This is a genomic window from Ewingella sp. C233 (genome assembly GCF_055407225.1).
Genome location: NZ_JBUZRI010000001.1, coordinates 1,380,926 through 1,496,268, shown reverse-complemented (window position 1 = coordinate 1,496,268; position 115,343 = coordinate 1,380,926). Strand labels below are relative to the sequence as shown.

The following is a 115,343-nucleotide window of genomic DNA, read 5'->3' as shown; positions in this document are numbered from 1 at the left end:
TTTTCCTCGGCGCACAACTTGACGCCGTGGTGCCGCTCTTTCCGCTGCCGGCAGAACTGGCACGCGACGCACGCGGCCCGGCCAGCGATCCGCTTAACCCTTTATTTCGCGATGTGGGCTTTAACTATCTTAAAGGCCGCTTGCGTTCGCACCCTGACGTGGCACAGCGCTTCTACGCTGACATTCTGACCGCCACGGCCTGATGCTCTTTTCGTCACACGATCGTTTCGTCACACCATAAAACAACAATACTAAGGGTTCTCTATGCTGAAAAATGTGGTTGCAGGTTGGTCTCTTTCCCCGTCGGTCATCGGGCGTTTCTGCGCAGCAGCAGTACTGGTTGCGTCAGTGTCGGCTTTTGCCGCCGAACCTTTACGGGTTGCCGCTGACCCGGTGCCGCACGCTGAAATTCTGGCGTATGTGCAGAAAATTGATCCGAGTTTGGATCTGAAAATCATCGAAATCCCGAACGGCGTGAACTCTAACGAACTGCTGGCACACGGCGACGTGGATGCCAACTATTTCCAGCATCTGCCGTACCTGCGTTCACAGGAACAGGCGCTGGGCGTGAAGTTTGCCGTGGCTGCCAACGTGCACATTGAGCCGCTGGGCGTCTACTCCAGCAAATACAAAAGCTACAAAGAGGTGCCGGACAACGGCAAAGTGGCGGTGCCGAATAACGTCACCAACCTGAGCCGCGCACTTTATCTGCTGCGCGATCAGGGGCTGATCACCCTCAAACCGGGCTTTGATGATCCGGCCAAAGATCAGGCCACCCCAAAAGATATCGCGGATAACCCGAAACACCTGAAAATCATTGAGATTGAATCACCGCAAATTCCACGCTCGCTGGATGATGTCGATCTGGCTGTGATCAACGGTAACTATGCGCTGGAAGCCGGGCTGAGTCCGGCCAAAGATGCGCTGGGTTTGGAAAAAGCCAAGGGCAATCCGTACGCCAACATTCTGGTCACCAGCGAAAAACTGGCGTCTGACCCGCGAATCAAGCAACTGGCCAAAGATCTGGAGTCACCGGAAGTGGCAAAATTCATTACTGACAAATATCAGGGCTCGGTCATCCCGGTCTCCGCGGCAGGCGATAAATCATGATAGTTGCCGAACATCTGACCAGACAGTATGCAGGACAGGGCGCTCCGGCGTTACAGGATGTCTCTCTGACCATTAACGACGGTGCGGTGTTCGGCATTATTGGCCGCAGCGGTGCAGGGAAAAGTACCCTGATCCGCTGTCTGAATTTACTGGAGCGGCCCGATTCGGGCCGTATTCTGGTTGACGGACACGACCTGACGCAACTCAGCGACAAAGACCTGCGGTTGCAGCGTCAGCGTATCGGCATGATCTTTCAGAATTTCAATCTGCTCCATGCGCGCAACGTCAGCGATAACGTCGCGGTGCCGCTGCAAATTGCCGGAATTGGCCGCAACGAGCGTAAAAAGCGCGTGGCGGAACTGCTGGACTTAGTGGGCCTTAGCGATAAAGCCCACGCCTTTCCCTCGCAGCTTTCCGGGGGACAGAAGCAGCGCGTCGGCATCGCCCGTGCGCTGGCGGCGCGGCCCAGCTATCTGTTATCAGACGAAGCGACCAGCGCGCTGGACCCGGAAACCACTGAGTCAATACTGGCCTTATTGCGTAGCATTAATCAGCAACTTGGGCTGACCATTGTACTCATCACCCATGAACTCAACGTGGTGAAATCCATCTGCGACCATGCGGCGCTGCTGTCGGGTGGAAAATTGCAAGAGAGCGGGCCGATAGCCCGGTTGCTGGCAGACCCCAATTCGCTGCTCGGCAAAGCGCTGATGCCCGACTGCGGTTTGCCGGAACTGCCGGTCAATCCGCTGCTGCCGGTGGCGGAGCTGACGTTTTACGACATTTTGCGGGCCTCGCCGGTGCTTAGCTCGCTGGCACAGATTCACGGCGTTGGCGTGACCTTATTTGGCGGCGGCGTGGAGTCGATAGCCGGTCAGCGCGTGGGCCGTTTACGGGTGGCTTTCCAGCCGCCGATGGGCGGTGTGGACTTGTCTGAAGTGATGTTGTTTCTGAATCAGCGTGGAGTGAAAGCCGAATGGGTATAAGAAACAGTTTGTCGTGGGATGAACTCTACGCGCTGGTGCTCAATGCCACCGGCGAAACGCTCTATATGGTGACGCTGGCGACATTTTTTACACTGCTGGTCGGTTTACCGCTCGGCGTGCTGCTGTTTATCAGCCGCCGTCACGGGCTAACGCCGTTACCAAAAGTGAGCGCTACGCTCGGCACGGTGGTCAATATTGGCCGTTCGCTGCCGTTTGTGGTGCTGCTGATTGCACTCATCCCGCTGACCCGTCTGATTGTAGGCACCACGCTCGGCAGTACCGCCGCCGTCGTGCCTATCACGCTGGGGGCGATCCCGTTTTTTGCGCGCATTGTCGAGAACGCGCTGGATGAAGTGGACAAAGGCCGCATCGAAGCCATTCAGGCGATGGGCGGCGGGCTGCGTTATGTGATTTTCACCGTGCTGTTGCCCGAGGCGTTGCCCGCACTGCTGGCGGGGCTGACGCTGACCATCGTGATGCTGATTGGTTTCTCGTCGATGGCGGGCGTGATTGGCGGCGGCGGGCTGGGGGATCTGGCGATCCGCTACGGTTATCAGCGTTTCAACAATCAGGTGATGGTTGCCACCATCGTGGTATTGGTGGTGATGGTGCAAATTATTCAGATGCTGGGTGACCGCGTGGTCAGGGCGCTGGCCCATCGTCGCTGACTTCATTCCCTCACGGCAGTATCAACATCGACCACCGCCGACATCCCTGGCCGCAGTTGTTTGCTTTGCGGCTGGTGGGGGGCTATCTCAATTCGGACCGCTATACGTTGTGAAATCTTAGTGAAATTCCCGGTGGCGTTATCGGCTTTCAGCACGCTGAACTCAGAGCCCGTCGCCGGGGAAATTCGCGAGATATGCCCGTTGAATTTATGATCGTCTAGCGCATCCACCGTAAACGTAACCGGCATTCCGGTGGCCATCTCAGCCAGCTGTCGTTCTTTGAAATTCGCATTGACCCACACCGTTTCCGGCGTGACCGAGGTCAGCAGGGTACCCGCCGACACATACTGCCCCGCACGGCCGCTGACTTCGCCGAGCTGGCCGTCGGCCGGGGCGATAATCCGCGTATGTTGCAGGTTAATGCGTGCCACGGCGACTTTGGCCTGTGCGGATTTTAAGGCGGCCTGCAACGATGCTTTACCGGCGTCAATTAAAGCCAGGTCCTGGCGGGCGATATTAACGGAGGCTTTGGCTTTTGCCACTTCTGCCTGCGCTTTGAGCTGGGCGGCGCGCACTTCATCTCCGGTGGTTTTCGCCACCACGCCGCTGGCCAGCAGCGGGCCGTTACGACTCGAATCCAGCGAGGCTTTATTGGCGGTGGCCTGTGCACTTTGCAACTCGGCCTCCGCCAGTTGCAGGCTGGCCGCGCCCGACGCCCGGTTCTGGCCGAAATTATCCAGCGTCACCTGTTGCTGCGCTTCGGCAGCTTCGGCCTGCAACAACTCCTGACGGTAGGTGCTGTCGTCAATGTCAAACAACACGTCGCCCCGTTTTACCGGCATAAAATCCTGCACCTGCACCGCGGTGATATAGCCCGACACCTGCGGGCTGACCAGCGTGACGTTGCCGCGTACATAGGCGTTGTCCGTGGTCTCAACCTTTGAGCTGAACGGGAACAGTTGCCAGGTGTAGAGCACGATAAACACCCCGATAATCCCCAAACACAGCACCACAATAATGGACGGATAACGGAAAATATTTTTCATAAAATAGATCACATCTCTGGATGAAGGGTTGAAAAAATTGAAATAAATTAGGCGGTCGAAGCATCGCCCGCGCATCTGGATGCACTTATTTTTGCGGCTATTTTCGGTACCACGATATGCAGTACCAGCACGGCGAAACAGCCCCATGCCATGTAAAAAACCACCATGAACACGTCGTTATAGGCCAGTAGCCCGGCCTGCTGCGTAGCGCTGAAGCTCAGCCGCGCCAGCCCCTGCGCATTCAGCTGCGTGCTGTCGCCAATCACCGGTTTCAGCGCCTGGCTGTAGTGCGCCACGCGTTCAACCACGTACGGGTTTTGCAGCGAAATCCCCTCGACCAGCACACTGGAGTGAAATTTTTCCCGCAGGATTTGAATCGTGCCGAGGAAGGCGCTGCCAACCTGAGCGCCGATGTTCTGCGTGGTCAGAAACACCAGAATAAAGCTGATAATCTGGCTCTGGCCGAACTGCAACGCTCTCACAAACCCCAGCCACAGCGAGGTCGGCAGAAAAATGGCACCGGCAAAAGCAATCATTCCCTGACTGATGTAAAACTGCTCAGGCCGTGTATCGACGGTGGAGTGGGCGTCCATCCACGCGCCGGTGGCGATAAGCACCATGGCGAACAAATGGATATACACGATCCGGTCTGCGCGATGAATAATGCTCACAAACACCAGTCCGGCGAACGTCATCGCCAGCACGATCCAGAACAGCGTCACCAACTGGTCATTTTGCAAACCGACCAGCGTCAGAAACCCCACCATGCCGGTGGTCTGCTCGCTCAGCAACATGCGCACGAACAGCATCGAGCCGGTAAACATCAGCATTTCAGGCGTCATCAGCCAGCGCAAATCGATGATCGGATTCTTGCGTTTCAGCTCAACCATAAACGCCAGCGTCAGCGTAATAATGCCGAGCACCAGCACTTCGCCCAGCCACGGTTTCTCAAACCACCAGTAATAACGCCCAAGTGTCAGCACCACAGAGATACAGGCCACGGCGGTGCCAATTAGCGGATAACTCAGCCAGTCAATGCGCTCGAACACTTTCACGCGTGGCGGATGGGTCAGCGGCAGGATCCAGATAATGACCAGACAGATCAGCGCGAGGCCAGACTCCAGAAACGCCAGTTGATGCCAGTGGCCCAGATCCAGCAGATGTGGCGAAATAATGCGTGAGATCGGCTGGGCAATCTGGCTGCCCGCCAGTCCCAGACAGAGTCCGGCGGTCAGTTTTTTGGCCGGAGGGAAAATTTCGAACATATAAAAAATCGCCAGCGGCCCGAGCGAGGCCATCGCAAAACCCATCACCGCACGCACCGCGACAGCTGTCTGGAAATCATGGGTAAAGACCTGCGCCAGCGACACAGCGGCAAAAAACAGCAGGCCATATTCGCCGAAGCGGCGCATACCAAACTGGGTACGGATTTTATAAAGCAGGATCGTGCCGCTGACGCTGGTCGCGGTGTAGGCCGCCACCAGCCAGTAACTTTCGGTAGCGGTAATACCGAGCGACCCCTGAATACCGGGCAGGTTGGATGCCACCAGATTTATGCCCAGCCCCTGTGTCATGCCGATGATTAATGACGCCAGCGCATACACCACAATGCGCCATTTTGGGAAACGGCACAGCCAGGTGCTGACCTGAGCGGCAAAAGGATGATGCGGCGAGGCGGGTACCGACTGCGGCGTATGTCCGGTCTCTGCGGTGGGATCGATCTGAGGTGCTGGCGTTGATCCCGTAGTCATGAGTAAACCTTATCCGTGAAAATGCGCCAGGTAATTACCCGGCTACATTGTAGCTAGCTACATATATAGCAACAATGTAAACAGAAGTGTCAAAGGTGTCCAGATCAATTATTCATTGAAGTGATTTTTACAGTCGTGAATACGTATGAAATGAATGATTCCGAGAGGGGTGTGGCGGCTACATGGCCGCCAGCGTGGAGGCAATATTCGCCATGACCTGACGGGCAACGGCGACGTCTTTTTCAGGGATCCCCTGCATCACGCGGATGAGGATCTCGTCGGTCATCGAACGGACTTCCGTCGCCAGCGCCATACCGGCTTCGGTCAGCACGATATCTTTCGAGCGGCGATCCTGCTCGCCCGGACAGCGCTCCAGAAACCCCAGCGCCTGCAAACTGTCAAACAGGCGAATCGCGGTAGGGTGCTCCACTTCCAGCAGCGCCGTCAGTTCGCCCTGCGGCAGACGGCCTTTGGCCGCTTCCAGATGCAGTAGCACCTGGCCACGCGCCAGCGTCAGCCCGATGGTTTTAAATCGCGCATCGCAATAGGTACGCAACTGGCGTCCGATGTGAATGGTTTCGGGCAAAAAACGCAGGATCGGGGAGTGAGCTTCGGGGCGGCTGGAGGTCGTCACAGGTTTCTCTCGTGAATAGTTTCTATCAGAAATAATTATGCCGCTCAGGGTAGCACGTCTTGCCAAGTGGCGGTCAACCACAATCGGCCACGGCCAGACCCGAACCAAAACCCTGTGCTACAGTTAACAGTCGGTGTGCAAACAGACGTAAACCATGGGAGATGTTATGACCAGGGTCGCAATAGTGGGAGCTCACGGTCAGATTGGCCAGCTGATCATCAAACATTTGGTCGCGCAGGGCATGGACGCGATTGGGATTGTCCGTAAAGAGGAGCAGGTGCCCGCCATGCGGAAACTCGGCGCTGAGCCGGTTCTGCTCGATATCGAAAATGCCACGGCTGGCCAGCTGGCAAGCTGCCTGCAGGACGTGGACGCGGTGGTCTTTGCCGCCGGTGCCGGAGGCGGCTCCAGCGCCGAACGCAAAAGAACCGTTGATTTTGCCGGTTCCGTGCTGCTGGCTGAAGCGGCGCATAAAGCCGGTGTACGGCGCTTTATCCAGATCTCCGCCATCGGAGTCGATAACCCGATAAAACCGGATACCGATCCGGTTTGGAAAGCCTATTTGGAAGCCAAACGGGATGCGGATATCGAACTGCGTAAAAGCGCGCTGGACTGGACGATAATCCGTCCCGGCCCGCTGACGGACTCGCCGGCTACCGGTCTGGTGACGCTGTCGCCCGATGCCGGACGCGGTGAGGTGACGCGCGAAGACGTTGCGCTGGTGGTAGTGGCGGTATTACAGGCGCCGAACGCCATCGGCCAGCAGTGGGAACTGCGCGGCGGCGAGACGCCAATCCGTGATGCGGTAAGCCAGTAATCGCTGAAGCGGCCTTTCTGAATGTGAACGTATATCGACTCAGAAAGGCCGTAATTTGCGGAGAAGGAAGGGAGGGATTACAAGGTTTTCAGCGTCTCTTTACGGCGGATAAAGGCCACCGCAGACCCCAGGCACAGTACGTAACCCATAAATTCTGTGCCTTCCTCCACGATGTTTTTCACCGCACGCACGTACTCACCCTCCATCACCACTTTCCAGATGGCGTTCATGCCAAACACCCGTGAAAACACCAGAACCAGCACCAGCCCGCATACCATGTAGTGACAGGCCGGGTGGGCGAGAAATGCCGATAACCCGCGTAGAGTGGTTTTGGGGGTGAACGCCGCCCGGACGATGCAGAAAAGGGCCAGCAGGCTGGCGAAGTAGACCCAGGATCCGTGATAGATCAGGTCAAAAGCGGCGTCGAGTTCGCGGATAAACATGCAGCCGAAGAACCCGCCAATCAGCATCATCCCGCCGCGCAGGGCGGGATGGCGCGCCACCTGCCAGAAGAACAGGGCGCTGACGGCAAACAGCACCATCTCCTGCACTATTTCGGTCGCGGAGATCTCCCCGACGTTATTTTTGAAAATGGCGATATCGAGATAAATCACCCCGACCACCAGAAAGGCGCCTGCACACAGCAGTAAAATATTCACAATATGATTCAATAATGCCTGTTTCATCGTTTTCCCCGTGTCCTGTTCGTTGCGCTATATCGTCACTACGGGTGTGACGAAAAGTCCGAAAAGGATACGGATGTGAATTATTCAGCGTTGGGCAAAGCGTGCGGGGATGCTAAAGTTGAGTGATAATACGTGCCTTTTCCCTACATCATGTCCATTCCTTATCTCAGGAATCAGTCATCAGCAACGAGGCATCCGGCTTTAATGAGTACACAACCCACCACCGCCAAGCAGCTGGAAGTTCAGCGTATTGTCGACGTTCTGTCAAAAGCCATTGCTCAACATCGTTTGCGGCCGGGCTCCCGGCTGATTGAATCCCAAATTGTGGAAGCGCTGAGCGCCAACCGCAACCACGTTCAGGTCGCACTACAACGTTTGGCGATGCAGCGTATTGTCACCATCGAACCCAACCGGGGTGCGATGGTTGCACAGCCGACCGCCAAAGAGGCGCGCGAAGTGTTTACCGCCCGCCGCGCCATCGAACGGGCGATTGTCGAAACCATCACGCCTGATCTGATGCGTCGCCACCGGCACCGCATTGCCGCGCATTTACGCGGTGAACGTGAAGCCACCAACGCCACCGACAGGCAGGCGATTGTCCGCGAACTGAGTGAATTCCATCTGATGCTGGGTGAAATTTGTGGCAACGACGTACTGAGTGAAATTCTTGCCAATCTGATGGTGCGCAGTTCGCTGATCGTGGCCTTATATCAGCGTAACGACGTGCCATCCTGCCAGTCGGACGAGCATCAGGCCATTATCACCGCGCTGGAAGCCGGTGACAACGAACAGGCCGCCGCCGTGATGACCGAACACCTTGATGAACTCGAACAGCAACTGACGCTGGAAGACACGCCGGGAGGCGACGTCAACCTGCGTCAGGCGCTGGCCGATCTCTGAGTTAGCAGTGCACGACGTTTAACGACACACCACGCTGGCGTCGCAGGAGGCCAGCGTGACCACCATCTTATCTTCCAGCGCTTTAATCTGTGCGCCGGGAACCAGATAATTATTACTGATCATCGAAAACACCAGCGGCCTTCCGGTCGCCGAATCCACATAGCCACTGATCGAAGACACACCCGTCAGTGAACCGGTTTTAGCGTAGGTGCGCCCGGCGGCTGGCGTATTGATCATGCGGTTACGCAGCGTGCCGCCTACCATCAGTCCGGGTTCACCGGCGACCGGCAGCGCATTATGCCAGGCGTTAAACCACGGCTGTTGGCGGGCGACGAACAACACCGACGCAAGCTGTTCTGGCGTCACCTGATTCATGCGCGACAGCCCGGAGCCGTCAACCTGCCGCAGGGTGTCAGTATTAATGCCTTGTTGGCGCAAATACTGATGCAGAGTTTGCAGTCCTGATCCCCAGTCCCCTTTTCCCAGCGCCTGACGACCCATGGCTTTTGTCAGGATTTCGCCATAGCTGTTGTTTGACAGCTTGAGGAACGTGACGGCCAGTTGGGAAAGCGGGGGGGAGGTTTTGCTGGCAAGTACGGTGGCGCTGACTGGTGCCGTGGCTTTGGCAATCCCCCCGCGCAGCGTGATCCCATGCTGTTTCAGGGCGGCGGACAGCAGCAAACCGACCGTCTGCGTGGGGTCATCCACAGTGACCTGACGTGACCAGGTTTCGCTTTGTGCGGCAATCGTTCCACTCACCACAATCTGATTACTGCCCGCGCGCCGGTTGACGCTTAATGCCGTCGCGTCGCCCGTAGTCGTGTTATTGACGAGCGTGACGCCGGTCGTTGCGGGATAAACAGCGATCACTGCGGGTGAGGCATTGCTGGCACCGGGGTGCACATCCACGCGCACGACGTTGATATCTCCCTCAGGGCCAAAGGTGTAATTCAGCGCAGAAATGGGTGCGGCGAACGCGAAAAGTTCATCGTCCCAGCTCCAGCCCTGACCAAAAGGCACGCTGTCGAAGGCGCTGTCATCTAACAGCAGCCGCCCGTGAATGTGCCGGATACCCTGTTGTGCCAGCTGCGCGGCAAAGGCGTCCAGATCGGCGGATTGCAGGGTCGGGTCGCCGCTGCCCTGCAAATAAATATCACCCTGTAGTCTGTCGCCGTGCTGGCGGCCAGAGGTGAGCAGACGGGTTTCAAAGCGATAATCCGGCCCCAAAACGCCGAAAGCGGCGACCGATGTCAGCAGTTTCATGTTCGAGGCGGGCACCATGCGCAGGTCGCTGTGCATCTGATACAGCACCTTACCGCTGTTGGCGTCACGCACGATAAGCCCGGTTGACGCCCCCGCTAACGCCGGAGCAGAACCGAGGGGAGCCAGTGCCTGACTCAGCGTCTGGCCGTGATGCTGGCCGGTGCTGGAGGTCGCACATCCCGCCAGCGTCAGGATTGCGGGCAGCAGCCATCCTGCTGTTTTCATGATCTGAAATCCTTATTGTTGGTTAAAACACATGCACTGTTAAGCAGCGCCAGGAAATTTGACAGCAGCGGTGACGCAGTTCCGGCTCGCTGTAACATCAAAAGCTCAACACAGGGTGAGCTGCTGTCTGTCCGTAAAGGCAAAAATCGCACGCTGTCGCTGAAGGTCTGTCCCGCCAGTGATTCCGGCACCAGTGCCACGCCAAAACCGCAGGACACTAACGCAATCAGCGTACTGAGCTGCGCCGCTTCCTGCACAATTTTGGGGTAAAACCCTGCCTGAATGCAAAGCCCGATCAACTGATGGTAATACCCGTCGCCGAGGCGTTCCGGCGTGAAAACAAAATCCTCCTGCGCTAACTGCACCAACTCGAGGGTTTTCTCTGCCGCCAGCCGGTGCTGCGCAGGCAGGGCCACCCGAATTTCTTCGGTTAAAAACAGCGCTGAGGTGATCTCCTGCGGCATCAGCGCTGGTTTTCTCACAAACGCCAGATCGGTCTCACCCCGTTGTAACGCCTGAATTTGCAGGGCAGACGGCATCTCTTTAATCACCAGTTCCACCTGCGGGTAACCTTGTCTGAACCGCCGCAGCGGCTCCAGCAAGGTCGGGTAGGCCGCCAGCGAAACCGAACTGATGGTCAGTTTTCCTGCCTTTCCCCCGGCAATATTTCGTGCCTGACTGATCCCCTCGTTCAGCGCCTGCAGCATCGCACCGGCAGTTTGCACGAAAGAATCCCCGGCAGGGGTCAGCAGCACGCCGCCCCGGTCGCGGATAAACAGCGTCAGACCGAGCTTCTCCTCCAGCTGGCGGATAGCCACGCTCAGCGGCGGCTGAGACATATGCAGCCGCCGCGCCGCCCGATGGAAATTCAGCTCTTCGGCCACCACCAGAAACTGCTTTAGTACGCGGGTTTCAATCATTCCCATTTTTCTCTCTGAGTTGGCATTAATACATTATGCGCGGGGTAAGCGAGGTTACTGATATTAATTTTATATCAGTCAGGCGGTTGAACGGTATTCAACATCGCGGCGGCAGAGGGGTAACCTTGGGTTTTTACAGCGAGGTGATGGATGAATTTCACAAACAAAATTGCGGTGATCACCGGTGCGGGCCGGGGGCTGGGTCTGGCTTACGCGACCGAACTGGCAAGGCGCGGCGCAAAAGTGATACTGGCGGATGCCGGAACCGATAACCGCGGCACAGGCAGTGATGCCACCGTAGTACAGAATGCCGTGGCAGCACTGGTGCGGCAGGGTTTTGAGGCGGTTGCCCATCATGGTGACTCTTCGAATGAAGCCGACTGCCGGGAACTGATTGAGCAGACGGTCGGCCGATTTGGCGGCCTCGATATTCTGATCCATAACGCCGGTTGGGTCGGTTACCAGCCGGTTGAGGAGACAGACCTGACCTTTGTCGATCGCGCACTGGGCATCAATTTATACGCGCCATTATGGCTGTGCAAACACGCCTGGCCGCATCTTAAAAAATCCGGCAACCCGCGTATTGTCCTGACTACCTCCGACCGCGCCATGTTTACTGAGTACGCGCAGTCGGGTTTATGCGCCTACGCAGCCGGAAAGATGGCGCAGCTTGGCATCATGAATGCGCTGGCGATGGAAGGGAGACCGGAGGGCATTCTGGTTAACGCCATTTCGCCGGTGGCGAAAACCCGCATGTGGGGCGTCAGCGGCAAACCGGAAAACCTGACGACCGAATCGGTGGTGCCGGGCGTGATCTTTCTGGCATCAGAAGCCTGTCAGGAGAGTGGCGTGATCCTGCGCGCCAGCAACGGGCAGTTTACCGCCTGCCGCTTTAGCGAAAACCCCGGCGTCAATTACCCGCACGATCTGGCCCGCATCAGCGCCACAACGCCCGAAAGTGTCCGCGACCAGTGGCTGACCATCAGGGAGTATTAAGATGAAACCCATCCACCGTCCTTGTCATTTTTCACCGGCTCAGGCTTGTCTGGGCGAAAGCCCGGTATGGGACGCGCTGACCAGCACGCTGTTTTACATCGATATTACGGCAGGGGAGATCCTTGCTCTTCAGGGCAGCCAGCCGCCCAGGCGGGTCTACCGCTGCGGACAGCGGGTCGGCGCGCTGGCGATGACGTCAGACGGTAACCTGATCTTTACCGAAGACCGGCAGGTGGTGCTGTTTGACCTGCGTCTTGAAAAAGTCACGGCGCGCAGCGCGCAGGCCGGCATGCCCTCCTCGTTCAGGTATAACGACGGGGGCTGTGATCCGCAGGGGCGCTTTATCACCGGCCTGATGGATGAAGCGCATTCGCCTGGCTCCGGCAGTCTGCACGGGTACGGCGCGGATCTGCAAAAAACCGGTCTGCTGAGCGGCATGGGGTTGCCCAACGGCATTGCCTGGTCGGCCAGCGGCGACACCGTTTATTACGTCGATTCGGTGGCACGGGCAATTTATCAGGCGGACTGGCGTGCCCTCGACGCCACGCTGCACAATGCCCGGCTGCTGGTGCAAACCCCCGCCGAACTTGGCAGACCCGACGGTATTGCTGCCGATATTGCGGGCAATATCTGGGTGTGTCAGTTCAACGGCGGCTGCCTGCTGCATTATTCTGCCGAAGGTCACCTGCTGCAAAAAGTCGATATGCCGGTGCCACGGCCCACCAGTTGCTGTTTTGGCGCAGAAGGGCTGGCGACGCTGTTTATCACCAGCGCCAGATTCGGCATGACACCGGACGAGCTGCGTCGCTTTCCGCTGGCCGGGGACATTTTCAGCCTGCCGGTGGCGGAGCCGGGGCTTGTGCCGCACCGATTTCATCAGTCGCGGACGGTTCTCAATGTTGTCCGTTGAGCAGCCGCGCCGCCGGGCGCTCAAACGTCTGTATCCCCGCTTTAAAACCCATCACCGGTGGACTTATCTGTGCAATGACCGCCGACGCCGACGGGGCATCGAAGACCACAAAATCGGCATGACAGCCGGGCGTTAAGCCGTAGTCTTTCAGGCGCAGCATTTTGGCAGACTCCGTTGAAATCCACGCCAGACAGCGTAATAACTCCGCGCCGGTCGCCAGCTGTGACACGTTGGCGAACAGATTGGCCTGCCGCACCAGCGAAGCATCGCCATAGGGGGTAAATGGGTTGCCAATATTATTGCTGGAGATCGAGCAGGTGACGCCGCAGGCATCGAGCGCGGCCAGCGGGGCCAGCCCGCGCGGTTTTAGGTGAAAGTGTTCGCGGCCCGTAAGAAAGAGATCGGTAGAAGGCAGCGACGTCACCTGAACACCCGCCTGCGCCAGCGCATGCCCAAGCGTGTGAATATGTGCGGCTGGCAGGGCTGACAGCTTGGTCACATGCCCGACGGTAACGCGACCCGCGCGCTGAAATCGCCTCGTACAATCGATGACCGTTTCTAACTGCATACCCTGCGGGTTGAGGTCAAAATCCAGATGAAAATCCAGACAGCAATCATAACGGCACGCCAGTTCGAACAGCCGTTCTATCTGCCCTGCGGGGTCGCTGTCCGTGTAAGGACAGCCGCCCAGCAGATCCGCCCCTTGTTCCAGGGCCTGACATAACAACGCTTCAGTCCCCGGATTATTCAGCATTCCCTCCTGCGGAAAAACACAAATCTCCAGCGTTACGGCGGCGGCGAAATCAGCCTGTAAACGGCGGATGGCGCGAAAGCCAGTCAGGCCGATCTGCGGGTCAATCTCGACGTGGGTACGCATATGTGTGGTGCCCTGAATAATGGCGTGACGCAGCACCTGCGCGCCGCGCTGGTATACATCCTCTTCAGTGAACTCCTGCTTGGCTAAACGGGTCTGTTCAACGGCTTCGCTCAACGTGCCAGCCTTCAGCGTGCAGCGGGACATAATGCAGGCTTTATCCAGATGGATGTGGGTTTCAATCAGGCCGGGGAGCACCAGTTTACCCTGCAAGTCGAGGGTTTGATGATCCTGATGTCCGGGCTGCTCTACAAACCGGCCATCTTCAATCCACAACGTCACATTTTCCCGATCGGGCAGGCGGGCATTCAGGATACGCCAACCGGTGCTTAACGATTTGTTCATTTATTCCTCTCCACTTGCTAGCATTAGCATGATTATTGCTAGCAATATGAGTGCCACTGTTAACGTGGCGACATTGCGCAGGTAAACTATGATCCGTAACGACAGACGCACTGGCAGCGGGCATTGATTGCACCAATAGCACACGAGCTGCCATTTCAGCGCACCCATAAAGGAGAGGAAATAAGATGAAAAAACAGAATGATGCCGTGGAGATTGTTAGCAATTTCCTTGCCGCCTCTATGGCGCCGGACCCAGTAAAAGCCGCCACCTATATGGCACCCGATGTGGTGATCACCTTCACGGGAAAGCGGGCCATGCCGGATGCACACCACATCACCGCGTTTAACGGCGCGCGTTATGCTTGGGTGAAAAAGTCTATCGGCCAGTATGACTGGATGGAAAAAGGGGACCACACGGTAGTGTATTCAAATGGCACGCTGTATGGCGAATGGCCAGACGGCCGGGCGTTTGCCGGTAACCGTTATGTTGACCGCTATGAGATCCGCGACGGTAAAATCACCCGCATGGATGTCTGGAACGACAGCGCCGAATGGATATTAGTACCGGAAATTTCCCAACAGGGCTAAAAACGGCGGGCAACGGGTTCAGCCTGCTGAACCCGTCTTTTCACTCAGCGATATCGTTTCATCACTTCAAATGACGGCCTGAAAATTTCTTCCACCTTCGGATGGCGGAAGCTGCGTTCAGGGTAGGTTTGCATCAGTTCACCAAATTGCTGCCGGGCCTGCCGGTGAAGCTGGTCGAGATCAATCTGGCGCTTCACCAGTTGCCTGTCCCACAACACCTTTTCTCCGGCCACAATCACATGACTGATATCGCGGCCATTGCCGTTGATGACCATCGCGGTGATCGGGTCAAACCCCTGACCGGTGGCCGGCTGGCTGAAGTCATAGAAAATAATATCGGCCTGCGCGCCTGCACATAACCGCCCCAGATCGGGTCGTCCGAGGGCATCTGCGCCGCCAATCGTCGCCATGCGGTAATAATCAGCGGCACTGGCTGCCGCGACATTGCCGCAAACAACGCGGCTGAGCACGGTCCCCAGATGCATATTCGTGACCATATCAGGCGGGAAAGTGTCGGTGCCGAGCGCAATATTCACCCTGGCCTGACGCAGCGCGCCATATTGCTCCATATATTTGGCATGGCGGCCTGAGACCAGCGGGCAGGCAACCAGCGACGCACCGGAAGAGGCCAGCCGTGCAATATCCTGCCCGATGCTCTGTGCCGTGGGATGTTTACCGCCCAGAAACTGGCCGTGTGGCAGCAGCATGTGATGATGCAGCAGGCCGACATCCTCAAGCACCTGTAATGAGCTGCGTCCGCTAAAACGGGCCGCCACTTCATTCACTTCCAGTTCACTTTGGCAGCAGTGCAGGCGAGTCGGGCATTGCAGGTGATCCACGGCCTGACTCAGTGCGCGAAGTAAACCCTCCGTGCAGCCTTCAATGCGGTCCGGCGTCAGCGCGGCGTTCAGTAACGGATTGCCGCGCGCGCGGAGTTCCTGCGCAAAGATCACCGCGTCATCCAGCCCCTGTAAGCCGCGTTTTTCATCGAAACGCGCCCCGATAGTGCCGTTAGCTTCCACCACATTGTGGCCCGACATAAAAGCCGGGCCGAGCCACATCCGTACGCCGAGAGACTCCGCCACATCTGCCGCGTGACGGTATTCGTCGAGATCTTCAGCCCATTCGCGGTAGAGGATCGAGGTGATCGGCAGGGCGCTGGTAATGCCGTTAAGCAGCAGATGGGTATAGGCGTAGAGCTTGTTAAAATCGAGCTGTTCGCGGCTGAGCAAATCCCGGCGCGGCCAGTCAGCGGCGACCACGCGGCCTTTCTGCCAGCCGGGCTGATTGTCAAAACCCAGCACGGTGGTGTCGAGATCACCGAGCGCATCGAGATCCACAAAACCGGGGCCGACCAGCGCGTCCGGCGCCGTGATCTCTTCATCGACCGGGCCGTGATAATCATGGCCGACATACACCACGCGGTCGCCCTGATACACCAGTTCACCGCGTTCAAATAAGCGGTGATCGCCTTCGGCGTAACCCACCACCCAGCCCGCGCGAATGCGGGTTATCTTAGGGGCGGCCATCAGAACAGTGACTCCCCGGCATCCACAATCACTTGACCGTGTTTGATCACCGTATGTTTTGCGTTGAGCGTGACGATGGCCTCTGCAATCACGCGAGCGTCCGTCAGTACCAGATCGGCGTTGCAGCCTACATCAATGCCGTAGTCAGCCAGCTTCATTACCCGCGCACCGCCGAAGGTCACGGCGTCCAGCGCATGAAGCATTTCGCTGTCTTTGCGCCAGCGGTAACGCAGGCCGACAGCCATTGCGCGATATAACATGTCGCCGTTGCCGTACGGGCTCCAGGTGTCGCGGATCCCGTCGTTGCCTGCGCAAATATCCACGCCTGCGGCGCGCAGCAGCAGATAGGGCGGTACGGCGACATCCACCGGAGCGGTGGTGGCGATGGAAATATTCAGTTCGCCTAGCTGTTCGGCGAAAATCTGCTGTTGCTCCGGCTCAACCATGCCGAGACAAAAGGCGTGGCTGATGGTCACTTTTCCGGCCAGCCCGAATTCGCGGGTTTTGGCAATAATGCGCTCAACACTGAAAGCCCCCATTTCGCCGCGTTCGTGCAGATGAATATCCACCCCTTTGCCGTACTCGGCCGCCAGCCGGAAGATGATATTCAGGTGAGCAATCGGGTCTTTCTCATACGAACAAGGATCCAGACCACCAATCAGATCCGCGCCCATTTTCAGCGCCTGCTCAAGGTGTGTTTCGGTGCCGGGACTTTGCAAAATCCCGCTCTGCGGAAATGCCACGGTTTCAATGCCGACCAGATGTTTGAGTTTCTCTTTGGTGGCGAGCACCCCTTCGACGTGGCGCACGCCGATTTCGTTATCCACATCAATATGCGTGCGGATAAACGACGTACCTCGGTTAACGCAGTGGCGCACCACACGCTCTGACTGCAACTGTGCGTCGAATGCATTTTCGCGGCGAAACGCGCGTTCATTGGCGACGATCGCTGCCAGATTGCGGGGAACATCGTTCTCGTACCACGCGTCGCGGCCCCATAAACTTTTATCGATGTGCGCGTGACCGTCGATCAACCCCGGTAGCAGCAGCTGATTTTTTCCGTCGAGGATCTGTTCGGCCTGAACCGCCAGATCAGGACCGATGCGGCTGATTTTGCCGTTTTCGATCAACACATCGACGACACATTGCGGGGCGGTATACAGGCGCACTTTCTTGATTAACAAACTCATTGATCTTCTCCCTGATGGATTGCGGTCGGAACCTGCAAATGCGGGTGCGCAACGGCGGCCGGATGATGGCATTCAATATGGTGTTGGGCGGATAACCGGCTGACCGGTGGCGCTTCAAGACGGCAGATTTCACTCGCCAGCGGGCAGCGGGGGTGAAATACGCATCCGGCAGGGGGCGAAAGCGGGCTCGGGACATCACCGCTGATTGGCTGGCGTTCACCTTGCTGTGCGCCAATTTTGGGAATGGCGTCAATCAGCATGCGGGTATAAGGGTGACCGGGATGGCGGAAAATCTCCTCCACGGGGCCAAGCTCGACAATTCGCCCGAGGTACATCACGCCGACGCGGTCGGAGAAATGCGCCACCACCGACATATTGTGGCTGATGAAAAAATAGGTCAGGCCGAGGGTATCCTGCAAATCGCTCATCAGGTTCAGCACCTGCGCCTGCACGGAAACGTCGAGCGCCGAGGTAGGCTCATCGCAAATCAGGAAATCGGGTTGGGTGACCAGGGCGCGGGCAATAGAAATCCGCTGACGCTGACCGCCGGAGAATTCGTGCGGGAAGCGGAACATATCGGCCTCGCCTAGCCCCACCTGACGCAGTGCGGCGGCCACCTGCGGGCGGGCCTGACGTATATTGCCGACACGGTTTTGCAGCAGCAGCGGTTCGGCGATGATGCGCTCAATGCGCCAGCGCGGGTTCAAACTGGCGTACGGGTCCTGAAAAATCATCTGAATGCCGCGCCCGGAGGCGGTGCTGTCGCCGGTCAGCGGCCGCCCGGCATGGTGAATGGTGCCTTGGCTGGGCGCATACAGCCCGGCGAGCGCGCGGGCCACGGTGGATTTTCCGCAGCCGGACTCGCCGACCAGACTGAACGTTTCGCCCTGATAAACCGTAAAGCTGATACCGCGCACCGCCTGTAACACCGCTTTTTTCTGCCTTTTAAACAGACCTGACAACCCCGACGACGCGACGTCGAAACGGATATGCAGACCCTGAACGTCCATCAGCGCGTGGCGGCTGGCGGGCGCAACCGGCGCTGGCAACGCGTCGGTCTCAACGTCAGGCTCACGCTGTTTCACAGTATTCATTATCCGTTCCTCACAAATTCAAACAGGCAACGCGGGATAACCCGCTCACATCCAGCGCGGGTTGCTGCGTGCTGCATCGGGCGGTGCGCTGAACGCAGCGCGGATGAAAAGCACAACCATCAGGCAACTGATTGAGACGCGGCATCGCGCCATCAATTTGCGCCAGCCGCGGGCGGCGTTCGGTCAGGCTGGGAATGGAAGCCATCAGCCCGCGGGTGTAAGGGTGCTGCGGCTGCCTGACGACCTCCTGCACCGGGCCGATTTCAATCAAACGACCGGCATACATCACGGCCACGCGGTCGCAGACCTCGGCGATCACGCCCATATCATGGGTAATTAACATGACGGCGGCGTGGTGCTGTTTGCACAGCCGTTTGAGCAGGCTCAGCACCTGCGCCTGTACCGAGACGTCCAGCGCGGTGGTCGGTTCGTCAGCAATGATCAGCTCCGGTTCAACACATAGCGCCAGCGCGATGATAATGCGCTGACGCATGCCGCCGGAAAACTGATGCGGATATTGATCCAGACGCTGTTCGGCACTGCTGATCCCGACTTCCGTCATCAGTGCCAGCGCCCGCTGTCGCCCCTGTTGGGCATTGAGCGGCAGGTGCGTGCGGAGGGTTTCAATCAGTTGCTCGCCGATGGTCAATACCGGATTCAGGCTGGTCAGCGGGTCCTGGAAAATACAGCTGATTTTGCGCCCGCGCAGCAGACGCCGGTCGGCCTCATCAAGATTATCGATGCGGCTGCCGTTGAAGAAAATCTGCCCGGCGCTGATGCGTCCCGGTGCTTCCAGCAGGCCGGAAATCGCCGAGCCGGTCAGCGATTTTCCCGCGCCGGATTCACCGACCACGCCAAGAATTTCGCCGGGCGCCAGTGAAAACGACACGTCATGAATGGCTTTGAGCGCGCCTTTGCGGTGCATAAACTCCACGCTCAGCCCTTCAACGCTGAGCAGCGGCGGGGCGGACGGTTCGGGGGAAGTGTCCTGATGCATATCGGCCTCCTAGCGTAACTTAGGGTTGAGCACATCGCGCAGCCAGTCGCCGAGGATGTTGAATGAAAGTGACAGCGTCACCAAAACCAGAGCCGGAAACAACACCACCCACCACTGGCCGGAGAACAGATACTGATTGCCCTCGTTGATCAGCGTGCCGAGCGAAGGCTGGTCCGGTGGCATCCCGACGCCAAGAAACGACAGCGTGGCCTCGGTCAGGATCGCCAGCCCCAGATGCAGGGTTGCCAGCACAGAAATCGGGCTGAGCACGTTGGGCAGAATATGCCGGAACATAATGTGCAGATTCCGCCCGCCGCTGATTCTCGACGCCAGAACATACTCTTTATTTTTCTCCAGAATGGTCAGGCTGCGGATGGTGCGGGCGTACTGCATCCAGCCGGTCAGGGTGATCGACAGCACAATGATCGGCATCGCCATCATCGCCTGGCTGTCTTTGGGCAAGAGTCCGCGCGCCACGCCGCTTAACAGCAGGGAGAACATAATGGTCGGGATGCTCAGCATGGCATCGGCAAAGCGCATGATCAGCGTATCCACCAGTCCGCCAAGATAGCCGCTGAGCACGCCCAGCAGGGTACCCAGCACCAGTGACAACGTCACGCTAATCAGCCCGACAATCAGCGAGATGTTCAGGCCATAGAGCATCAGCGACAGCAGATCCCGTCCCTGAACGTCACTGCCGAGCAAAAAGCGCGCTTCGCCACCGGTCATCCATGACGGCGGCAGTTCGGAGTCCATCAGGTCAAAGCTTGAGGCATCGAAAATGGCGTAGGGCGCCGTCCAGTGGCTGAACAGCCCGGCGACCAGCAGTACCACGGTCCAGACGAACGCCAGTACGGTGATTTTTGACTGCCAGAAGCGGTAGATAAAATCACTGTCCAGAAATGTCGTCAGCCGTTGTCTGGTCCGTTGCCAGAGGGACGGCGCCTGAATCTGCGGATTAGAAAATTCACTCATCGTTAAGCCTCTCAGGATGTCTTCATGCGCGGGTCGATCAGGTAATAGAGCAGGTCTACGCTGGTATTGATGACGATGAATATCAGAGAGATAAACACCAGATAGGCGGAGATCACCGGGATATCGACGTAGTTAATTGCCTGAATGAACAGCAGGCCCATGCCCGGCCACTGAAAGACCGTTTCCGTCACAATGGCAAAGGCAATCAGCCCGCCGATTTGCAGGCCGACAATGGTCACGACCGGCAGCAACGCATTGCGCAGCGCGTGGCGAAAATAGAGGCTGCGGGTACGCAGGCCGCGGGCTTTGGCGAATTTGATGTAATCGGTACGCATCACTTCAAGCATCTCGGATCGCACCAGCCGCATGATCAGCGTGATCATAAACAACGACAGGGATAACGCGGGCAATACGATGGAACGCCAGCCGCTGAGGCTGAGCAGGCCGGTGCTCCAGTAGCCGAGATGCGTGGTTACACCGCGACCGCTGGAGGGAAACCACCCCAGCCACACCGAAAATACGATAATCAGCAGGATCCCCATCAGGAAACTGGGCAGTGAAACGCCAAGCAGCGAGAGAAACTGCACCAGACTAAGTAGGAAACGGTTCTTGCTGATGGCCGACCACACGCCGAGCGGAAAGCCAACCAGCAGTGAAATCACCACCGCTACGGCGACCAACTCCAGCGTGGCGGGCAGACGTTCAAGGATCAGGTGGAACACGTCCACCTGGTTGTAATACGAGATGCCAAAATCGCCGTGGCACATTCGCACCACAAAACGCCAGAACTGCATCAGCATCGGATCGGTCAGCCCGAGTTTACCGCGCAGCGCCTCGCGTTCCGCCTGAGTGGCGCTTTCGGGCAGCATGTTATTCACCGGATCCCCGAGGTACTGGAACATAGTGAAAGAGATAAACGCCACCGCCAGCATCAGAAATACCCCCTGCACCAGCCGTTTAATCAGGTAACTCAACATAGTTTTTCCCCGCTAAAAGGTGGCGATTAAGGACTGACTTTGGCGTACCACAGGCGCACTACGTTATCCGGGCTCTGTTTCACCGACAGTTTTTTACCCGCAACCCAGACCACAGGTTCAAAGTGCATTGGCATATAGGGCAAGTCGGCCTGCGCCAAATTGATCTCATCACGCAGCAGGCTGACGCGTTTGGTGTCGTCCAGTTCGGGGATCGACTGCTCAATCAGGCTGTCGACTTTCGGGTTGGAGTAACGGGGAACGTTAAACATGCCGAACCCGCTGTTGTCATTGGTATGCAGGAGCTGCACCGAAATGCTGTACGCATCCATGATCGGCAGATTGGCCCAGCCGAGCACGGCGATATCGGTTTTGCCATTGTCCGTTATCTGGTTATACACACTGTTGGTGTGCATGGTCAGCGTGGCTTTCACGCCAATTTTTGCCCAGTAACTTTGCACCGCCTGACACCACTGGGGTGCGTTCATGTAAGAGCCTTCCACGCAGTCGAATGCCAGTTTGAAACCGTCGCCGTAACCGGCTTCGGTCAGCAGGGCTTTGGCCTTAGCGGGGTCGAATTTCAGATCAATGGCGTGGCTGGCGTCATAACCGGGAATGGCCGGCGCCAGATAGGTATTGGCGACCGTCGTCATACCGCGCATGATTTTCTGCACAATGGCTTCACGGTTGACCGCCATCATCAGCGCCTGACGCACACGCTGATCTTTCAGCGGATTTTTGCCGTTGACGTTACCGGCATTGAGGGTGTCGCGCAGGTTGAAAGTCAGGAAATCCACGCGCAGCGACGGGCTGACCAGCGTCTGAATGTTGTCGTCTTTGCGCAGGCGGTCGATGTCCTGCAACGGCACGCTGGTCACCAGATCATATTCGTTAGCCAGAATGCCGGAGAGGCGGGTGGCGTCGGAGGTGATCGGCTTGAAGATGATTTCGTCGATATTGGTTTGCGAATGGGCGGCATTCCACCATGTCGGGTTTTTCTTCAACACCATCTGGGCTTCACGCTGACGGCTGACCAGCATAAACGGGCCGGTACCGTTGGTGTTATTCGTGGCGTAGCCTTCAGTGCCCTGACTCATGCTGGTCGGTTTGAGCGCGTTATGCTGTTCCATCCACTTTTTGTCCATCATCATCACGCCGCTCAGTTCATTGAGGGCGATGCCGCTTTTCTGCTTGAGATGGATATCCACGGTGTATTTATCGATGGCAACGGCATCTTTAATGGTGGATGCGTTGGCACGAATACCGGAATCCGGATCCGTCACGCGCGCAATCGACGCGACGACGTCGGCGGAATCAAAATCATCCCCGTTCTGGAACTTCACCCCCTGGCGAAGATAAAAGCGCAGCGTGGTGTCGTTGGTGTATTCCCAGCGCAGGGCCAGCGTCGGCTGTAATTTGAGGTTGTTATCACGCTGCAACAGCCCCTCGTAAATATGGTTCTGGAAGGTCAGGGCGGTGGTGGAGGCAAAAGCATAAGGATCCAGCGTGGGGATGTCGGCAGCGACCGCCCAGCGAACAATATTTTCAGCATGAACAGACATGCAGGTCAGTAAAAGCGGTAACACAAACTTTTTCATCGAAGCATCCTTTAACGGCACAGGTTATTTAAAAGTAGTCACTAGCCTCATTGCTAGCAATTTAATTAAGCAACCATCGTGCCAGAAACGTGAGCTACGTTTATGTCGCGAATTTACAGGGGAATAAAAAGGTAACGCCAGCCGGAGCTGACGTTGTTGTGCACCCTTTCTGACCAGGTGCTATACGGTGGTGCACATTGCTAGCAATAATTAGTCGCTGTTCAGCCTTACGCCGGTTTTGGCATCAAAAAGATGGATATTGGCGCTGTTGGCCTCCAGCCATACCGGCTGGTCAGTGCTGACGCTGGCGCGACCGGCACACTGGACGTGCATCGGGAAACCGTTCCAGGTGACGTGCAGCAGGCTGCTTTCGCCGGTGACTTCCAGCAGACGCAGTTCTGCGGCAGGCTGAAGACTGTGTTCCACAATTTTGACGTCATGCGGCCGCAAACCCACCGTCACCGGCTGGCCCTCTGAATGGCGCGCCTGAGCCCACCATTTTTCCGGCAGCGCGAACCACAACTGGCCGCAGCCCACGCCCGGTGTACCGTTAAAGGTGAGGAAAACCCCGGCCAGTAAATTCATCGGCGGCGAACCGATAAACCGCGCCACAAAGGTGTTAACCGGCTTGTCGTAAATCGACAGCGGTGAACCCTGCTGCACGATATAACCGTCTTTCATCACCACAATATTGTCGGCCAGCGTCATGGCTTCGACCTGATCGTGCGTCACATACACCGTGGTGGTGCGAAACTGCTGGTGCACCGATTTAATCTCAGCGCGCAGTTCCATACGCAACTGCGCATCAAGGTTCGACAGCGGTTCGTCGAACAGAAACACCTTCGGGTTACGCACCAGCGCACGGCCCATCGCCACGCGCTGACGCTGCCCGCCGGAGAGATCTTTCGGCAGGCGCTGGAGCAGATGGTCAATGCCCAGCACTTTTGCCGCCTGTAAGACTTTGGTCTGCTGCTCGGCTTTCGGCACTTTTTTGACCTGCATATGGAAGGCCATATTCTCGGCCACCGTCAGGTGCGGGTAGAGCGCGTAGGACTGAAACACCATCGCAATATCACGATCGGCCGGATCAAAATTATTGATCTGCACTTTATCGAGCAAGATATCGCCGTCAGACAGTGACTCCAGGCCAGCCAGCAACCGCAGCAGGGTGGATTTACCGCAGCCAGACGGCCCGACCAGCACCGTAAAACTGCCGTCTTTAATGGTCAGATCCAGCGGTTTCAGCACCTGCTGTTTGCCATAATTTTTGGCGACTTTGACTAATTCAACCAATGCCATTTACTGTTTCTCCACCGAAAGCGTTTGTGTCGTAAGGGAAAGCAAATCCTGCCAGTCCGGATAACGGCGCGGATGGCTGCTGATGGCGCTGCCCGCCACGTGCACACCCCACTGCAATGCCTGCTGATGGTCTAACCCGTACACCAGCGCCGACAGAAAACCGGCGTTGAAACTGTCACCGGCACCGATGGTATCCACCACGGTCACGGCGTCAGCGGTTTGATGCGATACTCCCTGAGCGGACCAAAGCCGCGCGCCATCCGGCCCGCACTTCGCCACCACAAACGCGCCCGGCGCCATATGGGCCAGCAAATGCGTGGCACTGTCATCCAGCGTTTTGCCGTTAGCCATGCCAAGGGTTTCAACCTCATTTAACAGCAGTGCATCGCAGTAGCCGAGCCACGGCTCAATTTGATGACGCAGTGCATCGCTCCAGTCCTGCGGCGGCCAGCCGCTGTCCACCGCGACCTGATAGCCGCGCTGTTTCAGCGCCGCCAGCAGTTGGGCATATTGCTGGAACAGACGGGTACACAGGAAGGTGCCGCACAGCAGCACCCAGTCCCCGGTTGCCGCCTGTAAAGGCAGTTGCAGCATCACGTCGTCCAGATTGAGCCGGACGATGTTGCCCTGATTGCTGAAAAAAGTGCGTTCGTGGTCCGGATGCGTCACGCCAAAGGTCAGCGAGGTTTCGCAGTTGGCGGTCGGCCAGTGCGACGCGCTTTCCGGGAACAGGCTGGCCAGCCAGCCGGTGAACTGATCGTTACCCTGATTCGCCACCAGACGATGAGGCGTACCCAGCGCTGCCAGCGCTAGCGCGCAGTTACCGGCGGAACCACCGGGGCGCAGCGAACTGCTTTCGAGCATCGCTTCGGTGCCTTTTTTGGGCCACTGATGCAGCGTGCTCATGATCAGGTCGACGTTCAGATTGCCTACCACGTACAGCGTGGACTCTGTTTCTGGTTTATTCATTTCGAAGGATTCCCATAATGCTGGCGCTTAGCCTTTGCTGCCGCCGCTGGTTAAACCGCTGACCAGCGTCTTTTGCAACCATAAGGCAATAAACAGGGGCGGAATGGCCGCCAGAATACCGACGGCGGCAATAAGGCCGTCATCGGTCGCGCGCCCGGCGGTGAATCCGGCAATGGTCACCGGTAACGTCTGGGCATCAATATTGTTGGTAAACAGCAACGCATAAAAGAATTCATCCCACGCCAGCAGCCAGCCAAACATCGCCGACGCACCGAGCGCCGGTTTTGCCAGCGGCAACGTGATGCGCAGCAACACCTGCCAGAAACGCAGCCCGTCGAGGCGCGCGGCCTGTTCGATATCTATCGGCAGGGCGTCAAACTGGTTTTTCAGCATCCAGGTCAGGAACGGCAGAATCATCGAGCAATAGACCAGCACCAGCCCGAGATGGGTATTGAGCAGGGTGAGTTTTTGCAAGATGAAGTACAGCGGCAGCACGAAGGCCACCGGCGGCACCATATAAATCGCCAGACTGCCGAACAGCCAGCCGTTGCGGCCCGGATAGCGGGAAAAACTGTAGGCCGCCGGGATCGCCAGCAGCAGCGAGATCATCGTCGCACCGCAGGCAACCAGCAGGCTGTTACCCAGCGCATGAAGAAACAGCGCGCCGGGCTGCCCGGCCTGTAAGGTCAGCAGACTGGCGTAACGGCTGAAATCCCAGTGACGCGGCAGCCATTCCAGCGGAATGCGGGTCAGGTCTTCCGCCGAGCTGACGCTCATCAGGAACATCCACAGTAGCGGCCCGAGAATAGACACCGCCAGTAAAAAGGCGAACACATAACGCAGAATCAGACGGATTTTAGATTTCATTCCACGCTCCCTGAACGGCGCTGACGCAGTAACATCAGCAGGTAAATCAAAATCAGCACGGCACAAATCAGGGTCATCAGAATGGCGTAAGCCGCACCGCTGCCCGCGCGCAAATAGCTGAAAGACTCCTGATACACAAAGAAGCTGACGGTTTTGGTACTGTCGAGCGGCCCTCCGCGGGTCATGACATAGATAATGTCGAAGACTTTAAAGGCATCGATGGTCCGCAGCACCAGCGCGACGGCCAGCGGTGCGGCAATCGCCGGGAAGGTGATTTTGCAAAAACGCCGCCATGGTGAAGCGCCGTCGAGACGGGCGGCTTCAAACAAATCCTCAGGGATCGTCTGCAATGCGGCCAGTGTCAGCAGGGTGATCAGCGGATAGTTTTTCCAGATATCCGCAAACATCACCGCATTGAGCGCCGACGACGTATCGCCCAGCCAGCTGCGGTAACTGTCGAGCACGCCAATTTGCGTGAGCAGGGCGTTGATGCTGCCGTAATCCGGATTAAAGTTCAGCCGCCACATGGTGGCGTTAACGATGGTGGGCAGCGCCCAGGGTAAAATCACCAGCACGCGCAGGGCGCTGCGGCCCCAGAACTGCTGGTTGAGCAGCAGAGCGACCAGCACGCCGATAATGCCCTCGAAAATCACTGACACCAGCGTGAAGTAGAGCGTGCGCCATAACGCGGCGCGAAAATCCGGATCGGTCAGCGCATAAATAAAGTTATCGCTGCCTACCCAGTTTGGCGCCGTGCCGTCACCGATAAGGCCAGCGTCGGTAAAACTGAGCCACAGGGTGCGGGCCAGAGGCCAGGCGGTCAGCAGAAACATCATTAAAAGCATGGGAGCAAGGAGCACCCAGGCTTGTCGTCTCTCTCGTTGGGGTAAAGTCAACATGTGCAATTTCCGTGGTGTTGGTACGCCCCTCCTACCGAAATAATCGGGGCGTTGTGTTGGCTTTAAGAATTAACGCAGGCGATCGGCGGCTTCTGTGGCCGTGGTCATGCCGTCTTTCGCGGTGACTTTGCCTTGCAGTACGCCCTGAATATTCTGTTGCAGGATGTTCGACAGACGCGAGTAATCCGGCGTGACCGGGCGAGACAGCATCACGTTGAGCGAGGTTTTGGCCGCGGCGATCAGGGCTTCCTGATCTTTCTGTACTGCCGGGTCATCATAGGAAGACTTCCAGATTGGCAGGCTCAGCTTGGCGTATTTGTCCTGAACCGGCTGAGAGGTCATATAGGTGATGTATTCCCAGGCCTGATCCGGATGGGTACTGGCTTTGGCGATACCGAGCCCCATCGAACCGTTGACACCAGACGCCTGACCGGCTACGGAACCCGGTGCAGGCACCACGCCGACCTGACCGGCCACTTTGCTCTGTTTCGGGTCGTTCGCCATGTTGTACATATACGTCCAGTTCAGGGCGAAGGCCGCATCACCGTTGGAGAAGGACTTACGCACGTCCTCTTCTAAGTACTCACGCGAGTTCGGGTTGGTCAGCCCTTTATCCAGCGTTTCTTTCATGAAATCGAGGGCTTTCATTGCACCGGAATTGGTGAAGTTCAGCTTACCGTCCTGATAGAAACTGCCTTTGAACGCCGATACCAGCGTGGTGTAGTCGCACAGCAGGGCTTCAGACTGCGACCAGCTCCAGACCAGCGGGAACTTAACGATGCCTTTCTCTTTCAAAATCTCAGACTGCTTCTCGACGTCAGCCCAGGTCGCAGGCGGGGTAGTGATCCCGGCTTTCGCCAGCATGGCTTTGTTGTAATACAGATATTTGGTATCGAGGATCCACGGCATACCCCAGCGTTTATCTTTGTAAGTCACGGTGGAGATCGCGCCGTCGAAGATTTTTTTGCTTTCATCGGCGGTGATACGTGAGGTGACGTCCTGCAACAGGCCATATTTGTTAAATTCTGCCGGCCAGATGGCGTCAAACAGCACGATGTCATAACCGTTGGCACCGGCACCGCGCGCGGCAACGATTTTATCGTGCAGCGCTTCGTAAGGGACAAACTCCAGATTCACTTTGATATCAGGATGCTGCTTGGTGAACTCCGCCGTCATCGCGCGGATATCCGCCTCGCTGTAGGCTGCCTGAGTCATAAACAGTGCGCTGAGGGTAGTCTCTGCCGCATTCGCGCCATAACTAAAGGCCAGCGCCGAGAGGGCGCAGAGGGTAGCGGCAGGGGTTAATCGCATGGTCATGTATTCGTCTCCGGTCGTTAGGATAATTAAATCAATTTGATTGCTTTAATCGGCGGTAAAAAAATCCCGCCGTCGGCTCCGGGTGGAGCAGCATCCTTGCCATTGCTACACGTGATATTTCTGGAAAAGTGTCATTGCTGAATAATTTCTGTCGCATACTATTAACACGGCCATAACATTCAATGCTGTGATAGCGCCGTCATTCTGAACACATTCATCGCGCCAATCGTAATAATAAAATCAATTTGATTGCTCAATTATCTGGCAGCATACTGCCTGCAGGCTTTCCCCTTGGTGCATAGGCAGTTATGACAACTTCTGGTACTAACCTTGAACACGCCCGGGCTCATAACCGCCGCGTTGTTATCGAAGCGATTCGCCTTTACGGCGAACTGACCCGCGCTGAAATCGCCCGTCTGACGTCGCTGACGCCGCAAACTGTCTCCAACATCGCCACAGAACTCGAAGCGGCGGGCATTTTCTCCTCGCATCTGCCGCGCAGGGCGGGAGGACGCGGGCAACCAGCAACGCCACTGACACTCAATCCTGACAGCGCCTATTCGATTGGCATCCATCTTGATCATCAATCGCTGCTGATTGTGCTCGTCGATCTCACCGGAACCGTGCGTTTTCGTCATCTGGTGGCGGTACAAAAACCGCAGCCGGAACCGACGCTGGCCCTGATTGAGCAAATACTGCAAGAAATGCGCCAACAGGTGAAAATCGACTGGAGGAAGATGCTGGGTATGGGCATCGTCATGCCCGGTCCCTTTGGCGTGGAGGGCATTTCGTCCGCCGGGCCGACCACCTTGCACGGCTGGGATAACGTGGATGTCGAAGCGCGTCTGAGCGCCGCCAGCGGCTGGCCGGTTACCCTTGAAAACGACGCCACCGTAGCCGCCATCGGCGAGCGTTTTCACGGCATCGCCAAGCAGCTCACCTCATTTGTTTATCTTTATATCGGCACCGGTCTTGGTGCTGGCATCTTCACCGACGGGCGGATTTACACCGGTCATGCACACAATGCGGGCGAAGTCGGTCACATGGTGGTGCAACCGGGCGGGCGCGAGTGCTATTGCGGCAACCACGGCTGCCTCGAACGTTACCTCTCCTTGCAGGCCGCTTACGAAGCCTGCGGGCTGGATCCGGTCAGCGCCACACCGGATGATCTGCTGCTGGTCGATGAAGAAACCTTCGACCGCTGGCTGGACACCGCCGTCGAACCGGCCTGTCAGGCCATCAACATTATGGAGTGCGTGTTCGACGCCGAGTGCGTGATCATTGGCGGCATGATGCCGCAGCCGCTGGTCGAAAAGCTGATCAAGCGCCTGTCACCGCTCTACAGTTCGGTACGCAGCCGTTACCCGCAGGGGATGCGCCTGCGCCTTGGCATGTCGGGAACCAACACGGCGGCGCTGGGTGCCGCCGCGCTGCCGATCTTCGATGAGTTCAACCCGCAATATGAGGTACTGCTCAAGTAACCCGGTGGTAAAAAGCCTATTTTTCCAACCGGTCTGACCGATCGGTCAAATTTGGCATGCACTTTGCTTTATCTCCTCAAACGTTATACCCGTCATACTTCGAGTTGCACGTGCGTTGCCGCCTTCGTGAAACTCGAATGATTTAGGGTAAAGAGTGAAGGGGAAGGTAAAAGCGATGACTCACGACAACATTGTTACCCGTGCCGTACGCGGCAACTTTTTCGACATCTGCAATGCTGTCGCACAACCGCAGGACATTGACGCGCAGGTCCGTTATATCGAAGACGGCCTGATGCTGCTCAGCGGCGGGCATATCCTGTGGCTCGGCAGCTGGCCCGAAGGGGAAAGGATGCTGGCGCAATCTGCCCAGTCTGACGCGCTGGAAATTGATGATTTTCGCGACAAACTGATTGTCCCCGGTTTTATCGATACCCATATTCATTACCCGCAGACCGAAATGATCGGCGCTTACGGTGAACAGTTACTCGAATGGCTGGCCAGTTATACCTTCCCGACCGAACAGCAGTATCACTGCGAAAAACACTCGGCGCGCATGTCGCGTTTCTTTATCGATCAGCTGCTGACCAACGGCACGACAACCGCGCTGGTGTTCGGTACCGTGCATCCGCAGTCGGTGGATGCGCTGTTTAAAGTGGCGTCGGACATCAACATGCGTCTGATCGCGGGCAAAGTGATGATGGACCAAAACGCGCCCCCGGCCTTGCTGGAAACCCCGGAGCAGAGCGAGCGCGATACCCGCGCGCTGATTGGCCGCTGGCACAACCGTCAGCGCCTGAGCTATGCCCTGACGCCGCGTTTTGCGCCGACATCTTCCGCCGCACTGCTGGAGAAAGTGCGCCTGCTGAGGCAGGACTTTCCTGATATCTACCTGCACACCCATTTAAGCGAAAATGCTGACGAAATCAGCTGGGTGAAATCGCTCTATCCGGACCATCAACACTATCTCGACGTCTATCACCAGCATGGCCTGACCGGCCAGCGCAGCGTCTTCGCCCACTGTTTGCATCTGGAAGAGCGCGAGTGGGATTGCCTGCACGACACGGATTCCAGCATCGCCTTCTGCCCGACGTCCAACCTGTTTCTCGGCAGCGGCCTGTTCAATATTCAGCAGTCGTGGGCGAAGCAGATTCGCGTCGGCATGGGGAGTGACGTCGGCGCTGGCACCACCTTCAACATGCTGGAAACGCTGGCCGAAGCCTACAAAGTCGGCCAGCTACAGCGCTACCGTCTCTCGGCGTTCGAAGCCTTCTACCACGCCACGCTGGGCGGCGCGCGGGCGCTGCATCTGGATGACAAAATTGGCAACTTTGACCTGGGCAAAGAAGCTGATTTCGTGGTTCTCGAGCCGGGCGTGAGCGCGCTTCAGAAACTGCGTGCCGGTAACAGCCAAACGCTGGCTGAAAAATTGTTTGTGCTGATGACACTGGGCGATGACCGCAACGTATTCAACACCTTTGTTGACGGCGAACCGGTCTACCAGCGCGATGCGCAGGGGGTGGCATGATGTCCATTCAGGATACCGGCGGCAAAGTACGCGTGGCGCGCGAACGCACCATGGAGAGCATCCATCAGGCGGCGATCGCCGAATTCAGTGAGAAGGGCTTTCAGGGGGCGACCACCCAAGGCATTGCGCTGCGGGCGGGCATGAAGAAAACCCAATTGCACTATTACATCGCTGGCAAAGAGGAGCTTTACGAGGAGCTGCTGCAAAAAGTGCTGAAAGTCTGGGCCGATATTATCCAGTTCGATCCGACGCTGAGCGAACCGGCGGCGGTGCTCAGCCGCTATATCCGCAACAAAATGCACTTCTCGTTCGAACAACCGGAACTCTCGCGCATCTTCACCAGCGAAGTGCTGAGTGGCGGTCATTACCTGCATAAATACTGGCCGCAGGCCACCGCCAACATCATCAATAAAGAGAACCTGATCAACGCGTGGATTGCGCGAGGCGAGATCCGCGCCCTCGATGCCCGGCTGCTGATCATGCACATCTGGGCCGTCACGCAGTATTACGCCGATTTCGCCGTGCAGGTGAAACACATGTACCGCGACACGGCTGACCACAACACGCGCGAACACATCATCAGCGAAGTCACGACGCTGATTTTACACGGTTGCAAAGGGGGCAAACGATGACCCAATTCCTGATGAATAACCGTCTGCACAACGTCGCCGGTCTGCCCGCTGACACCACGGTTTTACAATTTTTACGCCGCGACGTCGGACGCTGCGGCACCAAAGAGGGCTGCGCCTCCGGCGATTGCGGAGCCTGCACCGTGGTGCTGGCACAGGTTGACGGGGAAAAACTGCACTACCAGACGGTCAATGCCTGTCTGACGTTTGTCTCTGCGCTGCACGGCAAACAGCTGATCACCGTAGAAGATCTGAAACACCGTGGCGAACTGCATCACGTCCAGCAAGCGATGGTAGACAACCATGCCTCGCAGTGCGGTTTCTGCACGCCAGGTTTTGTGATGTCGCTGTTCGCTTTGGAGAAACAGCAGCAGTCTTTCGAACGCGAACAGGTCCGGCACGCGCTTTCCGGTAATCTCTGCCGCTGTACCGGTTACCGGCCAATTATGGACGCCGCACAGCAAGTGTGTGAACAGCCGCAGGCTGACCCGTTTGACAGGGCTGAACAGCAGACACTTCAGCAACTGAAGGGGATTGAACAGACGCAGGGCCCGAAAAATATTGAGGTACTGGCGGCGTACTGTCTGGCGAATCCCGATGCCCGGCTGGTAGCCGGAGGCACCGATCTGGCACTCGAAGTCACCCAGCGCTACCAGCGGCTGCCGAACCTGATTTCACTCAATGCCATACCGGAACTGCAACAGGTCAGCCTGACAGAAACTGAACTGCTCATCGGTGCGGCGGCGCCCATCAGTCGCTGTATGGCGCTGGTAGAGCAGGCGTTCCCCGATTTTGGCCTTTTGCTGGCGCGTTTTGCTTCTCAGCAGATCCGCAATCAGGGCACCTTGGGCGGCAACATCGCCAACGCCTCGCCGATTGGTGACGGCAATCCGGTGCTGCTGGCACTGGGTGCCACGCTGGTACTGCGGCGCGGTGCGGTTCAGCGACACTTACCGCTGGAGCAGTTTTTCCTCGGCTACAAGAAAACAGCGTTACAGCCGGGCGAATTTATCGAGCAGATCCGCATTCCGCGAAACAGCGACAGCGCCCGCCATCTGCGGGTATATAAAGTCTCCAAACGACGGGAAGATGATATTTCGGCGGTCTGCGCGGCGTTACAAATCGAAGTCCGGCAGGGCGTGGTGGTCCATGTGCGGATAGCTTTTGGCGGCATGGCGGAAATCGCCAAACGGGCGGCGCATTGTGAAGCGCAACTGCTGGGGCAGCCCTGGCAACTGGCGACCATCGAACGCGCAGCGAAGGCGCTGGAGCAGGATTTCTCGCCGTTGAGCGATTTCCGCGCCAGCCGCGAATACCGGATGCAGGTGGCGAAAAACCTGCTGCGCCGTGGCTATATCGAGCTCACGTCCCCTGAAACCCTGATGCGGGTAACCAACTATGTCTGAATCCAACACATCAATGACTCAGCAGGACATGGAAGCGCTGTTCCGCGCCGGGCTGAACAGCGGCGTAGGTAAAAGCGTTAAACATGAGAGCGCCGCCAAACACGTCAGCGGCGAAGCGCTGTATATCGATGACCGGCCGGAATTCCCCCATCAGCTGCACCTGGTACCGCTGCTCAGCCCGCACGCCCATGCAAACATTGTGCAGATGGATATCGAAGAATGTTACAACGTCACAGGCGTAGTGCGGGTGATCACCGCCGCGGATATCCCCGGCAACCCGGACATTGCGCCGCTGACCACCGGCGACCCCTTGCTGGCGGACGGCATTGTCGAATATGTCGGACAGGTCATTCTGGTGGTGGCTGCCACTTCGCAGGAGGCGGCACGGGAGGCCATCGGCAAAGTCAGAATCGACTATCAGCCGCTCGATGCGGTGTTAAATGTTAAACAGGCGCTGGCGCTGGAGTACTACGTCGAAGCCCCGCATCAGCACCAGCGCGGGGACTCCGCCGCCGCGCTAAACAGCGCGCCGCACCGTTTGCAGGGTGAACTGGAGATCGGCGGTCAGGAGCATTTTTATCTGGAAACCCAGATCGCCTCGGTGATGCCGGGAGAAGACGGCGCGATGCTGGTTTACAGCTCGACGCAGCATCCGACCGAAGTGCAGAAACTGGTGGCGTCGGTGCTGGGTTTACCGATGCACAAAGTGGTGGTGGACATGCGCCGCATGGGCGGTGGTTTTGGCGGCAAAGAGACACAGGCGGCGGGCACGGCCTGTCTGTCGGCGCTGGCCGCACACCTGACCGGCAGACCGGTGAAAATGCGCCTCTCAAGGCAGGATGACATGCTGATCACCGGCAAGCGCCATCCGTTCTACGTGCGTTATGACGTTGGGTTTACTGATGATGGCGTGCTGCACGGCATCGAGATCCAGCTGGCGGCCAACTGCGGCTATTCGCTGGATCTCTCCGGTTCTATCGTCGACCGCGCGATGTTCCACGCCGACAACGCCTATTACCTCGGCGATGTCACCATCACCGGCTTGCGCTGTAAAACCAATATGGCGTCAAATACCGCCTATCGCGGGTTCGGCGGGCCGCAGGGCATGGTAGCGATTGAACATATCATCGACCATATTGCCCGCTGGTTAGACAAAGACGTGCTGACCGTGCGCAAAGCCAACTACTACGGCGGCACCGGGCGTGAGGTGACGCATTATTACCAGCCGGTAGAACAAAATCTGCTGGCCGAAATGACGGCGGAGCTGGAAACCAGCGCGGAATATGCCATCAGGCGTGACGCTGTCACAAAATTCAATCAACAAAATCAATGGGTGAAAAAAGGGCTGGCGCTGACTCCGGTCAAATTCGGCATTTCGTTCACCGCCAGCTTCCTCAATCAGGCTGGGGCGCTGGTGCTGGTGTATACCGACGGCAGCATTGTGCTCAACCACGGCGGCACCGAAATGGGCCAGGGGCTGAACACCAAAGTTGCACAGGTGGTGGCCGAAGTGTTTCAGGTGGACATCCGCCAGATTCAGGTCACGGCGACCGACACCAGTAAAGTGCCCAATACTTCGCCGACCGCGGCGTCGTCCGGCGCCGATCTCAACGGTAAAGCGGCGCAGAATGCAGCGGAAATCATCAAAGGTCGCATGGTCGGGATGCTGATGCAGCGACATGACGCCGCCGAAGATGAGGTGATATTCAGCAACGGTCAGGTGCGGGTGAAAGACCACTATTTTAGCTTTGAGCAGGTCGCCACCCAATGCTGGCTGAATCAGGTGCCGCTGTCGGCAACCGGGTTCTACAAAACGCCGAAGATTTTCTACGACCGCAGCCAGGCCGCCGGTCATCCGTTCTACTACTTCTCCTACGGCGCCGCCTGCGCCGAGGTATTTATCGACACCTTAACCGGCGAGTATAAACTGCTGCGTGCCGACATTTTGCATGACGTGGGCGACTCACTGAATCCGGCGATTGATATCGGGCAGGTGGAGGGCGGTTTCGTGCAGGGTATGGGCTGGCTGACCACTGAAGAGCTGGTGTGGAACGACGCGGGCAGGCTGACAACCAGCGGTCCGGCCGGTTATAAAATTCCGTCGATTGGCGACGTACCGCACGACCTGAGGGTGAAGCTGGTTGAGAATCGCAAAAATCCGGAAGACACGGTGTTTCACTCCAAAGCCGTCGGCGAACCGCCGTTTATGTTAGCGATCGCCGTCTGGTGCGCGCTGAAAGACGCGGTGGCAAGTACCGGTAAAGCAGGCCAGGTACCGCTGCTCGATGCCCCTGCCACGCCGGAGCGGGTACTGAATGCGATTACGCAATTACAAGCTAACAGTGACAACGTCACTCAATTTGCCGCAGTTTCAGCCCGTTAACGGAGGTGCCGATGCGTAATGATGACTGGATAACAACGCTGTCTGACCTGCAACGCCAGGGCGAGCCCTGCGTGGTGGCCACGCTGGCGGAGCATCAGGGTTCCACGCCACGCGATGGCGGCAGCAAAATGATTGTCACCCGCGGGCAGATTTTTCACACGCTGGGCGGCGGTAATCTGGAATTTCAGGCAATCGCCATTGCCCGCGAGATGTTGGCAAAAAACCAGCAAACCAGCCGCTTCGAACGCTTCTCGCTGGGCGCGCGCCTTGGGCAGTGCTGCGGCGGCATGGCCTCGGTCATCTTTGAACCGCTCGGACAACCGCCGCCGCAGGTGGTGGTCTACGGCGCAGGCCACGTCGGGCGCGCACTGGTTGCGATCCTCAGCACGTTGCCGTGCCGCATTATCTGGGTCGACGCCCGCGCCGGTGAGTTTCCACCGCACGTCAGTCCGCAGATCACCTGCATCATCGATGACGAACCCGAAGCCACCGTCGCGCAGATGCCCGGCAACAGCTTTTTCGTGGTCATGACCCACGATCACCAACTGGATTTCGCCCTCAGCGAACGCATTTTAAAGCGAGGCGATTTCCGTTATTTCGGGCTCATCGGTTCAGAAACCAAACGCAAACGCTTTGACTACCGCCTGAGCGGCAAAGGCGTCAGCGACGCGCAACTTAGCCGGATGCGCTGCCCGGTAGGATTACCGGATGTGAAAGGGAAACTGCCGGCGGAGATTGCCGTAGCGGTGGCCGGTGAAATCATCGCGGTGTATGGGCAGGCGGGCCCGGACCGCTTTTAAATGCAAATCTTCAAGGTCAAGGTCAAGGTCAAGGTCAAATTCAAGGTCGTGGGCCTGCTGCCCACCCCCGCCCAGAAAGGCCGTAGGCGCGGCCCTTCTGGACATCCCGCGCCTTTTCATGAGGCTTTCGTAGCTGCGCTGGTCACAATGGCCGTGTTTCAGGGGCCGTTGTGACAGCCGCAAAACGTCGCCGCTTAGGCGGTGCCTTCGCTGCGGGTTCGAGCCTCAGGTCTCGAACCACTTGCTCAGCGCCATTTTTGAATGCGGCCTAGGCTTTCTTAAAATCAAAATCAGACTGGTTTTTTGTCTTTAATTTTGTTTTTTATCTTTTGATTTACATAGCTGCTAAGGCGCAGTCAAAAATGACACCGGATGAGAGGTTCGAGACCTAAGGCTCGAATCCCGAAATACGGGGACGGCGCAGCCGTGACATTTTGCGCCTCGCTCGGAAGTTACGAGACATGTCCTTTGCCCCAGCGACAGCGCGCAGTTAAAAAACGCAGGATTCCAAAGGAGGTTCGTTTAAACCTCCTTTGGGCCAGTGTGGGCGGCGAGCCCACGGTTTTGAATTTGAATTTAAAAGCGACTCTTGGAACGCCCTCCAACCCTTACCGCTATCAGCATGACTGAAATGCTGATCAGCACAGCCACCGAGGCCATCGCCATTCCATCTCCCACGGAACCTTGCTCGAACTGCCGCCAGACGAAGACGGAAACTGTCTGTACGCCAGCCGGAGCCAGCAACAAGGAGGTGACCAGCTCGCGGGAGGCGACGGCGAAGACCATCATCATGGCGGCCAGCAGGCTCGGGAGGACCAGCGGCAGCAGGATGCACCATAGAGCCTGCGCTGCGCTGGCACCGTGGACGCGGGCGGCGGCGTCGAGGTTGCCGCCAATTTGCTTCATTGCGGCGCTGACGTAACGTACCGGATAGGGCAACAAAAGACAGCAGTAGGCCAGCAGCAAAATACCCCAGGTGTTGTAGGGTGTGACTGGCCAGAAGCCCCGGTTCCAGGCCAAAATCAACCCGACACCCACCACAATGCCCGGTAAAGCGGCGGGAAGCAGTGAGAGACCATCAATGACCGCGGCGCCGCGGACCTTGCGAACTACAACCAGCCATGAGGCCAGCAGGCCGACAGCACCGGCAATCAGGGCGGTCACCAGTGCCAGACTGAGGCTGGTGCCGAGCGCGGCGATAGCATCTCCGTCGATGGCAAATAGCATCGCGTAATGCCTTAGGGTCAGGTTTTCCAGTGAAATACCGCCGGAAAGCGTGCCGGAAAAGGCGGTCACCGCCATCGACAACAGCGGCATACCTACCGTAATGAAAGCAACCACCATAAACAGTGCCAACACCGGCCATGTGGCCCGGCCCAGTTTTTTGGCGACCACGTCGGCAGGTTTTCCGGTGAGCGTTTCCACATTGCGACCGGCCAGTATCGCCTTCTGCACACTGTAAGCGCACAGAGCAATTGCCACCAAGACCAGCGACAGCACCGCCGCGCCGGGCATATCCACCGGCCAGTCGGCCAGACGTTGTTCAATACCGGTGGTCAGCAAGTTTACGCCGCTGCGTGCCCCCAGCGCGCCCGGAACGCCATACTCTTCAATCGACAATGTAAACGCCAGCAACAGGCTGGAGGCCACCGACGGCAGGGCCAGCGGCAGCGTCACGCGGATAAATGCCCGCCACGGGCCTGCACCATGAATGCGGGCCACGTCAGCCAGACGGCTGCCGCTGGCGGCCATGCTGCGTGACACCGCGAAATAGACCACCGGGAAAATGTTAAGCGTCATCACCGCCACAATGCCGGGCAACGAGAAGAGAAAATTATTCAGCGGTAACGCCAGCAGTTGTTCAACATAGCCATTGGTTTGCAGCGCCAGCATCCAGGACAGCGCGGCGATGTAAGGCGGCATCATAAACGGGATGAGAAATAGCAGATCCCACAGCGCCGCGCCCGGCAGGGCGAACAGGCCGCGAAGCGCGCCAAGCGGAATGCCGATAACCGCACTGCACAGCGCCACGCCAAGACCCACTTTCAGGGTGGTGAAAATCATCTCGCGTAGCCTGTCATCAGTAAACAACTGGCCGAACGCACTAAAAGGGGCGCTTAGCCGGCCGCTGTCGAGGTGCGGAAAAATGGCTTGCAACACCACAAAGGCAACGGGCAGTGCCACCAGTAACAGCAGTGCCGCACCCGTCAGGGCAGGTAAAAACAGATTTTTATTCATCAGAATCGTTTTTTGAATGGGAGGCTGTTATCTGGGCTGAGGTGGCAGCCCTGATGTGACGGGTAAGTGCGATTAACGCTGGCCGAACAGGCTGGCGAAACGATCCAGAACTTCTTTGCGCGATGCCGAAGGTTGGGTCTCTTCCGGCAGAAGCTTCAGCGTTTTAAACAGCGGACGTTTGGCGCTGATATCCGTTCGCGCAGGCATCAGCCAGGCGTCGGCCACCAGTTTCTGTCCTTCCTCAGACAGCGCATAGTCGATGAAGGCTTTGGCTTCTTTCTGCTGTTTGCTCGATTTGAGGATCATCATCGGGCGCGGGGCGATCACTGTACCGCTGGCCGGGAAGATCACTTTTACCGCTTCGCCATCCTGTACGCTGCTGTAGGCCACGTAATCCACTGCGCCAAATACGGCGGCTTTTGCCCCCTGCAACACCGGCGTGAGCGCCTGTGCGTTCGGTCCGGCGATGATCATGCCGTTGGCTTTCAGGTCATCAAACAGCGTCCATGCCTGCTGAGCATGGGCATTTTGTAACCCGATCAGCAAATCCAGTGAAGCGCCTGACAGTGCCGGGTCCGGCGTCGTCACTTTGTCTTTAAAGGCGGGTTTGGCTAAGTCTGCCCAGTCCTGCGGTTCCGGCGTGCCGCTTTTAGTGTTCCATACAATGCCCAGCGCGGAGATACCCTGAGCGACGTAGTACGGCGTTTTGAACTGTACCGGAACCTCTGCCGCGTTTGGGCTTTGATACTCCAGCAGCCAGCCGCGTTTTTGCAAATCGGTGGCGGTGTCCCATGAGGCGGAAATCAAAATATCAGCCCGCGGATTGGCCTGTTCTGCATCCAGACGCGCCATTACTTTACCGGTCGTGGCCTGAAAAACGTCCACGTTGACGCCGGTCTGTTTTTCATAACCTGCCGCCAGTTTTTTTGCCAGCGATCCGGGACCGGCGGTGTAAAGCGTCAGCGCCTGCGCGCTGCCCGCCGCCATTGCGAGAGAAAGAGTCATTGCCGTTAGTAAGCCTGTTTTGAGTGAGGTCGGAGTGCAGTTCATCATTATTTTTTCCATCAGAGGTTAAGCAACAAAAGGGGCAACACGGGAAGGTTCAATCTGGTCGAGACGTGCTATCCGCCCCTGATCCATACGGGCGATGCAGTGCGCCATCGTTCGGGCTTCATGCGGATCATGCGTGACATAAACGGCGGTTGTGCCCAGCTGGCGCAGCAGGGCGGCCATCTCTTCGCACAGGCTTTCGCGCAGGTCGCGGTCGAGGTTGGAGAGCGGTTCATCAAACAGCAGGATCTGTGGTTCCGCCACAATGGCCCGCGCCAGCGCCACCCGCTGCTGCTGGCCTCCGGAGAGCTCGGACGGACGGCGCGCGGCGAAATCCGCCAGGCCAACGCGTTCGAGCGTCGCCATCACTTTTTCACGCTGAAGAGTGCCGCGCACACCGCGCATTTGCAGCGGAAAGGCGACGTTCTGATAGACGCTCATATGCGGCCACAGCGCGTAGTCCTGAAAAGCCATTCCGAGCGAACGTTTTTCCGGCGGCAGGCTGAAGCTTCCTGCCGCGACGCGCGTTGGACCAAAATGGATTTCACCGCACGAGGGGTGTAGCAGGCCTGCCAACAATTTCAGCAGGGTGCTTTTACCGCATCCAGACGGACCGAGCAGAGCGACGATAGTGCCTTGGGGCACCTGAATATTGACGTTATTAAGTACCCGGTTGGCCCCAAATAGCTGGCTTACCTGATGGACTGCGATAGCGGGTAAAGCAGGCGCACAGTTGCGCGCCGCCAGAACCGCAGGGTCTGGAATTATCATGGGGGAACTATCCTCTTTGGGATTTACTGTTACGCAGCAGCTTAAGAGGCGCAGATGACGAATTTATGTCAGGCGGATGACGGTTTGACGATGGGAGGTGTCGGGGCAATGGCAGAGCAGGCGTCCAAACCTGCTCTGCTAAGTCTTTAAACCTGAAGCTGAATATTTCGCAAACTAGCGGCCGTAGGTTTTTACGCCCCAGCGCAGCATCCCTTCCAGCAACGGTTGCAGCAGTTTTTGCAATTGTGCGGCTTTATCGTCGAGATAGCCAAACGGCTCCAGCTCTTCCATATAATTACACTGCGCCAGTTCCAGCTGAACAGCGTGCTGATCTTGCTCCGGCTGGCCGTAGGCGCGGGTGATATAACCGCCTTTAAAACGCCCGTTAAGCACATGGCTGAACGGCGTTTGCTGCAGGCATATCGCTTCCAAGGCCCGGCTCATGTCTGGTGAACAACTGGCACCGCTGTTGGTACCGAGATTCAAATCCGGCAGTTTTCCATCGAACAACCTCGGGATCACCGAGGCGATAGAGTGCGCATCTAACAGCAGTGCGTAACCGAATTGCTGTTTAATCCGCGCCAGCTCCGAAGCGATTTTCTGATGGTAGGGTTGCCAAATCTGTTCGAGATACTGCTGGCGGGTGGCATCATCGGGCTGATGACCGGGTTTAAAGGTCGGGCGACCGTCGAACAAGGTATCGGGAAACAGGCCGGTAGTGGCGGTGGTGTACAGAGGCTGGTCATCCGACGGACGGTTAAGATCGATAACGAACCGTGAATAGTGGCCGACCACAATATTCGCCCCCAGACCGCGCGCAAAATCATAAAGCGCGGGAATGTGCCAGTCGGTATCGGACAGCGGCAGGGCGTCGTCGCTCAGGCTGCTGGCGACCTCAGGCGTCAGCCGCGTACCAGCGTGGGGAATACTGATCAACAACGGGCTGTTGCCTGCCGTGAAATGGTATGGGTCAGCGATAGTGGATATAGAATTCAGACTCATAAACGGATATCTCCCCGGATATTTCCTTGATAAACCACGGTACAGGGCAGCTGTCCGCCCAACCAATAAACCAGTTCCGCCGGGCGCGCCAGTGGCCAGTGAACAAAATCAGCCACTTTTCCCACTTCCAGTGTCCCATGCGAATTTTGTAAACCCAGAGCACGTGCGCCGTGGCAGGTGACTCCGGCCAGCGCCTCCTCCGGCGTCATCCGAAACAGCGTGCAGGCCATATTCAGCATCAGGCGTAATGAAAGTGCAGGAGAGGTTCCGGGGTTGGCATCGCTGGCAACCGCCATCGGTACGCCGTGTTTTCGGAACAGTTCCACCGGCGGGCGCTGCGTTTCGCGTAATAAATAAAAGGCGCCGGGCAGCAGAACGGCGACGGTGCCTGAAGCGGCCATCACCTGCGCGTCCTCTTCAGTTGCATATTCCAGATGATCGGCGGACAGGGCGCCATAGTGCGCAGCCAGTTGGCTGCCGTGCAGGGAAGAGAGCTGCTCAGCGTGGAGTTTTACCGGCAAGCCGAGGCGAACAGCGGTCTGAAATACCCGTTCGACCTGTTCAGGGGAAAAGGCCAGATGCTCGCAAAAAGCATCCACTGCATCGGCCAGTTTTTCTGCGGCCACCTGTGGCAGTAAAACTTCGCAGATATGGGAAATATAGTCATCCGATCGGCCTTTGAATTCAGGTGGTAAGGCGTGTGCGGCGAGGCAGGTGGCTTTCACCCTGACCGGCATGTTTTGCGCCAGTTCGCGGATCACCCGCAGCATTTTCAGCTCGCTTTCATCGCTCAGTCCGTAACCCGATTTAATCTCGATACAGGTCACGCCTTCGGCCAGAAGGGGCATCAGCCTGAAACGGGCCTGCTCAAGCAGCTGTTGATGGCTGGCTTTACGCGTTGCATTCACGGTGGACAAGATCCCGCCGCCCTGAGCGGCAATCTCGGCATAACTGACGCCATTCAAGCGCTGCTCGAATTCGGCGCTGCGATCGCCGCCAAAGACCAGGTGGGTATGGCAGTCCACCAAGCCTGGGGTAACGATGCCACCGCCAAAGTCATGCCGAACCTGAGTGACAAATTCCGGGCTGTCCGCTGCGGTGCCAATCCAGATGATCAGGCCGTCTTTAACGGCCAATATGCCGTTTTCAATGAGGTTGTAGCGCCCATCCTGCATGGTCACCAGCGACGCGCCGGTCCACAGGCTGTCGCAAATTATCGTGCCGGAAGCAGCGGTATTGAGGGGGTTCAGTGACGCCATGCCTAACTCCTGACTGTTCTTGTCTTGTATAGACAACCACAGTCAAGCTAACGCATTCACCAAAAAGCGGCAAGGGATGTACGGGGCGTATTTTTTGTATTTCGAGGTGCATTCCAGATTTGAGAGGCAGTGCTGGATGCAGGAGCTGTTTATAAATACAGTGTTTTTGGTTAGAGGAAGGCAGGCTGTGAGGCAGCCTGCTCAGGGGCATCAGCCGTGGCTGGTGAAGCGGCCAAACAACTGGTAGCGGGAGCCGGGGTACACCAGACGTGCGGAAGTGACCACGCGGTTACCGCTCCAGGTACGGCGATGAATCAGGAGGCAGGGCTCATGTTCTTTCAACTGCAACAACTGGCGCTGAGTATCGCTGGCGCTTACCGCTTCAACGCGGTGCTCACCGGCGGTCAGCGGCGCAATTTTCATCAGATAGGTGTACGGCGTCGCGCTGTTCATCACTTGTTGCAGGTAATCGGGCGCAGCATCCGGGTTCACGAAGCGATCTTCGATTTGTACCGGCACGTCATTCTCAAAATGGACGATCTGCGAATAAAACAGCTTTTCGCCGGGTTTAATTCCCAATTGCAGTGCCTGTTCGGCATCTGCTGGCCGCGCCTCGCAGGCCAGAATTTGGCTGCTGTGACGGTGACCTCGGCGGGCTATCTCATCGGCAATGTTATGTACTTCGAGCATCGGCGTATACGCCTTAGCCTCGGCTACAAACGTGCCGACACCCTGCATACGGATGAGAAAACCTTCGCCGGTCAGCTCGCGCAGTGCGCGGTTGATCGTCATCCGGCTGACGCCCAGTTCATTGACCAGTTCACTTTCCGACGGCACGCGCTGATGCGGTTGCCAGACACCTTCACGGATTTGTCCGATGATCGCCTGTTTTACCCGCTGGTAAATCGGCGCAGGTGCATCGCTCATTGCGGCAGCCAGTTCCGACAAGATTTTCTGGGCGCCCTCCTGCTGGGAGGACGGCGTAGTTTCAGACATGGGGCAACCTCATAGGGAAAAGCCGGCGGGCTTTAGATGGGTAAAGTGTAATCAATAATTCACTGTAAACGAAGGCCTTTGGGGATATCTCACGGCGTGATGAGAAACGTAATTATTAAAAAAACAGCACGAGTAAGTTTACAGCCCGCGCGGGCATATGTATATGTATAGACAAGTAACCTAAGCGTGTCGCAATTGTTTCCCGAAAGACAACATTTGTGAACGTCCTTGTTAATCAATATTCAGGACCATTATATGCCGGCTTATTTCGCGTCACGCGCCTTACTGCCACAGGGCTGGACACGTAATGTTCGACTGCACGTTGATGCAGCAGGGCTGCTCAGTTCTGTGGTGGCAGATTCCGAGCCTGAAGGTTGCCATCGGCTCAGCGGTGCCGTTGTTCCGGGAATGCCAAACCTGCATTCGCACGCTTTTCAGCGGGTGATGGCGGGGCTGGCGGAAGTCGCTGGTAACCCGCAAGACAGCTTCTGGACCTGGCGTGACCTGATGTATCGCATGGTCGCCCGGCTGACACCGCCGCAGATTGGGGTGATTGCCCGCCAGTTGTATATCGAAATGCTGAAAGGCGGTTACACGCAGGTCGCTGAATTCCACTACCTGCATAACGATATCGACGGTAAACCTTACGCGGATATTGGTGAAATGACCGCACATCTGAGTGAGGCGGCACAAACCGCCGGAATTGGCCTGACGCTGCTGCCAGTACTTTACAGCTATGCGGGATTTGGCGCGCAACCCGCGCAGAGCGGACAAAAACGCTTTATTCAGAATACTGAGCATTACCTGAAACAGCAGCAAGTGATTGCCGGGCAGCTTAAAGGCAACCCATTACAAAATCAGGGACTGTGCTTTCACTCCCTGCGCGCCGTTTCCCGCGAGCAGATGACCGATGTTCTGGCCGCCAGCGACACCTCGCTACCCGTGCATATTCATATTGCCGAGCAGCAAAAAGAGGTGAATGACTGTCTGGCATGGAGCGGCCAGCGGCCTGTTTCATGGCTGTTTGATAACGTGGATGTGGACGCCCGCTGGTGCCTGATCCACGCCACTCACCCTGACCGCTTCGAGCTGGCAAGCATCGTCGCCAGCGGTGCCGTGGCGGGGCTGTGCCCGACGACAGAAGCCAATCTCGGTGACGGCATTTTTCCCGGTGTGGATTATCTGGCGCAGAAAGGCCGCTGGGGGATTGGCTCCGACAGCCATGTTTCCCTCAATGTGGTGGAAGAGTTGCGCTGGCTGGAATATGGCCAGCGTCTGCGCGACCAGCGCCGTAACCGGTTGACGAACGCCAGTCAGGCCTCGGTGGGTGATTTGCTCTATACCCAGGCGCTGGCCGGAGGTGCTCAGGCTTGCGGCGCACCTGTTGGCCAACTGGCCGCCGGATACCGCGCCGACTGGCTGGTGCTGGATGGCGATGATCCTTATCTGGCCGCCGCGAAAGACAGTGAGCTGCTCAACCGCTGGTTGTTTGCCGGCAGCCCAGCGCAAATCCGCGATGTGTTTGTGGGGGGCGTTGCCAAAGTGATTAACGGCCAGCACCCGCAACAGCGTCAGGCCAGCGCCGACTTTCTTGCCTTGCTGCAACTGCTGGCGGAGGACCGCCCATGAGTAACCTGACGCGATTTTCCTTTGACAGCCTGCCGGTGAGCGCATGGCGTAACGGCGGGGGAGAAACCCGCGAAATCATCAGCTGGCCTGCGGGTCAGACGCAGTTCGACTGGCGCGCCAGCATGGCGACGATTGCCGCCGATGGCCCGTTTTCGCATTTCGAAGGCATCGACCGTTCCATCACGCTGCTCAGCGGTGCGGGCGTCGTGCTGTCGGCGGAAGGGGACATTGAGCACCGGCTTGACTGCCCCGCAGAACCCTTTGCTTTTGCCGGAGAAACCGCCGTTTACGCGCATCTGATTAATGGCATCACAACGGACTTCAATATTATGACCCGCCGGGGGCAGGCCAGTGCGAGTGTGATCACTCAGCGTACCAGCTTTAGCGCCAACCGCTGTTGTGCGGGCCTGCTGTATGTTTTACAGGGGCAATGGCAGGCAGGAGAGTTTTTTACGCTGTCCGCCTCCCAAGGCGTGTTCTGGACGCAAGAACCCCAAGAGGAACCGCTGCTCAGTCTGAACGTTCAGCCCTTAGTGGCAGAATCATTATTGCTATGGGTCGAAATCAGACATCCGGTCCAAAGGGCCGCAGCAAACTGAATCATTAATACCGTTTCGTCATTTGAGTCATCGGCCACCCGTCAGGCAGCGTTTTCGCCGGGTAATATTCGCTTTTTACTTGTCTATACAGGATTAGATTATGTCGCTTTCATCCCATGACATTACCGTCTGCCGTCTGCATCCGGGTCAGGTTGATCTGACCATGCTGCGCACCATTTATTCTGCCCAGAAACGTGCCGATAAACAGCAACCTTGGACGGTTCGCGTTGAGCTGGCTGAAGAGGCGCGGGCAGGCGTGCTGGCCTCCCAGGAAACGGTCACCCGCATCGTTGAGTCCGGCAACGTGGTCTACGGAATCAACACGGGTTTCGGCAAACTGGCTCAGACCCGGATCCCGGCCGAACGTCTGGCGGAACTGCAACGCAATCTGGTGTTGTCGCACAGCGTCGGTGTCGGCAAGGAGCTGGCAGATAACGTCGTGCGTCTGATCATGACCACCAAAGTGTTAAGTCTGTCTCGCGGCCATTCCGGTATCCGTATGGAAGTGATCGACGCACTGATCACGCTGCTGAATGCGGGTGTGTTGCCATGTATTCCCGAGAAAGGCTCTGTCGGCGCCTCCGGTGATTTAGCCCCGCTGGCGCACCTTTCCCTGATGTTGATTGGGGAGGGCGAGGTTACGGCGCAGGGCGTAAGAATGTCAGCTATCGAAGGGCTGGCTACGGTCGGACTTAAACCGGTGGAACTGGGGCCGAAAGAGGGGCTGGCGCTACTTAACGGTACGCAGGTTTCGACGTCACTGGCGTTGGCCGGACTGTTTGAAGCCGAACGGGTATTTTCCGCCGGTCTGGTGGCTGGCGCGCTGTCGCTGGAGGCGATCAAAGGCTCAGTAAAACCGCTCGACCCGCGTATTCATCAGGCCCGCGGTCAGTTGGGGCAGATCGCCGTTGCGGCTGCGGTTTCTGCGTTGCTGGAAGGCAGTGATGTTGTGACCTCTCATGCCAACTGTGGTCGCGTACAAGACCCGTACTCCATCCGCTGTGTGCCGCAAGTGATGGGTGCTTGCCTGGATAACCTGCACCATGCGGCTCGCGTACTGCAAATTGAAGCCAACGCGGCGTCGGATAACCCGCTGGTGTTTGCCGAAAACGGGGACGTGATTTCGGGGGGGAATTTCCACGCGGAACCGGTCGCCTTTGCAGCCGATATTATCGCGCTGGCAGTGGCGGAAATCGGTGCTATTTCTGAGCGTCGTCTGGCATTACTGCTCGATACCGGCCTGTCGGGCTTGCCGGCATTTCTGGTCAACGACGGCGGGGTGAACTCCGGCTTTATGATAGCCCAGGTGACCGCCGCTGCACTGGCGTCTGAGAACAAATCTCTGGCGCATCCGGGCAGCGTAGACAGCCTGCCGACCTCTGCCAATCAGGAAGACCACGTTTCAATGGCGACCTACGCCGCGCGCCGTCTGGGTGATATGTGCTTTAACACCGCCGTAGTCGTAGGTATTGAAGCGATGGCCGCTGCACAGGGCATTGATTTCATCCGCCCGTTGAAAAGTTCTGCGGTGCTGGAAAATGAGCTGCATCTTATCCGCGAAAAAGTGGCCTATCTTGAGCGCGACCGCCTGATGGCTCCGGACGTAGAAACTATGCGTCTTTGGGCCAGCCGTGAGCAGTGGCCGCCGGTCATTGAAGCTTTGTTGCCGAGTTTTAACTGATGAATAAGGGACACACTATGAATACGCCACAAAAAACTGCCGTCGCCCGCGTAGTTCGCGCCCCTCACGGCACTGAGCTGAGCTGTCAGAACTGGCTGATCGAAGCCGCTTACCGCATGTTGCAAAACAATCTGGACCCTGACGTTGCCGAACGCCCGGAAGATCTGGTGGTGTACGGCGGGATTGGTAAAGCGGCCCGCAACTGGCCTGCATTTGAGGCGATCCTCGAAAGCCTGCGCAAACTGCGTGAGGATGAAACGCTGCTGGTACAGTCGGGTAAACCAGTGGGGATTTTTCGCACTCATACCGATGCGCCGCGGGTACTGATCGCCAACTCCAATCTGGTGCCACACTGGGCTAACTGGGAGCACTTTCACGAACTGGATAAAGCCGGGCTGATGATGTACGGCCAGATGACCGCCGGTTCATGGATTTACATTGGTGCTCAGGGCATCGTGCAGGGAACCTATGAAACTTTCGCCGAAGCGGGACGTCAGCACTACAACAGCAATTTACGGGGCAAATGGATCCTGACCGCCGGGCTTGGCGGCATGGGCGGCGCGCAGCCATTAGCTGGCGTACTGGCCGGAGCCTGCGTACTGGCGATTGAGTGTCAGGAGTCGCGCATCGATTTTCGTATCCGCACTCGTTATCTCGATTACAAAGCCCACAGCATCGATGAAGCGCTGGCAATGATTGAAAAAGCCTGCGCCGAAAAGCAGGCGATCTCCGTTGGCCTGCTGGGGAATGCTGCGGAACTGTTGCCGCAGCTGGTCGCGCGCGCTAAACAGGGGGGCTTACGCCCGGACATCGTCACCGATCAAACCTCGGCCCATGATCCGCTGAACGGTTATCTGCCAGAAGGCTGGACGCTGGAACAGTGGCAGGACCGTAAAACCTCTGATCCTAAAACGGTGGTGAAGGCTGCTCGCGCATCAATGGCAAAACACGTTCAGGCGATGCTCGATTTTCACGCCATGGGCATTCCGACGGTCGATTATGGCAACAACATCCGTCAGGTGGCGAAAGAGGAAGGTGTGCTTAACGCCTTTGATTTCCCTGGTTTTGTTCCGGCTTATATCCGCCCGCTGTTTTGCGAGGGCAAAGGCCCGTTCCGCTGGGTGGCGCTGTCGGGTGATCCGGAAGATATCTACAAAACCGATGCCAAACTGAAAGAGCTGTTCCCGGATAACGCCAATCTGATCAACTGGCTCAATATGGCCAGTGAACGTATTGCGTTTCAGGGGCTACCGGCGCGGATCTGCTGGCTTGGGCTTGGGGAGCGGCACATTGCCGGGCTGGCCTTTAACGAAATGGTACGTAACGGTGAGCTGAAAGCGCCAGTAGTCATTGGCCGTGACCATCTGGATACCGGGTCGGTGGCCTCACCAAACCGTGAAACAGAGGCGATGAAAGATGGTTCTGACGCCGTTTCCGACTGGCCATTGCTGAATGCGTTGCTCAACACTGCAGGCGGCGCGACATGGGTCAGCCTGCATCACGGCGGCGGCGTGGGTATGGGCTTTTCGCAACATGCAGGCATGGTGATTGTCGCAGACGGTACCAAAGAAGCGGATGCCCGTCTGGCACGCGTCCTGTGGAATGACCCGGCAACCGGCGTGATGCGTCATGCTGACGCAGGGTATGAGCAAGCGATCGAATGCGCCGAGCGCAATGAACTGAATCTGCCGATGATTTGAAGTTTGACGCCGCAGCACAGCGGACAAAGTGTTTACTTTGCCCGCTAATTTCACACCGGAATATGTACGTGCTTTTTAATGTTTTTCAGGCAGGTGATCATGGTAAAAGTCATGATCACCAGCAGTGCCCATGAGCTCCACTTGCCGAGATGCACACCCGACCAGCTGTCGATTTGATTGGGATAACGCCAGATCGTGAAGAACGTACTGATGTTTTCGGCCAGCCAGATAAAGAAGCCGATCAGGATAAACGCGAGGATCAGGGGCATCCGCCGCGGAGTGTCATAAGGCGTGAAAACCACATAGCTGCGGGCATAGAGGCCTAATAGCAGCGCCGTAATGTACCAGCGAAAATCACCAATATAGTGATGGCTGAAAAAGTTAACGTAAATCAACAGCGAGGAGATGGCCGCCAGTGTGTAAGGCGGATAATTGCGTACTTTCACATCAAGCAGTCGCCAGCACTGGATCATATAACTGCCCACCGCCGCGTACATAAAGCCTGAAAACAGCGGAACGCCAAACAGTTTGGTGTAGGCAAAGTCCGGGTAACTCCACGAGCGGATACCCGACGACGTTTTAAACACTTCAAGCGCAAATCCCACCACGTGAAACAGCATCACGGCTTTAAATTCGTCCAGCGTTTCCAGTTTCGTCGCCAGCATCCAGATCTGCACAAACAGTGCCACAACCAGCAGCACGTCATAGCGTGGCACATAGAATAAGCCGGCACGCGGCACCAGAAACACCGCCAGGAAAAATAGACCAACAAAAATGCAGGCTCGGGCTTCTTTAACGCCGAAAAAAATAAATTCGGTCAGAAAGCGGCGCAGCCCGCGGATGGGTTGCACGGACCGGGGCTTCAATAAAAAGTGGTCAAGCCGTTGTAATGGTCCCATTGTCGTCCCTGAAGTGATTGCGGCAAAAAGCGATGGCGAATTCTATTTCATCACACGCAATTGCGCACGCTCATTGTAAAAACGGCGGTAGGAGAGATAGCCTGCAATAATGGTCGACAGGCTGGCGGTCGCCAGCAGCATGAAGGTCACCATGATCTGATACTTGATAGCTTTCACCGGGTCGATACCGGCGAAGATCAGGCCAGACATCATGCCCGGCAGGCTGACCAGTCCGACAGTTTTGGCCGCATCGACGGTTGGGATCATCGCTGCACGAATGCTGTCGCGAATAATCGAACCGGACGCCATTTTGGCCGATGCACCGAGGCTCAGCATCTCAAGGATCTTTTGCTGGTTGTCGATAAAGCGCTGGTTGAGGTTGCTATAACACAGGCCGACCGCCACCATCGCGTTACCGGCGATCATGCCGGAAATCGGGATCACCTGCATCGGCAGAAACTCAATCGAGCGGCTGAGCAGCAGTACCACCAGCGTCAGCGTAGTGCCCACCGAAATGGCAATAAACGAAATCACAAAGCCGTTATCAATATTGCGGCTGCGTTTTTTGGCATTGAGCGCAGCGTTAACGCAGATAAACAGCACCATCAGCACCGTCAGCCAGCCGTTGTTCAGCGCGAAAATGTACTTGAGTACGTAGCCGACAATCACCAGTTGGACGATGGCCCGCGCCACGCTCCAGATGATGTCTTTTTCCAGCCCGAGCTTCTCTTTTTTACTCACCAACAGGGCGACGACCACAAGAATGAGCGCCAGCGCCAGGGATTCGTTGGTGATGTTATGCTGGTTCATGGGGCGTTTTCTCGTCGGCGTGATGGGTCAGGGTGATGACGTTTTGGGCATGGCGGATTTCGTTCTGGTCGTGGCTGACCCACAGCACGGCGAGCTGCTGTTCAGCGACCAGACCTGCAATGATCTGATTAATATTCTGTTTGTTCTCTTCGTCCAGTGCGCTGGTTATCTCATCGAGCAGCAGTACATCGGGCAGAAATTGCAGGTTCCGCAACAACGACACCCGCTGTTTTTCCCCTCCGGAGAGTTCCTGCGTGCGTTTATCCAGCATATCCGCCGACAGATGCACCCGCGTCAGCCACGTCTTTACTTTTTCGACATCCATTTTCTTGCCGCGGATTTCATACGGCAGCGCCAGATTGTCCCGCACTGTATCTCCAAATAACGTCGGCGTCTGGAAACAGTAGGAGACCTGCTGGCGGTAAGTTTCAGGTTTCAGCTCTGCAATATCCTCGCCTTTGAAACGAATCGTTCCACCGGTCTGGGTTTGCAGCGACGCAATAATTTTGAGCAGCGTACTCTTCCCGCTGCCTGAAGGCCCGGTGAGCAACGTAAATTCACCGGGATTGAGATCAAATGAGACCGGTTCCAGAAGAGAGCGGTTATTGATTGAAAAGCTGACGTCGAGTAACTGTAGGAGGGGCACGTCGTGCGGCATAACGGGGTCATCCTTGGTGAAATTATGGAGGGGCATAATAACACTATGGGATGTGTGGATGACAATTGGCTTGGGCGGCAGCCCAAACCCGCCTTTAAATTCAACGTCAACGTCGTGGGCCTGCTGCCCACACCCGCCCAGAAGGCGACCAGTCGCCGCCGCCCTCGTATTTCGGGATTCGAACCTTTGGTCTCGAACCTCTTATCCGGTGCCATTTTTGACTGCGCCTTAGCGGCTATGTAAATCAAAAGATAAAGGCAAAAGCCAAGTCTGCTTTTGTCTTTTAAAAAATATGTGGGCCGCATTCAAAAATGGCGCTGAACGAGTGGTGCAAAACCGCGTGTCTTTTTACGCGGGTTGGAACCCGAAGTGAAGAAACCGCAACGCGGCGGCATTTTGCGGCTATAACAGCGGCACCTGAAACACGGCAATTGTGACCCGCGTAGCTGCTGTTTTTAAAAAGCTCGGAGTCCAGAGGGTCGAACGACTGCGACCCTCTGGTCGGTGTGGGCCGACGCCCACGACCTTGAATTTGAATTTAAAATTTGAAATTAAAAAAAACCGGTCAAGTTTCCCTGACCGGTTTTTTATCACGTGAGCAAACGCCCATCACGCCAGTGGAATTAAACCGCTGGTTTGGCTATCACATTACGGTTTTCCATCCGCACTTCGGCGATCTGCACGTCGATGATATCGCTCTGACGGTAGGCGACTTCGCCTTTGATCAGGACGGTACCGGTGTCGAAGCTGCAAACCAGTTCATCACGCACGGCGTGCAGGAACGGGGCAGGGATGAAAGCAACCGCGCCGATTTCCTGCAGGCGGACACGCAGGCCACCGCGGGTGACGTCGATAATTTCGGCGCTGAAGTTGATATCAGTCCCGACTTTATCTGCCAGATAACGGGCGTACAGCCAGTCTCCGACATCGCGCTCGGCCATGCGGTTAGCACGGCGGCGTTCTGCCAGCTGGACCGTCATTTCGTCTTCCGGTTTTACCGCAGCCTGCTGGGTTATCATCGCTTTGAGCAAGCGGTGGTTGACCATGTCGCCGTATTTACGGATTGGCGACGTCCAGGTAGCGTAAGCTTCCAGTCCAAGACCGAAATGCGGACCCGGCACGGTGCTTATCTCTGCGAAAGTCTGGAAACGGCGGATGCGGCTGTCGAGGAACTGCGTTGGCATCGCGTCCAGCTTACGGCGCAGTGCGCAGAAGCCAGGCAGGGTGAGCAACTCTTCGGCGTTAGCTTCCACGTCGTTAGCCCGCAAGACGGTGACGGCATTCTCAACCAGCAGCGGGTCGAAACCGGTATGCACGTTGTAGATACCAAAACCGAGGCTGTCGCGCAGGGCGATGGCGGCGCAGACGTTGGCGGCAATCATCGACTCTTCCACAATGCGGTTTGCGATGCGGCGATGCTCGGCGACGATCTCCAGCACGTTCCCTTTCTCGCCCAGTACGAAGCGAAAGTCAGGACGGTCTTTAAACACCAGCGCGTGCTCGGTGCGCCATGCGCTGCGCAGATCGCACAGGTGTTTCAGCAGACGGATCTGATCAGCGATGACGTCAGTTTGCGGCTGCCATACGCTTTTCTCTTCCTGTTCGATCCAGTCGGAGACATCGTCGTAGGCCAGCTTGGCTTTAGATTCGATGGTAGCAGCGAAGAAACGGATATCATTGCCCAGCGCACCGTCGGCGGACAGCGTTACGCTGCACGCCAGTACCGGACGCTGAACGTCTGGCCACAGTGAGCAAAGGTCATCGGAGAGTTCACGCGGCAGCATCGGGATGTTAAAGCCCGGTAGGTAGTTGGTGAAGGCACGTTTCTTCGCAATATTGTCGAGCTCGCTGCCTTGTGCAACATAAGCCGTCGGATCGGCAATCGCGATATTCAGTTGCAGGGTGCCGTCGCCGTTGTCTTTCACATACAGCGCGTCATCCATATCTTGGGTGCTGCCGCTGTCGATGGTGACAAATGGCAGGGCAATCAGATCTTCGCGGGTCAGGCCCTGATCGAGGATCGCCGCAATTTCAGATTTCGGGGCTTCGCGCTCAAGGTTATGGCGCGCCAGCGTGACCCACCACGGGGCGAGATCGTCTTCACCGGTGGTGATCCACTCGGTAATTTCAGCCTGGAAGCTGTGATCGCCTTCTTTAAGCGGGTGACGACGCATTTCAGCGACGCACCAGTCGCCATCGCTCACTTCGTGATTGATGTTGCGGGCAACGCGGCACTGAATCGAGTCACGTAATAAAGGGTGATCAGGGACGATGGAAAGACGGTCATCTTTTTTGGTCACACGGCCGACAAAGCGCGTCAGGAATGGCTCAACCAGCGTTTCCGGCTGAACCACTTCACGTTCTTTTTCGGTCTGCAAAGAGGCAATCACGCGGTCGCCATGCATGACTTTTTTCATGTACGGAGGCGGAATGAAGTAACTTTTTTGCCCGTCTACTTCAAGAAAGCCAAAGCCTTTCTCAGTTCCTTTAACGACGCCTTCAAGGCGCGGAGTCTGAGAGTGAAGTTGCTGTTTTAGCTGCGCGAGCAGCGGGTTATCTTGAAACATATCGTCCAGGGGGGGGTTAGAATGGCTCGATTAGCGGCAGACAGTTTTACGCGAAATGGCCCCTGCGGGCAAGCTGCATATCCCCTTTTCGCGTCATAGCCCTGACGCGAAAAGGGGATTATTCATGGTGCCAGTGTTTACCGATCAGGCGATACGTTGCAGGTCTACTTTCTGTTCGCAGCGGCGGATAGCCACCGGAATCGCTTTAGAGGTGGGGGTGTGGGTCTGGTCACCAAAACTGGACATCGGCACCAGCGGGTTGGTTTCCGGATAATAGGCCGCCAGGTTACCGCGCGGGATGTCGTAGCTGACCAGTTTAAAACCGGTGACTTTACGCTCCACGCCATCGGTCCAGAGGGTTTCAATCTCTACCAATTCGCCGTCATGCAACCCGAGCGCCGCCAGATCATCAGGATGGATAAACAGCACTTCGCGCTGACCATACACACCACGGTAACGGTCATCGAGGCCGTAAATGGTGGTGTTGTACTGGTCGTGCGAACGCAGGGTTTGTAGCGTAAACGGTGCATCCTGATTGCCCTGCGGGATCAACTGGTCGGGAAGCATGGCGGCACTGAAATTGGCTTTCGCCGTCGGCGTGTTGAAGTTCAGTTCGGCTGCTGCATTGCCCAGATAGAAACCGCCTTTAATATCACAACGCGCATTAAAGTCTTTAAAGCCCGGAATGGTGGCCTCGATGTGGTCACGGATCAGATTGTAGTCATCAGCAAGCTGCATCCAGTCGAGGAATTTATCCCCCAGTACGGCATTGGCAATACCGCAGACAATCGCGGTTTCTGAACGCTGCTCAGGGGATAACGGAATACCGACACCTTCGGACGCGTGCACCATGCTGAAGGAGTCCTCAACGGTGATGAACTGCGAACCGGTGGCCTGCATGTCGAGTTCGGTACGGCCCAGTGTCGGCAGAATTAAAGCTTCACGTCCCGGCGTTAAGTGACTGCGGTTGAGTTTGGTGCTGATTTGTACCGACAGATCCAGATTGCTCAGTGCCCGGTGGGTGCGAAGGGTATCCGGTGCCGCCGCCGCCAGATTACCGCCCAGACAGATCAGCACTTTGGCATCGCCCGTCAGCATGGCTTCCAGCGCTTCCACGGTGTTATGACCCGGATTGCGCGGCGGAGTGAAGTTGAAGTGGGTTTCCATGGCATCAAGCAGCGCTGTTGGCGCTTTCTCATCGATACCCATGGTGCGGTTACCCTGCACGTTACTGTGACCACGCACCGGACACAAACCGGCACCCGGTTTGCCAAGCTGACCAAACAGCAGTTGCAGGTTAGTGATTTCGCGCACCGTCGGCACGGAATGTTTGTGTTGGGTAATGCCCATCGCCCAGGTACAGATCACCCGTTCAGCCTGCACGTAAATCGACGCCGCTTCGCGAAGATCTGCTTCGGACAGACCCGACTGCTCAGTGATTTTTTCCCATGAAGTAGCATCCACTACGGCCAGATACGCTTCAACACCTGCGGTATTTTGCGCGATAAATTCTGTGTCAAAAATGGTGCTCAGACCGGATGCGATGCGGTCGCGATCGGCTTCGAGCAGGGCTTTCACCATACCGCGCACGGCGGCCATATCCCCGCCAAGGTTCGGCTGGTAATAGGCTGAGCTGATGCGGCCCGATTTGGTGGTGACGACTTCCAGCGGTTTTTGCGGATCGGCAAAACGTTCCAGACCACGTTCTCGCAGGGTATTGAAGCTGACGACTTTTGCCCCGCGATCGGCAGCGTGACGCAGGCTGTGCAACATGCGCGGATGGTTGGTGCCGGGGTTCTGACCGAAAACAAAGATGGCATTGGCTTTTTCGAAATCGTCCAGACGGATGGTGCCTTTCCCCACGCCGATACTCTGCTTGAGGCCAACGCCACTGGCTTCATGGCACATGTTCGAGCAGTCAGGGAAATTGTTTGTCCCGAACATGCGTCCGAAGACCTGATAGAGGTAGGACGCTTCATTACTGGCGCGGCCCGAAGTATAGAAGTCCGCTTCATCCGGGCTTTTCAGGCCTTTCAGATGGCGGGCAATCAGCGAGTAGGCGGCGTCCCAGCCGATCGGCTCGTAATGGTCAGTCGCCGGGTTATAGCGCATCGGATGGGTCAGGCGACCCTGATACTCAAGGAAGTAGTCGCTCTGTTCACGCAGTTTGCTGACGCTGTGCTGAGCAAAGAAATCGAGTTCAACCGCTTTGCGCGTGGCTTCCCAACTGACGGCCTTGGCGCCGTTTTCGCAGAAACTGAAGGTGCTGTGGTTATCATCGCCCCAGGCACAGCCCGGACAGTCAAAACCGCGACCTTTATTAACACGCATCAGGTTGCGTAGGTTAGAGAGGACTTTTTTACTGTCGAAGACGTAACGGGTGGTCGCTTCCAGTGAACCCCAGCCACCGGCAGCCGCCGTGTAGGGTTTGATCTCAGTTTTGAATTTCATATTTTTGCTTCGCAGGTGTCTGACATTTTATTGGAATGCAATCGGCCCGATGAATTGTTAAGTCGATTGTTAATTTTATGTCACAAGTTTAGGTGGTAAACGGGGAGGGGTCTAATCGAATGGCGCTATCGTGAGATAGAGCGTGCTTATCGCGCAAAACGCGAACAAATTGTAACAAGACCGTTTCACTATGAAATGCCTCGCAAAATAAAGGGGGTTTTGTTCAGCGCTTTATTGGTGCACCATGCGGCAATTATTTTCGGCTGCTATTGCCTTTGGCCTGTTTTTGCTGGTTTTTTAGCCAATCCTCAGGCCGTTTTGGCATTTTAAAGGAACAATTCGTGAAACGTAGTGTATTGACTGTTTTAACCGGCGTACTGATGTTGTCAGCAGGTACAGCGCAGGCTGTGGCCCCTCTGGATTTCCCTGTCGTTCCACCGAGTATTGATGCAGCGTCATTCGTATTGATGGATTACGCCAGCGGCGATGTGCTGGCGGCAGGTAATCCGGATGACCGCCGTAACCCGGCCAGCCTGACCAAACTGATGACCGGTTATGTCATCGACCGCGCGCTGGACAAACATAAAATCACCATGGATGATGTGGTTACCGTGCCGCAGGAAGCCTGGGTCGCGGGCAATAAAAGCCTCGAAGGTTCCTCGCTGATGTTTCTTAAGCCAGGTGACCGCGTGTCGGTACGTGATTTGATCCGTGGAATTATCATTACTTCCGGTAACGACGCTTGCGTGGCGATGGCCAATTACGTGGCGGGCAGTCAGGACGCGTTCGTTGGCATGATGAACCAGTACGTCACTACGATGGGCCTGACCAACACCCATTTCGAAACCGTTCACGGTCTGGATGCGCCGGGGCAATACACCACCTCTTACGATCTGGCGAAATTGTCGCGTGCCATCATCGGCGGTGAACCTGAGGAATATCATATGTATAGTGAAAAATCGCTGACGTATGACAACATCACTCAGCAGAACCGCAACGGCTTACTGTGGGACAAAAACTTGCAGGTTGACGGTCTGAAAACCGGCCATACCGAGAGCGCGGGTTACAATATTATTGCTTCTGCCACTGAAGGTAACCGCCGTTTGATCGCGGTGGTGATGGGCGGTAAAAGCTCGAAAGGGCGCGAAGATCAGGCGCGTAAATTGCTGACCTGGGGTTTCCGTGAATACACCAGCAAGCAGATTTTCAAAGCCGGACAGACCGTTTCCGATGAGAAAGTGTGGTTTGGCGAACGTCCGCAGGTCAAAGTGGGCTCACTGGATGACGTGTTCATTAGCGTACCGCAGTCCGATGCCGACAAGCTGAAAGCGCAATATGTACTCACCAATCCGCAAATTGACGCACCGCTGAAGAAAGGCCAGGAACTGGGCGCCATCAATATCGTTGATAATGGCAAAATCATTAAAACCATCCCGCTGGTGGCACTGGAAGATGTGGCGCAGGGTGGGCTCATCAGCCGCGCGATTGATTACGTGAAGTTGAAGATCTAAGAGGGGGCTCTTAGAGATCTCTTTTTAAATTCAAGGTCAAGGTCGTGGGCGTCGGCCCACACCGACCAAAGGCCCGCAGTCGCTCGGGCCTTTGGAATCCGAGCTTTTTTAAAAACAGCAGCTGCGCAGGTCACAATGGCCGTGTTTCAGTCACCTTTGCTATAGCCGCAAAATGTCGCCGCTTAGGCGGTGCCTTCGCTGCGGGTTCGAGCCTCTGGTCTCGAACCACTTGCTCAGCGCCATTTTTGAATGCGGCCTAGGCTTTCTTAAAATCAAAATCAGACTGGTTGTTTGTCTTTAATTTTGTTTTTTATCTTTTGATCTACATAGCTGCTAAGGCGCAGTCAAAAATGGCACCGGATGAGAGATTCGAGACCTTAAGCTCGAATCCCGAAATACGGGGACGGCGGAGCCCACTGTTTTGAATTTAAAGATTTAAAAGCGAGTTCGGCCCGCAACCCGATATAATCAATACTATTATTCCCATTCAAGGCGCAGCCTCATTCTCCCCATGGATATAAAACAACTGATCTACCTCTGTAACCTCGAGCGTGAACGGCATTTTGGCCGGGCGGCGGAGGCGAGTTTTGTCAGCCAGCCGACGTTATCAATGCGGCTGAAAAATCTCGAGAAAGAGTTAGATCTCAGCCTGATTAACCGCGGTAATAACTTCGAAGGTTTTACGGCGGAAGGGTTACGGGTGCTGAGCTGGGCGCGGGAAATTGTAGCGGTGTATGAAGGGCTGAAACTGGAAGTCGAATCCCTTAAGCAGGGGCTGAGCGGGACGCTGCGCATTGGTGTGATGCCGCAGTGCAGCATTTCACTGGCGCGTCTGATAAAAGCCGTCAGCGATGAACACCCTGGTCTGGACTACCGCGTCGCGGAAGTCAGCGCCGATCAGCTGATTGAAGCGTTGAGCAGCCACGCCGTTGATATTGGCATTGGTTTCTTTGAATTCTCAACCCTGAATGAATTACGTTTTCAGGTTGTCCCAATCGATGACGGCGGTGTAGATGTGGTTTATCACCCTGACCATTTCCCGCATCTTGTTAAGACCCAATGCCTCAGTGCCGAAGATGCCGCCAAACTGCCACTTTGTTTGTCAGAACCCAGCCGCTATTTTCGTCGTTATCTGGATAACCATTTCCGTCAGGCTGGGCTGGCGCTGCACCCGACACTCGAAAGCACTTCGATTTTCCAACTGATGCAGGGTGTATTTGTGGGGTTGGGCTGTGCGCTGGTTCCCCGTGGGCATCTGATTGATGAGATGCACCCCGCGCTGAAGCGCTGTGCGCTGGATATTCCTCCAATGAGCCGTCACGCGGCAATGGTGGTGGCTGAGACCGGTCGTGCGACGCCGCTGGCCCAGCACTTCTTTAATGCTGCCGCGTTGTGGATTGCCCAACAACCGCCCGTTTCGTAAAAATAGTGCTATTGAAGAAAAAATAATGAGGTTACCGAAACATTCAGCGACCTTTTCCTATTGATGAATTCGCTGACAGGGGCCAAGCTTTATGGGTCTTTGTGTCGGGTAAAGTGAAATTAATGGAGCTATACATGAAAGCATTAAAAACAGCAGTACTGGCTATCGCGGCAAGCGGTTTTTTATTAGCAGGCGGTGCACAGGCCAGTAACCTGTTGAGTTCATTGCAGGATGCTGCGAATCAGGGTCTGAACAATGGCAGTGGCAGCAATAACTCCACCGCCGCCCTGACTTCTCTGCTCAATGGCGGAGACAGCGCGCTGACCTCAAAAAGTGCCACCAATGTGGCCGGTGTGCTGCAGTACTGCGTTAAAAATAACGTGTTGTCTCAGGCGAGCACCGAAGGTGTGAAAGATAAACTCCTGAGTAAGCTTGGGATCCAGAGCGCCTCCGGGGCGCAAAGCCAGGATTATCAAAATGGACTGGGTGGTTTACTGCAAACCGGTAAAGACCAGACAGTAGATTTGAATAATCTGGGTAGCGGTCTGTCGCAGGTGAAAGAGAAAGTGAAGCAGAAGGCGTGTGATGTGGTGCTGAAGCAGGCGAAATCCTTTATCTGATGTCACATTCTGTCTGATTGCCCAAAGGCCCCTGATATTCCTCAGAGGCCTTTTTTGTTTTTGTTGTGATGACTATTGCGGGTACGGCACCCACGAACCGCCGTTTAGCCGGATATAAATTTTCCCCTGATACTCCATCACTACGGAATTCTCATTTTCAGACACCAGCGGCGTCTGCGGGAGGCCACCACTGAGCGTTTTCCAGTCCACGGTCGGGGCGGTAAAGAGTTTGCCGTCAACTGATCGGGCCACCAGTTCTGAAATCGCCATGTAGCTGCTTGGCTGATCGATTTTCAGCGGCGCGGCGGGGTGAGGTGCCTGCATACCGAAGAATTTCACGCCAACCGGAATATGGGTAATGCCGGGGCTTGGGATATCGCGCAGACCGGAGATCTGCATCTTGTCACCGACCAGCGCCGCGCCATGTTCCGGCACCACAACCAGCATCACTTTACGGCCTGATTTATCCAGCTGATCCATAAAGGTATTGAGCTGATTAAGCAGGGTCTGCGCACGCGAACGGTAATCCGCACCTTTGTTGCTGCCGACGTAACGGTTGCCGTCATGCAGCGGGATAAGGTTGAAGAAGGTCGCAGTGCGCGCGGTACCGGCTTTTTGCTGATTCGCCAGCCAGCGGCTGAACAACTCGCCGTCGTTGAATATTGGAGAACCGTCAAACGAGGTCAGCTCATGGCCGAGACCGGCCTGCGACATAATCGGCGACTGCATATCGGCATCGTCACGCAGATTGCCAATGTAATTGCCGAATTCGCCGGTATGGTCCATGGTCAGCTGCGGGCTGAAACCGAGTTTCGCCAGATCGTCGAACAGATAACATTGCTGTCCCGTGGCCTGATACAGGTCGTGATGGGAAGACTGACCGCAGCTGGCGCGAAGCAAACGGATAGAAGCCGGGCCGCTGTAAGCCGTGGCAGAGTTAAAGTTGCTGAACACCATGTCAAAACGCGACCACAAAGGCGAGTTGGATAAATTCACCGCATCGAGATCGGCCCAGGCCAGTGAACAGATGTTGATCACCAGCAGATCAAACGGCTGGGCATCGGCAGGTAAGGCTGCCGGGAACTGCGTCTGGCGGGCATGTTCGCGCTGGTAGAACTGCTGCAAATAGGCGTTGAGATTCTCATTGGTTGGCGGTCCGCTGACCGTATTTGGCAAAGGATCAGCCGATTTGGTTCCGGCCGCCGGTTGACTGGCTGGCGTCTGGGTATTGGCAACGGCCGCCACTGGCGCAGGGGACAGGCCCGGCAGCACCAGCAGGCTCAGATTAAGCCACAGCAATACGGCGACGGTCAGCGTGGTAATGCGGATCCACTGTGAAACAAACAGGTAGCCGACCAGCAGAACGAACGCCGCACCGACCCATTGCCAGTTAATAAAGCGGTCAGCCAGTTCAAGCAGATAATCCATACTAAAGCCGGTGACGTCTGCTCCCTGACTGACTATCGAACGCCAGCCCGGCAGCCAGGTGTCATGGTAGAACAGCGCCAGCCCAAACGGCAGGGCCAGCCATTGACGCCAGCGATGCAAACGCAGCGACGGCAGCGGAAACAGCAGGCACGCGGCAAAAACCAGATTGCTCAGCGCATCAAAATTAAGATACCCCTGCCACAGCAGAATAAATTTGAGCAGAAAATAGTAGTTCCAGGCGCCCAAACCACGCCAGGATTGCCAGATCCGCAATGGCGGTGAACCGGATTTAAGGTCATTCATCATGATGGTGTGTTCGATTTCCCGTTCGAAGAGAGAGGGGCTTTCAGATTTTTAGCCGTAACCGGAGTGAGATAGCGCGGAGAGAGATAACGTGCTGCAAAATCTCTTTTCCACCCGGGTAACCGGCGGCGCAGCATCATGCCAAAAGGGATGAAGATCACGGCGGCTAAAATAAAGATCTCAATAATGTCATTGATGTTCATAAAGACTGTTCCTGCCCGTCGCGAAGGGGCTCGTCAAGATGGAGGGTAGTTTCTGCCACAGAACGGGTAACAGGGGTATCACTGAGCGTAAGAATCAGCGGCTCGGGCAAATGCACCGCAGTGCGCTGTTGCGCCAGGGTGACCGGCGCACTGACTTGCTGCGGGCGTAAAACCTGCTCAGGCAATATTTTTTTAGCGGCCAGACGGCGCACTTCTGACTGAATGTCGCGTTCCTGATGCCATAGCGTGCGGCTGGCAAACACTTCATCAACCGGCAGGCTGAACAGGGAAGCCAGCACGTTATCGACATCACTCACCTGGCAGTTGGACAAGAAGAGATAGAGATTACGTTCGGTCAGGGTTATCACATCGCCGTCACGGCGCAGATGACACAGCGAAATCGCCTGTTGTGGCGAAATGCCGGAAACCGGTCTCAGGGCGATCAGTAATCCGCGTGCTTCTGTCGCCAGCGTAGTGTGGCTCCATATGGACTGCATCACTTCGCAGAAGGTCGGCAGCGGCAGGAAGCCTTTATGATGTGTCGGCAGTCGCCCCTCAAGCAGTTGCTCGATGTTCTCAGAAACATGGCGGGTAAAACTCAGTTGCTGGATGTCATCGAGTAGGGTGAGAAAGCTGGAAAGCCGCGCCGCATGAGGCACCACCAGATTCGCACCACAGGCCTGAAGCAACCGTTGGTCGATATAACGCAGTGAGGCGTGCATCTCACGCACGGCAATTTTCAGCCCGTTACCTCGCTGAATGCGCAGGGAGTGAATTTGCCGCGCCAGAGGTTCCACTTCGTCATTACTGCGCAGGGAGAAAATCAGGGTGGCCGATCGTGCATGCATTCCGCGCTCGGTAAGAAGGGTGTTATCGTCAAACAGCTGCCAGTTTTCCGATAAGGCAGGCGCGCCTTCCAACACATCGCGCTGGGCAAGATATAGCCACTGGTCGTCGTTTAAGGTATTGGCGCTGTGCAGCCCGGAAGATTGGGGCTGTATTCCCCAGCCGTGCTCGCATTTTTGTAATGAATAAGAGTTATTAGCCTCGACACCAAAATTATTATGCCACCAGGAGATGATAAATTGGGCAGGGACTATATCGGTCTGAAAGCTGGAAAGTCCATATATGAGGCGATGGTGCGAATTAAGCCGCCCCTTGAGGGCACTGCTGACATGTCCATGACAGATAATAAGCAGTGTACAGTTTTTATGCTGTGCCAGTGCCGACATTGCTTTCAGCCATGTGCTGAATTCTTTTTCGCCAAGGTTTTGCCAGACCGTCGCGGGGAATAATAAAACAATCAATTGATTGTGGGTATTGCCCACGCGGTTTAAATCATCCGGTAAAGACCGAAAAGCACGGTTGCCACTGGTGAGCTGGTAATAGGAGAGTGACGGCGTTTTCGCTAACAGTCTGGTAATAAGGATATTATCCTGAGCGAGATGTTCAGGGGTTTCGCCAGTGATAGGATTTTCTTTAGGAAAAATAAACGTGGTGACAATTTCTTCCGACTGCGCCGCCAGTATTTGCCCACCCAGCCCGTACGCCGCGTCCTGACTGTCTGCATTGACCCAGTACAGTCCTGATGCCTGCATTTCAGCCGATTCATTCCAAGATTGCTTCATGCCGAAAGAAAAGGAAAGTGCCATTGTTTGGTTTGCCTGAATTAAGTCTGTCTGGTAAGTCTGCCTGAAGAAGGTCTCAGGTCATTTTGATTGAAAGTCTGCTTGGGACACAATTCAAAATGTGAGTATAATAAATTCTAACATCGCCAGATTAAATAACCAGTCAGCGCGGTAAATAATAAAAGTAGCCAAGAAAGAACTGAGTGATTTTCAGCTATATTGAGAGAGCAGGAATGTTTTCTGTCAAATGGCCGGCGCGTAATTGGGGCGAGATGATATGCAACAAAATAGAATAGTCGGGACTGATGCTGACAAAGATAAAAATGATGATTTCTTAGTGTTGAGTCACCTTTTTTCGTTACCGGAATTACATTATATCGACATTGCCAGCCAACAAAAAATCCCACACGTCTTGCAACGTTGGCCTTTACTGGCTGAATTAGCGCAAATCCATACTCCTGTTTCCGCCACTGAGGTCTGATCTTATGTCAGTCATTGCCCTGCAAGGGATCCGCGGCGGAACCGGCACCACGTCAATCACTGCGGCGCTGGCCTGGGCCTTGTCCCAACTGGGTGAAAAAGTGCTGACTATAGACTTCTCCGCCGCCAATCTCCTGCGCCTGCATTTTGCCATGCCTTACGATTCTCCCCGCGGCTGGGCCACCGCTGAACGCACCGGACAGGGCTGGCAGCAGGGCGCGATGCGTTATAATTCCCGTCTCGATTTTTTGCCTTTTGGTCAGTTACCATTAGAAGAGCAGGGATTAGTTAACTGCGACTGGCAACATAACCTGACTCAACTTCGTAATACCGCCGTTTACGATTGGATCCTGCTGGATGTTCCGGCGGAAGATCCGCTGCGCGCCGCGCAGGCTATTTCGATGGCAGACCACACCCTGATGCTGCTCCAGGCGGATTCACAGTCCCATGTTCGTCTGCATCAGCAGTCATTGCCCGCCAACAGCCACTATCTGGTCAATCAGTTTGCGCCCGGCAGCCAATTACAGCAGGACATTTTGCTGTTGTGGCAACAGAGCCTGCCGCGGTTGCTGCCTTTTATTCTTCATCGTGATGAAGCGATGGCCGAATCACTGGCCGGTAAGCAGCCCGTCGGCGAGTTACACCCGCAGAGTAAGAGCAGTCAGGATGTCACTACGCTGGCGAACTGGTGCCTGATCAATCTGCGGAGTACGCAAAAATGAGTCGCCTGTTGCGCGCCTTTCTGGTGCCTCCGGTCGTCACGGCGCTGCAAAACCGTTATCGCCTTTACCGCCAGAACGGCGCGTCGTTGATTGCCGCTTTCTTTATGATGTGCTGCGTGGCGCTAGGCTGGCTGCTGCTGCGTTTTGAATCGCCGGTGTGGCAGCGCGTGCGTGCTGAGCGCTACCGCTGGTATCCGCATCTGTCAGCAGTTCATCCGCGTCCTCTTGATCCGTTACGGTATCTGCTGCAAACCCTGTGGCTGTTGTTGATCATTCCTGCGGGTGGAATACGCGAACGTATCGTCATCAGCGACTGGCCGCAGCGGCTGCGTAAGCAAGTGCATCATTGGCTGGATTCGATTCCTGCCCGTTTATCGCAAAGTCCGCTGGAGGAAAAGGTCAGAGGACAGATGCGCGGAATGAGCGGCATTGCCCGACGCCTACTGATGCTGATTGGCGGATTGGTCGCCGCCGTGCTGGCGATGTTCTGTATTTCTCAACCTTTTGGCTATCTGGCGCAGTTTGTTTTTGTGGTGCTGCTGTGGAGCATCGCCATGCTGGTACGCCGTATTCCGGGGCGTTTCCCCGCACTGATGTTGATCGTACTGTCGCTCACCATCTCCTGCCGTTACCTCTGGTGGCGCTATACCTCGACGCTCAACTGGGATGACCCGGTCAGCCTGATTTGCGGGTTGTTACTGCTGGCGGCCGAAACCTACTCCTGGACCGTGCTGGTGCTGGGCTATTTTCAGACCATCTGGCCACTCAACCGCAAACCAGTACCGATGCCGGAAGACATGTCCCGCTGGCCCGCCGTTGATCTGCTGATCCCGACGTATAACGAAGATCTGAGCGTAGTGAAGCCTTCACTGTATGCCGCGCTGGGACTGGACTGGCCGAAAGAGAAACTGACGATCTGGCTGCTTGATGACGGTAACCGGCCTGAATTTGCCGATTTCGCCAGAGAAATTGGCGTGAAATATATTGCGCGTCCGACTCACGAACATGCCAAAGCGGGCAACATTAACAACGCGCTGAAGCAGTGTGAGGGCGAGCTGGTGGCGATTTTTGACTGCGACCACGTACCGACCCGTTCCTTCCTGCAATTAACCGTGGGCTGGTTCTTCAAGGATAAAAAACTGGGGATGTTGCAGACGCCACACCACTTTTTCTCCGCCGACCCTTTTGAACGCAACCTTGGCCGTATGCGCCGTACGCCTAATGAAGGCGAACTGTTTTACGGGCTGGTGCAGGACGGTAATGATTTGTGGGACGCCAGTTTCTTCTGCGGCTCCTGTGCCGTACTGCGGCGCAGCGTGCTGGATGAAATCGGCGGCATCGCGGTAGAAACCGTGACCGAAGATGCCCATACGTCGTTGCGCATGCATCGCCACGGACATACTTCCGCCTATATTCGTATTCCGCAAGCGGCGGGGCTGGCGACAGAAAGCCTGTCGGCGCACGTGAATCAGCGTATCCGCTGGGCGCGCGGCATGGTGCAAATTTTCCGTCTCGATAATCCGCTGTTTGGCAAAGGGCTGAAACTGGCTCAACGGCTCTGTTACGCCAACGCCATGCTGCATTTCCTGGCCGGTATTCCGCGTCTGATTTTCCTTACCGCGCCGCTGGCCTTTTTGCTGCTCCACGCCTATATCATCTATGCGCCCGCACTCGCCATTGCGCTCTATGTATTGCCGCACATGATCCACGCTAGCCTCGCCAACTCAAGGGTGCAGGGGAAATACCGGCACTCGTTCTGGAGTGAAATTTACGAGACCGTGCTGGCGTGGTACATCGCGCGGCCAACCACAGTGGCGCTGTTTAATCCTCATGCCGGGACCTTTAACGTCACGGCGAAGGGCGGAAAAAACGACCACGACTACGTTGACTGGAAAATCACCCGTCCTTATCAGATTCTGATGCTGCTCAATTTAGCCGGTTTTGTGGTCGGTATCTGGCGCCTGTTTTATGGACATGCCGATGAGTTTTACACCGTGCTGATAAGCCTGGCATGGGTGATTTACAACATGATTATTCTCGGCGGCGCCATTGCCGTGGCCTTTGAATCTAAGCAAGTCCGTCAGGCGCACCGCGTAGAAGTCTCGCTGCCTGCTGCGCTCGCACGGGCAGAAGGGCATGTTTATGTCTGTACCTTGCAGGACTTCTCCGACAGCGGCGCCGGGATAGAGACCGAAAGTGCGGCGCTGTTCCAGCCCGGCGAGAGCGTGACGCTGCTGCTGCGTCGCGGGCAACAAGAATACGCGTTCCCGTGCAGCGTGAGCCGCGTTTTCGGGCATCACGTTGGCGTACAGCTTCAGCATATGACCACACAGCAGCAGATCGATTTTATCCAATGTACCTTTGCCCGCGCCGACAGCTGGGTGGTACGTGAAGACAGTTTCCCGGAAGACAAACCGCTGGAGAGTTTGCGCGAAGTGCTGGGGCTGGGTATACGGGGGTATTTGCGCATGCTCGACATTGCTCCGCACCGTTACCGGCCTTTTGTCGCCCGCACTAACACGCTTGGCAGTTGGGTGATGTCATTTATTCCACGTAATCCGCCGCTGTCCGTTCAGCCTGATGAATCAACCTTGATGATGACGAAATAATGAAAATACTTCCCTGGATCACTTTGATGGCCGCGGCATTGGGTACCACAGCACCGGTTTTCAGTGCTGAAGCACCGGCCACTCCGGCTCCCATCAGTAATGCCGTGATGCAACCCGCGCTGCCGGGCGTTGCGCCTGCCGTGGCTCCGATGATCATCCCCGGCGCACCGGTACGAGATGTGACGCTGGCGTTTCAGGATATCGCGCCTGCGCCGGGGTCGATGACGCTGCGCGGCTTCCAGCCAAACGGGCAGATTGAATTTGGTGTACGTGGAGACGAAGTAGTGACGCAGGCGATGCTGAACCTTGAGTTCACGCCGTCGCCGTCGCTTATCCCCGTGCAGTCTCATCTCAAGGTTTATCTCAATGACCAACTGATGGGTGTGGAAGTTATCGACAAAGATCAGCTCGGTAAACTGAACCATCTGCAGATGGCCATCGATCCGCGCTATGTCACCGATTTCAACCGCATCCGTCTGGAGTTTATCGGCCATTATCAGAATATCTGTGAGAACCCGGCCAACAGCACGCTGTGGCTGGAAATAGGCAAGGGCAGTTCGCTGTCTCTGCGCTATCAGAAATTGCCGTTGGGCAATGAGCTCTCCCATTTCCCTGTGCCGTTCTTTGATGCGCGGGATACGCGTCCGCTGTCGCTGCCGATGGTGTTTGCTGCCTCGCCGGACGCCAGCCAGCAACAAGCCGCCGCCATTCTGGCCTCCTGGTTTGGGGCCAAAGCGCAGTGGCGCGGCCAGAATTTCCCGACACTCTACAACCAGCTGCCTGACAGCCACGCGGTGGTGTTCGCCACCAATGATAAACGCCCTGATTTCCTCAAAGATATGCCGCCGGTGAAAGGGCCGACCGTACAAATGGTCAGCCGCCCGGATAATCCGTACGTCAAAATGCTGCTGATCCTCGGGCGCGATGACAAAGATTTACTGACCGCCGTCAAAGGCATTGCGCAGGGTAATATGCTGTTCCGCGGGCAGACGGTCAACATCGATCACGTCGAGCAGTTACAGCCACGCCAGCCTTATGATGCGCCAAACTGGGTGCGCACCGATCGTCCGATGCACTTCGGTGAGCTGAAACAGTATGCCGAGCAATTGCAGGCCGACGGCATTCAGCCGAACCCGATCACGCTGAATATGAACCTGCCGCCGGATCTGTTCCTCATCAACAGTACCGGCATCGACATGCGGCTGAAATACCGTTACACGTCGCCGCAGCTGAAAAACACTTCGCGTCTGAGCATCAGCCTGAACAATCAGTTTGTGCAGGATTTCACCCTGATACCGGGCCACGACCAGGATTCCCAACTGCTGCATCTCTCCCTGTTGCAGGGGTTGCTGGATGACCATAAAGATCTGATGATCCCGGCGCTGAAACTCGGCGCGGTTAACCAGATGCGTTTTGATTTTGACTACACCTCGTTGCTGGCGAGCGGTACCGAAGGGCGCTGCGAAACCTACACAACCGTGCCAAATCACGTGGTCATTGACGACAGTTCGACCATTGATTTCTCCGGCTACCGTCACTTTATGGCGATGCCGGATCTGCGTGCTTTCGCCAACGCCGGTTTCCCGTTCAGTCGTCTGGCTGATTTGTCACAAACGCTGGTGCTGGTGAAGCCTCAGCCGCAAACGGTTCAGCTCACCACGCTGCTCGATATGCTGGGCAATATTGGTGCGCTAACCGGGTATCCGGCGGTAGGTATGTCCTTAACTGATGACTGGTCGCAGGCCAAAACCACCGATGCAGACCTGCTGATGATTGGCGCACTGCCTGCCGATCTGCGTGACAGCAGTATGAAAGATGATAAAAAAGCCAGCCTGTTAATTGACGCGACGCGCAGTGCGGTTAACACGCCGTCGCGCCAGGTGGCGCTGCCAGAAAGCACCGCGCCAGCCAGTGATGCCGTCGCGGATACCGATGCGCAGATCACCGCGCAGGGGCCGATTTCCGCCATTGTCGGGCTGCAATCGCCTTACCACGATCAGCGCAGTATTGTCGCGCTGCTGGCTAACAGCCCGCAGGGTTTTGAGATGCTCAATAAAACCTTGCAGGACAACAAACAGAAAGCCCTGGTGTTCGGTTCGGTGGCGATCTTCCGCGATTCTGGTGTGAACAGCCTGAAAGTGGGCGATGTCTATTACGTCGGCCATTTACCGTGGTGGGAACGCGTGTGGAACGCACTGGCGACCCATCCGGTGCTGCTGGCCTTCATGGCCGTGGTTGCCGTAGTGCTGTTTGCCATCCTGCTGTGGAGCGGGTTACGCGCACTGAGCCGCCGTCGTTTATCTTCTGACGATCAGGACTGAACACGTGGTTAACTCACCGTTTTCGCCACGGCCTGCGCCGTTAAGATTAAGTTTGCTGGCCCTGACTCTGGGGCTGGCGCTCTCACCTGACCCAGTGAATGCCGCAGAAGTGGCGCCGGAGCAGTGGCTTCTCGAGCAGGTTCGCGTGGGTGAAGCCAGCCATCAGGATGACCTGGTGCGCCAGTCTCTCTACCGTCTGGAACTGATGGTGCCGGAGAATCCGCAGGTGCTGGCGGCCCGTCTGCGCCTCGCGCTGCGGGAAGGAAATCAGGATCTGGCGCAGCAGCAACTGGAGAAAATCCGTCGGGTTGCGCCCGATTCTGACGTCTACCGTCAGGCGCAGCTGAGTCTGAAACTGGTAAAACCGGAGGTGCAGCAACAGCTGCAACAGGCGCGTTTGCTGGCAACGGCAGGGCGTTTAGCCGAAGCCCGCGCGCAGTATGATGCACTGTTCGACGGTCCGCCCCCTACACTGGATCTGGCGGTGGAATACTGGCAGTTAGTTGCGCGAATTCCGGGGCAGAAAGAGAAAGCTCAGGCGCAGCTTCAGGCGCTGAATACCCAATATCCGGGCGATGTCAGCCTGCGTTTGCAACTGGCAAAAATGGCATTTGATCAAGGAAAACCCGATCAAGCGGTTGCCATGTTAAAGCGGGTCGCAACCAGCGACGAAGGGCGTGGCCCGGCCGCCGATATGTGGCTGGCACAGATTAAAACGCAACCGGTCAGCAATCAGAGCGTGGCCGATTTACAGCGCTTTATGGGCGTTTTTGACAGCGGCCCGCCCGCGCTTGCCGCGCAGCAGGAGTTGCAGCGCCAGCAAGCGATGCTGGCTGACCCGCACTATCAGGCCCGGGTTCGCGGACTGGAGCAGGTGGCCCGTGGAGGCTCGACCAGTGCAATTGCGCCGCTGAAAAAAGCGCTGGAAGAAAAACCTAACGATGCCGAAGTATTGGGCGCAATGGGATTGGCCTATTCCCGTGCAGGTAACCGGTCGCAGGCACTAAGTCTGTTTGAAAGGGCGAAGAGTGCCGAGCAGGATGGTTTTAACAGCGGTAAATGGACCAGTCTGATCCAGACCAACCGCTACTGGCTGGAGATTGAACAGGGCGATAAAGCACTCAAAGCCAATGACCTGAATCAGGCTGGCGTTCACTACCAGCGGGCGCAGCGTATCGACCCGCGCGATCCGTGGGCGCAAATCGGCCTTGGGGATGTTGCCGTTGCACGGCATGACGAGGTTCTGGCCGAGCAGGCTTACCGTCGTGCACTCAATGTTGAGCGCAGTAACAGCAGCGCTCAGCGCGGACTGGTCAATATTTACCAACGCCAGTCGCCGCAAAAAGCCCTGGACTATATCAACAGCTTACCTGCACCACAGCGCGCCAAACTGGGCGATAAACAGCAGGGTATTCAGAACGATTTGCTCAGTGCCGATGCCGAACGTTTCGCCGCAAACCACCAGTGGCCGCAGGCGGCGCAGAGCGATGAGAAGATCCTGCAACGCAACCCGGATGACGTCTGGACCACCTACCACTACGCCAATGCGCTGCGTGAAATGGGCCGTAATAGTGAGGCTGACGCCGCCTTTGCCAGGCTGGTGGTGAAACGTCCAGCCGACCCGCAGCAGGTGTACGCTTACTCACTGTACCTTTCAGGAACCGACCGAGACGACGCCGCACTTAAGCATTTAAATACCCTGCCGCAGGCGCAGTGGGACGACAATATGCGTGAGATGTCGCTACGCATTACACTCGACAAAACGTTGAATAATATTGACCAGTTGATCGCCCGGGGGGACACCGGCGATGCAAGAACGCAATTGCAAACGGCAAAACTGCCTGCCAGCGGCCTGAATCTTAATCAGCAGCGCCGTGTGGCGATCGCCTGGCGTGACGTCGGCGAAACAGTGAAAGCCGCGAACCTGTTACGGCCGGTGACCACGGCGGCGGCCAAATTACCTGCCGGTCAGGACAAAGCGCTGATTTACCGCGACGCTGCCCGGTTGGAACAGCAAACCGACCATCCGCAGGCGGCCCAGGAAGATTATCAGCAGGCGATGGTTGCCAGTGGCATCACCGGCGAAACGCCCAAAGATAACGACACGTACACGCAACTGACGCGCAACGACGCGAGCGATGACTGGTTAAAGCGCGGGATCCGCTCTGATGCCCATGATTTATACCGCCAGCAGGATGTGAACTTCACCCTCGACGAAGACAGGTCGACCAACAGCGGCACGCCGGGCAAATCAGATCTGCAGTCCAACACCACCATGTTGCAGGCCGACATGCCATGGTATCAGGGCCGCGCTTTCCTTCGCTCGGACATCGTGCGTATGGACAACGGTACCTTTAACAACGATAACGGCAATTACAGCTCCTCTTTCGGCACCTGTAATGACATTCTCTGTCATCGCGATCAGGACCAGAACGCCAACGGTGTCAGCTTTGGTGCGGGCTATAAAGACGCCACGTGGGAAGGGGATCTTGGTACTACGCCGCTCGGCTTCCCGGTGGTTGACTGGGTCGGTGGGCTGGCGTACAGCAGCGACTGGCGCGATATCGGCTGGACGGCCACGGCGTCGCGGCGGCCTATTTCCAGCTCGTTACTCTCTTTTTCGGGAGCCAAAGATCCCAATACCGGTACCACGTGGGGCGGCGTTCGTGCCACCGGTGTCAGTCTCGGTCTCAGCTACGATCAGGGCAATGCTAACGGGCTGTGGGGCGATATCAGCGCGCATCAGATCACGGGTAAAAATGTGGCAGATAACAGCCGCGAACGCCTGATGGGTGGCTATTACTACAAGATGATCAACGAAGATAACCGCCGCGCAACCCTCGGTCTGAACTCGATGGTGTGGCACTACCAGAAAGATCTCAGCGGTTATACGCTCGGACAGGGCGGTTATTACAGTCCTCAGCAATATTTCTCTCTGGCCGTACCGCTGAATTATCGCCAGCGCACCGAAAACTGGTCGTGGCAAATTGGCGGATCGGTCTCCTGGTCGCGCTCTTCGACCAGCGATCAGCAGCGCTATCCGTTGCAGAACCTGATCCCGGATTCGCTGCCGGACAAGGACGCCGTAGAACAAGGCAGCAGCAGTTCCGGATTCGGTTATACCGCACAGGCACTGATTGAACGACGCGTGACGTCGCACTGGACTATCGGGGCCGGGGTGGATATTCAGCAGGCGAAAGATTACACGCCGAGCCACTTCCTGCTGTATGCACGCTATTCGCTGTCCGGCTGGCAGGGCAGTCTCGATATGCCGCCGCAGCCGCTGGTGCCTTACGCCGATTTTAAATAGAGGATGACGTCACCTGATGGCCACCGAATTCGTTTTTCCTGACAACAAGCCCCGCTGTCACTGGGGCTTTTCCGACCTGATGATGCTGAATTACCACGATAACGAATGGGGCAAGCCGGTGTATGACAGCCGGGCGTTGTGGGAAAAACTGATGCTCGATGGCTTTCAGGCAGGGCTTTCGTGGCGCATTATTTTGAAAAAGCGTGACGCCTTCCGGCTGGCTTTTTGCGGATTCGACCCGCAGAAAGTTGCACAGTTCACGGATGGAGATATCGAAAGACTGGTCGGGAATGCCGACATTATTCGCTCTCGAGCCAAGATAAATGCGGTCGTGAAAAATGCCCGTGCCTATCTGGCGATGCAGCATGCGGGTGAAGAATTTGGCGAGTGGATCTGGGCGCAGGTCGGCGGAAAGTCCATTCAGCATACCGGTCCGGTACCGACCAAAGATGCACTGTCAGAGCGTATTTCCAAAGATCTGAAAAAACGCGGTTTTACCTTCGTCGGCCCGACGATTGTTTACGCCTGGATGGAAGCCACGGGATTGATTAATACTCATCATCCCGACTGTTATCGTCGTGCTCAGGTCGCCGGAGAGGGATAAAAGCGGCGATACTGTGACGGTGTCACGTTTAACTGGCGCATAAAAGCCCGCCGTAAGATATCAACACCTGAAAACCCGCAATCGTCTGCAATCTGTTTGACGGCAAGCGCGGTCGATTCCAGCAGTTCACGCGCACGGGCAATACGCTGTTGTTCCAGCCATCCGGCAGGGGTCAGGCTGAGTTCCTGATTAAACAGACGTGTCAGATGCCTGACGCTGACGCCCATATGGGCGGCCATTGTCTGCACATTATGCCGTGAATCGAGTGAATTGATCACCCAGCGTTGAAGACCCTGTAGCGCTGAACGCCCGCTTACCGACGCCTTGCCATGGCGGCTGAATTGCAACTGTCCGCAAGGGCGTTTGAAGAACATGACCAACTGTGCGGCCACGGACATCGCCACTTCCCGTCCTAAATCTTCCTCAATCATATTCAATGCCAAATCCAACCCTGACGTCACGCCAGCGGCGGTGCGCAGCGGGCCATCACTCATAAATATTGCGTCGGCGTCGACCAGTGCCAGCGGGAAGTCGCGGGCAAGCTTATCAGCCACGGCCCAGTGAGTGGTAACCCGCCTTCCATCCAGCAACCCGGCGGCACCCAGCAGCAGGGCACCACTGCATACCGAGCCATAACGCACACTTATTTTTGCCATATGGCGGATAGCTGACAGCATCTCGGGAAGGGGTTCAAAGGATCCTAATGCCGGTGCACCGGCGATCAGAAAAGTGTCAACCGGCTGCAGATTTTCATCCTGTAGTTGAAGATCCGCCAGCAGGCGCACGCCGGACGAAGACACCACCGTCTGGTCATCCAGCGCCATTACCTGCAGACGATAAACCTGCCGCCCGAGACGGGCATTGGCTTCGGCAAACACATCCAGAGGTCCTGAAATGTCCAGCAGTTGCACGCCGGGAACGGCCAGAACAACGATATTTTTGACCATCTAGACGCTTTCCTTCGTTTTGCTGTCACGTATGTACGCGAATGTCTCTTTTAGTCGTCATACGATGATTGATGACATTCATCATGATGCCTATTCTCGTTTCATACAATGAAAAGTCACTATCTTAACGAGGGTCAACATCATGAGTCTGAACATTAATGGTATCCGTATTCCTGACAGTATAATGGCTCGCGAGGCAACTGAACTGGTGCGCGACACTGAGTCTGAGCTGCTGTTTCATCACTCAAGCCGCGTCTATTATTGGGCGGCATTAGCAGGGCAACAGCGTAACCTGAGTGTCGATCAGGAGCTGCTGTATATCGGCTGCATGTTCCATGACATGGGCCTGACGCATGAACATTGCAGCTGTGACAAACGGTTTGAGGTGGACGGGGCAAACAGCGCGCGGGAATTTATGCGCCAGTATGGGGTATCCGCGCAGGACATCGACAAAGTCTGGACGGCGATTGCCCTGCATACCACACCTGGCATTCCGGAGTTTATGGATCCGGTGATTGCTCTGGTGACCGCAGGCGTAGAAATGGATGTACTGGGAATAAATTACGCAGGGTATGACGATAAGGTGCGCGAACAAGTGGTCGCCGCACACCCAAGAACGCCTGATTTTAAGGAAGACATTATTCAGGCATTTTACGACGGGATTAAAAACAAACCGGATACAACGTTTGGTAACGTGAAAGCTGATGTGATTGCCGATAAAGAACCGCAGTTTGTGAAAGGCAATTTCTGCTCGGTGATCCGCGCTTCACGCTGGAACAGTTGATCAGATCATGCGGAATTCAATCATAAACAGTTCGTTCAGGCCGGGGTAAATCTCCGAGATCACCTGTTTCAATTCAGTCAGCGTCATGTTTTCCTGATCGGCATGGCGCTGATTAAGCGTATCAAACTGTACCGGCGTGACGGCAATCACTTCAATGTTGCAGAAAAAAACGTCATCTTCGTACCGGGAAACCCGCACCTGATCGCCCGCAACAAATTGTGCATCGCTGGCTTCACGCAGGGTAATGGTTTTGCAGCCCGCCAGAATGTCATTTTCAAAGCGGGAGTAGAAGGTGATGTTTTTCATGAGATTTCCTGTTGATTTGTAAAGAAGGGAATTAAGAGCATAACGTGTGCTGCGGCCTCCTGCGGCCAGTTTTTTCACACAACCCATTGCAACCAGATCGGTCAGAAGACGATAAACGGCTCACCCCAGGAGAACAAGTGAATCATTCAGGGAGGTGGCGTTATTACAGAGATATAATTTCACATCATTTTCCTTTCCCCGTCTCTTCCTCTGAGAATCGTGCTGTGATGGCATCGCGCTCGTAGCCCTGGCGTTCAGTCAGAATGTGGTAAAGGTCAGGGCGGCGGCCGTAAATCCAGCGACGGCCGGAGCTCATTGGGATGAGTGAGAGATCGAGACCGCCGGTGACCATAACATCGGCAGCGGCGTCGGTTTCTTTCACAATCCGCCCGTAAGGGTCGAGGATCATGGCGTTGCCGGTGCGAACTTCGTCGTCATCAGCACCGATACCGTTGCTAAAAAGAATGAAAATGCCGTTGTCATGAGCGCGGGAAGGGAGCCAGCGCATCAGCCATTCGCGGCCGCTGACACCACGGATCGCCGCCGTCATTTCTGCTTTACGTTCTGCACGCTGCTCCCACAGATCCAGCGCAATCGGCTTCATGCCGTGCGGGCTGCGCGAGTTTGTACCGCCGGTTTGGTGCGGCGCAATCAGGATATCAGCCCCGAGCAACGTGGTAGCGCGGACATTCTCCACCAGATTGTTGTCCCAGCATATGAGTATTCCCGCTTTTACCCCCCACGGCGTATCAAAGACGGTATAGCTGTCACCACTGCTGATCGTCGGGTGCTCAAAAGCGTGAAGTTTGCGATGTGTATGCGAAGTCCCGTCAGGCATACAGGCAACATAGGCATTATAAAGACGGCCATCATCGACACGCTCTATCAATCCTGCGCAAATCATCATCTGATGTTTAACCGCCAACGAGCGAATAAGCGCCAGTGAAGGGCTGGTTGCCACCGGTTCTGCCAAAGCATTCACCTCATCCGCAGGGAGTTTTGGCACATGCCAGTACCCCGTAATACACATTTCCGGGAAAGCCAGAATTTGTATTCCCTGTAGCGCAGCTTGCTCAATAAATTTTTCCATCACCAACAGATTAAATTTTTTATCACCGGCTTTGTGCTGGAACTGAACAACGGCAGCTTTAATTGGGTTCATTTTATCCATTTCATTTCTCCAGAAATAAACATCAGCGGAACGGTTTTATTAAAAAGCATGAGTATTACAACAATTTCTCTGATAACTTTATAATGAATTATTTTCCACATCTGATTACCAAATGGAATGTAATAAATGAATGTGAAGCTTCTAAAAGCCTTTGTGACGCTGGCAGAAAAGGGCAATTATGCGCAAGCGGCTCAGGCACTGTCGATGACTCAGCCTGCACTGACTAAACAGATTAACTTACTGGAATCATTGATCAATATCCCACTGTTTACCCGTGGTCGCCACGGCAGTCAGGTGACCATGGGGGGCCAGCAACTGCTGCCCGAGGCCATTAAAGTGCTCAGACAGACCGATAGTTTTCTTCAGCATGCACAACAGGTTGCGAAGGGCGGTGAAGGGCGGATCGCGCTTGGATTTGGTTTATCCAGTTTCTATTACGCACCGAAATGTATCGCCAGATTCCGGAACTTGTATCCGGCTATTGATGTAAGCCTGGAAGATATTCCGTCAGCCAAACAGTACGATTTACTCGAAAGCGGAGAATTGCAGGTCGGTTTTGTCCGGGTGCCGGCCAAGGCGCCACTATTTCATCAGGCATTATTCGAAGACCGTCTGGTGATGGTGACGCCTAAAGAATGCGAATTTACCGTGGAAGAATGGGTAAACCGGCTGCCATTGTTGCGCTTATTTAGCGAAAGAGGCCGCGGACTGAATGCGCAAACGGATATGTTTCTGCAATCGGCTCAGTTGTTTCCGTCATCAACACAGGAGGCGGGAGATATTCAGACCATACTGGCTTTAGTGATTGCCGGTATTGGTGTGGCAATTCTGCCAGAAAGTATTGTGCATATCGCACCAGCGACGATAAACCGGATCCCGTTAACAGGACGCTGCGTAAGTTGGAAAGTGGGTATTGCCTGGAATGAACGGCTCCCGGATTTAATTAGGGATAATTTTATCGATCTGGTAATGAATTCAGTAAAGAATTATGGGTGAATGAACAAAACAATGCTGGTCACCTTAAGTGACCAGCATTAGCTTTAGCTGGTTTTTTTCTTCATATTTTGAGCCGCAGATGCGTTGGCTGCACTCGCTTACCCACAACTCGCTTACCCACAACCCGAATTATTTTGGGAAAACTCCTTTATATCTTCCCCACAACTCAAACTATTTCGAAATGCGCGCTATTTATAAAAATCCCGCTTCAGGCAAAAATCATATTCTGCTGCCATATCACACGTTCTCCGGCGGGAGGTTGGGCGATGACGATGCTGCCGGATAAACGGTTATTTAGGAACATCAGTGAGCTGGCGGGTTGTGCAGTAACGTCGGTGAAATCGAAGGTGGCTTGCGTCAGAGTCGAGGAAATAATATCGATTTGCTTTGGCTCAGTTCCGGAAAGGGTAAAGCTGACCTGATTAAACTGCGAAGCCTGCACCGACAGTGTGGAGGATTTCAGGATGAGCGGCGCAGATTCTGTGGCGGTGTTAAACGTGCAGCGCACAAAATTCACCGGTGCGGTGCTGTCGAATGAGTGCCCGTTAATGCCGTTGAACACCATATCAGTAAAGGTGATGGCGGCAGTCACGTTGCTTTGCAGCACCGGTGCGCCGTCCTCCGGCAGGGAAAACTGGCACTGACGAATGACGTTCGGGCGCGCAGCCCGTTGCGAGGCCTGACTGATAATCAGCGGACCATCGGCGGTGCAGCCGGTCATCTGCAAACCGTCGGCATTGACCCACAACATCCCGGACTGCGGAATAACCTCGTTGGTAATCACCACCAAATCTTCCAGTGTCAGCTCACTCACGCCGGAGCGGGCGACAAACCACGGGCAGACGTGCTTACGCACATTAATACGTTTGGCGCTGCCTCCCCAGGTGACGCCGGAATTGGCAAAGGTCATCAGGCCGGAATTACCGGTATAAGTAAGATCGTGTTCGTACTGACCGTGGGTGACGAACGGGCCTTTTTCCGCGCTCTGTCCGCTGGCATGACAATTCTCGACCAGGCAATACGCCGACGCCGTGAAATCATTTAAATGCCGCGCGTTCGCCACGCTGCAATCACTGACATGACCGTACAGACAATAGATTTGCTGTGTCAGATATCCGGCACCGCCAAAGGCCGTATTTGGCGGATTGGTGAGAGAGCATTGCTGCGTCAGATAATGGGTATTCCAGCGACGCATCACCACTGGCCAGAAAGAACCCGTCGAATGGATCCCTTCCACATTGGCATATACCGCGTATTCAAACGCGACCGGATGGCTGCCGGTGATCTGATCATCCCCGGCCCCGGAGAACTGCATATTTTTGATAGTAACGAATTCGACAGGCTCGACTTTTTGCCAGCTGATCACCCTGCCTGCCAGCAGTTCCCAGCCGTTGTAATAGCCAATCTGAATATGCGTGCTGTCAGGAATAGCGATAATTCCAACCAACTTTTGCAGCTCGCGTTCCGCCGCGCCCTTCACCGGCGCAACCTGCACCGCGTACCAGTCGCCCACGCTGAACAGTGACGAATCCGCGACCGGGAAAGTATCGGTCTGTTCCTTCAACGTTTCAGTCAGCGTGAAGCTGACAGGCGTGCCGGTGACGGTGCCCTGGAAAAACAGCACGGCGGCAAACGGGTCATTGACCGGTGCGCTGGCAATGCCGGTGGTGAAAACACGATTGTTCTGGAAATCCACAGTGATGTAAGAACGTGTGAAATGATGGCGGCGTTGAAAGAGTAAATCCGTGAACGCCAGAATCTGCGTGATTAGCGGATCATTCACTAACGCATCCAGCGCATCGTCAGCGGGGTGAGCTGCATTCAGAATGCCGAAGGTGCGGAAATCGCCCACGCCCTGATGGATAAGCCGCCAGCGTCCATTGGGCGAATGGTCAGAAATGATCACTGTGCCGTTATTGGCAGGCAGAACGCAGTTTTTGTCCCAGTAATAATGACCGCCGCCGCCATCACCAGCCTGAAAATAACCATTAACGAAGACATTATGATCCAGACGTATTTTATGACTCTTCAGTGCAGATATAGAGTTGAACGTTTTCATGGAAGATTCCTTATGAGGCTCAGGGGTGAGCCATTTTATTTTGTTATATCTCCGTATTTTCAACCACAATATGCGGCCCTGTACTGGCTGGCACAACGGATGTGGTATTTATCAGGGTGTTATTCTGTTCAATAAAATAAGAGGGCGCGAGAATGCCTTATCTGAAAATAACTACTTGCCGTGGCTAAATGTCACTTGAAGTGCCTGATAATGATTAATACCGCTGGAGACCTCAATTTGAAGCTGCTCGTCACCGGTTACCCTGAAGAGAAAAGGGCAGGCAGGTCATCTTTTCAGACGGGGTTTGAACAGGGTCGGCAAGAACCGGGTTCATTACCCTCAGTTGTTCCTGAACCTGAGCACGCCTTTTGGGCAGTAACGGGGCCGCTGAATTTTTGGGGCATGCTGTCTTCGAGGGATCCAGAGTTTGGCGAATATCATTAGCTTGCGGACAGTCTCTTTAGCTAATACCACGCCATGTAACCAATTACCAATGAGCTTCTTTTTAAATTTCCCTGGCCAACGCGCAGCGATGAATAATGCAATGCGTCTGGAACGACGTGGCAGGTTGATTGCTGACTGGGAGAAGGCAAACTTCGTTCCGGGTTCTGTCGATGTGCCATGGGTGAGTTTACGAGGTCGAATTTACTTTTATCGGATGATGCTCAGTAAAACCGAGTTGCCGGTAGAGTATCAAGCTCAATGGCTGGACGATGACGCAGTTGATACACAAGATCAGCCAGAACAGGATATTGATGAGCAATACAATGACAGCGGCAAAACCTCAGATTCTGTCTAACCCCACGATGGTACGTATAATGTATATTATGTTAAATGATAATAACGTTATTCAAGTAACCTCTTTCAACCTCTGATCTCTGCCCTTACCCGTCAGACTTTGCAGCTCAATGCCTCTATTGCCATCCCGGACCAGGATTATTGTTATCTCTTCAAAAGACGCATCTCAGGTGACGTCGCTACGTGAAATCTGCAATTCTGGCAGTGTCATTACCCGCCAGAATTGCTCAAATGACGCCTATTTGGTGCTACAAAATTCAGCGTTTAATGTCATTTTTGTCATCCGTACGCCACTCATCTGTCAGTGACCAGGGTCTACACTGTCTATATCAGGCCAAATGGTTCTTTTCAACTCACTGATTACTTTGAGGATTTATCATGCGTTTACTGACTAAACTGACATTATTGGGTGTGGCGTTAAGTTCGACGGTTTCCTTCACTGCGCTGGCCGTACCTGCAAGTTCGGCGCCGGTAAAAAACATTGTTCTGGTGCACGGTGCTTTTGTCGGTGGTTCGGGCTGGAAACCGGTATATGACATTCTGATCAAAGATGGTTATCACGTCACGTTGGTACAGGAACCGCTGACCTCTTTCCCGGATGACGTTGCCGCAACTAAACGCATTCTTGATATGCAAAACGGCCCGGCCATTTTAGTTGGCCACAGTTACGGTGGCGCGATCATCACTGAAGCTGGCAATGATCCCCACGTGGCAGGTTTGGTTTACATTGCCGCCCATGCTCTGGACAACGGTGAAACTGAAGTCAGCAACGGCAAAAAAATGCCGAACACAGCGCATCCGTTCGCCAAAACGGCTGATGGTTTTCTGTATATCAAACCAGAGAATTTCCCTGCTGATTTTGCTGCCGATTTACCGCTGAAACAGGCGCAGTTTGAAGCGCAGGCCCAGATGTTAACGTCTGCAAGCGTCTTTACTGCCAACATTCCTCATCCAGCATGGAAAACAAAACCGAGCTGGTACATGGTAGCGAAGTCCGACAAAATCATCAGCCCGGACCTCGAACGTTTCTACGCCAAACGCGCACACAGTCACACGGTTGAAATCCTCGGAGCCAGCCATTCTGTTTATGAATCGCACCCTGTAGAAGTCGCTGCTCTCATTGAACAGGCCGCACTGCACGCGGTGAAGTGAAAGCAAACGAAAGCCAGGGATCGGTGACGATCCCTGCTAATCCTACCGATCTTCCTCGTGTTGCCCTGCCCGCATTTTTCACTTAATCCCTGATTCTGTGAGCTTTCGCCATAAATTCTGCTGTCGAAAATGGTTAATAGAGAGAGTGTCTATTCATCAAAAAGGATTGAGCATGGAAAATTACGCCAACAAAAGTGGTGACTCTGCGGTGACGGGTTTCCAGATTGAAAGTAATTCGATGAAAGTTCGCTTCAAAGACCATCACGTCTACCTTTATGATATCCGCCACCCCGGCCCTGAACATTTGGAAAAAATGAAAGAACTGGCCCGTGCGGGCTGGGGTCTGAATACCTATATTGAAAGCGAAGTGAAGAAAGATTTCTCCTCGAAAGTCATTTAATTTTTTATGCGGGCGCAGCCTCCTGCGCCCCTTGATTATTCTGAATTTTATTACACTTCGATAACATTCCGCTGTGACACACTTGTCGCGAAAAGGTAGTCTGATCACTATATTTAGAACTTACAGACCTCTTTTCGGAGCTTCCCGATGCCCCGTAAAATCAGCCACCAACACAAAACCTAATGCCGTTTTCCTGTTTGGTCGCGGTGATAAAATCAACGAACCCATTGTGTCCCATGGCCCATTTGTAATGAACAGCACCGGGTCGCCGGTGCATTTTTTATGGAAATATCAACATTCGTGAAGGAGACAAGCAATGGAATACCGTCAACTGGGCCGTTCTGGCCTGAAAGTGTCCGTTCTCAGTCTGGGCACGATGACCTTTGGTGGTCAGGGGAAGTTTGCCAAAACCGGCCAGACGGACACCGAAACGGCCAAACGCCAGATTGGTCTGTGCCTCGATGCTGGGATTAACCTGTTCGATACCGCCGATGTTTACTCGGGCGGTTTATCGGAGGAGATCCTTGGCAAAGCACTAGGCGAAAAACGCCATGAGGTGCTGGTTGCGAGTAAAGCCCGCTTCCCGATGGGCGACGGTCCGAACGACCGCGGTTCATCGCGCCACCATATTATTCGCGCCTGTGAAGCCAGCTTGAAGCGCCTCGGAACTGATTATCTCGATCTTTATCAACTGCATCAGTGGGATGGTCAGACGCCGCTGGATGAAACGCTGCGCGCCCTGGACGATTTGGTCAGCAGCGGTAAAGTCCGCTATATCGGTGTGTCGAACTTTTCCGCCTGGCACATCATGAAAACGCTCGGTGTGGCAGAGGCAAATCACTACATCCGCCCGATCAGCCAGCAGATCCACTACACCTTGCAGGCCCGTGAAGCCGAGTACGAATTGCTACCGGTCAGCCACGACCAGGGGCTTGGCGTGCTGGTCTGGAGCCCGCTGGCCGGTGGTTTATTGTCAGGGAAATATCGCCGTGACCAGGCCAAACCGGAAGGCACCCGCCATCTGGCCGACTGGGGCGAACCGCCGGTGCGTGACGAAGATGCGTTGTATGACATTGTCGATGTGCTGGTTGACATCGCCGATGCCCGCGGTGTTTCTGCGGCACAAATTGCGCTGGCATGGCTGATTTCCCGGCCGGTAGTCAGTTCGGTTATCGTCGGTGCGCGTAGCGAGGAACAGCTTAAAGATAATCTGAAAGCCGCCGAGCTGGTTCTGACTCCGCAGGAGATCCAGCGTCTGGATACTGTCAGCCAGTTGCCGCTGATTTATCCTTACTGGCATCAGGCATGGACGGCTTCGGACCGCCTCTCAGAGGCCGATCTCTCACTGATTGCGCCCTACCTAAAAAAATAAAAACCTGAAATGTAGACCCTGAAAACCGGCGAACCCCTGCCGGTTTTCTCTCTTTTGTGTTAATACTGAGTGCAGCTTCACACTTTAAAGCGAAAACTATTGAGGAACATTGGGATGATTATTTTTGTAACCGGCGCAACCGCTGGCTTTGGTGCTGAAATCGCGCGTAAGTTTGTAAAATCTGGCCATAAAGTGATCGCCTCCGGCCGCCGTAAAGAACGTCTTGATGACTTAAAACACGAGTTGGGCGATGCGCTGTATGTCGTGCAGCTTGATGTCACTAACCGCGCTTCGATTGAAGAAGCCATCGTCGCGCTGCCTGCTGAATGGCGCAATATTGACGTACTGGTTAACAACGCAGGTCTGGCGCTGGGTCTGGAAAAGGCGGATAAAGCCGATCTGGATGACTGGGAAAACATGATCGACACCAACGCCAAAGGTCTGGTGTACATGACCCGTGCGGTGCTGCCGGGTATGGTTGAACGCAACGTCGGACATATCATCAATATCGGTTCCACTGCCGGTAACTGGCCGTATGCGGGCGGCAACGTGTATGGCGCCACCAAAGCCTTTGTGCGTCAGTTCAGCTACAACCTGCGTTCAGATTTGCATGGCACCCACGTTCGCGTGACCAATATCGAACCGGGCCTGTGCGGCGGGACGGAGTTTTCTAACGTGCGCTTTAAAGGTGACGACGAGAAAGCCAGCAAGACCTACGACAATACCAACCCGCTGACGGCGGCTGACGTGGCTGAATCTGTGTTCTGGGTTTCCACCCTGCCTGCTCACGTCAATATTAACAGCATTGAAATGATGCCGGTCAGTCAGTCACTCGCTGGTTTGCAGGTGCATCGGGACGCGTGATGCTGTTGTGACAAGTAGTAAAAAAGCGCCCTGTGGCGCTTTTTTGTTTTCTACAGATATTATTCGGATAGGTGGATTTAGCCCGCCTTCCAGCCGGAAATAATGATCAGCATTCCCGCCAGCGCCACACAGGCACCCAACCAGTCGGTGTGGTTGAGTTTGACGCCATCAATAAAGTGCAGCCACAGCATCGCGGTCATCACGTACACCCCGCCGTAGGCGGCATAGACCCGCCCGCTGGCGGCCGGATGGAGCGTTAGCAGCCAGACAAATAGGGTCAGACTGAGCGCCGCAGGCAACAGCAACCAGGCGCTGCCCCCTTTTCGCAGCCACAGATAAGGCAGGAAACAGCCGATGATTTCTGCCAGCGCCGTGGCGAAAAAAAGTAAAGACGTTTTGAGCATAGCGATGTTTACAGTCCAAAGTTCAATCAGAAAGTAACCAGATGGACGTCAAAAGGTGACGTACAGGGTGGCGATGGTATAATTTAAGTGTTCGCCTGAGCGATGTGTAAACCTATAAGGAAGAGCTAATGAATACAATGTTTATGACCCGAATGACTCGCCGGTTGTTACCGGTCGCCCTGCTGGTCATGGCGGCAAGTTGGCAGGTTTCGGCACAGGCTGCCACCAATTGCGCAGGCGGTACCTGCGTGTTTAGTGGTTCAGGCAATGATGCGATCAGTAATGAAGATGCGCGCCAGAGCAAAGAACAGTGGAATGATACGCAGGAACTGCGCCACTCCATTAATCAGCGCGCCACCAAGAGCTTCAACAAATTCGATCAGGCCGTTGATCTGCGCGACAAGTGCCAGGCTAGCCAGAATCTGAATGCGTACTGGGAACCGAATACCGAGCGCTGCCTTGACCGCCGTACCGGCCGCCAGCTGTTAGCACCGTAAACCTGAGTTCACAAACGTAAAAAGCGATCAATGTTCCCTGCCGCTTCTTAGCTGCTAAACTGATTAATACGTTCTTTCTCATTACGTAAAAGTCATAAAAGGATTGGATGATGAAAAAAACACTGTTAGCAGGACTGACCATTCTGGCCCTTGCACCTTTAACGGTTCAGGCTTCATGCGAAACCGTTAAAGCGGATATTACCCAGAAAATCGTTGCCAATGGCTTACCGGAATCTAATTTCAAACTGGATATCGTCGCCAATGATGAAGCCGATAAGGCCGGCGGCCAGGTTGTCGGTCATTGCCAGAACGATACCCAGAAAATCGTTTATACCAAAACATCTGACAGCGTGGATGACAGTGCCAAAACTGGCACCAGCCAGGATGCTCCCGCGCAGTAAGCTTTAATCGGCGTTATCGGATGTACAAAAGGCGCAGATGTCTGCGCCTTTGTTTTTACTCTTCAACGATCATCCTCAAATCTGGTAATCAATCACCACTTCGCTCTCCTGCGGTTGGGCAAAGACCTTCTCTTTAATTTCGCTAACCGACAATCTTGGGTTACAGAGTTCGATAAAGCGCCAGACGTAGTTACGCTGTAGTTGCGCCCTTTTCAGCCCGAGCCAGACAGTGTTGGCTTCGAACAGGTGTTCAGCGTTGAGCAGTGTCAGTGCGCTGTCGCGCTCTGCTTCATAGGCTTTATCCGCCACGATACCCACGCCTAATCCCAGTTCGACATAGGTTTTTATTACGTCAGAGTCCTGAGCGCTGAGTACGATATCCGGGTTGAGCGCCGCACGGCTGAATGCTTCGTCAATCCGTGAACGGCCGGTGATCCCCTGACGGTAGGTTACCAGTGACTGCTCACTGAGTTGTTGCAAGGTGACAGGCTGCTGATTCACCAGCGGATGCTCATTAGGCACCACAATGGCATGGTGCCAGCGGTAATAAGGGAAGGAGGCGACGGCCGGATCGTTGATCAGTTTTTCACTGGCAATACCAATATCCGCCTGCCCGCCCAGTAACATCGCCAGCACTTCCTGCGGTGAACCCTGCTGGAGTTCCAAACGCACACCCGGATAGAGCGCGCGGAACGCCTTGATCACTTTCGGCAGGCTATAACGCGCCTGCGTATGGGTGGTGGCGATAGTCAGCACCCCGGCATCCTCTTTGGAGAAGATGTCAGCCAGACGGCGGATGTTTTGGGCTTCGTTAAGGATACGTTCGGCGACGGCCAGCAGCTCTTTACCCGGCTCCGTTAACCCCAAAAGACGCTTACCGCGACGAATGAAAATCTCCACGCCCAGCTCATCTTCCAGTTCACGGATATGCCGGCTGACGCCTGATTGCGAGGTGAACAACATGTTGGAAACTTCCGTCAGGTTGTAGTTGCACCTCGCTGATTCGCGAATGATTTTTAGCTGTTGGAAATTCACCGTGTTCCGCCTCTCGTTTTTTCGTTTATGCGCGTAAATCTGCGTAAATCTGTTATGCGTAGCCCTATTGTTACGGTCTGTTGCGGCGCAGGACAAATACGAAAAAACGGTTACTTATGCTTTTTCCGACTAAAGAGGAAAAAGCATAAGGGAAAAAACTCAGTGGGGAACGGGGGTAAGAACCGGCTGACCGGCGAAATGGGCTGTCAGATTTTGGATAACGAGAGACATCATATTATCTACCGCTTCCGGTGAGCGCCCGGCAATATGCGGGGTAAGCACCAGATTGGTCAGCGGCAGCATCCCGGCAGGCACCAGAGGTTCACCGTCCACCACATCCAGCGCGGCACCGGCGATCTGCTGATGTTCCAGGCTGTGGATCAGGGCGGCACTGTCTACCACGCTTCCCCGCGCAATATTGATAAGGAATCCGCTTTCGCCCAGCGCGTCCAAGACATCCGCGTCGACCAGTTTTGCCGTGCCCTTGCCTCCTGGCGTCGCGACGACCAGATACTCAGCCCACTGCGCCAGCGCGACAATTGTGTCGAAATAGCGCCATGTACTGTCGGCCAGCGGATGGCGGTTGTGATACCCCACCGCCATGTTAAAGCCACCTTCGCAACGTAACGCAATCTGTTCGCCGATATTGCCAAGCCCAATAATGCCCACTTTTTTTCCGGACATGCCCGGTACGTTCGAGCGGGAGCGTGTCCATTCGCCCCGGCGTACAGCGGCGTCCATCTGTGGAAGATGCCGCGTAACTGCAAGCATCAGCGCCAGCGCGTGGTCGGCTACGGCTGAATTGTTGGTACCCGGCCCGTGGGTGACGGTGATCCTGCGCTGTGCCGCCGCCGCTGTGTCAATCTGTTCAAAGCCGACGCCCTGAGCACAAATAATTTCCAGATTCGGCAGTTTGTCCATCTCTTCGCCAGTCAGCCCGATGCTGCCGATGGTCAGCACGGCGCGGATCTGCCCGGCTAATTGCGGGTCGATACTGGCACGACGGGCCGCCGTGGTAGCGTAATGCAGGGTAAATCCGGCTTCTTCGTAGCGGGCGGGATAAGCGGGATCGAGTTCAACGTGGCATAACAGCGCAATGCTCATTACGGCTCCTGGCTTTTGATTGCTCTTGATAGTTATTGATATAGAAACAGCAAAACGGCAGAACGGTAAAATGCTTTTATAACGCAAGCGGCGGTTTTTGGGTGAAAAGAAACGTAACCAAATAGCCGTTATCAGGAGACCCTGCGGCAAAAATCGTCTTCCCCAGCTACACTCCATGATGAGTTCGTGCACACACTATTTCGGCCACGAACGCCCTTCGCTCAATAATTCTTTAGCAGTAATTCTGCTTTCCCGGTTCAGGAGTGATGACAAGAATGGCAAAAAACCCATCAAAAAAAGTCAGTAAACCCACCACTGCTCTTCCCGAATCCCCTCAGCGCGTTCTCAATCATTCTCAGGTTGATATCGCCGTGGACGCCGCCGGTGTGAGGATCATTCATCCCTACAGCGATGGTGAAATCGTTAAAGGCTTCGATTCCGGCCACCAGACCCGCGTGCGAGAAGGATTGCCGGTGCCGCTTGGTGCCACCTGGGACGGCCTTGGGGTCAATTTTGCGCTGTTTTCCGCCAATGCCACCAAAGTCGAGCTCTGCCTGTTCAATGATGAGGGTGAACAGTTCGACGTGATTGAACTGCCGGAATATACCGACGAGGTGTGGCACGGTTATTTGCCGGATGCCCGCCCCGGCCTGCTCTACGCTTACCGCGTGCATGGCCCTTATGCCCCGCACGATGGCCACCGTTTTAACCCGGCGAAACTGTTGCTCGACCCTTATGCCAAGCAGATCGTCGGCGAACTGAAATGGGATGATGCTCTGTTTGCCTACGATATGCAGAGTGACAAGAAAGACCTGCATATTGATAACCGCGACAGCGCGGAATTCCTGCCCAAATGCCGGGTGATTGACCCCGCGTTTTCCTGGGCACGCTCGCGCAAGAATCATATTCCGTGGGAAGAGACGCTGATTTATGAAACCCACGTTCGCGGCTACACCATGCGCCATCCCGCAGTACCAGAGCATATGCGCGGCACATTTTCGGGGCTGAGCACGCCGCAGATTGTCGATTACATTAAATCGCTGGGCATTACGTCCATTGAGCTGATGCCCATCCATGCGTTTACCGATGACCGCCATCTGCAGGAGAAAGGCCTGCACAATTTCTGGGGTTACAACACACTGAGCTTTTTTGCCCCGCATCCGCAATATATGGCGACGCACACAGTCAATGAATTCAAACAGATGATCGCCACGCTTCATGCGGCGGAGATCGAAGTGATCCTCGACGTGGTTTACAACCACACGGCAGAAGGCAATGAACTCGGCCCGACGCTGTCGTTTAAAGGCATCGACAACGCCAGTTACTACCGGCTCATGCCGGATAATAAACGCTATTACATCAATGATACCGGCACCGGCAATACGCTCAATCTCAGCCATCCTCGCGTACTGCAAATGGTCACTGACTCGCTGCGTTACTGGGCGACGGAAATGCAGGTGGACGGCTTTCGCTTCGATTTGGCGACGATTCTGGGACGGGAAAGCTATGGTTTTGACGAAGGCTGCGGTTTTCTCGACACCTGCCGTCAGGACCCGGTGCTCAGCCAGTGCAAACTGATTGCCGAGCCTTGGGATTGCGGTCCCGGTGGCTATCAGGTTGGCGGTTTCCCGCCGGGCTGGACCGAATGGAACGACCGCTTTCGCGATTCGGTGCGTAAATTTTGGCGCGGCGACGAAGGCCAGCTGGCGCAGTTTGCTACCCGTCTTTCCGGCTCAGCCGATCTCTTCAACCATCGGGGCCGCAAGCCCTACGCCTCGGTCAATTTCATCACCGCGCACGACGGCTTTACCCTCAACGATTTGGTGTCGTATGAAAATAAGCATAACGAAGCCAACGGCGAAGATGGGAAAGATGGCAGCAACAACAACATTTCGGCCAACTACGGGACCGAGGGGCTGACCGATGACCCGTCCATCAGCGAGCTGCGCCTGCGCCAGATGAGAAACATGCTGGCGACGCTGCTGTTTTCGCAGGGCACGCCCATGCTGCTGGCCGGTGATGAGTTCGCCCGCTCACAAGATGGTAATAATAATGCCTACTGTCAGGATACGGACATTGCGTGGGTAAACTGGAATATCGAAGAGAAAGGCAAGTCGATGATCCTGTTTACCTACCGGCTGATTGCATTAAGAAAGCGTTTTCCTATTCTGCACCGGGGGCGTTTTCTGACCGGAGCAGTACATGAAAAACTGAATGTGAAAGACGTCAGCTGGTTCCAGCCACGGGGCGAAGAGATGAGCGACGCCGCCTGGGCAGACCCCCATGCTAAAAGCATCGCTATGTTGCTGGATGGGCGCGCGCAACCGACCGGACTGTTGCGTTATGGCTCACTGAGCACCGTGTTACTGCTGTTTAACGCATCGCACGAAGAGGTGGTTTTCAGCCTGCCCTCGGTGGCCCACGGCGAGAGCTGGCGGCATATCTTTGATACCTTCCAGCCGGATGACGTTAACGAGCACAATTTCGATTTTGGCCGTGAATACATCTGCCCGTCACGCACCGTGGCGTTGTTCGAGTTAATCAGCAGCGCAAAATACTAAACCGCTGCGCTGCTTCAGGCATTGAGGATCTGAAGCAGCGTTTCACGCCCTTCCGCCAGCCCTTTCTCACGACCAATCGCCTGGCGGCTGACGCCTTCTGCGCGGATCACATGGCAATCTTTCACGCCCATCAGCTCCAGAATGGATGCCAGATAGGGTTCCTGAAAATCATGCAATTTGCCTTCAGGGGAGCTGTAAACGCCACCCCGCGTTGAAGCAATGTAAGCCGTTTTTCCGGGGATCAGCCCGATAACACCCTGAGGCGTGTAACGGAAAGTGAGCCCCCTCTGACAGACCTGATCCAGCCACGCTTTCAGGTTGCTCGGGATGGAGTGGTTGTACATCGGCGCGCCAATGACCAAAACATCGCAGGCGGTCAGTTCTTCAATCGACTGATAAATCCCGTCCAGTTCAGCCTTAAGCGCCGGTGTGATCACTTCTTCCTGCGCATTGTGCAGCAGGCTCATCGCGGCGGCAGACAGGTGCGGCGGCGGTGTGGTTCCCAGGTCGCGGTAAGTCACCACTGCATCGGGATGACGGTCGCAAAGCTCAGCAACGACCGTTGCTGAAAGCTCGCGGGATACGGAGCCGTTAATAAACGGGCTTGAATCAATGTGTAAAATTTTCATAATAAGTCCTATGTTCATTTCTTCATGCGGAATGAATGCAGGGTAATCGTTGTTGTATTTCTTTAAAATACCTACTATCACAACGCATCGTTGCATATTTGCAACGAACCTATCCGGAACATCTGATATGCAAGATAATCTCAATGACATGGCGCTGTTTGCCGCGGTTGTTCAGCATCAGGGGTTTACCGCCGCGGGGCGCGCACTGGGCGTATCGAAATCCGTACTGAGCCGCCGGGTTGAGGCGCTGGAATCGCGCCTCGGCGTGCGTTTATTACAGCGCACCTCGCGGCACTTTTCTGTCACCAGCGTCGGCGAGCGTTACGCCGCTGAATGTCAGAAAATACTGGAGCAGGCGAAGTCCGCACAGCAGGTGATTGACGATTTGCGGCAGTATCCGCGCGGGATGCTGCGTTTAGCGGTGCCGGTCATGATGGCTGAAACGGTGATTGCCCCGCTGATGGCCACTTTTCTGACGCGTTATCCAGAAGTCACGCTGGAACTTCTGGCCATCAACCGGTCAGTTGATTTGTTGGAGGAAAATTTCGACGTGATGATCCGTTCGCATAACGAACCGCTGGAAGATTCCGGGCTGCACCGCAAACCGCTCGGCACTCTGCGTTACGTGCTGGTTGCCAGCCCGACGTTTATTGCCGCACTGCCCGTGCCGCCGTCAGTGGAAGATCTGAGTGCCCTGCCCACGCTGGTGCGCAAAACGCCCTGGGCAGGTGAGTTATGGGAGCTGATGCATCCGAAAGAAGGCAGCCGCAAGATATCGCTGACACCCCGTATGGTGAGTAACAATTTACTGGTGCTGTGCCAGGCCGCAACCGATGGGCTTGGTGTTGCACTGTTGCCGGAAATCGCCTGCGCACCGGGCATTGCGGCAGGAAAACTACAACGCCTGCTGCCTGAGTGGCATACACCGCCATCGTCCATTTCGGCGTTATATGCCAGCCATAAAGGGCAATCTCCGGCGTTGCGCGTGTTTCTGGAATTTCTCAGCGAAAACCTCAATCACGACCTGTAACCGGCATTACTCCGGATCTTTGAGATAGGCTTTGAACTGCGGCGTCATGTGGGTTTCGAACGTGTCGCCTTTTTTGGTGATCAGATAGACTGCCAGATGCTCCTTTTCGGCCAGAGCCAGGGCCTTTTTAGTCCCCAGCACCATAAGGCCGGTGTCCCAGCCGTCGGCTTCCAGCGCCGTCGGGGCGATCACGGTGGCAGAAACCAGTTTATGGGTGATCGGGTGACCGGTGGCCGGGTCGATGATGTGCGACAGACGTTTGCCATCGAGTTCGTAATAGTTGCGGTAACTGCCCGACGTACTGATGCCCATCCCCTGCAAATCAACAATGGCCTGTACGGCCGTCTCTTTGTCGGTCGGTTTTTGAATCGCCACCTGCCACGGATTGCCTTTGGCGTTGTGGCCACGCGAAACCACTGCACCGCCCACCGACACCAAATAGTCGCTGATACCATTACCTTCAATCAAACGCGCCAGATGATCTGTCGCATAACCTTCGCCGACAGTGGAGAGATCCACATACATATCAGGCAGATTTTTTTGCAGATACTGCCCGTCTTCCTGCTGAATCACTTTGAGATGTTGCAGACCCATTTCCAGGCGCGCAGCGTCAATCTGGGCATCAGTCGGCGTCTTCACCGGCTGCTTCTGCGGGCCAAAACCCCAAAGATTCACCAGAGGGCCGACGGTGATATCCATCGCGCCGGACGTTTTCTGCCCGATACGCAACGAGGTAACGATCGCATCGGCCATGCCTGCACTGATCGGCTGCGGCACGTTGCCCTGATATTGATTGAAGCGCGACAACACCGAATCGTCTTTATACGTCGAGAGCTGATGGTCATCTTCCACCAGTTGTGCCTCGATTTGCTGACGCAGTGCCGCCTCGCGGCTGTTATCGACACCCGCCAGACTGACACGGTAAAACGTCCCCATGGTTTTGCCTTCAATAACCAGCGTATTTTTCGGTTTGTCGGTGACGTTGTCACAGGACGCCAGCAGGCTGGTACCAAGAATAAGGCAGACCAGACAGCCTGCCTGCCGCAAATGAAGGTGCTGTAAATCGGGCATAAATAACTCGCTTAATAAAACCGACCGCCTGGCAAGGAGGCGATAAAAAGTGTCTGAACAGTAATGGAATGCATTTAAACCGGGGAACAACGGCTTGGTTTGAACCGCCATATCCCGCTTTTTACCGCACTATTTTACCTGAAAATTACCGTGCCAGCAGAATCATCCGCAACCCAGTAAATACGGGAGACTGACCACAATGGCTGGTGCTGAAACCATTCGACTTAGCAGCGGCACAGCCTGACCGCGACCAGTAAATCTGATTTTTCCGTATATACTGATTCATTGGGACAGGAAATAATCCTCAGTGGTTATATAAGATTCCTTAATAGAATTGAGGAGAAATAATGCCGTACCTTGATGATCCCCTGATTATTTTTACCGATCTCGACGGTTCACTGCTTGACCACCATGATTACAGTTGGGCGCCTGCGCAAGACTGGCTCGACCGGCTGGCCGAAAACAATATTCCGGTGATCATTACCACCAGTAAAACGTCGGCAGAAGTCTCAGCGTTGCAGCACTCCCTGGCACTGAGTCATCTGCCTTTTATCGCGGAGAACGGTGCTCTGATCCATCTTCCCAACGAGGAGAATGCCGCACATCACCTGATTGGCGCAGACTATCAGCGCATCCGAGAAGTGCTGGTGGATCTGCGTAAAAGGTACGATTTCGAATTTCGTGGCTTTGGTGACGTCAGCCCGCAACAGGTCGCTGACTGGACCGGCCTGCCCCCCGAGGATGCCAAACTCGCTATGCAGCGTGACGCCTCTGAACCGCTGATGTGGTTTGGAAATACGCTGGATTTTTCCCGCATGGAGAAACTGCTGAGTGAAGAAGACCTGGCGCTGACCCGCGGCGGGAGGTTCTGGCACGTGATGGGACAGGACGCTGGTAAAGGTCAGGCAGTGCGCTGGCTGACCGAACAATATCAGCAACGGCGCGGTAAAGCGGGCATCACACTCGGGCTGGGTGACGGCCCGAATGATATTTCCCTGCTGGAAGCCGTAGATTTTGCGGTGGTGATTTTAGGCCATCACGATCAGGACATGCCACTGAACAAAGATGAAAAGCAGGTTTTTCGCACCACGCTGCACGGGCCGCAAGGCTGGAAGCAAGGGCTGGACCATTTTGTTATCAAAACTAAAATTGGAGCGTAGCGCATGAGCGATTTTTATCAGGATGGTGTCATTACTAATTTCCATAATCTGACCAACCGTAAAACGGAAGAATTAGAGTACGACCTTCAGGTGTTTTCTGGCCGCCGCTCAATGGGGTTGATTCTGCCTTCGCTGTTTTCTGAACTCGAAGGCCCGGCACTGACCAAAATTGTTGATGAATTGACGAAAGTGCCCTATCTGGAAGAGATTGTGATTGGTCTGGACCGCGCTGACCGCGACCAATTTCTGTTTGCACGAGAATTCTTCTCCCGTCTGCCGCAGCGCCACCGGATTTTATGGAACGATGGCCCGCGCCTGAAGGCGCTGGATGAGGAGTTACAGAAAGAAGGTTTATCGCCGCTGGAACCGGGCAAAGGCCGCAACGTGTGGTTCTGCGTAGGATACACGCTGGCATCGCGCCGCACTTCGGTGGTTGGCCTGCATGATTGTGACATTGTCACGTATAGCCGCGATATGCTGGCGCGTCTGATGTATCCGGTTGCCAATCCTAATTTCCATTACGATTTCTGTAAGGGCTATTACGCCCGAGTGGCTGACGGTAAATTCAATGGCCGCGTCGGCCGCCTGCTGGTGTTCCCGCTACTGAAATCGCTGCAAATCGTCTACGGTCACTCCGACTTCCTCGAATATCTGCGCTCTTTCCGCTATCCGCTTTCCGGCGAGTTTGCGATGCGCACCCACGTATTGAATGATTTGCGGATCCCAAGTGACTGGGGGCTGGAGATTGGCGTGCTGTCAGAGTTGCACCGCAATACCGCCACCAAACGTATTTGTCAGGTGGATATCGCCGATAATTACGATCACAAGCATCAGCCGATGTCGGAAGAGGATGCGAGTAACGGTCTGCAACGTATGAGTATCGATATCACCAAAGCCTTGTACCGTAAGATGGCGATCCTCGGGGTTAATATCACCAGCGAATCTTTCCGTATCCTCAAAGCTACCTATTACCGCAATGCGCTGGATATGATTGATGCCTTCGAGAATGACGCCAAAATGAATGGTCTGTCGTTTGACCGGCACAGTGAGGAGTCTGCCGTGGAGCTTTTCTCGGGTGCGATTATGGAGGCCGGTCAGGCCTTTGTGGATACGCCGAGCGAGAAGCCTTTCATTCCGAGCTGGAGCCGCGTGCAGTCAGCTTTCCCTGACATGCTGGAACGCCTACATGAGGCTGTAGAACTGGATAACGAAGGTGATGTGTAGTTATCGGACCGTTAGCTTAAAGGTGAAATGAAAACGGGACGCTTCTGGCGTCCCGTCTTTTTTGCGGTGATATTTTCTGAATGTTACTTTTTACGACGTCTTTTTACCCGGAAACAACAGGCTGGCGATGATCCCAAGGGCCAGCACACCAAGTACGACGTAGAGGCTGGTCATCGCGCTGATGTTATAGCCGTGATGCCACAGATGGTCGCTGGAGTTCAATGCGAGTTTGGCCGCGACAAAGAACAGCAAAAAAATCACTGACTTTTCAAGATGACGCAGATATTTGCGCAGTGCTTCAAGGACAAAATACATCGTCCGCAAACCCAGTACCGCAAACATCATGGCGGAGTACACGATCAGGGGTTCTCGGCTGACGGCGATCACGGCCGGTACGCTGTCGAATGCAAACATAACATCTGAAATTTCCACCACAGCAATGCACAGCAGTAGCGGCGTTGCGTAACGGATGCCCTTCTTGACCTGAAAACTGAAGTCTTTATTTTCTGGCTTAGCCAGATCTTCTTCAACTTGCTGGCTGCTGACCAGAAAATGGGGACCGATGAGTTTCGGATAGACCGGGAAGAAACGCCGCACCAGGCGGTTGGCGATGTGATCGGAATAGTCGTCGGAGGCGTCGTCATCATCTCCGGCGCGCATCATCAAAATGGCCGTCCACAAAATCACGACCGCAAACACCATTTCTACCCACGGGCCAAGCGCCAGCAGGCTGGTGCCGATCACCACGAAGATGCCACGGAAAACAATGGCGCCAATCACGCCCCAGTACAAAATACGGTGGCGATAGCCGTCAGGCACTTTGAACCAAGCGAAGATTGCCATAATCACGAACAGATTATCGATGGATAAGACCTGCTCCAGCGCATAGCCCGTAAGGAACAGGCTGGCGACCTCTTTGCCATGATGAAAATAGAGGAAACCGGCAAAAGCCAGAGAGACCGAGATCCAGAAAAGCGTCCAGATCGAAGCACTTTTCAGCCCGATGGGCTTGTGACTACGGTGCGCAAAGATGTCTATCAACAGCGCGCAAACGGCGATAACAACAAAAACAGCGGTAGTTTCCAGTGGGAATCCCAAAGATTCTGACGGCATTGCATGTCCTGATAAGTAAACAAAAGCTCAACAATCTTTACATTGTAAGCGGTTGCCGGGGTATTGGATATTGAAAGTCGATAATCGGCGTGTCTCATGCGATAATTTGCGACTGGTCTTATCTTAAAGGGACAAACCGATGCTGACATTAGTGAGTGAAACCATTGAAACCCCGCTTGGTCAGCTGGAAATTATCACTGATCTTCAGGGGCAATTGCGCGCGCTGGAGTGGGCTGATTTTCATCATCGCCTGATGCAGCTGCTGGCCCGCCACTATGGCGCTGAACGATCAGACAATAGTGTTGCCCCTCAGATAACAAAGTCGAATATCAAAACCGGCTTTAGCCTTAAACAGAATAGCGTTGATCACGCGATTCGTCAGAGGATCGAGGATTATTTCGCCGGCGACTTACACGCGATTGACACGCTGCCCGTCGCTACCGCCGGGACTGAATTCCAGCGTCAGGTGTGGCAAATGCTGCGCACAATTCCGTGCGGACAAATCATGACCTATGGGCAAATGGCGGCTCAACTGGGGAATCCCGGCGCGTCTCGCGCTGTCGGACTGGCTAATGGCTCGAACCCGATCAGCGTTGTAGTCCCCTGCCATCGGGTGATTGGAAGCAACGGTACTCTGACGGGGTACGCGGGCGGCGTGGACAGAAAAAGATGGTTATTGATTCACGAAGGTTATTTATCGAATCAACAAAATTCACTTTTTTAATACATTAAAGTTATTCCTAACCTAATTGATTCTCGATTCCCTTTTTTTTGCCGGTCGAGATCAAATAATAAGAAAAAAAATTTCGTTAAAAATCGGGGTTTTTAACCAATTAGCCCTTTTCGCCCAATGGTCCTACTTATCAATTCCGGCAAAAGATGTTAAAATTGACCCATATCAATATTGCCAGAGTGAATCTTATGATCCCGGAAAAACGTATTATTCGTCGTATCCAATCTGGTGGTTGTGCCATCCACTGCCAGGATTGCAGCATCAGCCAGCTGTGTATTCCTTTTACCCTTAATGAACACGAGCTCGACCAACTCGACAACATTATCGAAAGGAAGAAACCGATCCAGAAAGGTCAGGCTCTGTTCAAGGCAGGCGATGAGTTAAAATCCCTTTATGCCATCCGTTCCGGGACCATCAAAAGCTACACCATCACCGAACAGGGTGATGAGCAGATCACGGGTTTCCATCTGGCAGGCGATCTGGTCGGCTTTGACGCCATTGGCGGGTTGCAGCACCCAAGCTTTGCACAGGCGCTGGAAACCTCAATGGTCTGTGAAATACCTTTTGAAACACTGGATGATCTCTCCGGTAAAATGCCTAATTTGCGGCAGCAAATGATGCGTCTGATGAGTGGCGAAATTAAAGGCGACCAGGATATGATCCTGCTGTTGTCCAAGAAAAATGCGGAAGAAAGACTGGCTGCATTTATTTACAACCTCTCCCGCCGTTTTGCAGAACGTGGTTTTTCTCAGCGTGAATTCCGCCTGACGATGACCCGTGGCGATATTGGTAATTATTTGGGTCTGACCGTAGAAACCATCAGCCGTTTATTAGGTCGTTTCCAAAAATCAGAAATGCTGAGTGTGAAAGGTAAATATATCACCATCGAAAATCACGCCATGCTTTCTCAGTTAGCCGGCCAATCTGTCGCCGTCACTGCCTAGTTCATTTGGCCGGGTTTCCAAAGACAATAATTTGTTGATCCGGCTCAATTTCTCCGCTGTCCGATTGCTTAATCTTGGTTTACTCTGTACTTAATACACTGAGCTATAACGCTGTTCAATCACAGGTGTTAAGGAGTGCCGATGGCTAAGTATCAGAATCTTTTGGTCGCAATCGACCCCAATCAGGATGACCAACCCGCGTTACGTCGTGCGGTTTATCTGGTCCAGAGAAATGGCGGGCGCATTAAAGCCTTCTTGTCGATTTATGACTTCTCCTATGAAATGACCACAATGCTCTCCCCTGACGAACGTTTAGCCATGCGACAAAGCGTGATTAGCGAGCGTGCTGCGTGGATTGCCGATCAGTGCCACTACTATGTCGAAGCGGGTATCCCGATTGAAATCAAAGTGGTATGGCATAACAAGCCGTTTGAAGCCATTATTCAGGAAGTTCTCACCTGTGAGCATGACCTGTTACTGAAAATGGCCCATCAGCATGACCGACTTGAGTCCGTTATTTTCACCCCGACCGACTGGAACCTGCTGCGCAAGTGTCCGTGCCCGGTGTGGATGGTCAAAGATCAGGCCTGGCCAGAAAGTGGTAAAGCACTGGTGGCAGTCAATCTATCCAGCGAAGAACCGTATCACGACCCGCTGAACATCAAGTTAGTCAAAGAAACCATTGAACTGGCCGATCACGTCAATCAGACCGAAGTGCATCTGGTCGGGGCTTATCCCGTCACGCCAATCAATATAGCTATTGAACTGCCTGACTTTGACCCGAGCGTTTACAACGACGCGATTCGCGGCCAGCATCTGATTGCCATGAAAGCCTTGCGGCAGAAATTCCAGCTGGACGAAAAATTCACTCACGTGGAAAAAGGTCTGCCGGAGGAAGTGATCCCGGATTTGGCCGAACATCTGCAGGCTGGTGTGGTGGTTATCGGCACTATTGGTCGTACCGGACTGTCCGCCGCATTCCTCGGAAATACCACCGAACAGGTGATCGATCATCTGAAATGTGACCTGCTGGCAATCAAACCCGACGATTTCGAATGCCCTATCACGGCCGAAGACATCGAAGAGCACGACGACGAATAACCGAAGAGACTTTACGCTTCGCCATTCATCGCGAGCTGGCAGAATTTATCCCGGCAGTATCTGTTAGTAATAAAAAGGCCTGATGCAATGCATCAGGCCTTTTCCATTCGAACCCAGCGAACTGGCGCGATGTATTACAGGGCGCGAAGAATATTCTCGACGCTCTCTTTGGCATCACCAAACAGCATCTGCGTATTCTCTTTAAAGAACAGCGGGTTCTGCACGCCGGCATAACCGGTATTCATTGAGCGTTTGAAGACGATGACGTTTTGCGCTTTCCATACTTCAAGCACCGGCATACCGGCGATTGGGCTGCGCGGATCTTCCTGAGCGGCCGGGTTAACGGTATCGTTCGCGCCAATGACCAGCACCACATCGGTGTCGGCAAAGTCGTCATTGATTTCGTCCATCTCCAGCACGATATCATACGGCACACGGGCTTCCGCCAGTAAGACGTTCATATGGCCCGGCAAACGCCCCGCCACCGGATGAATGCCGAAACGGACCTTGATGCCCATCGCACGCAGCTTGGCGGTAATATCCTGCACCGGATACTGCGCCTGTGCGACCGCCATGCCGTAGCCCGGAGTGATGATCACGGAGCTGGCGCTTTTCAGCATGTCTGCCACTTCTTCTGCGCTGGCTTCGCGATATTCGCCCATTTCATCTGCGTCACCGGTTGAAGAACCGTCGGTACCGAAACCGCCTGCAATCACGCTGATAAACGAACGGTTCATCGCTTTACACATGATGAAGGAGAGGATCGCACCTGAAGAACCCACCAGAGCACCTGTCACGATCAGCAGGTCGTTGCTGAGCATAAAGCCCGCTGCCGCCGCTGCCCAACCGGAATAGGAGTTCAACATGGAAACCACTACCGGCATGTCTGCACCGCCGATAGAAGACACCAGATGCCAGCCAAAGCCCAGCGCAATCAGCGTCATGATCAAGAGAGTGAAGACTTGCAGGCCGACGCTGTCGGTACGAACAAAGATCACCATCAACAGGAAAGAAGCGACCAGCGCCACCAGATTTAATTTATGACGGTGTGGCAGAGCCAGCGGCTTCGAAGAGAAGGTCCCGCGAAGCTTGCCAAACGCAACGATTGATCCGGTGAAAGTGACTGCACCAATGAAGATACCGAGGAACACTTCGGTCAGATGGATGTTTTCCATTACACGATCCATCGGCACTGCGCCGTGATCCAGATAGCTGTTAAAGCCTACCAGAACCGCAGCCAGACCAACGAAGCTATGCAGAATAGCGACCAGTTCTGGCATTTGAGTCATTTCGACTTTACGTGCCAGATAGATACCAATCGCCCCACCCATTACCATCGCAATGATGATCCAGCCCACGTTGCCTGAATCAGGCCCGAGAATGGTGGCAATCAGTGCAATGGCCATCCCGGTAACACCGAAGATATTGCCCTGTTTTGATGTTTCGTGTTTTGACAATCCAGCCAGGCTGAATATGAACAGAATAGCGGCAACGATATAGGCTGCTGTAACTAATCCCCCAGACATATGCTACCCCTTAATTCTTACGAAACATCTTCAGCATGCGCTGAGTGACGGTGAATCCGCCGAAAATATTGATACTGGCAATCAGAACTGCAACAAATGACAGGACACTGACCCAGCCGCCATGACCAATTTGCAACAATGCGCCAACGACGATAATCCCTGAGATAGCATTGGTCACTGACATCAGTGGCGTATGCAACGCATGACTGACGTTCCACACCACGTAGTAACCCACCACGCAAGAGAGCGCGAATACCGTAAAGTGCGATAGGAACTCTTTCGGTGCCACATTCGCCAGCCAGCCAAACAGAATGATGGCCACGGCCATAATGATGTATTTGGTGTACGGCGAAGAGGGTTTGGCTTCAACCTGCGGCAGTGGTTCAGCTTTTTTGGCCTGAGGTTGCGCGGAAACCTGAATCGGTGGTGCAGGCCAGGTCACTTCACCCTCCTTCACCACGGTAACGCCACGCACAACGGTATCTTCGAAATCGATTACGATATTGCCGTCTTTCTCTTTGCACAGCAGTTTCAGCAGATTCACTAAGTTGGTGCCATAGAGCTGCGAGGATTGTGTCGGCAAACGGCTTGGCAAATCGGTGTAACCGATAATTTTAACGCCGTTAGGCGTCACGGTGATTTGGTCGGCAACGGTCAGTTCGCAGTTACCACCGGTTTGCGCCGCCAGATCCACGATCACGCTGCCCGGTTTCATGGAAGCCACCATCTCTTTGGTGATGAGCTTCGGTGCCGGACGACCAGGAATCAGTGCCGTAGTGACAATAATGTCAACTTCTTCAGCCTGAGCCGCAAACAGCGCCATTTCGGCCTTAATGAACGCATCGGACATCACTTTGGCATAACCGTCGCCACTGCCTGCCTCTTCTTCGAAGTCCAATTCAAGGAACTCGGCGCCCATACTCTGCACCTGTTCTTTTACTTCAGGGCGAGTATCAAAAGCTCGGACGATAGCGCCAAGACTGCCAGCCGCACCGATAGCGGCCAGACCGGCAACACCAGCGCCGATAATCATCACCTTGGCCGGTGGAACCTTACCGGCTGCGGTAATTTGACCGGTAAAGAAACGACCAAATTCATGCGCCGCTTCGACAATCGCACGGTAACCGGCGATGTTCGCCATGGAGCTCAGCGCATCCAGTGATTGAGCGCGGGAGATACGCGGAACGGAATCCATCGCCATCGCGGTGATATTGCGCTCAGCAAGTTTGGCAATCAGTTCAGGATTTTGTGCAGGCCAGATAAAGCTCACCAGCGTGGTGCCTGCCTGCAATTTTTGAATTTCATCGCCTTCAGGAGCATTGACCTTCAGCACGATATCGGAATGCCAGACTTCGTCCCCGCTGACAATTACCGCGCCCGCGTCCTGATAGGCTGCATCGTCAAAACTGGCCAGTTTCCCGGCGTTTTGCTCGATAGCGACCGTGAAGCCGAGTTTTAGCAGCTGTTCCACCGTTTTCGGCGTGGCTGCAACCCGGGCTTCATTGGTCAACCGTTCTCTTGGTACACCAATACGCATAGTATTCCCTTCACCCTTTTTCATTGATGATTAGTGTCATCGACATAATATTGCTCTTTAAACCTGTGGATTCTTACCGTAGTAAAACTATTTTAGCAGGCTATTTATAAGCTACTGAATTTCTAATCAATAATCTACGCATCACAGTGATAGTCTGTGAATTAATTAAAAATTCAACGCCGCAGGTCATAAAGCTGCTGTAAAGCAGGTAAAAGACCGACTTAAAAATCTCTTTTAGCTGAAAATTCCCGCAGGTATCACTTCTCTTTTTTTACGTTAACCCGCGTAGCTTCAGCATAAAAGTTACTAAATAGTGAATAATTAACATTTATTTCACCACTTGGATTATTCACCAAACTTATATAAGTTATGAACTGAAAAAAAAGTGATACAGGTAGCGGTTAGCAACATCGCGAATGACATAAATTACTGAGACACTCGGTATTGTTACATGCAATAATCGGCCGCTAACCTGTTACACATCAAGAATTCAGCACGTTTCAACATTACTGCGCAAGGTGAAAGGATTTTTTATGAAGCTGACCAAAACGATCATCGCATCGGCCCTGTGTTTATCTCTTACGGCTATTTCCGCGTTGTCAGCAGCACAGGCAGCCCAGGAAATCGCTCCAGAAAAAGCAGCCGCCATCAAACCCTTTGATCGCATTATTGTTTCCGGCCGTTTTAATACGCTCGGCGATGCGGCAGATGCTGTATCCCGTCGTGCTGATACGCTGGGTGCAGATTATTTCTATATTCAGGACACTAACAGCTCAGGTAACAGCGGTAACTGGCGCGTCGTCGCGGACATCTATAAAAAAGATGCGGCGGAAGTCAGTAAGAAAACCACTTACCGTGTAATGAACGGCGTTAAAGAGTTACCTAAAGATGAAGCTTATCTGATCGAGCCTTATGACACTGTGACTGTCAGCGGTTTCTTCCGCAGCCAGCCCGATGTGACGGATGCCATCAGTAAAGCGGCGAAAGAAAAAGGGGCTGACTCCTTCTTCATCGTCCGTCAGGTTGATGCCAACAGCGGTGGCAATCAGTACATCACCGCGTTCATCTACAAGAAAGATGCGGCAAAACGCGTCGTTCAGGATCCGGATGCTATCCCTGCGGATTCTGAAGCCGGTAAAGCAGCACTTGCCGCCGGTGGTGCCGCAGCCAAGAAAGTACAAATTCCTGGCGTGGCCTCTTCCGGTAGCCCAAGCCGTGACGTCGGTCGCTTCTTCGAAACGCAGTCTTCCACCGGACAGCGCTATACCGTAACGGCGACCAATGGTGCGAAAATTCAGGAAGTGAACAACGTCACTGCCGCGCAGATGCAACCTTTTGACTCGATCACCTTCACCGGGCACTTTAACAGTGTGACGGATGTATCGCAGGAAGTGGGTAACCGCGCTGCGGCGAAAGGGGCCAAGTACTACCACGTGACCCGTCAATGGCAGAACAAGAGCGGTGGTAACCTGACAGTCAGTGCTGACCTGTTCAAGTAATTCGTTCTCCGCTATGACGTAATAACAAAAGGCAGCCAAGTGGCTGCCTTTTTGCTCATTTTGGTCTCAAATTCATCAAGTGGGTACTGCACATAAAATAATAAAAAGCTCAATGCTGCAGGGGCATCTGCAAGATTTGTACCGTCAGTAGTTCATTATTTTGCGTCAGTTGCACCAGATGCTTGCATTCGATTTTAATTGCTGTCAGTTGTTCTTCATTCAGTGCGTAAGGCAAATGTATTTCAATCGCATAGAAGCCCTGCTGCTCGGCCAATTCTATCAGGCGCACGATATTGGTTTCATCGCTGACCTGAGTTGACACCACCTGAAGCGCCAGCGCCCGTAAACTTTCCTGCTTAGATTTTTCCTGCGAAGCGCGCGATTTGAGGACCATGCCAAAGAACGGCATCACGCCATAAATCGCATCGAGAAAGCTCCAGTGCTTTTTGCACGATGCTGACAGATATTCCATATAGTCAAAGGAGGCTTTTTCACTGCGCACATCAGGTATCAGGCGGCTTTCGCTCATTCCTTTTTCTTCTCCTGGACAGTGTTAGCACGGTTGAACGCACGAAGAATGATTCGATTAATATAATCCAGCTTTATATATAACGTTAAGCTTATTCATCTCTATAATGGCATATTTCCCTGACACAGCGCCAGTCAGTTCAGGGGCTTTAATTATACGTTTTTTATCGTGTGAAACCATTTCGTTACGGTACTATTTGGCAGACGTTAAGGTCTGTTTCATCAGGTTAAATTTACGTGAATACCTAGGTTAATTTACGCGCTAAATTATAAATTTGTTAACCATTGCCAGCTTTTCAGCGTTTTCGCCTGTAAAACATCTGCAAACTCTGAAAAACTGTCGCTTCCTATTATGCATATCTCATAGCCTCCGTGCCGGTGACGGGCTATGCTGACCAACGGACCTCTATTAGCAGCAAGCCAATGAATAAAATCGTTTTTGTAGAAGATGATGCAGAAGTCGGCAATCTGATTGCCGCCTATTTAGGCAAACATGATATTGACGTTTTAGTCGAACCACGTGGTGACACCGCTCAGGATCGCATCGAACGCGAAAAACCTGACTTGGTACTGCTCGATATTATGCTCCCCGGCAAAGACGGCATGACGCTCTGCCGCGACCTGCGGCCGACCTACAGCGGCCCCATTGTCCTGCTGACCTCGCTGGATAGCGACATGAACCATATTCTGTCGCTGGAGATGGGCGCGAATGATTACATTCTGAAAACCACCCCGCCCGCCGTACTGCTGGCACGTCTGCGTCTGCATTTACGCCAGCACGCGCCGCAGGCGACCGGTGAGGAAAAACCGGTCAAGCCCCTGCAAAGTGGTAACGCCCTGCACTTCGGTCAGTTGCGTATTGACCCGGTTAACCGCGAAGTCACGCTGGTTGATGAAACCATTATCTTGTCGACATCAGATTTCGATTTGCTGTGGGAGCTTGCCACCCACGCCGGACGCATTATGGACCGCGAAGCCTTGCTGCTGAATCTGCGCGGCGTGAGCTATGACGGGCTGGACCGCAGCATTGACGTAGCGATTTCCCGCCTGCGCCGTAAGCTCTATGACAATGCCCTAGAACCTTTCCGTATCAAAACTGTGCGTAATAAAGGTTATCTGTTCGCTCCAAATGCCTGGGAGAAAGGCGAAGAATGAGAAAGCTGTTCATCCAGTTTTTCCTGCTGTTACTGGTCTGTTTCCTGGTGATGTCGATGCTGGTCGGTCTGGTCTATAAAGTCACCGCTGAACGTACCGGCCGGCAATCGATGAATGACCTAATGAAAAGTTCGCTATATCTGATGCGCAGCGAATTGCGTGAAATTCCAATTAAAGACTGGAATAAAACCATTAATACGCTCGATCTCAATCTCTCGTTCAAATTGCACATTGAACCGCTGGGTAAGCGTGTCCTTTCACCAGAGATGGATAAGCGTCTGAAAGATGGAGAAATCATTGCGCTGGATGATGAATACACATTTATTCAACGCGTTCCGCGCAGTCATTATGTTTTAGTTGTCGGTCCGATCCCCTACCTGTTCTATATGCATGAAATGCGTATTCTGGATCTCATCCTGATGATGGTGATTGGTCTGTCGCTGGCGTTTCCGGTGTTCCTCTGGATGAGTCCGCACTGGAAAGATCTGATGAAGCTGGAAAATTCAGCCCAGCGTCTGGGCAATGGTTATCTGGATGAGCGGATTAATTTTGATTCCAGCTCAAGCCTCAACCGGCTGGGGATTGCGTTCAACCAGATGGCAGACAACATCAATACTCTGATTGCCAGCAAGAAACAGCTGATCGACGGCATTGCCCACGAGTTGCGTACCCCGCTAGTCCGGCTGCGTTACCGGCTGGCTATCAGCGAAAATTTGCCAGAGGCCGAGCAGCAAGCGATCAACCGCGATATCGGCCAGCTGGAGGCGCTAATTGACGAACTGCTGACCTACGCGCGGCTGGACCGCCCGCAGGTGGCCCTGAATATTGAGAAGGTCAATCTGGCGGACTGGCTGACCGTTAAAGTCGATGATTTTAGCTTGATCAACGCCGATCATAAGATTGAGTTGTCCGTTCCGCAAAATGTGGATTTCGGCGGTGTAGATTTACGCCTGATGGAGCGCGTGCTGGACAACCTGATTAACAACGCCCTGCGTTACGCGGATCATTTACGCATCAGCCTGTGGCTGGAGGGAGATGAAGCCAATTTGCAGGTCGAAGACAACGGTCCCGGTATTCCCGAAGAAGAGCGTATGCGCATCTTCGAACCCTTTGTCCGCCTCGACCCCAGCCGTGACCGCGCTACCGGCGGTTGTGGACTTGGCCTCGCCATCGTTCACTCCATCGCCGTCGCATATCAGGGCCACGTCAGCGTAGAGAGCAGCCCGTCACTTGGCGGTGCTTGTATCCGCTTCACCTGGCCGGTCAAAACCGTTTTCAATCTGAACACTGAACCACGCTAAAATTTCATCATCCGGAGGGAGTAAATAATGACAACAGCCTATTCACAACTGCGCACCACCTTCGCCCGCTTGTCCCGCTTTAGCCATCTTTCCGCCATCGCTGGCTGGGATATGGCCGCTATGATGCCGCCTGCCGGTAGTCAAGCCCGCTCAGAGGCACTGGCCGAACTTAGCGTTCTCTCACACCAGATCCTCACGGCAAAACAGGTCGGCGAGTGGCTGGAACAAGCCGGGAACGAAGACCTTAATGACGTCGAGCAGGCTAACCTGCGTGAGATGCGCCGTCAGTACCAGCAGTCCGCGTTATTGCCGGAAAGTCTGGTACAGGCCAAATCTCTGGCGGGTGCCCGCTGTGAACACGCCTGGCGTGTACAGCGTAAAGGCAATGACTGGGAAGGTTTTGCAGATAACCTGCGTGAAGTGGTCCGCCTTAGCCGTCAGGAAGCAACACTGCGCGCAGATGCCGCAGGTTGCAGCCGTTACGATGCTCTGCTGGACATGTACGAGCCGGGCATGACCTCTAACAAACTGGACGTGCTGTTTGGTGATCTGAAAACCTGGCTGCCTGATCTGCTGCAAAAAGTGGTTGAAAAGCAAAAAACAGAATCGCGCATTGCGCCTGCCGGTCCTTTTGATATTGAGAAACAGCGTCAGCTGGGTCTGGCTGTCATGGGCCGTCTGGGCTTTGATTTTGACGCGGGTCGTCTGGACGTCAGCGCCCATCCTTTCTGCGGCGGTGTGCCTCAGGATGTGCGCATCACAACGCGTTACAATCAAGATGAGTTCCTCAGTGCCATGATGGGAGTTATCCACGAAACCGGTCACGCACGCTACGAACAGAATCTGCCAAAAGAGTGGCTCGGCCAGCCGGTCTCCAATGCCCGCTCTATGGGCGTCCATGAATCACAAAGCCTGCTGTTTGAAATGCAGCTTGGTTGCAGCGAACCTTTCCTGAAATCCGTTTACCCGCTGGTGATTGCCCAGTTTGGTGAGCGTCAAGGACTGGATGAAAGTAACTTCATTAAGCTTAATCAGCGTGTTCAGCCCGGTTTGATTCGCGTTGACGCAGATGAAGTCAGCTACCCGGCACACGTTATCCTGCGTTATGAAATTGAAAAAGCGCTGATCGAAGGCGAGATTGAAGTCGATGATATTCCGGCGCTGTGGGGCCATAAAATGAAGGAGTATCTCGGCATCGATACCACCGGCAACTACCGTGACGGCTGTATGCAGGATATTCACTGGACCGACGGCGGTTTTGGTTACTTCCCGACGTACACGCTGGGTGCCATGTATGCCGCACAATTGTTCCAGAGTGCCAATAACGCGATCCCTACCCTGCAGGGTGATATTAGCCGCGGCGACCTGACCGCCCTGTTCCAGTGGCTGAAGCAGAATATCTGGCAGCACGGCAGCCGTTTCAGCACCGATCAGTTGATGAAGAATGCCACCGGCGAGACGCTGAATCCGGCCTACTTCCGTAAACATCTGGAAAGCCGTTATCTTTAATAGAGGTGCAATAAAACGGGTTTAGTTGTCCACGTAAAGGCCCATCCGAGTTTGGGTCTTTACGTTCCAGAATAAATCCCTTCACGCCCTGCTAAGAATCGCCTTAATCAATTCGACAGATCCCTCTGTTTCACAAAGATTTTCGATCGTTCAGAGTGCTGAAGTATACAAAGGCTACTGTATGTTGTAACTAAATTGAGATTTAAGAACTTACTGGGCACGTAGACAGACATTATTTTGTTGATTTTAATGGATTTTATGATTTGTACATAACGTTACACGCCGACACCATTCACTCACTTACAAAGCCATCGCCCCGGCCTAGTATTCTCCTACCGACCCCGCAGTGGGGTGGACACATAAACAAACATTCTGAGGAATTGAACATGAAAAAAGTATTAGCTCTGGTTGTTGCCGCTGCAATGGGTCTGTCTTCTGTTGCTTTCGCTGCTGAAACTACCGCTGCTCCAGCACCTGCTGCATCAACGACTGCTGCTCCAGCTGCAAAAGCACCGGCTAAGCACGTAGTTAAGAAAGCACACAAGAAACCAGCTCAGAAAGCTCAGGCTGCCAAAAAACACAAAAAACACGCTAAGAAAGCAGCCCCTGCTCAGAAAGCACAAGCCGCTAAAAAACACGTGAAACATGCTAAGAAAGCTGCTCCAGTAGCTCAGAAAGCGCAGGCTGCTAAAAAACACGTGAAACATGCTAAAAAAGCTGCACCAGCTGCAAAAGCAACGCCAGCAGCATAAGTAAGACGTCTTAGTGAGGGTATCTCCTCCACGCTATCAAGACTGATTATTTAACACCCGGTTCGCCGGGTGTTTTTTTCTCCAGTTTTTATATGAGGTATTGATGGAAGATGCTGCGCCGATACCTGTTCGAAATCACCCTAAGCGCCCTGATCCTCTGCGGCCTTATCACCCTGTTCTTCTATCTCTGAAATCATTCGTTCAACCCGACGTAATTTCTCTTTACGCACTCTAAAGATGGCGAAAAAACAGCACGATACCCACGTCGAATGTTGCAAGCGTCTAAAATCACTCCATAATAAACGATTCAAGGGATTTCCCTGTCTTCAAGGTCAGAATGTTATGCGCATCGCGTTACCCTATGTTTTGTGCTTTTTCTGTTTCGCCCTTCCCTCTGCTCATGCCGATGTTCCTGAGCCGGATTCAGACTCTGACGCGCCTGCGATCAGCGTAAAAGAAAAAACGGCGCTGTTCTTTGGTCATGATCAACGCGCCCCGGTTGCCGACTCCCGCCAGTGGCCGTGGCAGGCTATTGGCCAGATAGAGACGCAAAGCGGCAATTTATGCACCGCAACGCTTATCTCCAAACATCTGGTGCTGACCGCCGGTCACTGCGTGCTGGCGCCTCCGGGTAAGATTGATAAAGTCGTGGCCCTGCGGTTTATTTCGCATCATCAGAAATGGCGCTATCAGGTAACGGCTTTAGAAACCCTGGTTGATCCGAAACTGGGCAAGAAACTCAAGGCGGATGGTGAAGGCTGGATTGTTCCGCCTAAAGCGGCACCCTATGATTTTGCCCTTGTCCGTCTGACGGATGCCAATATTGCCTTGCCGATCACCCCGCTTCCTCTGTGGGAAGGCAATCGTGATGCGCTGACAGCAGCGTTAAAACAAAATGGCAGGAAAGTCACTCAGGCTGGATATCCTGAAGATCATCTGGATGATTTATATGTCCACACAGATTGTTTAGTCACCGGTTGGGCGCAACCGGGCGTGATATCACACCGCTGCGATACGTTGCCGGGCGACAGTGGTTCGCCGCTGTTGCTGAAAAGTGGCGATAAATGGTCGCTGATTGCCATACAGAGTTCCGCGCCTGCGGCTGAAGACCGCTATCTGGCAGATAACCGCGCGCTGGCCGTCCCGGCAATCCGCGACGCGTTGAATAAGCTGTCCTCGGGGATTGTCAGCGCACCACCCGTCACGCCTTAATTTTTTACCTTTTCATCAATACCACGAACAACACTTCTCGTTGTTCGTGGTTTTTTTTGCGCATTCCGGCGCGAATTTTGAGGTCTTCACAATACAAAGACGTTTCGGGCTGCCTTGCGCTTTCATGGGCTCAGACGCCGGACATTTTCCCGCTTTAGGTGTGATAATCCCCAGTTATCACGCCATCTGCTCCATGGTCTGCAAAATACGTTTGTCGGAAATCGGATATGGCGTTCCCAACTGCTGGGCAAAGTAACTGACGCGCAGCTCTTCAATCATCCAGCGCACTTCTTTCACCTCTTCACTTTGCTGACGCACCGGTGGCAGTTTATTCAGCCATTGCTGCCAAGCTTTCTGCACATGCTCGATTTTCAGCATCTGCGCGCGGTCACGATGGGGATCAACCGGCAGCTTGTCCATACGTTTCTCGATAGCATTGAGATAACGCAGGGTATCCGGCAGACGTTTCCAGCCATTTTGGGTGACAAATCCACGGTAGATAAGGCCTGACATCTGGCTCTTAATATCCGACAGCGCCAGCGCCATGGTCATATCAATGCGCCCTTTCAGGCGTTTATTGATGCTAAACACCGCCGTCAGGATTTGTTCAACCTGCACTGCTATCTGCACCACCGCATCGTTCAGAGTGGCACGAACATGTTCATGCAGGCGGGCAAACTCTTCCTCTTTCCACACCAGCCCGCCGCTTTCAGCAATCAGTTTGTCGATACCACAGGCAATACAGTCGTCGATCAGATCCAGTACTTTACCGTACGGGTTGAAGTAGAGCCCGAGCTTGGCTTTATTCGGCAACTTCTCATGCAGGTATTTAATCGGCGATGGAATATTGAGCAATAACAGACGGCGTATACCCGCCCACATGGCTTGCTGCTGCTCCAGTTCGCTGTCGAATAAACGGATGGCGATGCTGTCTTTGGTGTCCACCAGCGCCGGATAGGCTTTCACTTGATAGCCGCCGCGCTTCTGCTCATATTTCTCCGGCAGTGTGCCGAAACTCCAGACATGCAAGTCAGTTTGCTCGATGCCGTCGTCGGCCACCGCAGAGAGCGTCTGCTGCACCTGTTCCTTCAGGCCTGCCTTGAGCGCCGTCAGATCTTTGCCTTCGCGCAACGTTTTGTTTTTGTCATCCAGAATACGGAACGTCATTTTCAGATGATCGGGCACCTGTTCCAGTTGCCACTCTTCACGTGACACTGTCACACCGGTCATTTTGCGCAGCTCGCGCTCCATGGCTTCCAGCAGTGGCAATTCAAAAGGCTGAAGGCGGCCAAGCAATGCATCGGCGTAGTTCGGCGCGGGCACAAAATTACGGCGCACCGGCTTAGGCAATGACTTAATCAGCGACATAATCAGCTCACGGCGGATGCCCGGAATTTGCCAGTCGAAGCCCTGATCCTCCACCTGATTGAGCAACGGCAGCGGAATATGTACCGTCACGCCGTCGGCATCAGTGCCCGGCTCAAACTGATAAGTCACGCGCAGTTTGATGTTGCGCTGATGCCAGAAGTTCGGGTAATCGTGCGCGCTGATATTGCCCGTGCCCTCTTTGATCAGCATGCTTTTTTCAAAGTTCAGGCTGTCGGCAGGCTGAGTTTTCCACCAGGTATCAAAGTGACGGGCAGACACCACGTCCTGACCAATACGCTGTTCGTAGAACAGGAACAGCGTCTCTTCGTCGACCAGAATGTCCCGGCGGCGTGATTTGTGCTCCAGTTCTTCGACTTCGCTGCGCAGTTTTAAGTTAGCGCGGAAGAACGCATGACGCGTCTGCCAGTCGCCTTCCACCAGCGCATGGCGGATAAACAGCTCGCGCGACAGAACCGGATCAACAGTGCCGTAATTGACTTTACGGGCTGCGACAATCGGCAGGCCAAAGAGGCTGACTTTCTCGGTCGCCATTACCGCGCCCTGCGCTTTCTCCCAGTGCGGTTCACTGTAGCTGCTCTTCACCAGATGTTTGGCCAGCGGCTCAATCCATTCAGGCTCAATGCGCGCGCCAATCCGCCCCCACAGGCGGCTGGTTTCCACCAGTTCAGCGACCATGACCCACTTCGGCGGTTTCTTGAATAAGCTGGAACCCGGGAAGATGGCAAAGCGGGCGTTACGCGCGCCGGTATATTCATGCTTATCCGCGTCTTTCTGACCGATATGCGACAGCAGACCGGTAAGCAAAGCGCAGTGAATGCTGCGGTAATCCGCCGGTTCACTGTTAACCGGCAGGCCCAGCTCTTTCACCACCTGACGCAGTTGGGTGTAGATATCCTGCCATTCGCGCACGCGCAGATAGTTGAGGTAATCACTGCGGCACATCTTACGAAACTGCGCCGAAGAGAGTTCTTTCTGCTGCTCTTTCAGGTAGTCCCACAAATTGACGAAGGCCTGGAAATCAGAGTCCTTATCAGCAAAGCGACGATGCTTCTCATCGGAAGCCTGTTTTTTGTCGGCCGGACGCTCGCGCGGATCTTGAATCGACAACGCGGCAGTGATGATCATCACTTCCCGCACACAGCCATCTTTACGCGCTTCCAGCACCATGCGAGCCAGACGCGGATCCACTGGCAATTGCGCCAGCTGGCGGCCAGATGGCGTCAAGGTGTAACGTCCATCCTGCGCATTGTTAATCGCACCCAGCTCTTCCAGTAGCCTGACGCCATCCTGAATGTTGCGTTTATCCGGCGCTTCGACAAACGGGAACGCAGCGATATCGCCAAGTCCCAGCGACGTCATTTGCAGGATAACCGAGGCTAAATTAGTACGCAGAATTTCCGGGTCGGTAAATTCCGGGCGCGAAAGGAAATCCATCTCGGAGTAAAGGCGGATACAGATCCCTTCAGAGACACGTCCGCAACGCCCTTTACGCTGATTGGCAGAGGCTTGCGACACCGGCTCGATTGGCAGGCGCTGCACTTTAGTACGGAAGCTGTAGCGGCTGATACGCGCTGTACCCGGGTCAATCACATATTTAATACCCGGTACGGTCAGCGAGGTTTCTGCCACGTTGGTTGCCAACACAATACGGCGACCGGCATGTGACTGAAACACGCGGTTCTGCTCACTGTTCGACAGACGCGCATACAGCGGCAGGATCTCGGTATGCGGCAAGTCAAGTTTGGTCAATGCATCAGCGGTATCGCGAATTTCGCGCTCACCGCTCATGAAGATCAGAATATCTCCGGGACTTTCGCGGCCCAGCTCATCGACGGCATCAAAAATCGCCTGCAACTGGTCGCGGTCAGTATCGTCAGCGTCATCCACTACCGGGCGGTAACGTACATCGACCGGATAGGTCTGCCCCGAGACTTCAATGATCGGTGCATTATTGAAATGCTTTGAGAAACGCTGCGGGTCAATGGTCGCTGAGGTAATAATGACTTTGAGGTCAGGACGCTTTGGCAGCAACTGGCGCAGGTAACCAAGAATGAAGTCGATATTCAGGCTGCGTTCGTGCGCTTCATCGATGATCAGCGTGTCGTACTGCATCAGCATCCGATCCTGCTGGATCTCCGCCAGCAAGATACCGTCGGTCATCAGCTTCACTAAGGTTGTGTCACCGACCTGATCGTTGAATCGCACCTTGTAACCGACAGTGCCGCCGAGCGAAGTTTCCAGCTCATCGGCAATACGGTTGGCAACGGTACGTGCCGCAAGACGACGCGGCTGGGTATGACCAATCACACCCATAATACCGCGCCCGAGCTCCATACAAATTTTCGGGATCTGCGTGGTTTTACCTGATCCCGTTTCACCCGCGACAATCACCACCTGATGGTCACGAATGGCGTTGTAGATGTCATCTTTCTTCTGGCTGACCGGCAGATTGGCGGGATAGCTGATTTTTGGCCGTGAGGCTTCACGCGCCCTGACCTTTTGCAGACTCTGCGCAATCAGAGGCTCAAGTTCAGCAGCCAGCTTTTCCAGCGCCTGCGGGTCAGGATTCGGTTTATTCAACAGCGATTTGGCACCCTGCAAACGTCGTTGCAGGCGTTGCCGGTCACGTAGCATCAGCCCGTCTAATTGCGCTGACAGTGCCGCGAGCGGAGATTTCACGTTCGGTATTCCTTGTTGCAAGTCAGACGGCCAGATTAAGAAGGACTTCTGTCGGCTGAATTTGAATGGGTTCCAGGCGGGTTAATGCGTACCTGTTTGCGAATATGTTACCACAAGCTATTGAGGATGCTGAAAAGAGGTGGCATTTTGCCTGGCATTTCCCTTCATTCAAAAAATTCGAACGTAGCACTCGAATTATTGCGCTATCACTGAATGATGTTTGTGAATAAAGTGGGTCCCATTCACAGGGCATCCGCTCTTGTTACGCACACAGTAAG

Annotated in this window: 99 protein-coding genes (1 of these 99 cut by a window edge); 52 read left to right on the top strand and 47 right to left on the bottom strand. The window is 54.8% G+C overall.

What is annotated here, in order from left to right; all coding sequences use genetic code 11:
* From ACZRKO_RS06745 to ACZRKO_RS06730, 4 genes are all read left to right on the top strand, one after another.
* A protein-coding gene (locus ACZRKO_RS06745) for an isopenicillin N synthase family dioxygenase (protein WP_463736449.1) crosses the window boundary here: on the top strand, positions 1-203 show its 3' portion. The gene continues 823 nt to the left of window position 1, outside the view; the window shows 203 of its 1,026 coding nt (coding positions 824-1,026); the start codon falls outside the window, past its left edge; the stop codon is at positions 201-203.
* Positions 204-264: 61 nt separating this feature from the next.
* Positions 265-1,110: a MetQ/NlpA family ABC transporter substrate-binding protein gene (locus ACZRKO_RS06740; RefSeq protein ID WP_463736448.1), complete on the top strand. Its 846-nt coding sequence runs from the start codon at positions 265-267 to the stop codon at positions 1,108-1,110.
* Positions 1,107-2,096: a methionine ABC transporter ATP-binding protein gene (locus tag ACZRKO_RS06735; protein ID WP_463736447.1), complete on the top strand. Its 990-nt coding sequence runs from the start codon at positions 1,107-1,109 to the stop codon at positions 2,094-2,096. Before ACZRKO_RS06740 ends, ACZRKO_RS06735 begins: the two co-directional genes overlap by 4 nt.
* Positions 2,087-2,764, top strand: coding sequence for a methionine ABC transporter permease (locus ACZRKO_RS06730; protein WP_463736446.1), 678 nt, complete (start codon positions 2,087-2,089; stop codon positions 2,762-2,764). The genes ACZRKO_RS06735 and ACZRKO_RS06730 overlap by 10 nt, the downstream gene beginning before the upstream one ends.
* Positions 2,765-2,766: 2 nt before the next feature.
* Here ACZRKO_RS06730 and ACZRKO_RS06725 read toward each other — a convergent pair whose 3' ends face one another.
* From ACZRKO_RS06725 to ACZRKO_RS06715, 3 genes are all read right to left on the bottom strand, one after another.
* Positions 2,767-3,810 carry an HlyD family secretion protein gene (locus ACZRKO_RS06725; RefSeq protein ID WP_463736445.1) on the bottom strand — a complete coding sequence of 348 codons (1,044 nt, stop codon included), beginning with the start codon at positions 3,808-3,810 and terminating at the stop codon, positions 2,767-2,769.
* A gap of 47 nt (positions 3,811-3,857) precedes the next feature.
* Positions 3,858-5,561, bottom strand: a complete 1,704-nt coding sequence (locus tag ACZRKO_RS06720; protein WP_463736444.1) for an MFS transporter — start codon at positions 5,559-5,561, stop codon at positions 3,858-3,860.
* 178 nt (positions 5,562-5,739) lie between these two features.
* Positions 5,740-6,195 carry a MarR family winged helix-turn-helix transcriptional regulator gene (locus tag ACZRKO_RS06715; RefSeq protein ID WP_463736443.1) on the bottom strand — a complete coding sequence of 152 codons (456 nt, stop codon included), beginning with the start codon at positions 6,193-6,195 and terminating at the stop codon, positions 5,740-5,742.
* A 166-nt stretch (positions 6,196-6,361) separates the two neighbouring features.
* Between ACZRKO_RS06715 and ACZRKO_RS06710 the strand changes: the two genes are divergently transcribed.
* Positions 6,362-7,012, top strand: a complete 651-nt coding sequence (locus ACZRKO_RS06710; RefSeq protein WP_463736442.1) for an SDR family oxidoreductase — start codon at positions 6,362-6,364, stop codon at positions 7,010-7,012.
* A gap of 77 nt (positions 7,013-7,089) precedes the next feature.
* Here ACZRKO_RS06710 and ACZRKO_RS06705 read toward each other — a convergent pair whose 3' ends face one another.
* Positions 7,090-7,698 (bottom strand): hypothetical protein, encoded by a 609-nt coding sequence (locus tag ACZRKO_RS06705; RefSeq protein ID WP_463736441.1) that lies wholly within the window; start codon positions 7,696-7,698, stop codon positions 7,090-7,092.
* Between the two features lie 204 nt (positions 7,699-7,902).
* Here ACZRKO_RS06705 and ACZRKO_RS06700 point away from each other — a divergent pair, with 204 nt between their 5' ends.
* The gene (locus tag ACZRKO_RS06700; protein WP_463736440.1) at positions 7,903-8,598 is read left to right on the top strand and encodes a GntR family transcriptional regulator; all 696 of its coding nucleotides are present in this window, start codon (positions 7,903-7,905) and stop codon (positions 8,596-8,598) included.
* A gap of 18 nt (positions 8,599-8,616) precedes the next feature.
* On the opposite strand, the gene dacB is transcribed toward ACZRKO_RS06700, so the two are convergent.
* Positions 8,617-10,086, bottom strand: coding sequence for a D-alanyl-D-alanine carboxypeptidase/D-alanyl-D-alanine endopeptidase (dacB, locus tag ACZRKO_RS06695; protein WP_463736439.1), 1,470 nt, complete (start codon positions 10,084-10,086; stop codon positions 8,617-8,619).
* Positions 10,083-11,006, bottom strand: coding sequence for a LysR substrate-binding domain-containing protein (locus tag ACZRKO_RS06690; RefSeq protein WP_463736438.1), 924 nt, complete (start codon positions 11,004-11,006; stop codon positions 10,083-10,085). Before ACZRKO_RS06690 ends, dacB begins: the two co-directional genes overlap by 4 nt.
* A 150-nt stretch (positions 11,007-11,156) precedes the next feature.
* Between ACZRKO_RS06690 and ACZRKO_RS06685 the strand changes: the two genes are divergently transcribed.
* Together ACZRKO_RS06685 and ACZRKO_RS06680 are read left to right on the top strand one after the other, a co-directional pair.
* Complete coding sequence (locus ACZRKO_RS06685) at positions 11,157-12,002, top strand: SDR family NAD(P)-dependent oxidoreductase (protein WP_463736437.1); 846 nt, start codon at positions 11,157-11,159, stop codon at positions 12,000-12,002.
* A 1-nt stretch (position 12,003) separates the two neighbouring features.
* The gene (locus ACZRKO_RS06680) at positions 12,004-12,912 is read left to right on the top strand and encodes an SMP-30/gluconolactonase/LRE family protein (RefSeq protein WP_463736436.1); all 909 of its coding nucleotides are present in this window, start codon (positions 12,004-12,006) and stop codon (positions 12,910-12,912) included.
* Here the strand turns inward: ACZRKO_RS06680 and ACZRKO_RS06675 are convergent.
* Complete coding sequence (locus ACZRKO_RS06675; RefSeq protein ID WP_463736435.1) at positions 12,896-14,131, bottom strand: amidohydrolase family protein; 1,236 nt, start codon at positions 14,129-14,131, stop codon at positions 12,896-12,898. The two genes, ACZRKO_RS06680 and ACZRKO_RS06675, sit on opposite strands and share 17 nt — an antisense overlap.
* Positions 14,132-14,316: 185 nt before the next feature.
* Between ACZRKO_RS06675 and ACZRKO_RS06670 the strand changes: the two genes are divergently transcribed.
* Entirely contained in the window at positions 14,317-14,718 is a 402-nt protein-coding gene (locus ACZRKO_RS06670; RefSeq protein ID WP_463736434.1) for a nuclear transport factor 2 family protein, read from the top strand.
* Between the two features lie 44 nt (positions 14,719-14,762).
* Here ACZRKO_RS06670 and ACZRKO_RS06665 read toward each other — a convergent pair whose 3' ends face one another.
* The 12 genes from ACZRKO_RS06665 to ACZRKO_RS06610 all read right to left on the bottom strand — a co-directional run bounded on the left by ACZRKO_RS06665 (position 14,763) and on the right by ACZRKO_RS06610 (position 28,426).
* Positions 14,763-16,247, bottom strand: a complete 1,485-nt coding sequence (locus tag ACZRKO_RS06665) for a chlorohydrolase family protein (protein ID WP_463736433.1) — start codon at positions 16,245-16,247, stop codon at positions 14,763-14,765.
* Positions 16,247-17,437, bottom strand: coding sequence for an amidohydrolase family protein (locus ACZRKO_RS06660; protein ID WP_463736432.1), 1,191 nt, complete (start codon positions 17,435-17,437; stop codon positions 16,247-16,249). Before ACZRKO_RS06660 ends, ACZRKO_RS06665 begins: the two co-directional genes overlap by 1 nt.
* Positions 17,434-18,531 (bottom strand): ABC transporter ATP-binding protein, encoded by a 1,098-nt coding sequence (locus tag ACZRKO_RS06655; protein WP_463736431.1) that lies wholly within the window; start codon positions 18,529-18,531, stop codon positions 17,434-17,436. The genes ACZRKO_RS06660 and ACZRKO_RS06655 overlap by 4 nt, the downstream gene beginning before the upstream one ends.
* Before the next feature lie 10 nt (positions 18,532-18,541).
* Positions 18,542-19,528 (bottom strand): ABC transporter ATP-binding protein, encoded by a 987-nt coding sequence (locus ACZRKO_RS06650; protein WP_463736430.1) that lies wholly within the window; start codon positions 19,526-19,528, stop codon positions 18,542-18,544.
* Between the two features lie 9 nt (positions 19,529-19,537).
* Entirely contained in the window at positions 19,538-20,503 is a 966-nt protein-coding gene (locus ACZRKO_RS06645) for an ABC transporter permease (protein WP_463736429.1), read from the bottom strand.
* 11 nt (positions 20,504-20,514) lie between these two features.
* The gene (locus ACZRKO_RS06640) at positions 20,515-21,480 is read right to left on the bottom strand and encodes an ABC transporter permease (RefSeq protein WP_463736428.1); all 966 of its coding nucleotides are present in this window, start codon (positions 21,478-21,480) and stop codon (positions 20,515-20,517) included.
* Positions 21,481-21,506: 26 nt separating this feature from the next.
* Positions 21,507-23,075: an ABC transporter substrate-binding protein gene (locus tag ACZRKO_RS06635; RefSeq protein WP_463736427.1), complete on the bottom strand. Its 1,569-nt coding sequence runs from the start codon at positions 23,073-23,075 to the stop codon at positions 21,507-21,509.
* Between the two features lie 210 nt (positions 23,076-23,285).
* Positions 23,286-24,374: an ABC transporter ATP-binding protein gene (locus tag ACZRKO_RS06630; RefSeq protein ID WP_463736426.1), complete on the bottom strand. Its 1,089-nt coding sequence runs from the start codon at positions 24,372-24,374 to the stop codon at positions 23,286-23,288.
* Complete coding sequence (locus ACZRKO_RS06625) at positions 24,375-25,343, bottom strand: carbohydrate kinase family protein (RefSeq protein ID WP_463736425.1); 969 nt, start codon at positions 25,341-25,343, stop codon at positions 24,375-24,377.
* Positions 25,344-25,370: 27 nt separating this feature from the next.
* Positions 25,371-26,210, bottom strand: a complete 840-nt coding sequence (locus ACZRKO_RS06620; protein ID WP_463736424.1) for a carbohydrate ABC transporter permease — start codon at positions 26,208-26,210, stop codon at positions 25,371-25,373.
* Positions 26,207-27,109: a carbohydrate ABC transporter permease gene (locus ACZRKO_RS06615; protein ID WP_463736423.1), complete on the bottom strand. Its 903-nt coding sequence runs from the start codon at positions 27,107-27,109 to the stop codon at positions 26,207-26,209. Before ACZRKO_RS06615 ends, ACZRKO_RS06620 begins: the two co-directional genes overlap by 4 nt.
* Before the next feature lie 69 nt (positions 27,110-27,178).
* The gene (locus ACZRKO_RS06610) at positions 27,179-28,426 is read right to left on the bottom strand and encodes an extracellular solute-binding protein (protein ID WP_463736422.1); all 1,248 of its coding nucleotides are present in this window, start codon (positions 28,424-28,426) and stop codon (positions 27,179-27,181) included.
* Positions 28,427-28,734: 308 nt separating this feature from the next.
* On the opposite strand from ACZRKO_RS06610, the gene ACZRKO_RS06605 reads away from it, so the two are divergent.
* The 7 genes from ACZRKO_RS06605 (at position 28,735) to ACZRKO_RS06575 (ending at position 36,824) form a co-directional block, all read left to right on the top strand.
* Positions 28,735-29,907 carry an ROK family transcriptional regulator gene (locus ACZRKO_RS06605; protein ID WP_463736421.1) on the top strand — a complete coding sequence of 391 codons (1,173 nt, stop codon included), beginning with the start codon at positions 28,735-28,737 and terminating at the stop codon, positions 29,905-29,907.
* Positions 29,908-30,082: 175 nt separating this feature from the next.
* A complete protein-coding gene (gene guaD, locus ACZRKO_RS06600; RefSeq protein ID WP_463736420.1) occupies positions 30,083-31,432 on the top strand; it encodes a guanine deaminase in 1,350 nt (449 codons plus the stop codon).
* Positions 31,429-32,064 carry a TetR family transcriptional regulator C-terminal domain-containing protein gene (locus ACZRKO_RS06595; protein ID WP_463736419.1) on the top strand — a complete coding sequence of 212 codons (636 nt, stop codon included), beginning with the start codon at positions 31,429-31,431 and terminating at the stop codon, positions 32,062-32,064. The genes guaD and ACZRKO_RS06595 overlap by 4 nt, the downstream gene beginning before the upstream one ends.
* Positions 32,061-33,467 carry a xanthine dehydrogenase small subunit gene (gene xdhA, locus ACZRKO_RS06590; RefSeq protein WP_463736418.1) on the top strand — a complete coding sequence of 469 codons (1,407 nt, stop codon included), beginning with the start codon at positions 32,061-32,063 and terminating at the stop codon, positions 33,465-33,467. Before ACZRKO_RS06595 ends, xdhA begins: the two co-directional genes overlap by 4 nt.
* Positions 33,460-35,850, top strand: coding sequence for a xanthine dehydrogenase molybdopterin binding subunit (gene xdhB / locus ACZRKO_RS06585; RefSeq protein ID WP_463736417.1), 2,391 nt, complete (start codon positions 33,460-33,462; stop codon positions 35,848-35,850). Before xdhA ends, xdhB begins: the two co-directional genes overlap by 8 nt.
* 11 nt (positions 35,851-35,861) lie before the next feature.
* Positions 35,862-36,650: a xanthine dehydrogenase accessory protein XdhC gene (gene xdhC / locus ACZRKO_RS06580; RefSeq protein WP_463736416.1), complete on the top strand. Its 789-nt coding sequence runs from the start codon at positions 35,862-35,864 to the stop codon at positions 36,648-36,650.
* On the top strand, positions 36,651-36,824 hold the full coding sequence (locus tag ACZRKO_RS06575; protein ID WP_463736415.1) for a hypothetical protein: 174 nt from the start codon (positions 36,651-36,653) through the stop codon (positions 36,822-36,824).
* Between the two features lie 402 nt (positions 36,825-37,226).
* Here the strand turns inward: ACZRKO_RS06575 and ACZRKO_RS06570 are convergent, their stop codons facing one another.
* The 6 genes from ACZRKO_RS06570 to hutC form a co-directional block, all read right to left on the bottom strand.
* Entirely contained in the window at positions 37,227-38,888 is a 1,662-nt protein-coding gene (locus ACZRKO_RS06570; RefSeq protein WP_463736414.1) for an ABC transporter permease, read from the bottom strand.
* A gap of 72 nt (positions 38,889-38,960) precedes the next feature.
* Positions 38,961-39,941, bottom strand: a complete 981-nt coding sequence (locus ACZRKO_RS06565; protein WP_463736413.1) for an ABC transporter substrate-binding protein — start codon at positions 39,939-39,941, stop codon at positions 38,961-38,963.
* A gap of 18 nt (positions 39,942-39,959) precedes the next feature.
* Positions 39,960-40,709 carry an ABC transporter ATP-binding protein gene (locus tag ACZRKO_RS06560; protein WP_463736412.1) on the bottom strand — a complete coding sequence of 250 codons (750 nt, stop codon included), beginning with the start codon at positions 40,707-40,709 and terminating at the stop codon, positions 39,960-39,962.
* A gap of 174 nt (positions 40,710-40,883) precedes the next feature.
* On the bottom strand, positions 40,884-41,711 hold the full coding sequence (hutG, locus tag ACZRKO_RS06555) for an N-formylglutamate deformylase (RefSeq protein ID WP_463736411.1): 828 nt from the start codon (positions 41,709-41,711) through the stop codon (positions 40,884-40,886).
* Positions 41,708-42,970 (bottom strand): imidazolonepropionase, encoded by a 1,263-nt coding sequence (gene hutI, locus ACZRKO_RS06550; protein WP_463736410.1) that lies wholly within the window; start codon positions 42,968-42,970, stop codon positions 41,708-41,710. Before hutI ends, hutG begins: the two co-directional genes overlap by 4 nt.
* A 210-nt stretch (positions 42,971-43,180) precedes the next feature.
* Positions 43,181-43,966, bottom strand: a complete 786-nt coding sequence (hutC, locus tag ACZRKO_RS06545; protein ID WP_463736409.1) for a histidine utilization repressor — start codon at positions 43,964-43,966, stop codon at positions 43,181-43,183.
* A gap of 255 nt (positions 43,967-44,221) precedes the next feature.
* On the opposite strand from hutC, the gene ACZRKO_RS06540 reads away from it, so the two are divergent.
* The 4 genes from ACZRKO_RS06540 (at position 44,222) to hutU (ending at position 49,575) form a co-directional block, all read left to right on the top strand.
* Positions 44,222-45,595 carry a formimidoylglutamate deiminase gene (locus ACZRKO_RS06540; protein WP_463736408.1) on the top strand — a complete coding sequence of 458 codons (1,374 nt, stop codon included), beginning with the start codon at positions 44,222-44,224 and terminating at the stop codon, positions 45,593-45,595.
* A complete protein-coding gene (locus ACZRKO_RS06535; RefSeq protein WP_463736407.1) occupies positions 45,592-46,194 on the top strand; it encodes a HutD/Ves family protein in 603 nt (200 codons plus the stop codon). The genes ACZRKO_RS06540 and ACZRKO_RS06535 overlap by 4 nt, the downstream gene beginning before the upstream one ends.
* 100 nt (positions 46,195-46,294) lie before the next feature.
* Positions 46,295-47,875: a histidine ammonia-lyase gene (gene hutH, locus ACZRKO_RS06530; protein ID WP_463736406.1), complete on the top strand. Its 1,581-nt coding sequence runs from the start codon at positions 46,295-46,297 to the stop codon at positions 47,873-47,875.
* Between the two features lie 17 nt (positions 47,876-47,892).
* Complete coding sequence (hutU, locus tag ACZRKO_RS06525; RefSeq protein ID WP_463736405.1) at positions 47,893-49,575, top strand: urocanate hydratase; 1,683 nt, start codon at positions 47,893-47,895, stop codon at positions 49,573-49,575.
* A 50-nt stretch (positions 49,576-49,625) separates the two neighbouring features.
* Here the strand turns inward: hutU and ACZRKO_RS06520 are convergent, their stop codons facing one another.
* The 5 genes from ACZRKO_RS06520 to ACZRKO_RS06500 all read right to left on the bottom strand — a co-directional run bounded on the left by ACZRKO_RS06520 (position 49,626) and on the right by ACZRKO_RS06500 (position 56,960).
* Positions 49,626-50,474, bottom strand: a complete 849-nt coding sequence (locus tag ACZRKO_RS06520) for a DUF817 domain-containing protein (protein WP_463736404.1) — start codon at positions 50,472-50,474, stop codon at positions 49,626-49,628.
* A gap of 42 nt (positions 50,475-50,516) precedes the next feature.
* Entirely contained in the window at positions 50,517-51,284 is a 768-nt protein-coding gene (gene fetB / locus ACZRKO_RS06515) for an iron efflux ABC transporter permease subunit FetB (protein ID WP_463736403.1), read from the bottom strand.
* Complete coding sequence (gene fetA, locus ACZRKO_RS06510; RefSeq protein WP_463736402.1) at positions 51,271-51,942, bottom strand: iron efflux ABC transporter ATP-binding subunit FetA; 672 nt, start codon at positions 51,940-51,942, stop codon at positions 51,271-51,273. The genes fetB and fetA overlap by 14 nt, the downstream gene beginning before the upstream one ends.
* 623 nt (positions 51,943-52,565) lie before the next feature.
* A complete protein-coding gene (locus ACZRKO_RS06505) occupies positions 52,566-54,509 on the bottom strand; it encodes an exoribonuclease II (protein WP_463736401.1) in 1,944 nt (647 codons plus the stop codon).
* A 144-nt stretch (positions 54,510-54,653) separates the two neighbouring features.
* Positions 54,654-56,960 carry an FdhF/YdeP family oxidoreductase gene (locus ACZRKO_RS06500; protein WP_463736400.1) on the bottom strand — a complete coding sequence of 769 codons (2,307 nt, stop codon included), beginning with the start codon at positions 56,958-56,960 and terminating at the stop codon, positions 54,654-54,656.
* A gap of 341 nt (positions 56,961-57,301) precedes the next feature.
* On the opposite strand from ACZRKO_RS06500, the gene ACZRKO_RS06495 reads away from it, so the two are divergent.
* The 3 genes from ACZRKO_RS06495 to ACZRKO_RS06485 all read left to right on the top strand — a co-directional run bounded on the left by ACZRKO_RS06495 (position 57,302) and on the right by ACZRKO_RS06485 (position 60,514).
* Positions 57,302-58,471: a serine hydrolase gene (locus ACZRKO_RS06495; RefSeq protein ID WP_463736399.1), complete on the top strand. Its 1,170-nt coding sequence runs from the start codon at positions 57,302-57,304 to the stop codon at positions 58,469-58,471.
* Positions 58,472-58,982: 511 nt separating this feature from the next.
* Positions 58,983-59,894 (top strand): LysR family transcriptional regulator, encoded by a 912-nt coding sequence (locus tag ACZRKO_RS06490; protein ID WP_463736398.1) that lies wholly within the window; start codon positions 58,983-58,985, stop codon positions 59,892-59,894.
* Positions 59,895-60,028: 134 nt separating this feature from the next.
* A complete protein-coding gene (locus ACZRKO_RS06485; protein WP_463736397.1) occupies positions 60,029-60,514 on the top strand; it encodes a YjjA family protein in 486 nt (161 codons plus the stop codon).
* A gap of 72 nt (positions 60,515-60,586) precedes the next feature.
* On the opposite strand, the gene bcsG is transcribed toward ACZRKO_RS06485, so the two are convergent.
* From bcsG to bcsE, 3 genes are read right to left on the bottom strand one after another with little or no spacing between them, the layout of a single operon-like run.
* Positions 60,587-62,245 (bottom strand): cellulose biosynthesis protein BcsG, encoded by a 1,659-nt coding sequence (gene bcsG / locus ACZRKO_RS06480; protein WP_463737493.1) that lies wholly within the window; start codon positions 62,243-62,245, stop codon positions 60,587-60,589.
* Positions 62,245-62,448, bottom strand: coding sequence for a cellulose biosynthesis protein BcsF (gene bcsF / locus ACZRKO_RS06475; protein WP_463736396.1), 204 nt, complete (start codon positions 62,446-62,448; stop codon positions 62,245-62,247). The genes bcsG and bcsF overlap by 1 nt, the downstream gene beginning before the upstream one ends.
* Positions 62,445-64,100, bottom strand: coding sequence for a cellulose biosynthesis protein BcsE (gene bcsE, locus ACZRKO_RS06470; protein ID WP_463736395.1), 1,656 nt, complete (start codon positions 64,098-64,100; stop codon positions 62,445-62,447). The genes bcsF and bcsE overlap by 4 nt, the downstream gene beginning before the upstream one ends.
* A gap of 253 nt (positions 64,101-64,353) precedes the next feature.
* Between bcsE and bcsR the strand changes: the two genes are divergently transcribed.
* The 6 genes from bcsR to ACZRKO_RS06440 all read left to right on the top strand — a co-directional run bounded on the left by bcsR (position 64,354) and on the right by ACZRKO_RS06440 (position 74,122).
* Entirely contained in the window at positions 64,354-64,557 is a 204-nt protein-coding gene (gene bcsR, locus ACZRKO_RS06465) for a cellulose biosynthesis protein BcsR (RefSeq protein WP_463736394.1), read from the top strand.
* A 4-nt stretch (positions 64,558-64,561) separates the two neighbouring features.
* Positions 64,562-65,278 (top strand): cellulose biosynthesis protein BcsQ, encoded by a 717-nt coding sequence (gene bcsQ / locus ACZRKO_RS06460; protein ID WP_463736393.1) that lies wholly within the window; start codon positions 64,562-64,564, stop codon positions 65,276-65,278.
* Positions 65,275-67,887 (top strand): UDP-forming cellulose synthase catalytic subunit, encoded by a 2,613-nt coding sequence (gene bcsA, locus ACZRKO_RS06455; RefSeq protein WP_463736392.1) that lies wholly within the window; start codon positions 65,275-65,277, stop codon positions 67,885-67,887. Before bcsQ ends, bcsA begins: the two co-directional genes overlap by 4 nt.
* On the top strand, positions 67,887-70,208 hold the full coding sequence (gene bcsB, locus ACZRKO_RS06450) for a cellulose biosynthesis cyclic di-GMP-binding regulatory protein BcsB (protein ID WP_463736391.1): 2,322 nt from the start codon (positions 67,887-67,889) through the stop codon (positions 70,206-70,208). Before bcsA ends, bcsB begins: the two co-directional genes overlap by 1 nt.
* Positions 70,209-70,269: 61 nt before the next feature.
* Positions 70,270-73,518 carry a cellulose synthase subunit BcsC-related outer membrane protein gene (locus tag ACZRKO_RS06445; protein WP_463737492.1) on the top strand — a complete coding sequence of 1,083 codons (3,249 nt, stop codon included), beginning with the start codon at positions 70,270-70,272 and terminating at the stop codon, positions 73,516-73,518.
* 16 nt (positions 73,519-73,534) lie between these two features.
* Complete coding sequence (locus ACZRKO_RS06440; protein WP_463736390.1) at positions 73,535-74,122, top strand: DNA-3-methyladenine glycosylase I; 588 nt, start codon at positions 73,535-73,537, stop codon at positions 74,120-74,122.
* On the opposite strand, the gene ACZRKO_RS06435 is transcribed toward ACZRKO_RS06440, so the two are convergent.
* A complete protein-coding gene (locus tag ACZRKO_RS06435; protein WP_463736389.1) occupies positions 74,101-75,069 on the bottom strand; it encodes a GlxA family transcriptional regulator in 969 nt (322 codons plus the stop codon). The genes ACZRKO_RS06440 and ACZRKO_RS06435 overlap by 22 nt on opposite strands.
* 142 nt (positions 75,070-75,211) lie before the next feature.
* Here ACZRKO_RS06435 and ACZRKO_RS06430 point away from each other — a divergent pair, with 142 nt between their 5' ends.
* Positions 75,212-75,853 carry an HD domain-containing protein gene (locus tag ACZRKO_RS06430; RefSeq protein ID WP_463736388.1) on the top strand — a complete coding sequence of 214 codons (642 nt, stop codon included), beginning with the start codon at positions 75,212-75,214 and terminating at the stop codon, positions 75,851-75,853.
* Here ACZRKO_RS06430 and yqfB read toward each other — a convergent pair whose 3' ends face one another.
* Positions 75,854-76,159: a N(4)-acetylcytidine aminohydrolase gene (gene yqfB, locus ACZRKO_RS06425; protein ID WP_463736387.1), complete on the bottom strand. Its 306-nt coding sequence runs from the start codon at positions 76,157-76,159 to the stop codon at positions 75,854-75,856.
* 184 nt (positions 76,160-76,343) lie between these two features.
* A complete protein-coding gene (locus ACZRKO_RS06420) occupies positions 76,344-77,330 on the bottom strand; it encodes a nitrilase family protein (protein WP_463736386.1) in 987 nt (328 codons plus the stop codon).
* A gap of 126 nt (positions 77,331-77,456) precedes the next feature.
* Here ACZRKO_RS06420 and ACZRKO_RS06415 point away from each other — a divergent pair, with 126 nt between their 5' ends.
* Positions 77,457-78,326: a LysR family transcriptional regulator gene (locus tag ACZRKO_RS06415; protein ID WP_463736385.1), complete on the top strand. Its 870-nt coding sequence runs from the start codon at positions 77,457-77,459 to the stop codon at positions 78,324-78,326.
* A gap of 208 nt (positions 78,327-78,534) precedes the next feature.
* Here the strand turns inward: ACZRKO_RS06415 and ACZRKO_RS06410 are convergent, their stop codons facing one another.
* Positions 78,535-80,385 (bottom strand): hypothetical protein, encoded by a 1,851-nt coding sequence (locus ACZRKO_RS06410; RefSeq protein WP_463736384.1) that lies wholly within the window; start codon positions 80,383-80,385, stop codon positions 78,535-78,537.
* A 427-nt stretch (positions 80,386-80,812) separates the two neighbouring features.
* On the opposite strand from ACZRKO_RS06410, the gene ACZRKO_RS06405 reads away from it, so the two are divergent.
* From ACZRKO_RS06405 to ydfG, 5 genes are all read left to right on the top strand, one after another.
* Positions 80,813-81,184: a hypothetical protein gene (locus tag ACZRKO_RS06405; protein ID WP_463736383.1), complete on the top strand. Its 372-nt coding sequence runs from the start codon at positions 80,813-80,815 to the stop codon at positions 81,182-81,184.
* A 377-nt stretch (positions 81,185-81,561) separates the two neighbouring features.
* Positions 81,562-82,335, top strand: a complete 774-nt coding sequence (locus ACZRKO_RS06400) for an alpha/beta hydrolase (RefSeq protein ID WP_463736382.1) — start codon at positions 81,562-81,564, stop codon at positions 82,333-82,335.
* Positions 82,336-82,507: 172 nt separating this feature from the next.
* Positions 82,508-82,735, top strand: coding sequence for a hypothetical protein (locus ACZRKO_RS06395; protein WP_463736381.1), 228 nt, complete (start codon positions 82,508-82,510; stop codon positions 82,733-82,735).
* 316 nt (positions 82,736-83,051) lie between these two features.
* A complete protein-coding gene (locus ACZRKO_RS06390; RefSeq protein WP_463736380.1) occupies positions 83,052-84,107 on the top strand; it encodes an aldo/keto reductase in 1,056 nt (351 codons plus the stop codon).
* Positions 84,108-84,221: 114 nt separating this feature from the next.
* On the top strand, positions 84,222-84,971 hold the full coding sequence (ydfG, locus tag ACZRKO_RS06385) for a bifunctional NADP-dependent 3-hydroxy acid dehydrogenase/3-hydroxypropionate dehydrogenase YdfG (RefSeq protein ID WP_463736379.1): 750 nt from the start codon (positions 84,222-84,224) through the stop codon (positions 84,969-84,971).
* Positions 84,972-85,048: 77 nt separating this feature from the next.
* Here ydfG and ACZRKO_RS06380 read toward each other — a convergent pair whose 3' ends face one another.
* Positions 85,049-85,375, bottom strand: coding sequence for a YnfA family protein (locus ACZRKO_RS06380; RefSeq protein ID WP_463736378.1), 327 nt, complete (start codon positions 85,373-85,375; stop codon positions 85,049-85,051).
* A 128-nt stretch (positions 85,376-85,503) separates the two neighbouring features.
* Between ACZRKO_RS06380 and ACZRKO_RS06375 the strand changes: the two genes are divergently transcribed.
* Positions 85,504-85,872 carry a DUF1283 family protein gene (locus ACZRKO_RS06375; protein WP_463736377.1) on the top strand — a complete coding sequence of 123 codons (369 nt, stop codon included), beginning with the start codon at positions 85,504-85,506 and terminating at the stop codon, positions 85,870-85,872.
* Positions 85,873-85,982: 110 nt separating this feature from the next.
* A complete protein-coding gene (locus ACZRKO_RS06370; protein WP_463737491.1) occupies positions 85,983-86,273 on the top strand; it encodes a DUF1161 domain-containing protein in 291 nt (96 codons plus the stop codon).
* 75 nt (positions 86,274-86,348) lie between these two features.
* Here the strand turns inward: ACZRKO_RS06370 and cbl are convergent, their stop codons facing one another.
* On the bottom strand, positions 86,349-87,308 hold the full coding sequence (cbl, locus tag ACZRKO_RS06365) for an HTH-type transcriptional regulator Cbl (protein ID WP_463736376.1): 960 nt from the start codon (positions 87,306-87,308) through the stop codon (positions 86,349-86,351).
* Between the two features lie 159 nt (positions 87,309-87,467).
* Entirely contained in the window at positions 87,468-88,412 is a 945-nt protein-coding gene (locus ACZRKO_RS06360; RefSeq protein WP_463736375.1) for a 2-hydroxyacid dehydrogenase, read from the bottom strand.
* Between the two features lie 275 nt (positions 88,413-88,687).
* Here ACZRKO_RS06360 and glgX point away from each other — a divergent pair, with 275 nt between their 5' ends.
* A complete protein-coding gene (glgX, locus tag ACZRKO_RS06355) occupies positions 88,688-90,973 on the top strand; it encodes a glycogen debranching protein GlgX (RefSeq protein WP_463736374.1) in 2,286 nt (761 codons plus the stop codon).
* A gap of 14 nt (positions 90,974-90,987) precedes the next feature.
* Here glgX and ACZRKO_RS06350 read toward each other — a convergent pair whose 3' ends face one another.
* On the bottom strand, positions 90,988-91,602 hold the full coding sequence (locus tag ACZRKO_RS06350) for an FMN-dependent NADH-azoreductase (RefSeq protein ID WP_463736373.1): 615 nt from the start codon (positions 91,600-91,602) through the stop codon (positions 90,988-90,990).
* Between the two features lie 127 nt (positions 91,603-91,729).
* Between ACZRKO_RS06350 and ACZRKO_RS06345 the strand changes: the two genes are divergently transcribed.
* Complete coding sequence (locus ACZRKO_RS06345) at positions 91,730-92,632, top strand: LysR substrate-binding domain-containing protein (RefSeq protein ID WP_463736372.1); 903 nt, start codon at positions 91,730-91,732, stop codon at positions 92,630-92,632.
* A gap of 6 nt (positions 92,633-92,638) precedes the next feature.
* On the opposite strand, the gene apbE is transcribed toward ACZRKO_RS06345, so the two are convergent.
* Positions 92,639-93,703 carry an FAD:protein FMN transferase ApbE gene (gene apbE / locus ACZRKO_RS06340; protein WP_463736371.1) on the bottom strand — a complete coding sequence of 355 codons (1,065 nt, stop codon included), beginning with the start codon at positions 93,701-93,703 and terminating at the stop codon, positions 92,639-92,641.
* A 347-nt stretch (positions 93,704-94,050) separates the two neighbouring features.
* Between apbE and ACZRKO_RS06335 the strand changes: the two genes are divergently transcribed.
* Positions 94,051-94,863, top strand: a complete 813-nt coding sequence (locus tag ACZRKO_RS06335) for a mannosyl-3-phosphoglycerate phosphatase-related protein (protein ID WP_463736370.1) — start codon at positions 94,051-94,053, stop codon at positions 94,861-94,863.
* A gap of 3 nt (positions 94,864-94,866) precedes the next feature.
* Entirely contained in the window at positions 94,867-96,087 is a 1,221-nt protein-coding gene (locus tag ACZRKO_RS06330) for a glycosyltransferase family protein (RefSeq protein WP_463736369.1), read from the top strand.
* Positions 96,088-96,177: 90 nt separating this feature from the next.
* On the opposite strand, the gene ACZRKO_RS06325 is transcribed toward ACZRKO_RS06330, so the two are convergent.
* Positions 96,178-97,200: a TerC/Alx family metal homeostasis membrane protein gene (locus ACZRKO_RS06325; RefSeq protein ID WP_463736368.1), complete on the bottom strand. Its 1,023-nt coding sequence runs from the start codon at positions 97,198-97,200 to the stop codon at positions 96,178-96,180.
* 139 nt (positions 97,201-97,339) lie between these two features.
* Here ACZRKO_RS06325 and ogt point away from each other — a divergent pair, with 139 nt between their 5' ends.
* The 3 genes from ogt to uspE all read left to right on the top strand — a co-directional run bounded on the left by ogt (position 97,340) and on the right by uspE (position 99,978).
* Positions 97,340-97,924 (top strand): methylated-DNA--[protein]-cysteine S-methyltransferase, encoded by a 585-nt coding sequence (gene ogt / locus ACZRKO_RS06320; RefSeq protein ID WP_463736367.1) that lies wholly within the window; start codon positions 97,340-97,342, stop codon positions 97,922-97,924.
* A 197-nt stretch (positions 97,925-98,121) separates the two neighbouring features.
* On the top strand, positions 98,122-98,877 hold the full coding sequence (gene fnr / locus ACZRKO_RS06315) for a fumarate/nitrate reduction transcriptional regulator Fnr (RefSeq protein ID WP_463737490.1): 756 nt from the start codon (positions 98,122-98,124) through the stop codon (positions 98,875-98,877).
* Positions 98,878-99,018: 141 nt separating this feature from the next.
* On the top strand, positions 99,019-99,978 hold the full coding sequence (uspE, locus tag ACZRKO_RS06310; protein ID WP_463736366.1) for a universal stress protein UspE: 960 nt from the start codon (positions 99,019-99,021) through the stop codon (positions 99,976-99,978).
* A 134-nt stretch (positions 99,979-100,112) separates the two neighbouring features.
* Here uspE and pntB read toward each other — a convergent pair whose 3' ends face one another.
* Both pntB and pntA read right to left on the bottom strand, forming a co-directional pair.
* Positions 100,113-101,504, bottom strand: coding sequence for a Re/Si-specific NAD(P)(+) transhydrogenase subunit beta (gene pntB / locus ACZRKO_RS06305; protein ID WP_463736365.1), 1,392 nt, complete (start codon positions 101,502-101,504; stop codon positions 100,113-100,115).
* Positions 101,505-101,514: 10 nt separating this feature from the next.
* Positions 101,515-103,041, bottom strand: a complete 1,527-nt coding sequence (pntA, locus tag ACZRKO_RS06300) for a Re/Si-specific NAD(P)(+) transhydrogenase subunit alpha (RefSeq protein WP_463736364.1) — start codon at positions 103,039-103,041, stop codon at positions 101,515-101,517.
* A 533-nt stretch (positions 103,042-103,574) separates the two neighbouring features.
* Between pntA and ydgH the strand changes: the two genes are divergently transcribed.
* Positions 103,575-104,540, top strand: a complete 966-nt coding sequence (ydgH, locus tag ACZRKO_RS06295; RefSeq protein ID WP_463736363.1) for a DUF1471 family protein YdgH — start codon at positions 103,575-103,577, stop codon at positions 104,538-104,540.
* Positions 104,541-104,649: 109 nt separating this feature from the next.
* On the opposite strand, the gene ACZRKO_RS06290 is transcribed toward ydgH, so the two are convergent.
* The gene (locus ACZRKO_RS06290) at positions 104,650-105,069 is read right to left on the bottom strand and encodes a hypothetical protein (RefSeq protein ID WP_463736362.1); all 420 of its coding nucleotides are present in this window, start codon (positions 105,067-105,069) and stop codon (positions 104,650-104,652) included.
* Positions 105,070-105,491: 422 nt separating this feature from the next.
* Here ACZRKO_RS06290 and rstA point away from each other — a divergent pair, with 422 nt between their 5' ends.
* From rstA to ACZRKO_RS06260, 6 genes are all read left to right on the top strand, one after another.
* Positions 105,492-106,223, top strand: a complete 732-nt coding sequence (gene rstA, locus ACZRKO_RS06285) for a two-component system response regulator RstA (protein WP_463736361.1) — start codon at positions 105,492-105,494, stop codon at positions 106,221-106,223.
* Positions 106,220-107,524 carry a two-component system sensor histidine kinase RstB gene (gene rstB, locus ACZRKO_RS06280; protein ID WP_463736360.1) on the top strand — a complete coding sequence of 435 codons (1,305 nt, stop codon included), beginning with the start codon at positions 106,220-106,222 and terminating at the stop codon, positions 107,522-107,524. Before rstA ends, rstB begins: the two co-directional genes overlap by 4 nt.
* A 27-nt stretch (positions 107,525-107,551) precedes the next feature.
* Positions 107,552-109,033 (top strand): carboxypeptidase M32, encoded by a 1,482-nt coding sequence (locus tag ACZRKO_RS06275; protein ID WP_463736359.1) that lies wholly within the window; start codon positions 107,552-107,554, stop codon positions 109,031-109,033.
* Between the two features lie 386 nt (positions 109,034-109,419).
* Positions 109,420-109,785, top strand: coding sequence for an acid resistance repetitive basic protein Asr (gene asr, locus ACZRKO_RS06270; RefSeq protein ID WP_463736358.1), 366 nt, complete (start codon positions 109,420-109,422; stop codon positions 109,783-109,785).
* A 110-nt stretch (positions 109,786-109,895) separates the two neighbouring features.
* On the top strand, positions 109,896-109,976 hold the full coding sequence (gene ydgU, locus ACZRKO_RS06265; protein WP_456867294.1) for a small membrane protein YdgU: 81 nt from the start codon (positions 109,896-109,898) through the stop codon (positions 109,974-109,976).
* Positions 109,977-110,127: 151 nt separating this feature from the next.
* On the top strand, positions 110,128-110,997 hold the full coding sequence (locus tag ACZRKO_RS06260) for a trypsin-like serine peptidase (RefSeq protein ID WP_463736357.1): 870 nt from the start codon (positions 110,128-110,130) through the stop codon (positions 110,995-110,997).
* 177 nt (positions 110,998-111,174) lie between these two features.
* Here ACZRKO_RS06260 and hrpA read toward each other — a convergent pair whose 3' ends face one another.
* On the bottom strand, positions 111,175-115,065 hold the full coding sequence (hrpA, locus tag ACZRKO_RS06255) for an ATP-dependent RNA helicase HrpA (protein ID WP_463736356.1): 3,891 nt from the start codon (positions 115,063-115,065) through the stop codon (positions 111,175-111,177).
* Positions 115,066-115,343: the final 278 nt, after the last annotated feature.

Coding starts and splice junctions, on each gene's coding strand:
- ACZRKO_RS06260 (WP_463736357.1), top strand. CDS start 110,128: ATGCGCATCGCGTTACCCTATGTTTTGTGCTTTTTCTGTTTCGCCCTT.
- ACZRKO_RS06560 (WP_463736412.1), bottom strand. CDS start 40,709: ATGATAATTCCAGACCCTGCGGTTCTGGCGGCGCGCAACTGTGCGCCT.
- ACZRKO_RS06540 (WP_463736408.1), top strand. CDS start 44,222: ATGCCGGCTTATTTCGCGTCACGCGCCTTACTGCCACAGGGCTGGACA.
- asr (WP_463736358.1), top strand. CDS start 109,420: ATGAAAAAAGTATTAGCTCTGGTTGTTGCCGCTGCAATGGGTCTGTCT.
- ACZRKO_RS06665 (WP_463736433.1), bottom strand. CDS start 16,247: ATGGCCGCCCCTAAGATAACCCGCATTCGCGCGGGCTGGGTGGTGGGT.
- hutH (WP_463736406.1), top strand. CDS start 46,295: ATGTCGCTTTCATCCCATGACATTACCGTCTGCCGTCTGCATCCGGGT.
- ACZRKO_RS06710 (WP_463736442.1), top strand. CDS start 6,362: ATGACCAGGGTCGCAATAGTGGGAGCTCACGGTCAGATTGGCCAGCTG.
- ACZRKO_RS06635 (WP_463736427.1), bottom strand. CDS start 23,075: ATGAAAAAGTTTGTGTTACCGCTTTTACTGACCTGCATGTCTGTTCAT.
- ACZRKO_RS06400 (WP_463736382.1), top strand. CDS start 81,562: ATGCGTTTACTGACTAAACTGACATTATTGGGTGTGGCGTTAAGTTCG.
- ACZRKO_RS06570 (WP_463736414.1), bottom strand. CDS start 38,888: ATGAATAAAAATCTGTTTTTACCTGCCCTGACGGGTGCGGCACTGCTG.
- guaD (WP_463736420.1), top strand. CDS start 30,083: ATGACTCACGACAACATTGTTACCCGTGCCGTACGCGGCAACTTTTTC.
- ACZRKO_RS06705 (WP_463736441.1), bottom strand. CDS start 7,698: ATGAAACAGGCATTATTGAATCATATTGTGAATATTTTACTGCTGTGT.
- ACZRKO_RS06505 (WP_463736401.1), bottom strand. CDS start 54,509: ATGTTTCAAGATAACCCGCTGCTCGCGCAGCTAAAACAGCAACTTCAC.
- ACZRKO_RS06615 (WP_463736423.1), bottom strand. CDS start 27,109: ATGTTGACTTTACCCCAACGAGAGAGACGACAAGCCTGGGTGCTCCTT.
- ACZRKO_RS06690 (WP_463736438.1), bottom strand. CDS start 11,006: ATGATTGAAACCCGCGTACTAAAGCAGTTTCTGGTGGTGGCCGAAGAG.
- uspE (WP_463736366.1), top strand. CDS start 99,019: ATGGCTAAGTATCAGAATCTTTTGGTCGCAATCGACCCCAATCAGGAT.
- fetA (WP_463736402.1), bottom strand. CDS start 51,942: ATGCCGCACGACGTGCCCCTCCTACAGTTACTCGACGTCAGCTTTTCA.
- hutU (WP_463736405.1), top strand. CDS start 47,893: ATGAATACGCCACAAAAAACTGCCGTCGCCCGCGTAGTTCGCGCCCCT.
- fetB (WP_463736403.1), bottom strand. CDS start 51,284: ATGAACCAGCATAACATCACCAACGAATCCCTGGCGCTGGCGCTCATT.
- bcsE (WP_463736395.1), bottom strand. CDS start 64,100: ATGGCACTTTCCTTTTCTTTCGGCATGAAGCAATCTTGGAATGAATCG.
- ACZRKO_RS06675 (WP_463736435.1), bottom strand. CDS start 14,131: ATGAACAAATCGTTAAGCACCGGTTGGCGTATCCTGAATGCCCGCCTG.
- ACZRKO_RS06655 (WP_463736431.1), bottom strand. CDS start 18,531: ATGAATACTGTGAAACAGCGTGAGCCTGACGTTGAGACCGACGCGTTG.
- ACZRKO_RS06410 (WP_463736384.1), bottom strand. CDS start 80,385: ATGAAAACGTTCAACTCTATATCTGCACTGAAGAGTCATAAAATACGT.
- ACZRKO_RS06650 (WP_463736430.1), bottom strand. CDS start 19,528: ATGCATCAGGACACTTCCCCCGAACCGTCCGCCCCGCCGCTGCTCAGC.
- ACZRKO_RS06370 (WP_463737491.1), top strand. CDS start 85,983: ATGAAAAAAACACTGTTAGCAGGACTGACCATTCTGGCCCTTGCACCT.
- apbE (WP_463736371.1), bottom strand. CDS start 93,703: ATGCCCGATTTACAGCACCTTCATTTGCGGCAGGCAGGCTGTCTGGTC.
- ACZRKO_RS06485 (WP_463736397.1), top strand. CDS start 60,029: ATGAAAGCATTAAAAACAGCAGTACTGGCTATCGCGGCAAGCGGTTTT.
- rstB (WP_463736360.1), top strand. CDS start 106,220: ATGAGAAAGCTGTTCATCCAGTTTTTCCTGCTGTTACTGGTCTGTTTC.
- fnr (WP_463737490.1), top strand. CDS start 98,122: ATGATCCCGGAAAAACGTATTATTCGTCGTATCCAATCTGGTGGTTGT.
- yqfB (WP_463736387.1), bottom strand. CDS start 76,159: ATGAAAAACATCACCTTCTACTCCCGCTTTGAAAATGACATTCTGGCG.
- ACZRKO_RS06390 (WP_463736380.1), top strand. CDS start 83,052: ATGGAATACCGTCAACTGGGCCGTTCTGGCCTGAAAGTGTCCGTTCTC.
- ACZRKO_RS06380 (WP_463736378.1), bottom strand. CDS start 85,375: ATGCTCAAAACGTCTTTACTTTTTTTCGCCACGGCGCTGGCAGAAATC.
- ACZRKO_RS06610 (WP_463736422.1), bottom strand. CDS start 28,426: ATGACCATGCGATTAACCCCTGCCGCTACCCTCTGCGCCCTCTCGGCG.
- ACZRKO_RS06330 (WP_463736369.1), top strand. CDS start 94,867: ATGAGCGATTTTTATCAGGATGGTGTCATTACTAATTTCCATAATCTG.
- ACZRKO_RS06360 (WP_463736375.1), bottom strand. CDS start 88,412: ATGAGCATTGCGCTGTTATGCCACGTTGAACTCGATCCCGCTTATCCC.
- ACZRKO_RS06395 (WP_463736381.1), top strand. CDS start 82,508: ATGGAAAATTACGCCAACAAAAGTGGTGACTCTGCGGTGACGGGTTTC.
- ACZRKO_RS06630 (WP_463736426.1), bottom strand. CDS start 24,374: ATGGCATTGGTTGAATTAGTCAAAGTCGCCAAAAATTATGGCAAACAG.
- ACZRKO_RS06420 (WP_463736386.1), bottom strand. CDS start 77,330: ATGGATAAAATGAACCCAATTAAAGCTGCCGTTGTTCAGTTCCAGCAC.
- ACZRKO_RS06375 (WP_463736377.1), top strand. CDS start 85,504: ATGAATACAATGTTTATGACCCGAATGACTCGCCGGTTGTTACCGGTC.
- ACZRKO_RS06535 (WP_463736407.1), top strand. CDS start 45,592: ATGAGTAACCTGACGCGATTTTCCTTTGACAGCCTGCCGGTGAGCGCA.
- bcsB (WP_463736391.1), top strand. CDS start 67,887: ATGAAAATACTTCCCTGGATCACTTTGATGGCCGCGGCATTGGGTACC.
- bcsR (WP_463736394.1), top strand. CDS start 64,354: ATGCAACAAAATAGAATAGTCGGGACTGATGCTGACAAAGATAAAAAT.
- ACZRKO_RS06345 (WP_463736372.1), top strand. CDS start 91,730: ATGCAAGATAATCTCAATGACATGGCGCTGTTTGCCGCGGTTGTTCAG.
- xdhA (WP_463736418.1), top strand. CDS start 32,061: ATGACCCAATTCCTGATGAATAACCGTCTGCACAACGTCGCCGGTCTG.
- xdhC (WP_463736416.1), top strand. CDS start 35,862: ATGCGTAATGATGACTGGATAACAACGCTGTCTGACCTGCAACGCCAG.
- ACZRKO_RS06740 (WP_463736448.1), top strand. CDS start 265: ATGCTGAAAAATGTGGTTGCAGGTTGGTCTCTTTCCCCGTCGGTCATC.
- hutC (WP_463736409.1), bottom strand. CDS start 43,966: ATGTCTGAAACTACGCCGTCCTCCCAGCAGGAGGGCGCCCAGAAAATC.
- ACZRKO_RS06720 (WP_463736444.1), bottom strand. CDS start 5,561: ATGACTACGGGATCAACGCCAGCACCTCAGATCGATCCCACCGCAGAG.
- xdhB (WP_463736417.1), top strand. CDS start 33,460: ATGTCTGAATCCAACACATCAATGACTCAGCAGGACATGGAAGCGCTG.
- ydgU (WP_456867294.1), top strand. CDS start 109,896: ATGCTGCGCCGATACCTGTTCGAAATCACCCTAAGCGCCCTGATCCTC.
- ACZRKO_RS06575 (WP_463736415.1), top strand. CDS start 36,651: ATGCAAATCTTCAAGGTCAAGGTCAAGGTCAAGGTCAAATTCAAGGTC.
- ACZRKO_RS06595 (WP_463736419.1), top strand. CDS start 31,429: ATGATGTCCATTCAGGATACCGGCGGCAAAGTACGCGTGGCGCGCGAA.
- bcsQ (WP_463736393.1), top strand. CDS start 64,562: ATGTCAGTCATTGCCCTGCAAGGGATCCGCGGCGGAACCGGCACCACG.
- ACZRKO_RS06435 (WP_463736389.1), bottom strand. CDS start 75,069: ATGGTCAAAAATATCGTTGTTCTGGCCGTTCCCGGCGTGCAACTGCTG.
- ACZRKO_RS06335 (WP_463736370.1), top strand. CDS start 94,051: ATGCCGTACCTTGATGATCCCCTGATTATTTTTACCGATCTCGACGGT.
- rstA (WP_463736361.1), top strand. CDS start 105,492: ATGAATAAAATCGTTTTTGTAGAAGATGATGCAGAAGTCGGCAATCTG.
- pntB (WP_463736365.1), bottom strand. CDS start 101,504: ATGTCTGGGGGATTAGTTACAGCAGCCTATATCGTTGCCGCTATTCTG.
- ACZRKO_RS06565 (WP_463736413.1), bottom strand. CDS start 39,941: ATGATGAACTGCACTCCGACCTCACTCAAAACAGGCTTACTAACGGCA.
- ACZRKO_RS06275 (WP_463736359.1), top strand. CDS start 107,552: ATGACAACAGCCTATTCACAACTGCGCACCACCTTCGCCCGCTTGTCC.
- ACZRKO_RS06735 (WP_463736447.1), top strand. CDS start 1,107: ATGATAGTTGCCGAACATCTGACCAGACAGTATGCAGGACAGGGCGCT.
- ACZRKO_RS06730 (WP_463736446.1), top strand. CDS start 2,087: ATGGGTATAAGAAACAGTTTGTCGTGGGATGAACTCTACGCGCTGGTG.
- ACZRKO_RS06605 (WP_463736421.1), top strand. CDS start 28,735: ATGACAACTTCTGGTACTAACCTTGAACACGCCCGGGCTCATAACCGC.
- bcsG (WP_463737493.1), bottom strand. CDS start 62,245: ATGAATGACCTTAAATCCGGTTCACCGCCATTGCGGATCTGGCAATCC.
- ACZRKO_RS06640 (WP_463736428.1), bottom strand. CDS start 21,480: ATGTTGAGTTACCTGATTAAACGGCTGGTGCAGGGGGTATTTCTGATG.
- hutI (WP_463736410.1), bottom strand. CDS start 42,970: ATGGCGTCACTGAACCCCCTCAATACCGCTGCTTCCGGCACGATAATT.
- ACZRKO_RS06620 (WP_463736424.1), bottom strand. CDS start 26,210: ATGAAATCTAAAATCCGTCTGATTCTGCGTTATGTGTTCGCCTTTTTA.
- ACZRKO_RS06725 (WP_463736445.1), bottom strand. CDS start 3,810: ATGAAAAATATTTTCCGTTATCCGTCCATTATTGTGGTGCTGTGTTTG.
- ACZRKO_RS06660 (WP_463736432.1), bottom strand. CDS start 17,437: ATGAGTTTGTTAATCAAGAAAGTGCGCCTGTATACCGCCCCGCAATGT.
- bcsF (WP_463736396.1), bottom strand. CDS start 62,448: ATGAACATCAATGACATTATTGAGATCTTTATTTTAGCCGCCGTGATC.
- bcsA (WP_463736392.1), top strand. CDS start 65,275: ATGAGTCGCCTGTTGCGCGCCTTTCTGGTGCCTCCGGTCGTCACGGCG.
- ACZRKO_RS06685 (WP_463736437.1), top strand. CDS start 11,157: ATGAATTTCACAAACAAAATTGCGGTGATCACCGGTGCGGGCCGGGGG.
- ydgH (WP_463736363.1), top strand. CDS start 103,575: ATGAAGCTGACCAAAACGATCATCGCATCGGCCCTGTGTTTATCTCTT.
- hutG (WP_463736411.1), bottom strand. CDS start 41,711: ATGAGTCTGAATTCTATATCCACTATCGCTGACCCATACCATTTCACG.
- dacB (WP_463736439.1), bottom strand. CDS start 10,086: ATGAAAACAGCAGGATGGCTGCTGCCCGCAATCCTGACGCTGGCGGGA.
- ACZRKO_RS06350 (WP_463736373.1), bottom strand. CDS start 91,602: ATGAAAATTTTACACATTGATTCAAGCCCGTTTATTAACGGCTCCGTA.
- ACZRKO_RS06325 (WP_463736368.1), bottom strand. CDS start 97,200: ATGCCGTCAGAATCTTTGGGATTCCCACTGGAAACTACCGCTGTTTTT.
- ogt (WP_463736367.1), top strand. CDS start 97,340: ATGCTGACATTAGTGAGTGAAACCATTGAAACCCCGCTTGGTCAGCTG.
- ACZRKO_RS06440 (WP_463736390.1), top strand. CDS start 73,535: ATGGCCACCGAATTCGTTTTTCCTGACAACAAGCCCCGCTGTCACTGG.
- ACZRKO_RS06500 (WP_463736400.1), bottom strand. CDS start 56,960: ATGAAATTCAAAACTGAGATCAAACCCTACACGGCGGCTGCCGGTGGC.
- ACZRKO_RS06415 (WP_463736385.1), top strand. CDS start 77,457: ATGAATGTGAAGCTTCTAAAAGCCTTTGTGACGCTGGCAGAAAAGGGC.
- ACZRKO_RS06670 (WP_463736434.1), top strand. CDS start 14,317: ATGAAAAAACAGAATGATGCCGTGGAGATTGTTAGCAATTTCCTTGCC.
- ACZRKO_RS06290 (WP_463736362.1), bottom strand. CDS start 105,069: ATGAGCGAAAGCCGCCTGATACCTGATGTGCGCAGTGAAAAAGCCTCC.
- ACZRKO_RS06680 (WP_463736436.1), top strand. CDS start 12,004: ATGAAACCCATCCACCGTCCTTGTCATTTTTCACCGGCTCAGGCTTGT.
- ACZRKO_RS06625 (WP_463736425.1), bottom strand. CDS start 25,343: ATGAATAAACCAGAAACAGAGTCCACGCTGTACGTGGTAGGCAATCTG.
- pntA (WP_463736364.1), bottom strand. CDS start 103,041: ATGCGTATTGGTGTACCAAGAGAACGGTTGACCAATGAAGCCCGGGTT.
- ACZRKO_RS06520 (WP_463736404.1), bottom strand. CDS start 50,474: ATGGGACCATTACAACGGCTTGACCACTTTTTATTGAAGCCCCGGTCC.
- ydfG (WP_463736379.1), top strand. CDS start 84,222: ATGATTATTTTTGTAACCGGCGCAACCGCTGGCTTTGGTGCTGAAATC.
- ACZRKO_RS06490 (WP_463736398.1), top strand. CDS start 58,983: ATGGATATAAAACAACTGATCTACCTCTGTAACCTCGAGCGTGAACGG.
- ACZRKO_RS06645 (WP_463736429.1), bottom strand. CDS start 20,503: ATGAGTGAATTTTCTAATCCGCAGATTCAGGCGCCGTCCCTCTGGCAA.
- ACZRKO_RS06700 (WP_463736440.1), top strand. CDS start 7,903: ATGAGTACACAACCCACCACCGCCAAGCAGCTGGAAGTTCAGCGTATT.
- ACZRKO_RS06430 (WP_463736388.1), top strand. CDS start 75,212: ATGAGTCTGAACATTAATGGTATCCGTATTCCTGACAGTATAATGGCT.
- glgX (WP_463736374.1), top strand. CDS start 88,688: ATGGCAAAAAACCCATCAAAAAAAGTCAGTAAACCCACCACTGCTCTT.